The organism is Dehalobacter sp. DCM, from assembly GCF_024972775.1.
GTDB lineage: Bacteria > Bacillota > Desulfitobacteriia > Desulfitobacteriales > Syntrophobotulaceae > Dehalobacter.
On record NZ_CP092282.1, the window covers coordinates 2,758,433 to 2,873,775 of the forward strand.

Annotated in this window: 91 protein-coding genes and 1 other annotated feature (2 of these 92 running past the window's edge); of the genes, 29 read left to right on the plus strand and 62 right to left on the minus strand. The window is 43.9% G+C overall.

The annotated features are described in order from the left end of the window. Positions 1-943, minus strand: the start of a protein-coding gene (locus LPY66_RS12840) for a molybdopterin-dependent oxidoreductase (RefSeq protein ID WP_337984726.1). 1,400 nt of this gene lie to the left of the window's left edge; only the first 943 of its 2,343 coding nucleotides appear in the window; it begins with the start codon at positions 941-943; its stop codon lies off the left edge, out of view. A 539-nt stretch (positions 944-1,482) separates the two neighbouring features. On the opposite strand from LPY66_RS12840, the gene LPY66_RS12845 reads away from it, so the two are divergent. Further along, positions 1,483-2,652, plus strand: coding sequence for an MFS transporter (locus tag LPY66_RS12845; protein WP_337984727.1), 1,170 nt, complete (start codon positions 1,483-1,485; stop codon positions 2,650-2,652). A gap of 250 nt (positions 2,653-2,902) precedes the next feature. Here the strand turns inward: LPY66_RS12845 and LPY66_RS12850 are convergent, their stop codons facing one another. Next, positions 2,903-4,108 (minus strand): MFS transporter, encoded by a 1,206-nt coding sequence (locus LPY66_RS12850; protein ID WP_337984728.1) that lies wholly within the window; start codon positions 4,106-4,108, stop codon positions 2,903-2,905. Between the two features lie 128 nt (positions 4,109-4,236). On the opposite strand from LPY66_RS12850, the gene LPY66_RS12855 reads away from it, so the two are divergent. Continuing rightward, positions 4,237-5,157 (plus strand): LysR family transcriptional regulator, encoded by a 921-nt coding sequence (locus LPY66_RS12855; RefSeq protein WP_337984729.1) that lies wholly within the window; start codon positions 4,237-4,239, stop codon positions 5,155-5,157. A 158-nt stretch (positions 5,158-5,315) separates the two neighbouring features. On the opposite strand, the gene LPY66_RS12860 is transcribed toward LPY66_RS12855, so the two are convergent. Next, positions 5,316-7,424: a sigma-54 interaction domain-containing protein gene (locus tag LPY66_RS12860; protein ID WP_337984730.1), complete on the minus strand. Its 2,109-nt coding sequence runs from the start codon at positions 7,422-7,424 to the stop codon at positions 5,316-5,318. Between the two features lie 289 nt (positions 7,425-7,713). Between LPY66_RS12860 and LPY66_RS12865 the strand changes: the two genes are divergently transcribed. Beyond that, positions 7,714-8,778 carry a uroporphyrinogen decarboxylase family protein gene (locus LPY66_RS12865; RefSeq protein ID WP_337984731.1) on the plus strand — a complete coding sequence of 355 codons (1,065 nt, stop codon included), beginning with the start codon at positions 7,714-7,716 and terminating at the stop codon, positions 8,776-8,778. A gap of 193 nt (positions 8,779-8,971) precedes the next feature. Continuing rightward, positions 8,972-9,601, plus strand: coding sequence for a TetR/AcrR family transcriptional regulator (locus LPY66_RS12870; RefSeq protein ID WP_337984732.1), 630 nt, complete (start codon positions 8,972-8,974; stop codon positions 9,599-9,601). Between the two features lie 159 nt (positions 9,602-9,760). Here the strand turns inward: LPY66_RS12870 and acs are convergent, their stop codons facing one another. Both acs and thrC read right to left on the minus strand, forming a co-directional pair. Then, complete coding sequence (gene acs / locus LPY66_RS12875) at positions 9,761-11,686, minus strand: acetate--CoA ligase (RefSeq protein WP_337984733.1); 1,926 nt, start codon at positions 11,684-11,686, stop codon at positions 9,761-9,763. A 424-nt stretch (positions 11,687-12,110) separates the two neighbouring features. Further along, positions 12,111-13,589: a threonine synthase gene (gene thrC / locus LPY66_RS12880; protein WP_337984734.1), complete on the minus strand. Its 1,479-nt coding sequence runs from the start codon at positions 13,587-13,589 to the stop codon at positions 12,111-12,113. Between the two features lie 146 nt (positions 13,590-13,735). Here thrC and LPY66_RS12885 point away from each other — a divergent pair, with 146 nt between their 5' ends. Both LPY66_RS12885 and nth read left to right on the plus strand, forming a co-directional pair. Then, positions 13,736-15,115 carry a uridine kinase family protein gene (locus LPY66_RS12885; RefSeq protein ID WP_337984735.1) on the plus strand — a complete coding sequence of 460 codons (1,380 nt, stop codon included), beginning with the start codon at positions 13,736-13,738 and terminating at the stop codon, positions 15,113-15,115. A gap of 113 nt (positions 15,116-15,228) precedes the next feature. After that, entirely contained in the window at positions 15,229-15,870 is a 642-nt protein-coding gene (gene nth / locus LPY66_RS12890; RefSeq protein ID WP_337984736.1) for an endonuclease III, read from the plus strand. On the opposite strand, the gene LPY66_RS12895 is transcribed toward nth, so the two are convergent. Continuing rightward, positions 15,860-16,687, minus strand: a complete 828-nt coding sequence (locus LPY66_RS12895) for a PRC-barrel domain-containing protein (RefSeq protein WP_337984737.1) — start codon at positions 16,685-16,687, stop codon at positions 15,860-15,862. The genes nth and LPY66_RS12895 overlap by 11 nt on opposite strands. A gap of 202 nt (positions 16,688-16,889) precedes the next feature. Between LPY66_RS12895 and LPY66_RS12900 the strand changes: the two genes are divergently transcribed. Continuing rightward, positions 16,890-18,272, plus strand: a complete 1,383-nt coding sequence (locus LPY66_RS12900; RefSeq protein WP_337984738.1) for an NAD(P)/FAD-dependent oxidoreductase — start codon at positions 16,890-16,892, stop codon at positions 18,270-18,272. 35 nt (positions 18,273-18,307) lie between these two features. On the opposite strand, the gene LPY66_RS12905 is transcribed toward LPY66_RS12900, so the two are convergent. From LPY66_RS12905 to LPY66_RS12930, 6 genes are all read right to left on the minus strand, one after another. Beyond that, the gene (locus LPY66_RS12905) at positions 18,308-18,988 is read right to left on the minus strand and encodes an HAD family hydrolase (RefSeq protein ID WP_337984739.1); all 681 of its coding nucleotides are present in this window, start codon (positions 18,986-18,988) and stop codon (positions 18,308-18,310) included. Positions 18,989-19,109: 121 nt separating this feature from the next. Then, positions 19,110-20,120 (minus strand): acyltransferase family protein, encoded by a 1,011-nt coding sequence (locus tag LPY66_RS12910; protein WP_337984740.1) that lies wholly within the window; start codon positions 20,118-20,120, stop codon positions 19,110-19,112. A gap of 121 nt (positions 20,121-20,241) precedes the next feature. Further along, positions 20,242-20,874 (minus strand): IMPACT family protein, encoded by a 633-nt coding sequence (locus LPY66_RS12915; protein WP_337988086.1) that lies wholly within the window; start codon positions 20,872-20,874, stop codon positions 20,242-20,244. 39 nt (positions 20,875-20,913) lie between these two features. Further along, a complete protein-coding gene (locus LPY66_RS12920) occupies positions 20,914-21,321 on the minus strand; it encodes a thioesterase family protein (RefSeq protein WP_337984741.1) in 408 nt (135 codons plus the stop codon). 120 nt (positions 21,322-21,441) lie between these two features. Next, complete coding sequence (locus LPY66_RS12925; RefSeq protein WP_337988087.1) at positions 21,442-21,864, minus strand: CBS domain-containing protein; 423 nt, start codon at positions 21,862-21,864, stop codon at positions 21,442-21,444. Between the two features lie 84 nt (positions 21,865-21,948). Further along, on the minus strand, positions 21,949-22,665 hold the full coding sequence (locus LPY66_RS12930; protein ID WP_337984742.1) for a demethylmenaquinone methyltransferase: 717 nt from the start codon (positions 22,663-22,665) through the stop codon (positions 21,949-21,951). A gap of 219 nt (positions 22,666-22,884) precedes the next feature. Between LPY66_RS12930 and LPY66_RS12935 the strand changes: the two genes are divergently transcribed. The 5 genes from LPY66_RS12935 to LPY66_RS12955 all read left to right on the plus strand — a co-directional run bounded on the left by LPY66_RS12935 (position 22,885) and on the right by LPY66_RS12955 (position 27,366). After that, the gene (locus tag LPY66_RS12935) at positions 22,885-24,066 is read left to right on the plus strand and encodes an MFS transporter (RefSeq protein ID WP_337984743.1); all 1,182 of its coding nucleotides are present in this window, start codon (positions 22,885-22,887) and stop codon (positions 24,064-24,066) included. Between the two features lie 243 nt (positions 24,067-24,309). After that, positions 24,310-24,612, plus strand: a complete 303-nt coding sequence (locus tag LPY66_RS12940) for a thiamine-binding protein (protein ID WP_337984744.1) — start codon at positions 24,310-24,312, stop codon at positions 24,610-24,612. Positions 24,613-24,775: 163 nt separating this feature from the next. Next, positions 24,776-25,516: an ABC transporter permease gene (locus tag LPY66_RS12945; RefSeq protein WP_337988088.1), complete on the plus strand. Its 741-nt coding sequence runs from the start codon at positions 24,776-24,778 to the stop codon at positions 25,514-25,516. A gap of 71 nt (positions 25,517-25,587) precedes the next feature. After that, positions 25,588-26,595 carry an ABC transporter substrate-binding protein gene (locus LPY66_RS12950; RefSeq protein WP_337984745.1) on the plus strand — a complete coding sequence of 336 codons (1,008 nt, stop codon included), beginning with the start codon at positions 25,588-25,590 and terminating at the stop codon, positions 26,593-26,595. A gap of 15 nt (positions 26,596-26,610) precedes the next feature. Then, positions 26,611-27,366: an ABC transporter ATP-binding protein gene (locus LPY66_RS12955; RefSeq protein WP_337984746.1), complete on the plus strand. Its 756-nt coding sequence runs from the start codon at positions 26,611-26,613 to the stop codon at positions 27,364-27,366. A 150-nt stretch (positions 27,367-27,516) separates the two neighbouring features. On the opposite strand, the gene LPY66_RS12960 is transcribed toward LPY66_RS12955, so the two are convergent. Then, positions 27,517-28,530 carry a sigma-54 interaction domain-containing protein gene (locus LPY66_RS12960; RefSeq protein ID WP_337984747.1) on the minus strand — a complete coding sequence of 338 codons (1,014 nt, stop codon included), beginning with the start codon at positions 28,528-28,530 and terminating at the stop codon, positions 27,517-27,519. A gap of 314 nt (positions 28,531-28,844) precedes the next feature. On the opposite strand from LPY66_RS12960, the gene LPY66_RS12965 reads away from it, so the two are divergent. Further along, a complete protein-coding gene (locus LPY66_RS12965; protein ID WP_337984748.1) occupies positions 28,845-29,129 on the plus strand; it encodes a late competence development ComFB family protein in 285 nt (94 codons plus the stop codon). Between the two features lie 406 nt (positions 29,130-29,535). Here LPY66_RS12965 and LPY66_RS12970 read toward each other — a convergent pair whose 3' ends face one another. Next, positions 29,536-29,808 (minus strand): GlsB/YeaQ/YmgE family stress response membrane protein, encoded by a 273-nt coding sequence (locus LPY66_RS12970; RefSeq protein WP_337984749.1) that lies wholly within the window; start codon positions 29,806-29,808, stop codon positions 29,536-29,538. 473 nt (positions 29,809-30,281) lie between these two features. Here LPY66_RS12970 and LPY66_RS12975 point away from each other — a divergent pair, with 473 nt between their 5' ends. Then, positions 30,282-32,225: an NAD(+) synthase gene (locus LPY66_RS12975; protein WP_337984750.1), complete on the plus strand. Its 1,944-nt coding sequence runs from the start codon at positions 30,282-30,284 to the stop codon at positions 32,223-32,225. Between the two features lie 16 nt (positions 32,226-32,241). Here LPY66_RS12975 and LPY66_RS12980 read toward each other — a convergent pair whose 3' ends face one another. The 3 genes from LPY66_RS12980 to LPY66_RS12990 all read right to left on the minus strand — a co-directional run bounded on the left by LPY66_RS12980 (position 32,242) and on the right by LPY66_RS12990 (position 37,416). Further along, positions 32,242-33,273: a GGDEF domain-containing protein gene (locus LPY66_RS12980; RefSeq protein ID WP_337984751.1), complete on the minus strand. Its 1,032-nt coding sequence runs from the start codon at positions 33,271-33,273 to the stop codon at positions 32,242-32,244. Between the two features lie 227 nt (positions 33,274-33,500). Continuing rightward, the gene (locus LPY66_RS12985; protein WP_337984752.1) at positions 33,501-36,032 is read right to left on the minus strand and encodes an AMP-binding protein; all 2,532 of its coding nucleotides are present in this window, start codon (positions 36,030-36,032) and stop codon (positions 33,501-33,503) included. A 169-nt stretch (positions 36,033-36,201) separates the two neighbouring features. Beyond that, positions 36,202-36,462, minus strand: a binding site (T-box leader). Between the two features lie 66 nt (positions 36,463-36,528). Next, entirely contained in the window at positions 36,529-37,416 is an 888-nt protein-coding gene (locus LPY66_RS12990; RefSeq protein WP_337984753.1) for a YegS/Rv2252/BmrU family lipid kinase, read from the minus strand. Between the two features lie 225 nt (positions 37,417-37,641). On the opposite strand from LPY66_RS12990, the gene lgt reads away from it, so the two are divergent. From lgt to hpt, 3 genes are read left to right on the plus strand one after another with little or no spacing between them, the layout of a single operon-like run. Beyond that, positions 37,642-38,421 carry a prolipoprotein diacylglyceryl transferase gene (gene lgt, locus LPY66_RS12995; RefSeq protein ID WP_337984754.1) on the plus strand — a complete coding sequence of 260 codons (780 nt, stop codon included), beginning with the start codon at positions 37,642-37,644 and terminating at the stop codon, positions 38,419-38,421. Between the two features lie 36 nt (positions 38,422-38,457). Beyond that, the gene (locus LPY66_RS13000; protein ID WP_337984755.1) at positions 38,458-39,384 is read left to right on the plus strand and encodes a cytidylate kinase family protein; all 927 of its coding nucleotides are present in this window, start codon (positions 38,458-38,460) and stop codon (positions 39,382-39,384) included. 20 nt (positions 39,385-39,404) lie between these two features. Then, positions 39,405-39,944, plus strand: coding sequence for a hypoxanthine phosphoribosyltransferase (gene hpt, locus LPY66_RS13005; RefSeq protein ID WP_337984756.1), 540 nt, complete (start codon positions 39,405-39,407; stop codon positions 39,942-39,944). Between the two features lie 211 nt (positions 39,945-40,155). Here the strand turns inward: hpt and hcp are convergent, their stop codons facing one another. From hcp to LPY66_RS13025, 4 genes are all read right to left on the minus strand, one after another. Beyond that, positions 40,156-41,718, minus strand: a complete 1,563-nt coding sequence (hcp, locus tag LPY66_RS13010) for a hydroxylamine reductase (RefSeq protein WP_337984757.1) — start codon at positions 41,716-41,718, stop codon at positions 40,156-40,158. Between the two features lie 171 nt (positions 41,719-41,889). After that, on the minus strand, positions 41,890-42,324 hold the full coding sequence (locus LPY66_RS13015) for a universal stress protein (protein WP_337984758.1): 435 nt from the start codon (positions 42,322-42,324) through the stop codon (positions 41,890-41,892). A gap of 557 nt (positions 42,325-42,881) precedes the next feature. Next, entirely contained in the window at positions 42,882-43,397 is a 516-nt protein-coding gene (locus tag LPY66_RS13020; protein ID WP_337984759.1) for a DJ-1/PfpI family protein, read from the minus strand. 907 nt (positions 43,398-44,304) lie between these two features. Then, a complete protein-coding gene (locus LPY66_RS13025; protein ID WP_337984760.1) occupies positions 44,305-45,237 on the minus strand; it encodes a DUF445 domain-containing protein in 933 nt (310 codons plus the stop codon). 418 nt (positions 45,238-45,655) lie between these two features. Here LPY66_RS13025 and LPY66_RS13030 point away from each other — a divergent pair, with 418 nt between their 5' ends. Beyond that, entirely contained in the window at positions 45,656-46,306 is a 651-nt protein-coding gene (locus LPY66_RS13030) for a methyl-accepting chemotaxis protein (RefSeq protein ID WP_443112490.1), read from the plus strand. Between the two features lie 6 nt (positions 46,307-46,312). Here LPY66_RS13030 and LPY66_RS13035 read toward each other — a convergent pair whose 3' ends face one another. Genes LPY66_RS13035 through LPY66_RS13045 form a run of 3 tightly spaced genes read right to left on the minus strand, consistent with a single transcriptional unit; the run spans position 46,313 to position 49,514 of the window. Beyond that, positions 46,313-47,782 (minus strand): vWA domain-containing protein, encoded by a 1,470-nt coding sequence (locus LPY66_RS13035; protein WP_337984762.1) that lies wholly within the window; start codon positions 47,780-47,782, stop codon positions 46,313-46,315. After that, positions 47,779-48,435, minus strand: coding sequence for a hypothetical protein (locus LPY66_RS13040; protein WP_337984763.1), 657 nt, complete (start codon positions 48,433-48,435; stop codon positions 47,779-47,781). The genes LPY66_RS13035 and LPY66_RS13040 overlap by 4 nt, the downstream gene beginning before the upstream one ends. Then, positions 48,432-49,514: an AAA family ATPase gene (locus tag LPY66_RS13045; RefSeq protein WP_337984764.1), complete on the minus strand. Its 1,083-nt coding sequence runs from the start codon at positions 49,512-49,514 to the stop codon at positions 48,432-48,434. Before LPY66_RS13045 ends, LPY66_RS13040 begins: the two co-directional genes overlap by 4 nt. A 639-nt stretch (positions 49,515-50,153) precedes the next feature. Here LPY66_RS13045 and LPY66_RS13050 point away from each other — a divergent pair. Genes LPY66_RS13050 through LPY66_RS13060 form a run of 3 tightly spaced genes read left to right on the plus strand, consistent with a single transcriptional unit; the run spans position 50,154 to position 55,437 of the window. Further along, entirely contained in the window at positions 50,154-50,657 is a 504-nt protein-coding gene (locus LPY66_RS13050; protein ID WP_337984765.1) for a (2Fe-2S)-binding protein, read from the plus strand. Then, positions 50,657-53,047 carry a xanthine dehydrogenase family protein molybdopterin-binding subunit gene (locus tag LPY66_RS13055; RefSeq protein WP_337984766.1) on the plus strand — a complete coding sequence of 797 codons (2,391 nt, stop codon included), beginning with the start codon at positions 50,657-50,659 and terminating at the stop codon, positions 53,045-53,047. The genes LPY66_RS13050 and LPY66_RS13055 overlap by 1 nt, the downstream gene beginning before the upstream one ends. Positions 53,048-53,061: 14 nt before the next feature. Beyond that, complete coding sequence (locus LPY66_RS13060) at positions 53,062-55,437, plus strand: FAD-dependent oxidoreductase (RefSeq protein WP_337984767.1); 2,376 nt, start codon at positions 53,062-53,064, stop codon at positions 55,435-55,437. 122 nt (positions 55,438-55,559) lie between these two features. Here LPY66_RS13060 and LPY66_RS13065 read toward each other — a convergent pair whose 3' ends face one another. From LPY66_RS13065 to LPY66_RS13110, 10 genes are all read right to left on the minus strand, one after another. After that, positions 55,560-55,874 (minus strand): YmaF family protein, encoded by a 315-nt coding sequence (locus LPY66_RS13065; protein WP_337984768.1) that lies wholly within the window; start codon positions 55,872-55,874, stop codon positions 55,560-55,562. A 146-nt stretch (positions 55,875-56,020) separates the two neighbouring features. Then, positions 56,021-59,809: a phosphoribosylformylglycinamidine synthase gene (locus LPY66_RS13070; protein ID WP_337984769.1), complete on the minus strand. Its 3,789-nt coding sequence runs from the start codon at positions 59,807-59,809 to the stop codon at positions 56,021-56,023. A gap of 243 nt (positions 59,810-60,052) precedes the next feature. After that, complete coding sequence (locus LPY66_RS13075; protein WP_337984770.1) at positions 60,053-60,616, minus strand: DUF4825 domain-containing protein; 564 nt, start codon at positions 60,614-60,616, stop codon at positions 60,053-60,055. Next, entirely contained in the window at positions 60,606-61,289 is a 684-nt protein-coding gene (locus LPY66_RS13080) for a permease prefix domain 1-containing protein (protein ID WP_337984771.1), read from the minus strand. Before LPY66_RS13080 ends, LPY66_RS13075 begins: the two co-directional genes overlap by 11 nt. Next, the gene (locus LPY66_RS13085; RefSeq protein WP_337988089.1) at positions 61,282-61,638 is read right to left on the minus strand and encodes a PadR family transcriptional regulator; all 357 of its coding nucleotides are present in this window, start codon (positions 61,636-61,638) and stop codon (positions 61,282-61,284) included. The genes LPY66_RS13080 and LPY66_RS13085 overlap by 8 nt, the downstream gene beginning before the upstream one ends. Positions 61,639-61,768: 130 nt before the next feature. Next, a complete protein-coding gene (locus LPY66_RS13090; RefSeq protein ID WP_337984772.1) occupies positions 61,769-62,929 on the minus strand; it encodes a TraB/GumN family protein in 1,161 nt (386 codons plus the stop codon). 42 nt (positions 62,930-62,971) lie between these two features. After that, positions 62,972-63,640 (minus strand): DUF6320 domain-containing protein, encoded by a 669-nt coding sequence (locus LPY66_RS13095; RefSeq protein ID WP_337984773.1) that lies wholly within the window; start codon positions 63,638-63,640, stop codon positions 62,972-62,974. 13 nt (positions 63,641-63,653) lie between these two features. Further along, complete coding sequence (locus tag LPY66_RS13100; protein WP_337984774.1) at positions 63,654-64,943, minus strand: hypothetical protein; 1,290 nt, start codon at positions 64,941-64,943, stop codon at positions 63,654-63,656. Then, positions 64,940-65,881 (minus strand): alpha/beta hydrolase, encoded by a 942-nt coding sequence (locus LPY66_RS13105; protein ID WP_337984775.1) that lies wholly within the window; start codon positions 65,879-65,881, stop codon positions 64,940-64,942. Before LPY66_RS13105 ends, LPY66_RS13100 begins: the two co-directional genes overlap by 4 nt. Before the next feature lie 249 nt (positions 65,882-66,130). Further along, positions 66,131-67,225: a GGDEF domain-containing protein gene (locus LPY66_RS13110; RefSeq protein ID WP_337984776.1), complete on the minus strand. Its 1,095-nt coding sequence runs from the start codon at positions 67,223-67,225 to the stop codon at positions 66,131-66,133. 335 nt (positions 67,226-67,560) lie between these two features. Between LPY66_RS13110 and LPY66_RS13115 the strand changes: the two genes are divergently transcribed. Continuing rightward, a complete protein-coding gene (locus LPY66_RS13115; RefSeq protein WP_337984777.1) occupies positions 67,561-68,352 on the plus strand; it encodes an SDR family NAD(P)-dependent oxidoreductase in 792 nt (263 codons plus the stop codon). A 26-nt stretch (positions 68,353-68,378) separates the two neighbouring features. Then, positions 68,379-69,164: a DUF169 domain-containing protein gene (locus LPY66_RS13120; RefSeq protein WP_337984778.1), complete on the plus strand. Its 786-nt coding sequence runs from the start codon at positions 68,379-68,381 to the stop codon at positions 69,162-69,164. A gap of 57 nt (positions 69,165-69,221) precedes the next feature. Here LPY66_RS13120 and LPY66_RS13125 read toward each other — a convergent pair whose 3' ends face one another. Next, complete coding sequence (locus LPY66_RS13125; RefSeq protein ID WP_337984779.1) at positions 69,222-69,881, minus strand: TetR/AcrR family transcriptional regulator; 660 nt, start codon at positions 69,879-69,881, stop codon at positions 69,222-69,224. A 377-nt stretch (positions 69,882-70,258) separates the two neighbouring features. Next, entirely contained in the window at positions 70,259-71,611 is a 1,353-nt protein-coding gene (locus tag LPY66_RS13130; protein ID WP_337984780.1) for an MFS transporter, read from the minus strand. A 660-nt stretch (positions 71,612-72,271) separates the two neighbouring features. On the opposite strand from LPY66_RS13130, the gene LPY66_RS13135 reads away from it, so the two are divergent. The 3 genes from LPY66_RS13135 to LPY66_RS13145 all read left to right on the plus strand — a co-directional run bounded on the left by LPY66_RS13135 (position 72,272) and on the right by LPY66_RS13145 (position 74,931). After that, a complete protein-coding gene (locus tag LPY66_RS13135) occupies positions 72,272-73,075 on the plus strand; it encodes a methyltetrahydrofolate cobalamin methyltransferase (protein ID WP_337984781.1) in 804 nt (267 codons plus the stop codon). 187 nt (positions 73,076-73,262) lie between these two features. Continuing rightward, positions 73,263-73,895, plus strand: coding sequence for a corrinoid protein (locus tag LPY66_RS13140; protein ID WP_337984782.1), 633 nt, complete (start codon positions 73,263-73,265; stop codon positions 73,893-73,895). A gap of 55 nt (positions 73,896-73,950) precedes the next feature. Beyond that, entirely contained in the window at positions 73,951-74,931 is a 981-nt protein-coding gene (locus tag LPY66_RS13145) for a uroporphyrinogen decarboxylase family protein (protein WP_337984783.1), read from the plus strand. A 166-nt stretch (positions 74,932-75,097) separates the two neighbouring features. Here the strand turns inward: LPY66_RS13145 and LPY66_RS13150 are convergent, their stop codons facing one another. The 23 genes from LPY66_RS13150 to LPY66_RS13260 form a co-directional block, all read right to left on the minus strand. Further along, on the minus strand, positions 75,098-76,099 hold the full coding sequence (locus LPY66_RS13150; RefSeq protein WP_337984784.1) for a methyl-accepting chemotaxis protein: 1,002 nt from the start codon (positions 76,097-76,099) through the stop codon (positions 75,098-75,100). A gap of 261 nt (positions 76,100-76,360) precedes the next feature. After that, positions 76,361-76,519 (minus strand): hypothetical protein, encoded by a 159-nt coding sequence (locus tag LPY66_RS13155; protein ID WP_337984785.1) that lies wholly within the window; start codon positions 76,517-76,519, stop codon positions 76,361-76,363. 220 nt (positions 76,520-76,739) lie between these two features. Further along, a complete protein-coding gene (locus LPY66_RS13160) occupies positions 76,740-79,115 on the minus strand; it encodes an FAD-dependent oxidoreductase (protein ID WP_337984786.1) in 2,376 nt (791 codons plus the stop codon). Positions 79,116-79,130: 15 nt separating this feature from the next. Further along, complete coding sequence (locus tag LPY66_RS13165; RefSeq protein ID WP_337984787.1) at positions 79,131-81,434, minus strand: xanthine dehydrogenase family protein molybdopterin-binding subunit; 2,304 nt, start codon at positions 81,432-81,434, stop codon at positions 79,131-79,133. Continuing rightward, complete coding sequence (locus LPY66_RS13170; RefSeq protein WP_337984788.1) at positions 81,431-81,934, minus strand: (2Fe-2S)-binding protein; 504 nt, start codon at positions 81,932-81,934, stop codon at positions 81,431-81,433. Before LPY66_RS13170 ends, LPY66_RS13165 begins: the two co-directional genes overlap by 4 nt. A gap of 273 nt (positions 81,935-82,207) precedes the next feature. Continuing rightward, on the minus strand, positions 82,208-83,008 hold the full coding sequence (locus tag LPY66_RS13175) for an IclR family transcriptional regulator (protein WP_337984789.1): 801 nt from the start codon (positions 83,006-83,008) through the stop codon (positions 82,208-82,210). Between the two features lie 288 nt (positions 83,009-83,296). Then, a complete protein-coding gene (locus LPY66_RS13180) occupies positions 83,297-84,100 on the minus strand; it encodes a 4Fe-4S dicluster domain-containing protein (protein WP_337984790.1) in 804 nt (267 codons plus the stop codon). A 3-nt stretch (positions 84,101-84,103) separates the two neighbouring features. Then, complete coding sequence (locus tag LPY66_RS13185) at positions 84,104-86,689, minus strand: molybdopterin-dependent oxidoreductase (RefSeq protein ID WP_337984791.1); 2,586 nt, start codon at positions 86,687-86,689, stop codon at positions 84,104-84,106. 268 nt (positions 86,690-86,957) lie between these two features. Continuing rightward, positions 86,958-87,878, minus strand: coding sequence for a radical SAM protein (locus tag LPY66_RS13190; RefSeq protein ID WP_337984792.1), 921 nt, complete (start codon positions 87,876-87,878; stop codon positions 86,958-86,960). A 205-nt stretch (positions 87,879-88,083) separates the two neighbouring features. Further along, entirely contained in the window at positions 88,084-88,791 is a 708-nt protein-coding gene (locus tag LPY66_RS13195) for a YetF domain-containing protein (RefSeq protein WP_337984793.1), read from the minus strand. A gap of 29 nt (positions 88,792-88,820) precedes the next feature. Beyond that, positions 88,821-91,448 carry a bifunctional acetaldehyde-CoA/alcohol dehydrogenase gene (gene adhE / locus LPY66_RS13200; protein WP_337984794.1) on the minus strand — a complete coding sequence of 876 codons (2,628 nt, stop codon included), beginning with the start codon at positions 91,446-91,448 and terminating at the stop codon, positions 88,821-88,823. A gap of 242 nt (positions 91,449-91,690) precedes the next feature. Continuing rightward, entirely contained in the window at positions 91,691-92,635 is a 945-nt protein-coding gene (locus LPY66_RS13205; RefSeq protein WP_337988090.1) for an IS3 family transposase, read from the minus strand. Continuing rightward, positions 92,590-93,267, minus strand: coding sequence for a helix-turn-helix domain-containing protein (locus tag LPY66_RS13210; RefSeq protein ID WP_337984414.1), 678 nt, complete (start codon positions 93,265-93,267; stop codon positions 92,590-92,592). The genes LPY66_RS13205 and LPY66_RS13210 overlap by 46 nt, the downstream gene beginning before the upstream one ends. 121 nt (positions 93,268-93,388) lie before the next feature. Then, on the minus strand, positions 93,389-94,312 hold the full coding sequence (locus tag LPY66_RS13215) for a DUF2935 domain-containing protein (protein ID WP_337984795.1): 924 nt from the start codon (positions 94,310-94,312) through the stop codon (positions 93,389-93,391). A gap of 393 nt (positions 94,313-94,705) precedes the next feature. Beyond that, a complete protein-coding gene (locus tag LPY66_RS13220; RefSeq protein WP_337984796.1) occupies positions 94,706-95,431 on the minus strand; it encodes a lysophospholipid acyltransferase family protein in 726 nt (241 codons plus the stop codon). 94 nt (positions 95,432-95,525) lie between these two features. After that, entirely contained in the window at positions 95,526-95,930 is a 405-nt protein-coding gene (locus tag LPY66_RS13225; protein ID WP_337984797.1) for an FMN-binding protein, read from the minus strand. 649 nt (positions 95,931-96,579) lie between these two features. Then, a complete protein-coding gene (locus LPY66_RS13230) occupies positions 96,580-96,930 on the minus strand; it encodes an oxidoreductase (RefSeq protein WP_337984798.1) in 351 nt (116 codons plus the stop codon). A gap of 1 nt (position 96,931) precedes the next feature. Continuing rightward, entirely contained in the window at positions 96,932-99,313 is a 2,382-nt protein-coding gene (locus tag LPY66_RS13235; protein WP_337984799.1) for a molybdopterin-dependent oxidoreductase, read from the minus strand. A gap of 389 nt (positions 99,314-99,702) precedes the next feature. Then, complete coding sequence (locus tag LPY66_RS13240) at positions 99,703-100,263, minus strand: LysM peptidoglycan-binding domain-containing protein (RefSeq protein ID WP_337984800.1); 561 nt, start codon at positions 100,261-100,263, stop codon at positions 99,703-99,705. A gap of 184 nt (positions 100,264-100,447) precedes the next feature. After that, positions 100,448-103,405 carry a hybrid sensor histidine kinase/response regulator gene (locus tag LPY66_RS13245; RefSeq protein WP_337984801.1) on the minus strand — a complete coding sequence of 986 codons (2,958 nt, stop codon included), beginning with the start codon at positions 103,403-103,405 and terminating at the stop codon, positions 100,448-100,450. 268 nt (positions 103,406-103,673) lie between these two features. Next, positions 103,674-103,817, minus strand: a complete 144-nt coding sequence (locus tag LPY66_RS13250) for a hypothetical protein (protein WP_337984802.1) — start codon at positions 103,815-103,817, stop codon at positions 103,674-103,676. Positions 103,818-104,183: 366 nt separating this feature from the next. Beyond that, entirely contained in the window at positions 104,184-105,992 is a 1,809-nt protein-coding gene (locus LPY66_RS13255; protein ID WP_337984803.1) for a hypothetical protein, read from the minus strand. Between the two features lie 16 nt (positions 105,993-106,008). Further along, positions 106,009-107,631, minus strand: coding sequence for a hypothetical protein (locus LPY66_RS13260; protein WP_337984804.1), 1,623 nt, complete (start codon positions 107,629-107,631; stop codon positions 106,009-106,011). A 506-nt stretch (positions 107,632-108,137) separates the two neighbouring features. On the opposite strand from LPY66_RS13260, the gene LPY66_RS13265 reads away from it, so the two are divergent. The 3 genes from LPY66_RS13265 to LPY66_RS13275 are packed head-to-tail and all read left to right on the plus strand — an operon-like array spanning position 108,138 to position 111,415. Beyond that, the gene (locus tag LPY66_RS13265; RefSeq protein WP_337984805.1) at positions 108,138-110,471 is read left to right on the plus strand and encodes a molybdopterin-dependent oxidoreductase; all 2,334 of its coding nucleotides are present in this window, start codon (positions 108,138-108,140) and stop codon (positions 110,469-110,471) included. Between the two features lie 2 nt (positions 110,472-110,473). Further along, on the plus strand, positions 110,474-110,971 hold the full coding sequence (locus tag LPY66_RS13270; protein ID WP_337984806.1) for an oxidoreductase: 498 nt from the start codon (positions 110,474-110,476) through the stop codon (positions 110,969-110,971). Beyond that, positions 110,972-111,415 carry an FKBP-type peptidyl-prolyl cis-trans isomerase gene (locus tag LPY66_RS13275; protein WP_337984807.1) on the plus strand — a complete coding sequence of 148 codons (444 nt, stop codon included), beginning with the start codon at positions 110,972-110,974 and terminating at the stop codon, positions 111,413-111,415. It begins immediately after the preceding gene. 202 nt (positions 111,416-111,617) lie between these two features. Here LPY66_RS13275 and LPY66_RS13280 read toward each other — a convergent pair whose 3' ends face one another. The 3 genes from LPY66_RS13280 to LPY66_RS13290 all read right to left on the minus strand — a co-directional run. Next, complete coding sequence (locus LPY66_RS13280) at positions 111,618-112,115, minus strand: hypothetical protein (RefSeq protein WP_337984808.1); 498 nt, start codon at positions 112,113-112,115, stop codon at positions 111,618-111,620. 556 nt (positions 112,116-112,671) lie between these two features. Then, positions 112,672-114,624, minus strand: a complete 1,953-nt coding sequence (locus tag LPY66_RS13285; RefSeq protein WP_337984809.1) for an oxidoreductase — start codon at positions 114,622-114,624, stop codon at positions 112,672-112,674. Positions 114,625-114,727: 103 nt separating this feature from the next. Further along, positions 114,728-115,343: the 3' end of an FAD-dependent oxidoreductase gene (locus LPY66_RS13290; RefSeq protein WP_337984810.1), read on the minus strand. 1,496 nt of this gene lie beyond the right edge of the window; only the last 616 of its 2,112 coding nucleotides appear in the window; its start codon lies off the right edge, out of view; it ends in the stop codon at positions 114,728-114,730.

The following is a 115,343-nucleotide window of genomic DNA, read 5'->3' on the forward strand; positions in this document are numbered from 1 at the left end:
GATCAAGATCGCAGATTTCGGCGACTTTTTCCACCGGATACTCCTGAACCCGCGCTGTCAGATCTTCGAGACCGACACACCATTTCTCTACATATTCAGGATCATACAGTTTTTCATTGATGATAACATTCAACATACCAATAGCCAGAGCGGCATCCGTACCCGGACGAGTGGGGAGCCATACTTCAGCGCGTGATGCCCACCAGGTTAGTCTTGGGTCAATACAGATAAACTTGGTGCCCATCTGCATGCACTGAACAAGCCAGTGGCCGAGGAATCCGTCGGCATTGCTCTTTAAGGGTTCGTTGCCCCAGATGATCACACATTCAGGAACCGTCCATTTTTTACTGGCGTAACGTTCTTCTTGACCAACAGCAGCGTCGACAATGACAAATTCTCCGGTTACGGCAGCAGCGCCTACCACACGCGGCAAGTAACAGGCAAAACCACTGAAGAACAACGTAGATATATTGGGAGTTTCCAGACCGGCGTTGTAGAAATACGGCAGCTGCCAATTAATATTGCGACCGGTGCCATGGACGCCAACAATGGTATGTGAGCCGTATTGTTCTTTGATCTCCTTGATTTTTGGAACAATAATATTGTAGGCTTCGTCCCAGGAAATGCGTTCCCACTTATTCTCTCCTCGCTCACCAGACCGTTTCATCGGGTATTTCAAGCGATCGGGATGGTTTGTCGCTTCTGCAAGGTTAAGACACCGCATACAGAGTTTACCGTTATTAAACGGATTCAGCGGGTCCCCCTCAACTTTCTCCAATTTGTCATCTTTGGTGTACAATAGTATACCGCATGCATTATGGCATCCGGGTGCTGACCATTGATGCGTACGCGTTACGGTATACTCACCTTCCTGCCATTGCCATTCTCCTTCGTGGTAGAGTTTTCTATCTACTTTGCTTAAAAACTCTTTGTAATCTGCCATGACATTTCCTCCTTGTTTTAAATTTCGAAATAACACTATCTAATTAACATGAAGACCGCTAAAATAATATGGTGTGGTATTCCCCTCCTAAGAACCGTTTTTCCCTGGATATCAATAATGCATGATACGTGCCAATTCTCTTCCCAACGTATCATAACCACCAAGTTTTTGACTTTGCCCGATTTGCAGACAATCTCCGGCATTGTCTTGAATGTTTAATGCTCTTTCCCACTATGGTTAGAAAACCATGTTCTTCATGAAATCGAAAAATACAATCCATTATAGTCAGAGCTGTTTTGCTTTTTCGTAAAAAGCAGGATGCCCATGATGGATTATTGCACGTAAAGTCCCGGATCAGATACCGGTAACAATGGTACGGATTTTGCATCTGATAATAAAAGCATCAAGAAACCACTTTATTACCAATGCAGAAAAAACAACAACAAAAGGAGGAATATATTTATTAATTATCCAGTGATATTGAAAGAAATTGCTTATTCATGAAAATCTCAACGTTGATTATTTAAAGGAGACAGAAAATGAGCACTTCACCGTACAATAATTTTGTTAAAGCCGGCGTCTTAGCCATCTTCGCAATCCAGTTTGAAATGTCTCTGACAACCCCCGCCCTTGGGGCTATTGCATCCGCGTTTCCCGATGTCAACCCGACTTTGGTTCAAATGATTGCTTCACTGCCCTATTTGATTACGATCTTTTCAGCGCCCTTTAGTGCCTATATTGTCCGGGTGAAAAGCCTGAGATTCGCTCTTAACATTGGCATGATCACTCTGTTTATTGGTGGAATCCTGCCAGGACTATTTGGTGATTTTTACTTCATCCTCGCCTGCCGCGTTTTATTCGGTTTTGGTTACGGATTTATGTTCAATTTAGGGCCGTCTGTGGTCAATTCTCTGTTTCATGGACGGGAAAGAGATAATATGCTTGGTTACCAAAGTGCGGTCGGGTCCGTTGCCGGAATTATCTATGGCATGATTGGCGGTTTCTTGGCCGGACTTTTCTGGAGATATGCGTTCTTGGGCTTTATCATTATGATCCCTTTGATGGTATTGGTAATGGCAGCTGTACCCAATCCACAACAATCAGAGAAAAAAGAAGAAACGGTGTCCAAAGATGGTGTTACCGGCAAAACCTGGCTATATGCCGTACTTATTGCTTTGGCCTATGCGTTGATTTTTAGCTGGATCAGCAATACGGCGATGGTTGTGGTCTTGGAGAAGATCGGCACTTCCGCCCAAGCAGGCCTTGTGATGTCCATCTTTACCATTGGCTGTACCATCGGTGGTTTAACATTCGGGAAATTATCAGATATGCTAAAAAGATACCACTCACCTTTCTGTCTCATTCTCTGCGGCATAGGAATATTCATAGCCTATTTCGCATCCTCAATGATTGTGTTTTACATCTCCGGTTTTATCTTTGGTATAGCGTTTGTAAGTTTTGCTTGCCGCCTCTATGTTATCGGAGCTGAATCCGCCCCGAATAACCAGTCCTTGGGTATTTCCTACATGGTATCTGCAAGCTGTGTCGGACAATTTGTTTCTCCGCTTATGCTAGCAGCTCTTACGCCGATTCTTGGATTTAGCGGACTGAGAGCATCGTGGCTCATCAGCTGGCCAATGCTCATCCTTGTTGGTATCGTTATGACTCTCCTGGTTGTGATGCGAAATCGCACAGCTGAGGCAGTTTAGACTTTAAGCTTAGTTAAAAAACATCGTATTCTAAATAATCAGCAGATCCTGGGGGGAGCGGCATAATTTGTCTCTCCCCCTTTTACAGTGCACGGGCATTCCTGTTCTAACCATTTTTCTACTACTATCTTGTAATCAGTTTTTGCATAAATGAAATATACAAAAAACCGACTAACACAATTCCAATGCATGGACTGCCTTAAGTCGGTTTTTATCTTTTTTTTGAACTTCAAAAATCCGATAGGGATACTTAACTCACTTCGGATGCCTCAACAAAAAGTGGGGCTTTTAAACGGATAAGCGTAATTGTCACAGCACTAATCAAACATACCAGCATACCGGCAAAAACGGGAACTCGCGGTGACATATTTCCGGTAAATTGAGTCAGAACAGCCATATAATACGGCGAAATAAAAATTCCAAAATTCATCAGCGCCATAAGTGCCCCGACTGCTGCTGCCGACTTGGATGGAGCAACTGATGTACCCCACGTCATCATAATCGCCGGCATGATAAGATTAAATCCAAGTCCGGATAATAATGATCCGATAAACAATAGAATTAAATTATTTCCATAGTGGATACACCCCATCCCTACTGCCGATGTTAAGAGCCCGATCGGTATCGTGAACCGCATTGTCTTCTGATAAACCTTGCCGAACAGCGCACCGGCTAACATGGCACCTACTGTCATAGCCGATAAAACTATTCCTACTGACGCTGCATTTCCGATACCGGCAGTTTGGATAATCGCTGACATTTTCGTTACAGTGGGATTCACACACATAACACCCAGCCCATATAAGACACACTGAATATAGACAGTAATCGGTAAGCGATTACAATTCTTTTCCACCCCGTCAGTCTCATTATCGCGTAGGGCTGACTCGGAACGGAGCATGTGAGGTTCAGGCAAGAAGAATAACATCACCAGGAGTGAAAACACCCCCAACACATGCGGGATAAAAACATAATGCCAATCAATCAAGCATAAATATCCCCCTAAAAGTTGTAAAACAATAGAACCAATATTCATGACGATTGCGCCCACGCCAAGCATATTAGCTTTTTGTTGACCGTCAAATAAATGTAAAATATACGCATTCCCAAGCGGGGTCATGATCCCCAGACCGATGCCAAAAACAATTCGCGATATCAGGATTGCTGAAAAGCTATTGATCCACACAGGCGCTGTTCCGCCAAAGATAAACAGCAAAAGACCAACAATAACCAATGTTCGGTATTTCACTTTTGATCCGGCCAGAATGCCTGACAGTATGGAAAATGGAATGACAAACAAAGCAGGAAGCGTAAATATAAGCAGAATATTCGTATAGGAAATCTGAGGAAACGCTTCGGCAATATTCTGAAGTGATGAGCTGACAGTATTGAGACCGAGTAAGGGCAAAAACAAAGATAAGACAGCTATGGTTATAAGATATTTATTTTTTAACATAACCGTATCCTTTTCGTAAGATTAGAAAATTAATTCCATCACTATTTTACACTCTTTAAATTGACTATGGAAATACCAAAAATGCAAATCTTTATGCTAAAATAGTATTACAAAAGGTGGTGTAAACAATGAAAACCGGCTATATGCGAGAATATATTGCCCTGGCAAAAAATTTAAATTATTCACATACGGCAAATGAGCTGTTTATGGCCCAACCGGTATTAAGCCGTCATATTGCGGCAATCGAGAAGGAATTGGGCTGCCGTCTGCTGAACAGAACAAAACATAGTGTGAGTCTAACACCAATAGGTAAGATTGTTCTAGAAGAATTCAAAGTGATTATAAAACATTATGATGCGCTGACTGCCAAAGTTTGCGATTTATCCGGCGGGTTTACGGGTATGATCCATATAGGGATGTCTTCAGATGCTATTGAGGAATATTTCACACCCATTGCCAACTTTTTTAAAAATAATTATCCCAATATTAAACTCCCCTTCCATTCGCTGCCTCCCCATAAAATGCTTGATAAATTGTGCAAAGACAAATTGGATATTGGCTTGATCTTCTGTTCCGATGTCCTTGATTCTGAAGCGATTTGTTACCATCCTGTCGGCCGTGAAAAAATTGTCCTGATGGTTTCAGACAAACACCCTTTCGCAGCTCTGCCCAATGTCCGTTTAGAAGACATATTATGTCAAACCATTATATTTTCCCAACGAGTAAACGATTTTCAAGAATATATCAAGACTTTCTTGATTGACCATAACTTAACATTACCTGAATTTCATACAATCGATTACGGAGAACAAATTGATCTTCTGCCATTTTTGATCAGAGAAGAAAATGGCGTCGCCTTTGTACCCAGTTATATGAAAAGTATCCAGAGAAAGAATATTGTTTTCGTCGATATTGCAGATTATGACCTTTCGTTAGCCGTCGTTTTAGCCTACAAAGCAGATAACTCCAATCCTGCTCTGCCGTTTTTTCTAAAACAGATCAATATAATATTTAACCAAAGCCGATGCACTCAATTAGTCGAGCCTTAATAAGCAGATTACATACAAAAGTGACCGTTATCGAATGAATTAAAATCAATTCACCGTAACGATCATTCGTTTCCCGAGAAATAGCCACTGTATACTCAATAAGCGTTACTTCATCCCAAATAGTATAGAAGGCTTTACCTAAATAGACAATAAATCAATTAAACCTGTATATTATATTTTTTCAGGCGGCGATAGAGAGAAGAATAGCTTAAACCAAGGAGTTCAGCCGCTTCTTTGATCTGTTTATCTGTCTTTTCCAGTGCGGATATAATCATTTGTTTTTCTTGTTCTTCTAAGTTCATACCCGCGCTTCCCCTACTTACCTGTGGTACGGCAGTATCAATAAAAGCCGAAGTTATGGTTGAGTCCGGTTTGTCCTCGGGAAAATTGCGTATCGTGTCATACGAACTTCGACCGAGTGTCTTTTTAGGCAGATGCTGCAGTTCGATGACGTTCCCCGTTGTCATATTCATGGCATAGATCATTGCATTCTGTAATTGACGTACATTGCCTGGCCACGAATAGGATAACAGTTCTATTTCAACATCCTTGCTTAATACCGGTGTCACGAACCACTTGGCTTTCTGTGCATACTGCCTGATAAAGTAGTTCGCTAGCAGCAGGATATCCCTTCCTCTTTCTCTCAACGGCGGGATATCGATATAAAGGACCGATAAGCGAAAAAACAAATCTTCCCGGAAAGTTTTTTCCCGGATTTGTTCGGCAAAATCCATATTAGTTGCAGCAATCAAACGAAAATCCACTTTGCGGTACTGTTTACCGCCGACACGCATAATAATTTTATCCTGTAATACGCGCAGCAAAACAGTCTGCATATCATACGGCATGCTGCCAATCTCATCTAAGAATAAAGTCCCACCATGCGCCAATTCAATTTTCCCCATTCGGCCATGCTTTTCAGCACCTGTGAACGCGCCTCCCTCATACCCAAACAGTTCACTTTCAATCAGCTCACGCGGAATGGCCGAACAGTTGACGGCAATAAATGGCCCTCTGGGGTTAGAATGATTATGAATCGCTTGGGCATACAGCTCTTTGCCTGTTCCGCTTTCCCCTATGAGCAAAATATTTTCTTCTGTCATAGCGAAATGCTTAGCTTGTTCCTTCGCGATTTTGATCCGTTCATCCTGACCAATAATATCGTCAAAAGTATAAAAAGCCTGCGCATTGCTTTGGCGGATGATTAATTCGTCAATCGATTTCTGTGGTGTAAACCTCAAAACAAAAGAAGCAATGCTGTGATTAACGTCGATCACCGGCTGTAGATTAATCAGGTACGGAATTACCTTTTGATTGATATGCAGATGCTGCTCCAGATAATTCTGTTTCTCTCCGGTAGAAATTGCCTTGTGCAAATTTGAATCTTCCGGAAGATAATCCTGAATATGCGGCAGCATTGTATCCTCATTCAGCTTAAGCATCTTCCGGCCTTCTGTATTGGCATTGGTTATTTGTCCGCTGGGCAATATCGTTATTACAGCCTCACCGATTGACTCCAGCATAACGCGCAGCATTTCACTGCTGTTACGCAGGTCCTCATTTTTATTAAGTAATGAGAGCTGCCCTTCAATGGCAGACGCTAATGAACAAATCCATCCCAAAGTATGCCGATGAAATGAAGGGTTAACTTGTTCCCACGGCTGATCGCCTAAATGCTGGACCAAGAGCAGAGCCCCAATCGGATTGTCGTCTTCGCCAAGAATCGGTGAACAAAACGATATAGAGTCATAGAACATATCTAAAACAACTTCCGGGCCAATCACACAAAACGGTTTTTTGTATTCTAAAGCTAAAAAATGGGCCATAGTCCCGGCTTTATCTTCCCGCCAGTCGATTTCGTCCGGAGGAAATTCTTTAAAATCAAGATGTGATCCCAGCAAATGCCCACCTTGCGCATCAAATAACTCCATGGAATAACCCGTACTTTGCGCTAATGTTTCGAAGGAGGATATTAACGTCGCGCTTATTTCACATAATTTTTTATTCTGATTCCGCTTTTTTTCCAACAAATCGGCGTTCAATGCCAGCGGCAAATGATCGGAATGAGGTGTTATACCGCGTTTCTTAGCACGAATCCATGATTTGGCAACTTCAGGACGGACAATCGGGTCGGGCGGCACCGTGCTGCCGGGAGCAAAAAAGTTTTCTTTTGCGGCCTTAATAGCCAGCCAATATTCTCGGGATACGATCTGAGGGTCCATAATGAAGTCGATAATATAGTGATGATAACGTATTCCTTCGTACATGACAGAACCTCCGTTGCCGATGTCTGCTGCTTTTAGTTATTGAAGCCTCTTTTTCTCACATCTGCTCATTACTGTTATTATATTCTGCAAAGTCTGTATCTTCAATTAAAATATCTTACGTCGCATTCATATAGAAGTAAAATTTATCATCCTGTCCTTCGTTCGATGATTGACTTTTAAAATAAATGAATTTACAATTATAACATACCGACAGTCGGTGACTTATAGTATGTGAACGCTATAAGTCTAACACGTATCTGACAGCTATTCAAGAAGAAGGAGAAAACAGATGATTACTGAAAGAGAAAATTTTTTAAGAATGATCCGTCGTGAGAAACCGGATTTTGTTCCCTATCAACCGCATTTGCTCCAAATGATCATCCCCAGTGCACTTGGCGACAGGCCCCCCGGCCATCGGACCGGTTATGACTGGTTTGGCGTTCACTGGACAGAAGACCCGCATCTGCCGATGATGCTTATGGCAACCGTTACGCAGAAACCGGTTCTTGAAGATATCTGTGAATGGCGTGAAGTCATCAAATGGCCCGACTTAGCGGCTATCGATTGGGAAACTTGCGTCAAAAAAGACGTACCCGAGAAAGATACAACGAAGATCCTCTGTGCCATGATGTTGGACGGCCCTTTTGAGCGGTTACATGATCTAATGGGATTTGAAGAGGCACTCTGTGCGTTGATGGAAGAACCGGAAGAGTGCGAAGCCTTTTTTGCCAGATTGTGTGATTTTAAAATCGAGCAGCTGAAGTATCTGAAGAAATACTATGATGTCGATATGGTTCATTTTCAAGATGACTGGGGTAGTCAAAAGGATCTGTTTTTTAATCCCGAATTATGGCGCAAACATATTAAACCGCACATGAAACGCGTCATTGATGCTGCCCACGAAGTCGGTATTTTATTTGATATGCATTCCTGCGGTAAAATCGATCGCATTGTCGATGATATCATTGAAATGGGTGTTGATGTCATCGACCCGGTGCAACCTGTTAATGATCTCGAACGATGGATCACCGACTACAATGGAAAAGTCATCTTCATGGGCGCACTCAATGCACAAGGCGTTATCGACAATCTCAAAGCAACTGATGAAGATATTCGCAAAGAAGTCGAATTGAAAATCGATATGTTTGCCAAAGACGGTTACTTTATCCCCTTCTCCGTCTCACTTTCTCCTAAAGTAGTCGATGCGCTGAATTATGGTTTTATTTATGGCAAAACGTACTATAAACCGGAACAATATGCCGGTGCAGTCGAAGAATTTAAAAAAGCATTAGAAAATACGGATCCCGCTGCCAACGAACCATCTATCGTTCCCGGTACAAAAATGAACGCGTAAACTGGATTGAGGGGGTTTCTTTCGAACACATGATGTGAAGGAAACCTCCTTTTTGTCTCTAACCAGTGTAAGGTATGCCTGAATCACTTAATACTTCAAACAAAAAAATAACAAGATTGCGCTTATAGAGTTGACAAATCTTTCTTTCTGATTTATAAAAGATTCAGTCGATTGCTTTTTTAGAGGAATAAACATGCAAAAATTAACAAAACGCAAACAACAGGCACTGGAAACACGAAAGAAGATATTGGATACCAGCATTGATCTTGTGAATGAATACGGGTATGATAACGTCTCTGTCGACCGGATTTGTGGAGCTTGCAACATATCCAAAGGTGCCTTTTATCATCATTTCCGTTCGAAAATAGATATTTTATCTGAATCGGAAGCCCATATTAACGAGGTTCTTAAACAGACGCTCGCAGAATGTCATGATATGCGCATTGAACAACGTTTACTTATCTTTTCCAATTCCCTGATTGATGTCGCTGAAAAGACAGGCTTTGAATTCACGCGGCAGCGCAGCAAATATGTTATTAGCGGGGAATATATTGATGACTATACGCAGACGTCTTATGCCATATACTCCAGAAAACTGATAAGTGACTTAATCAACGAATCTGTCATCAACGGTGAATTATTGAAAAATACCCCCGTCGATTTGCTGACAGATACGCTGATGATATTCCTCAGCGGTTTGATAACGGATTGGTGTACTTTTAACGGTTCTTATTCAATCAGTGAAAAATCGTGGAAGCTGACACCCCTGTTAATTCGTGGATTGATCCTGCCTTACAAAAATTCAGAATATAAAGAGCGATAAAAAACAGCACACTCTCATTAAGAAGGTGCTGTTTTTTATCGACCAAATTTACGCCGCACCATGAAGGCCTATTGGGGCTTTCATGGTGCGGCGCTTATTAATCCCTATACAGTGTATTCTAAATTTACAGATTTGTTTTTTGATTTAGAGAACGGTATACTAGCTATTCTTTATGCTCTGCAGCGCAATGACCGCTGATTCATCAGCAAGTGTGGTTGTGTCTCCAATCGGACGTCCTTCCGCGATATCCCGAAGAATCCGGCGAATGATTTTACCGCTACGGGTCTTGGGCAGTTCTGGTGTCAAATGGATCTCATCCGGTCGGGCTATCGCTCCAATCTTGGCTGCCACGTGATTCTTCAGTTCTTGTACCAGTATATCACTGGCAACGTAACCTTCACGCAGGGTAACAAAAGCCGCAATAGCCTGACCTTTTACATCATGGTTTTTCCCTATACAAGCTGCCTCAGCAACTGCCGAGTGCTCGACCAGGGCACTTTCTACTTCAGCCGTTCCAATGCGATGTCCGGAGACGTTAATCACATCATCCACTCTGCCGATGATCCAGAAATACCCGTCACCATCGACTTTCGCACCGTCACCGGCAAAATACCTTCCCGGCCAGTTGCCCCAATAGGTATCCTTATACCGTTTGTCATCACCGTAAATTGTTCTCAGCATAGCAGGCCAAGGTTCTGTGATAGCAACATACCCAACTTCATCATGTGCAACCGGCTGCCCGGATCGATTCAGAATCTCAGCTTTAATCCCCGGGAAAGGCACCGTACAGGAACCGGGTTTCATCTCTGTTATCCCCGGAAGCGGTGTAATCATGATCATACCTGTCTCTGTCTGCCACCAGGTATCCACGATCGGGCACCTTTCCCCGCCGATATGATTGTAATACCACATCCAGGCTTCGGGGTTGATCGGCTCGCCGACACTGCCAAGCAGTCTCAGGCTGGACAAGTTATGCTTTTCCGGATAATGCTGCCCCCATTTCATAAAGGTCCGAATCGCTGTCGGTGCCGTATAAAGAATGGTAACCCCGTATTTCGACACCAATTCCCAATATCTGTCCTTCTCCGGGTAATCCGGTGTTCCTTCAAACATGAAAACAGTGGTTCCGTTCGTCAGCGGTCCGTAAACCAGATAACTATGACCAGTGATCCAGCCGATATCAGCTGTACACCAGTAAACATCGTCATCTTTTATATCGAATATATATTCATGGGTCGTGGCAACGCCTGTCAAATACCCGCCTGTTGTATGCACAACCCCTTTCGGTTTACCTGTTGTTCCGCTGGTGTAAAGGATAAAGAGGATATCCTCAGCATCCGTTTCTTCCGCCGGACATACCGGCGATACGTCCTTCATCACATCGTGATACCAAAAATCTCGCTCACTGCACACGTTAATATCCAGACCCGTTCGGTTTACAATGATGACTTTTTCAACTGTCGTAACATTTTGCAGTGCTTCATCAACATTTTCTTTCAACGGAAGGATTTTCCCGCGCCGGTATGAACCATCGGCTGTAATTACGATTTTGGAATGTGCGTCATTGATCCGGTCTCTCAAGGCGTCAGGGCTAAAACCTCCAAAAACGACGCTATGCGGTGCCCCGATTCGAGCGCAAGCAAGCATAGCAACTACGGCTTCCGGGATCATAGGCATATATATGGTGACGACATCACCCTTTTTAACACCTAAGGTACGGAGGACATTAGCAAATTTGCATACTTCGTCATAGAGTTCCTGATAGGTCAGTTCGCGGGTATCGCCGTTTTCTCCCTCAAAAATGATGGCTTTTTTATCCGCACGCGATCCTTCTAAATGGCGGTCAAGGCAATTATAGGCCGCATTGATTTTTCCTCCGTCAAACCATTTGGCAAAAGGCGGATTCCATTCCAAAACCGTGTCCCAGGTTTTAAACCAACTTAACGTTGCTGCTCTTTCTGCCCAGAACGCCAGCCGGTCTTCAGCTGTTTCATAAATCCCAGGATCGGAAATGAGGGCCTTTTTCTTAAACTCTTCGGAAGCATTAAAGCCGTTTTGTAATGAATGGGTACCTGTTGAAATCATTTTTTTCTCCTCCTCACCGACCTGTTCTGCGCAAGGGTTACTTTGCGTCTTCGTGCCAGCTTAATTTTATACATCATATCATGGAAGACCGCTGACTGCCTTTGGATTGGATTCAACCGCCATTATCCTTCGCTTAAATGCAAAAAACCGGCCTTAGCCGGTAAATAAAAGTGTGAAATTGATTCAGCAGTATAAGTACAAATGAAACAGGCAGCGTACGTTCCACTGCCTGTTTCTGCCACCTCGTCCACCTTTTCTCCCAAGGAAGGTTCCCCATCCTTCCAATTCACTATTTTACTGGAAGGTCTGGCTAAATGCAAGCCTTTAACCACTTCCAGATAGTCGCATCTCCATTTTTATACATTTATCACATTATGATGCGTACACATCACCGTTATACGAGGAAGAAAATGAACCTCATAGATTAGCCTTCGATAAACATGTGCATCAGATAAGGCGCAATTTCATCAGGTTTACAACGATAGACATCCATCGTCGGTTTTTCGCGCAACCCCTCTAGCGCATCGGGAATCTTCCATCCGGTTAATGTGCTGAGTTTTATCAACGCAGCCCATGGATCATGTTCGTCTTGATCATCGGTAACTGCTGCCAGGACACTCTTAGCAAATTTGAACGGACTGGCTGTTGAAGCGATGACCGTAAATGTATTATCGCCGTTGCTGTTTTTGTAATCCTCATAAACTTTCATTCCGACTGCTGTATGGGGATCAAGAAGATACTGGTATTCGTTATACACCTTACGGATTGTTGCCAGAACCTCAGCCTCATCAGCCCAACCCGCAGTCATATTATTCCGACAGTTATTCAGAGTATCCGCATCGACCTGAAATTTACCCGTAGTACTTAAATCGTTGAACCATTGCGTGATCTGTTTTGAATCCCGTCCGGAGATCTCAAAAAGGTACCGTTCAAAGTTACTGGAAATTAAGATATCCATTGATGGCGATGTCGTCAGATAAAACGGGCGGTTAATCTCATATATGCCATCTTCAAAGAAATCGGTGAGCACTTTATTTTTGTTCGATGCACAAATGAGGTTAGCGATTGGCAGTCCCATCTTTTGAGCGTAAAACGCTGCTAAAATGTTGCCAAAATTTCCAGTTGGTACAACAATGTTGATTTTTGCATCCGGCGCAACCACCCTTTGTCTGACCGCCTCAAGATAGGACCAATAATAATAAACGATCTGAGGCAAAAGCCTTCCCCAGTTAATTGAGTTAGCCGAGGAAAATACTTTTTGATTCTCACTCAGTTTTTGCCGAAGTTCTTCGGACGCAAAAATGTGTTTAACGGCGGTTTGGCATTCATCAAAATTCCCTTTGACCGCTGCCACATATGTATTATTGCCGCCGGTTGTAAGCATTTGTTTTTCCTGAACCGGGCTGACACCCCCGTCAGGATAAAAAACGACGATCTTAGTGCCTGCAACATCCTTAAACCCTTCAAGAGCGGCTTTTCCTGTATCACCGGAAGTGGCTGTCAGAATAAGAACTTCTTTATCTTCGCCTAGTTCTTTTGTACTCGCTGTTAATAAGTACGGCAGGATCTGCAGTGCCATATCTTTAAAAGCGGCTGTCGGACCGTGCCATAATTCCAGTAGTCCACAGTTCCCTACCATAACCAGCGGCGCGGGGTTATCCGTATCAAATCGCCCATCATGGTATGCTTTAACTGCCTGTTCTAGGGTTCCTTCAGGCAGATCACCGCAATAGGATTTCATTATAGCCAGAGCCAGGGCTGCATAGTCCGAGTCAATATATTGACGCCAATCAACAGTCGGTACTTCACAGGGGACAAATAATCCACCCTGCGGAACCATCCCCAAGGCGATGGCCTGGGCCGAGGTTTGCGGCTCAATATTTCCACGGGTGCTAATAAACATTTTAGGTTCCTCCATTTAATCATATTTTTTGATAGCAGTGGTATTTTGCTTATTCTCATTGTATTATTCATTTATGAAATTCAAAATATATAAACATATATTAGAATATTATAAACGCAAAACAGCAAAAATGGAAGGTGATCATCATGACGGATAATTATAACCGCAAATACCGGCAAACGATATTGCTTGGTTTAATCAAAGTAATTAAGGAGCTTTTTCCTGATGAAATTTTGAAAATCCCCTATTCAATCCGCGATGCAGTATATTGTGAATTTGCTGACTCTTTGATATCTCCCAGAGAAGTCAAACTCATAGAAACAACGCTGCAACACTGGCTCCGCCATGGCAGCCGCATCGATCTGAAAGAAAAGAGAAATGGCTTTTATGTCTATAACGTTAATAATACGCTGATCAAGACAATTTATCCTTCGTTTGATGATACCTCTGTAATCAAAGGTTTCAGGTTATATCCTTTTGCTCCAGGTTTTATTTTCGATTTTATCGATGACGCGGAGGCGCCTGAACAATTTCCCCTGCCGGAGAAGCTTTCCGCCACCTATGCCGAAAGCGAAAAATGGCTGGAAGTCCTGAAACTTTCCGAAGTAGAAGATGTCAATACCTACATCCGTAACGGCTGCGCACAGGAAATTATCAGCCTCGCCGAGGCTCTTCAAGAGAAAAAAATTGCCGATATTGCCGATATGATTGACAGCGAGAAAAAGCGCGTCCGTATTGTCCTGATATCCGGTCCGTCCTCTTCCGGAAAAACGACATTCACCAAACGCTTATCAACACAGCTTACGGTCAATGGCCTCAAACCGATTTCTCTATCCCTTGACAACTATTTTCTGGACAGGGATAAGACTCCCCGCGATAACCAAGGCCAGCCCGATTTTGATAGTCTTTATGCATTGGACCTATCGTTATTAAACAATCATTTAGAACGGCTTATTGCCGGCGAGACGGTAGAAACTCCAGTTTTTAACTTTCTGACTGGCACCAAAAACCATCATGGCCAAGTCCTGTGTTTAAAACCAGACAATATTCTGCTGGTTGAAGGCATCCATGCACTTAATCCCGGCTTACTCACCATAAACAACAATTTCTTTTTCAAAGTCTACATCAGCGCCTTGTTCTCGCTGAATATCAACAGCCATAACCGCGTCCCGACTACCGAAGCACGTCTGATCCGCCGCATTGTCCGTGATGAAAAATTCAGAGGGTTTCCTCCGGAACGTACCCTGAAGCAATGGGCCAGTGTTCGCCAAGGTGAAAAAAGCAGTGTGTTCAAATACCAGGAGAAAGCGGATGTCATGTTCAATTCCAGTTTACTCTTTGAACTTAATGCCTTGCGTTCATATGCCGAACCGCTGCTGGCGACTGTTCCTGAAAACAGTGACTATCACGATGCCGCAGTTCGTTTACTAAATCTGCTCTCTTTCTTTGAACCAATGGACACGTCAAATATTCCCTTTAATTCTATCTTGCGTGAATTTATTGGTGGGAGTATTTACCCGGTTTAATTACCGAAAACGAGTACATTATTCTTTAATTTTCTTTACACCTCAAATCAGGTCTGGAACTATAGCTTAAGAAACTTTGCCTGGGCAAGTTAGATAAATAGAAGGAGAAACAGATGAAATCCGATAAACTTAACACTATCCTGAATACGTTGGCCAACACCTTTCCCGATGCCCATTGTGAATTAAATTTTCGAAATCCGTTCGAACTATTGATCGCTACGATGCTTAGCGCCCAAACCACCGACCAAAAGGTCAACAAAGTAACCGGCGAACTATTTAAGAAATATCCAACACCCGAGAAAATGAGTAAACTCAAACAGGATGAAATGGAGGATATTATCCGATCGATCGGGTTATTCCGGACAAAGGCCAAACACATCCTGCAATCATGCTGTATCCTAAACGACAACTATAATGGCCAGGTACCATCTAAGCTGGATGAGCTGACCAAGCTTCCCGGTGTCGGCAGAAAAACTGCGGATGTGGTCTTGGCTAATGCTTTCAACATTCCGGCATTTCCGGTTGATACGCATGTGCAACGGGTCGCTGCTCGCTTGGGGTTAACCAAAGAGAAAGATCCGTTAAAAATAGAAAAAGAGCTCAACGCGCTGATACCCGAAGAGCTCTGGATCGACACCCACCATCGTTTGATTTTTTTAGGCCGGAGGATTTGCCATGCGAGAAATCCGAAATGCGGTATATGTCCGCTTCACACTGACTGCTCATTTGGATCTCGTTTAGATCCTACTTCATGACCTGCGCAGTCAATTGCATTAATGTGCTGCGCGTTCTGATTGCGGAAAGAGATTGAGCTGTAATTTGCTCCCCTGCTTTGAGGATAATGCCGCTATCCAACTGAACATCACTATTCAGTGTTTTGCCAAGCAGAAATTGGAGCTGACGCTGTTCAAAAACATTGAAGCCATCCGGATAGATAAATATATCTGCCCCGCTCTCGTCAGACTTCTGCAAAGAATCAGCTTTTCCAAACTCTTCTATTCTTCTTTTCAACAGTTCTTTCTCGCTTATTTTTTCTCTCTCCGCTTCACCTTTAACCGGCACTTTGTCCTCGTCAGTCTGTACGCGTTTTCCATGCTTACCTGCCTGGGGTGACTCATCAATCAGAATAATTTCCCGGCCATAGGTAATGATCGGTTCACTATTATACTGACTGCTTTTGCCCTGAGGACTTCTCACCTCTAGCGCGGCGATTTTACCGGTCGTTTCATCGATAACCATCTCACTGACATGACCGACTAAACAGCCCTGCGTCGTCAGCAGCTGGGAATCAATGATGCGTATATCTTTTTTCAATAAATCAACAGCCAGGACATTATGGGCAACATCCTGAATAACAGAGCAATCATTAATTATCAGTGCATAATCACCCAAACCAAGGACATCACTGAAGGCAATCAGGCGCGCACCGAAATAGTCTGAGGGCTGATCAACTATGAAAAAAGCAAGGGTACCGTTATCCCCATTGATAATGATATCTTTGACTGTACTGATTGACCTTCCTTCATTAAGACTAATGATTTTTAACCCAATAATTTCACTTGAAGGCTTCATTGAAGGAAAACCCCCTTACATTTCCATAAACTTCACATCAATTTTTTCTTTAATCCACTAAATTCTACAATCCACCAAACTTCTCCTTCTCTCATCAAAATATTCTCTTCGAATTATGGGGATGCCTTTACTTTCTTTATAGAATCACTAATGGTATACTTTTCTTTGGTAAGCAGCAATTAAACGTGAAAGGGTCACAGCTATGAAACATTACGATGTCGGTATAATCGGCGGTGGTATCTCCGGTATCATGTGTGCCTACGAATTGATCCAACATAAACCTGATTTAAAAATATGCATTTTTGAAAAAGGCAACAGTATCCTGGACAGAAAATGCCCGCTTACGGAAAACAAAATCTCTAAATGCGGTAATTGCCCCACCTGTGCCATCATGGAAGGTTTTGGGGGTTGCGGTTCTTTTTCCGATGGAAAATATAATTTTACTACGGAGTTCGGTGGCTGGCTCAATGAATATATATCGAATAATCACGTTATGGATCTGATCGAATATATGGATTCAATCCTGGTGGAATTCGGCGCAACGACAAAAAGATTCAGCACCCAAACACCCAAGGCTAGAGAAATTGGTAAACTTGCCCTGCAGAATGATTTGCACCTGCTTCAAGCCGAAGTGAAACACCTGGGCACAGAGAATAACCTGCGTATCATGACGAATATCTTTCATTATTTAACGAATAAAATAGAAATTCAGCATAAAACAGAGATCTCCGATATTTCCCAGTTAAATAACCAGTACATGTTAACTTCCACCGTCGAGGAATATTCATGCGATTATTTGATTTGTGCTGTTGGAAGAGTCGGCAGCGAATGGTTTACGTCCATGTGCCGAAAGATGCATGTCCCTTTAACCAATAATCAGATCGATCTGGGTGTGAGAGTCGAGCTTCCTTACGAAATTTTTAGTCATATCACGGATGAAGTTTATGAAGCGAAGCTGCATTATCACACTAAAAAATACAATGACTTAGTCAAAACATTCTGCATGAACCCGAAAGGTCATGTTGTTACAGAAAACACGGTCGGTGTACTTACCGTCAACGGTCACAGCTATTCTGATGAAAAGCTTAAAAGCAACAACACTAATTTTGCGCTCTTAGTATCAAATAAATTCACGTCGCCATTCAATGAGCCGCTAAAATACGGCAAATATATTGCTACCTTATCCAACATGCTTGGCGATGGTGTCATTGTTCAGCGTTTCGGTGATCTGATCAAAGGGCGGCGTACCAACGAAAAGAGAATGAGTAAGTCGTTTACCAATCCGACCCTCCTCTCCGCAAATGCCGGCGACCTCGGTCTGGCCCTTCCCAAACGTCATTTGGATAATATTATCGAGATGATTTACAAACTGGATAAAATCGCTCCCGGAACGGCGAACTACGACACGCTGTTATATGGGGTCGAGGTCAAGTTCTACTCCGCACGACCGCAGTTAAATAATTTTTTGGAAACAAAATACCCCAACTTCTACGCTATCGGAGATGGCGCCGGGATCACCCGTTCCCTATCTCAGGCTGCGGCAAGCGGCATCTATGCAGCACGCAATATATTAAAGAAAATGTGATTTGATTTTATTATTGTGTATGGTAATAATATCGCTCACCGCAACAGCTGAAGTTCCCGGAAAGCTATCCCAATATGCTCATAATGGGAAATTTCTTCATTCTGGCCGGCATCTCCGATCATCACAAATTGACTTGTCTCCTCTTTCATTGGCAGGTCTACAACCGTATTCCCGAAGACAATGACCTCATCACTTTTTACTCGAAATAGATCTTTAATGACAGCAAGGGCTTTCCCCTTGCTGTTTTGTCTAGGCATGATCTCCACGCAGTCATCATAAATATTGATTTTGTACCCATTGTTAATGACCGGGTCCAGTTTCAGTACAGCCCGGTGAAGCGCTTCAACCTGTTCTTTTCGTTTGGGTGTCGGAGTCAGCATGGTTTGGTTGGGCTGAAACCAAAGATCATGAAACTGATGTAATAGCGTTTTCTTCATCGTTTCCGTCTCGTGATACGGGATAGATACCATAATCTTTTCCCATTTGCTGGCTGGATCAAAGATGACACCCCCATTTTCGCCGGCGACCCATGCATGATAAATACCGGATCCTCTGGCCAATCCGGCCAGATAGGATGCAGTTCTGCCGGAGATAAATACAATACGGATACCCCTTTTTTCCAAATCTCTCAACTGTCGGGCTACCTCTGCGGGGATTGGATCCTCCGTAGGGGCAAGCGTACCGTCAATATCAAAAACAGCAAGCTTGATTGTCATGATTATATCCTCCAATAACTATCGTTTAAGGTATAGTTATTTCCCGAGCAGAGGAATAATAATCGATTGCTTGTTGTTGCTCTGACATGGTCCGTGTTAGGCCCTAGAATGAGCAATTATGTTATTTTGGGTCAACTGGTACTGGTTTTTTCCGAAATAGAAAGTTAAGCTCTGGCTCAATCAACCATTTCAGACAGACCCTTATCCTATTCAACGACAACAACAGCGTAAGGGCAACACTACCGATAACAAGAAGGATTTTCTCCGGCGCCGTATTGATGATACTATACAAACCAACGTTGTAAATCGCTATTCGAATTAACCCGTGTATGAGATAGGGATACATAGTGTTTTTACCCATCTCAGATATATAAGGTACTTGTTTATGAGGAACCAGCAGAAGAACGGCTAATCCCAAAAAGGTAGATAGGACGTATAAACCGGCCCGATAAATGCCGGCGTACCATTCGGGATGTCCCATCGCGGCATAGCGCGTGCTTCCATAGAACCACTGAAGCGGAATATTATCCCACAGGAAGATATAGGTCAATAAGACGGAAATCAATATCCCGGCACCAATAAGACGATATTTTAAATGAAAGAATTTACTCAGCCACTCTTTTTCAAAATAATAGCCCCCCAGGAAGAATGGGAAAAAGACCGCTGTACGCGATAAACTGGCATAATATCCAAACTCTCCCGAGTAGCCGGCCAGTATACCTAAGATAAGTGTGATCGGCAATGCATACCGCACTTTAATTATATATGGCAAAGCCACTTTCCAGAGGATCAGGCTCAGTAAAAACCACATGATCCAATAGGGGGTCAGGTAAGAAAGCTGGATACTTTCCTTTTGGGTAACAAAAAAATCCAATAGACGATATAACGTTTCAAAAATCAGATAAGGGATGACCAATTTGCTGATGATTTTTGTAGCATAGGCCTCATGACTGGTATTTTTAGAAAAGTAGCCGCTAATAAATATAAATAAGGGCATATGGAATGAATAGATAAAAGCATACACAGCTTTTAAGAACGGATCACCTGTCAGCGGCTCAATGGCATGGCCGAGAACCACAAGAATAATCAGCAGTAATTTAGCATTGTCAAAATAAACATCTCTTTGACGCATCCTGTGTATTTCCTTTCATACCATCTTTGATATTGATTGACGTCCTGCCACGACATCCAGTTAGCTCTTAATTCGAGTCACATGGGACTATGACGCCCGATCGTAATGAAGCACGACGATTTTATGAAATAATTGCGGAAGTTTTAAGTGTAAACCCTTCCGGTTTCCATAAGACTTGCTTATTCGTGTGTTCATCCAACCATGCTACAAAGTGGTCCTGTTCCTCATATTGAATAAAAACATCCAGGGATATATACTCCATGAATTGCTCGTTTGCGCTTTCCCATCCGTGTTGCCGCAGTCCATATTTGATTTGTTCATACCAGGAATAAGGAATCTTTAATGAATATATTTGATGCGGAATAAGTAAGGTCCTGCCCGCCTTTTCCAATGCCACGCGAGCTGTGCCGGCATATGCCCGCGTCAGACCACCTGTTCCCAATAGAATCCCGCCAAAATAACGGACAACGATGATCTGAACATTCCATATCTGTCGATGCTGAAGAAGATCGAGAACCGGCTTGCCGCCTGTCCCCTGTGGTTCCCCGTCGTCAGACGATTTTTCCAGCTTGCTTGCGTGGATGCGGTATGCATAAACATAATGCCGAGCATTGGGTAAGGATTCCCGCGTCTCTTTAAGATTTTGTTCGGCCTGAGCGGTATTCTCGATCCTTTTGACCAATCCAATAAATCTTGATTTTTCGATAATTTGCTCCTCAGATGCTTCCTGTGCCACTGTATAAAAACTATCCACCGGTTCTCTCCATGTCATTTTTATGTATCTACAATAAGCTTATCCCTTTTTCGCGTTTGCTTTTGCGATAAACTTATTTGAATTGACAATGAACCTTTCATGCCGGCCCTCGCCAATTTTTTCTTTTTCATCAAATGCGTCTACTGTAAATACAACGCTCCGACCATCGACTTCAATTATTTCTGCTTCAGCACGGACTTTCATCCCAACAGGCGTCGCCGCCAGGTGTTTGATGTCCAACCGTGTCCCCACGCTGGTCTGATCATTCGGCAGTTTCAATGCGTGTACTGCAGCTGATTCCATCAATGCAGCCAGCATGGGAGTTGCAAATACTTCAAGAGAACCACTTCCGACCGTCTTCGCTGTATTCTCGGGAGTAACCACGGCCTCTGCCTGCCCTTTCCGACCAATTTCAATTAAAGAACGGGACTCTGTATTATTCGTCACTTTCGTTCACCTCATCCCTCTGTGTATAATTTAATATACCATAGTTTTAAAATATTAGAAAACCAGACAAATCATCAATAAATAATGATTTGTCTGGTTTTGCCTGATATTCTCTTTGAATTAATGGGTTATCCCCCTGGATATTCCATTGAGCGCTTCGCCGGCTTCATCCATATGGATACTCTCGATAGCCAAATCCCCGAGTGCAATGATACCTACGATCTGTCCCTTTCTTAGAACAGGCAGCCTTTTCACTTGATATTCCGCCATAATTTCAGCTGCTGAGTTAATGTCTTCATTATCTTCGATACAGACCGGATCAGCAGTCATACATTGTTCGGCTGTGACCTGGCTTAAATCCTTACTCAAAGCGAGGACTCGGAGAATAATATCCCGATCAGTAATAATTCCTAATACTTTTCCGTTCTGCACAACGGGAACAGATCCAACATTTTTTTCTTTCATAATTTTGGCGATCTCCGGCACTTTTACCGAGGGATCAACCCAGCTGACATCTGAGGACATGATTTCCTTTACACGCATCAAAAAAACACCTCCGTTAGAATAATCTCCGGAGTTAGTGTTGCACTGCGTCAAATTTATTATGTACAGCTCCACCGCAATCCGTCATTCTTTTTTCCCGTAGACGATAGCGACAACGCCGCCGAGCAAATTAATATAGCCGCAATTTTCAAGTCCGCACTCCGCAAATATATCCGCAAGCTGTTCTTGAGATTCAAATTCACAAGCGGAATGATAGAGGTACGCATATTCTTTTTGCTTCCCGCCATGCATCCTTCCCAGGAAAGGTATGATTTTCTCGAAGTACAACCAATAGAGCTGTTTATAAATTGGCAGCGTTGGTTTCCCCATATCGAGAGAAACGATCATCGATCCCGGTTTGACGATGCGAATCATTTCCTTTATACCCTGTCGAAGGTCCGGTAAATTTCTAAGACCCCAACCGACAGTCGCACCATCAAAACAATTCTCATCAAACGGAAGGCTCATAGCATCCCCTTGCATGAGAACGATCCGTTCTTTATAAGGCGAAGCCGAAATACTCTTACCTGCAATACTCAGCATTTCCTCCGAAAAATCCAAGCCGGTGACCTGACCCGCAGGGCTAACGGCTGCCGCAAGGGTCAGTGTCATTTTGCCTGTTCCGCAGCACACATCAAGCATATTCATGCCCTGTTTTGCCCCGACCTTTTTCACCGTTCGTCTGCGCCATGAATTGTCCATCCCCAGACTCATCAGTGTGTTCATTAAATCGTATTTTCCGGCGATGGAATTAAATGTATCCTGAACATAATGCGATTTATCTTTTCCTTCAAAATTCATTTCATATCTCCTGACTCTACACATCCAAATAAGATGATATGATAACCCAATAAAAATGTCCAATATTATTTATTACACAGATGAATTGGATTGTTAAGATTGGCGCTGTAATTATATTTTATTGAAATATCTTTCCTTAATACCTATAATGGATGATAGCTTCCGAATTATTCACATAGAAGTTATACACATGACATTATACAAATAGGAGTAAACCATATGACGCGAACAGTAACCTCAAGAAATCGAAACCCTATCGATTATTCAGCAATGGGCGTACTTTCCGCCGCCCATTCCTTAAATGATCTTTACGCTAATTATATACCGGCACTTCTTCCATTTCTCGTTTTATCCCTGGGATTAAACGCCACAAAAGCTGCGATTCTCGTTTCTGCATTTTCTCTGGCCTCTTCGTTTGCTCAGCCGGTATTTGGCTATTTTCTTGACAAACAGGGAATACGGTGGTTCGTCCATGTCGGTACATTATGGATGGCTGTTTGGCTGTCCCTGTGCGGCTATATTAATAACTTTCCGCTTCTGATCCTGATTTGCGCACTGGCAGGACTTGGAACAGCGGCTTTTCACCCCCAAGCTTCAACGATGATCAGCGTAATCGCTAAACAGAAAAGAGGCATTCTTTTGTCCCTCTTCATTGCCTTTGGCAATATTGGATTCGCGTTAAGCCTCCTGATCCTCCCTCCGTTTTTTGCCCATTTTGGTCTGAAGGCTACGCTGTTTACAGTCATCCCTGGAATTGCCGTAGCCATACTCCTGTACTTTTTTGCCCCGAAGCAGGAATACTTAAAAGGTAATTCTATTCCCTTTTCTGAAGTTCTATCTTCCCTCGGCTCGGCATCCAGGGAGTTGATTATCATTATCGTGGTCATTGCGATCCGTGCCTTAGTTTATTCCGGTATCCTGACCCTGTTTCCGCTTTATTTTTCGACGAAGACACTGATTATATCCTGGAATAATTTGATGTTTATCATGCTTTTCTGCGGAGCCCTTGGTGGTGTACTCGGCGGTTTCCTTTCCGACCGTTTCGGGCGAAAAAAAATAACGGTCATTTCCTTGATTCTAACTACACCGCTGTTTTTTGCCTTCATAAATTCCACCGGAATAATTAGTACCGTGATGCTGGCATTTGCCGGGGCCAGTTTACTCTCCAGCTTTTCTGTAACGGTCGTTCAAGCCCAAGAGGCAATACCGAATAATAAATCCCTGGCTTCCGGGATCTCAATGGGACTGGCTAACGGTGTCGGCAGTTTATTAGTTATTCCCGTCGGTCGGATTGGTGATCTCTACGGCTTGAATAACGCTTTTATCGTTCTATTTATTTTACCTGTCATAGCAGGGTTTGTTGCACTGTTTATGAAAAATGACAGAACGGCAAAAGAATAAATTCTGGTTGCCATCTATTATCGCTTGTGATAGGATGAGAATAATTCAATAGAATGGGGAGCTGGAGTGCCGGCTGAGAGGGATAAACGTATCCGACCCTTAAAACTGATCTGGGTAATGCCAGCGTAGTATAAACCTTTTTATATTCATAACGCTGCATCTGCAGCGTTTATTTTTGCACTGCGTTGATTGTATTCCATTCTATGAATGAACAAACACTAAGATAAAAAGGAGATTGAGTTCATGGCGAAAATTACAATGGCATTTCAAGTTATCCCTAAGGTAGAGGAATCTAAAATCTACCCGGTTGTTGACGAGGCGATCAAAGTTGTCCAGCAAAGCGGCCTAACCTATGAAGTAGGACCAATGGAAACAGCAATTGAAGGTGAGCCTGATGAAATCTGGCGAGTTATCAAGGAGGCAATGGAAGCCTGTATTCAAGCAGGTGCTTCCCGCGTCATGACCAACGTAAAAATTGATTATGTCCCCCAAGGATCAACTATCAGCGAAAAGATTAGCAAATACCGCACAACGCAAACGACATAAGCAGATAATTTTTATCTTAACAACTTTGTTAAACTCGTAAATCTTATCCTGTACTAATAATCGGCTCTCGTTATCAATCATTCTAAAAAAGAGGGAATCCGAATTGTTGTCAAAAAATACTGCTAATGTAAAGATCAAAAAATGGTATACGTATGCTCCGGCAATGATTTTCCTGGTACTAATTGTGGCCGTGTGGCAGTTGACCGTCTATAAATATCAGATTCCGCCATGGCTTCTTCCCTCTCCTTCTCAAATCGGAGAAGCACTCTGGGAAACGCGCGGTCTGATTTGGGAACATACCATCATGACGGTTTTTGAGACGACCGTCGGTCTCTTCTTGGCAGTCATTCTCGGTATCGCCACCAGCACGCTGATGTCACTCTTACCTTTTACCCGAAGGGTCTTTTATCCTTTTCTGATCATATCGCAAACAATTCCCATTATCGCCGTAGCTCCGCTGCTTCTTCTTTGGCTTGGTTACGGGTTGCTGCCAAAAATTGTGATCATTGTCATGGTCTGTTTCTTTCCGATAGCAATCACCTTGCTCGAAGGTCTCGAACTAAGCAATTTGGATCTCCTGCATTTGCTGCAGAGTATGGGTGCCTCACCGTGGCAAATATTTGTTCTGATCCGCTGGCCGCATGCGATGCCCGCTCTGTTTTCCGGGTTAAAGATAGCGGCAACGTACAGCGTGATGACTGCTGTCATCAGCGAATGGTTGGGAGCAAGCCGCGGTCTGGGGGTCTATCTGCTGCGCTCATCCAACAATTTTTTAACTGACCGGGTTTTTGCTGCTATTATTGCGATTACATTGCTTAGTTTCTTGTATTACGCGGTAATCATCTTATTGACGCGTCTGGCACTTCCGTGGTACGCACGCTCAAAGAAGAACCAGACGATATAAGTAACGTCTTCTGTTAATTGTCCATAAAGAAATGCATACAAAGAGAACATACGTACTTTAGGAGGAACTATATGAAAAGAATACTTATTATACTAACGACACTACTGATAACGTTCACACTGTCCATCACCGGCTGTGCCAAACAATCCGGAGAGGATACGAACCAAAACAATCAACCGGTCAAAGTGACCTTGATGCTGGATTGGACACCCAATACCAATCATTCAGGGCTCTTTGTCGCTCTGGAAAAAGATTACTTTAAAGCTCAAGGCTTAGACGTCTCCATTGTCAACCCATCTACTCAGGGAACACTCGAACAAATGGTTGCGACAGGCAATGTCGAATTTGGTATCAGTGCACAGGAGCAAGTCACTACGGCACGTTTGAGCGGGCTGCCGTTGGTATCCCTCGCCGCGGTTATTCAACACAATACATCCGGTTTTGCTTCGCTTCAGCAGAAAAACATTCAAACTGCGCGGGATTTTGAAAACAAAACCTATGGCGGCTGGGGTCTTCCCTCAGAAACGGCTATTCTTTCCGCTTTAATGAAAAAAGAAAATGCTGATTTCTCAAAACTTAAGATGATCAATATTGGCGAAGCAGACCAATTGGCTTCACTGAAAGAAAATATCGATTTAACTTGGATCTTTTATGGTTGGACCGGTATCCAAGCCGAAGTCAGAGGCCAGGACTTGAATATGCTGTGGTTAAAGGATATTGACCCTGCACTGGATTACTATACGCCAGTCATTGTCACCAATGAAAAGATGATCACCGAGAATCCGAATGTCGTAAAAAAGCTGATGACAGCCATCAGTGCAGGCTATGATTATGCTAGTCAAAACCCCGAGGAAGCTGCGGAAATTCTGATCAAACACGCACCGGAATCCGATCCGGAAATGATCAAAAAAAGCCAGGCATGGTTAAGTCCGCAATACAAAGCAGATGCATCCCGTTGGGGTGAGCAGAAAGCAAGTGTTTGGGAAAACTACAGTCAATGGTTATATGATAATAAACTTACGGAAAATAAAATGGATGCCTCGAAAGCCTTCACAAATGAGTTTCTTCCAAAGAAATAGTACGGGGGTAACACATTGTCACTTACAGTCCGTAATCTCTCGAAGTCATATAGGGAAAAAGGCTTAACGACGGATATTTTCCGGGATTTAAACCTGACAATCGAAAGCGGTTCCTTTGTATCACTCATTGGGCCTTCCGGTTCAGGCAAAAGCACCTTATGCAATCTGATTGCCGGTATAGAGAAACCAGATAAAGGCTGGGTTTATCTTGATGACAAGGACATCACTGCCAGACCGGGCCACGTTGGATACATGTTTCAAAAAGATCTTCTTCTCCCCTGGCGAACCCTTTTGGAAAACGTCACCTTAGGTTGTGACCTTAGAAAAATGGATCGCACATGTTCTAGGGAAGAAGCTATTAAGGGATTAGAACGATTTGGACTGCGGGACTTTACCCATTATTACCCCGACCAGCTGTCGGGTGGCATGCGCCAGCGAGGCGCTTTGCTCCGAACTATTCTATTCGGACAATCCACGCTGGTTCTGGATGAACCATTCGGAGCATTGGATGCGCTTACCCGCCGGGAAATGCAGCGTTGGCTTTTATCCATCTGGCAGGTGATGAAACACACCGTACTTTTTATAACTCACGATATTGAAGAAGCGATTCTTTTATCGGATAAAATCCTGGTACTTAGCAAACCTCCTGCCAGAGTCATTAAGAACTTTGAGATTCCCTTCCCTCGACCACGTGACCCGGAACTTATTTTCGCCAAAGACATCTTACCGCTCAAAACAGAATTATTTCACCTGTTAGAAAAGTTAACATGATGAAGAAGGAGCACCATACTGGCCTGTTCAGTATAGGTGCTCTTTCTCCTCGTTACTACTATGTTACTACTATGTTACTACTATGTTAATCATAAGTCCTTTTACTATGTTCATGCCGCATGTGAATAATTTATCAAATTTAATCAGCGTTTAAGCGTAGTCCCGCCAGTCAATATGATATTTTGCCATCCGCCTATACAGAGTCGATACGGATATGCCTATTGTTTTAGAAGCATTAATTACTTTTCCGTGATGGGCTTGCAAGGCGTTGACGATCAACACGTGTTCTGCTTTTTCTCGCGTGAGCAGCGTGTGATCGGATATCTCATCGGGCAGTCGTTGCGCAATGGGCAAATGCTCGGGCTTGATGGCATCGCCGCGGCTGAGGTAAAAAGCACTGGTTATCACATTTCTCAGTTCCCGAACATTTCCCGGCCATTCATGCCGATACAGTACTTCCATCGCTTCATCGCTGATCACTTTTGGCGGCCAAGCCTTTGTTTTATGATTGAACTTGGCAATTAGATCGTTGGCGATTAATTTGATATCTGGTTTACGCTCATATAACGTTGGAATCCTGAACGCCAGAACATTCAACCGATAATATAAATCGGCCCGAAACCGACCGTTCTCTACTTCCTGATACAAGTCACGGTTTGTCGCGGCAATTATTCGAACATCTAAACGTTTTTCTTTCACACCGCCGATACGGGTTACTTTACAATTATCTAATACCCTTAATAATTTTGCTTGTTCATTAAACGGCATTTCGCCGATCTCATCCAAAAATAAGGTGCCGTGATCCGCCAGTTCAAATTTTCCCGCTTTCCCTCCTAACGAAGCCCCGGTAAAAGCACCTTTTTCGTAACCATATAACTCGCTTTCAAATAACGTATCCGGCAGCGCAGCACAATTCACCGCAATAAAGGGGAATTGACATCGGCTGCTTTGTGTGTGGATGGACTCTGCCAACAGTTCTTTGCCAACACCGCTTCCACCGGTGATCAAGATTGGATTATCCAAGTCCGCAACCCGCTTGCAATCTTCAATAAGCCGTTTGAATTTGGGGTCATCCGTTAATATATCGCTAAAATGAAAATGTTCTGAATCTCTGGTCTGTTCGGGTAAATTAATAAAATCCATTTTACAAATAGGTGATTCCATTTGATTACCTTCCTTGGCCATGGTTTAATTTTAAAACAAAATAGAATATACCTGTATATACATAAAGTTTAGCCAGTGTACGAGGTCTTGTCAACAACGATATTTGAAACAATTTAACTTTCTGAATTATTTATCGTCTTAGCCACATGCAGCCCTTCAATTTATTACTCTATTTTAATCAAAACCAATAATTCGATGAACATTAGGGCCACAACCTTTCACCCCTGACCACAATGTGCTAAAATAAATAAAATTGGCATTTTCTAAAAATTGTGTAATACATAAGAAGCACGAATACGCGAGGAGGAGTATAGATGTATGAACTTAAGAATTTCAGTGAGGTACTTGTTAAAAACACACTGGAAGAATATCTGGAAGTAGCTAACATTCCCTGTAAATGTGAACGATGTCAGGCTGATATTATGGCTTTTGTCCTAAACAGATTTCCTCCCAGATATTATGTTTCTCTGAAAGGCGAAGTCTTGACGCATTTTGAGTCACAGTTGTTTCCTGATAAAGCAAGATTATTAGCCGAAGTTGTCGGTGCCGCCCAGGTTATTGCTGCCTATCCTTCACACCCCATCGAGAATAAAGCATAAAATAACCACTGCAATTGTTCAGTGATTTTTTACCATTTTGGAGGGTAATTTCTCTGCTTAATGTCATCATTGGGATCTATTTTAAAATTCCTCTTTTTTGAAGTAGACTAAGCCTGCTTAGTGTTTTCAAAATGACTGAATTTTAAATTATGCTTGTTCCACCCACTTATACGCATTTGAAGTACGCCTTCTTCCAGGAAGCAAAACGTATATACCACTTGGCTTACACTATGCTTTAAGCGTCGGTGAACGTATGAGTTGCACTCGAAACATCCCAAAGCGACATATACTTACGATCTACTGTAAAGAAATGGACGCAGCCAATCTGGTTGCGTCCATTTCTTTACAGTATACGTAGAATTTATTTGCAGTATTAATTGAATATATTCTTAACTTTTTACGGTGATCAGGTTACCGTTGTATGTTTTTTTCTACCCGTAAATGCATTAACAATCAGCAGAACAATAACAGACCCTAATAGAGCAACCAGGAAACTCCAAATATTAAATCCACTGATTCCGTAACCGCCAAACAAGCTGACAACCCATCCGCCGAGTATAGCGCCAATGATACCTACAACAATATTCATCCCGGCACCCATTCTGGCATCATTGCCGGTTATTTTACTTGCAATCCATCCCGCCAGACCGCCAAGGATAATCCAACTGATTATACCCATTTTTAATCCTCCTTCGGCTATAAAAGCCAATATGTTTATATCTTTAATCTACCCAAAATCAGAGATATCTTTCGTTTTCATCGGTATAAATCATTGGAAATATTTTTTTATTTTTTTATTCTGCTGGATCAACGCGTTTAACGAGCAAACATAGACTGATGCACAGGTATGATTACCGAACACAGCTTACTGTCAATAATTATTGTCATAACTAAACCTCCAAGAAGACTGCCACGCTTCTTATTAAAAATTAAGGCCCTCATACTTTTTGTAAATCATCGTATGTATCGGACATGTCTGACCATATGACTCGTTGCCATAGTCAGTTGACCTCGTCAACGTGCGTTTAGTTGTAAGAAATATGCTATAATGTGGTTAAGCACACCATCACGGTACAATAATCGTTGTTAGGGTTTTTGTCAGTCCCTTAATTGAACTGATGATGAAAGAACGTATCGAAAGGATTTGAACGCATGTCAGATGCATTGAATATGGGGTTTATTCGTGTCGGCGCGGCGGTACCGAAGGTACATATCGCTTCTCCTATGGCGAATGCCGAAGAAATGATTCGCATCGCAGAACAAGCCGCAAAAGAGAAAGTTGCTGTCCTCGTATTTCCGGAGCTGTGTCTTACCGGATATACCTGTGCCGACCTCTTTCACCAACAGCTTTTATTATCCAATACCCGTACGGCTTTAGAGTATCTTTTAATAAAAACACAGATTGTTGCCGCCAATATGCTCATAGTGATCGGACTACCTATAGAAGCTGATAATCAGCTGTTTAATTGCGCGGCTATTCTTCATAACGGGAAAATTCTCGGGATTGTCCCCAAAGTCTTCATCCCTAACTACAACGAATTCTATGAAAAACGATGGTTCAGCCCTGCACGGAACCGATTGAGCAACAGCATCACACTTTGCGGCCAAGTTGTTCCATTCAATGAAAACCTTCTTTTTAAAGACAATAAAGCACACTTGTGTCTGGGTGCTGAAATTTGTGAAGATCTTTGGATGCCGGTTCCTCCCAGTTCACGACACGCCCTCCATGGCGCTAACCTTCTTGTCAATTTATCCGCAAGCAATGAATTAGTTGGCAAAACAAAGTACAGGGAAGATCTTATCCGCCTGCAGTCGGCACGATGTTTTGCCGGTTATGTTTACGCATCAGCTGGCCCCAGCGAATCAACCACCGATGTCGTGTTCGGCGGTCAAATGATGATTGCTGAGAACGGCTCAATTCTTGAACAAAATCGTTTTCACGACGGCATCCTGATCTACGCGGACGTTGATCTTGATAAAATGATGAATGAGCGCCGTAAGTCCAATAGCTTTATGGATGAATCCCATACCGATGATTACAGGGTCATTCCATTTATACTGGATGAAGCTGGGATTGGACCGCGCATCAAAAGGGAAATTGATCCGTATCCGTTTGTCCCAAGTAAAAAAGAAGAACGCGACCTGCGCTGTCGAGAGATTTTTATGATCCAACAGACGGGGCTTTCTCAACGGCTTCTTAAAACAGGGATCCGCAAGGCTGTCATTGGTATTTCGGGCGGGCTGGACTCGACACTTGCACTGCTGGTCTGCCGTGAGGCCTTTGCTCAATTGGAGTATCCTCTTAATGAAATATACGGAATTACAATGCCTGGCTTTGGTACTACCGGGCGAACGCTTACCAATGCCAGAAACCTAATGCAGGAGTTAGGTGTTCGCTATCAGGAAATTGCTATCAGCGACGCCTGTCTGAAACACTTTGAAGATATTGGCCATGACCCGGCAATCAAAGACGTCACTTATGAAAATGTACAAGCCAGGGAACGAACTCAAATTCTAATGGACATAGCCAATAAGCAAGACGGTCTTGTTATTGGAACGGGCGATTTATCGGAACTCGCTTTAGGCTGGTGCACGTATAATGGCGATCATATGAGTCACTATGGGGTCAATGCCGGCGTCCCTAAAACTCTGGTAAAATATCTCGTTTCATGGTATGCCGATACGACAGATAATCCGAAGATTCATCGTATTTTAAGGGATATCCTGGATACACCAATCAGCCCTGAATTGCTTCCGCCTGATATCACGGGCAAAATCGAGCAGAAAACGGAAGAATTGATCGGTTCGTACGACCTTCATGATTTCTTCTTGTATAACATGATGCGTTGGGGTTTCTCCCCCGCCAAAGTCTATTATCTCGCGTGTTCTGCGTTTAGCGGCGAATTCACCAATCAGGAAATCCTCAAATGGCTAAAGGTATTCTACCGCCGCTTCTTCTCTCAGCAGTTCAAACGATCTTGTCTTCCTGACGGTCCTAAGGTCGGTTCTATTTGCTTGTCGCCGCGAGGGGACTGGCGAATGCCCAGTGATGCCAACGCACAAATGTGGCTTAATGAACTCGACACACTCAACTAACCCCGTTGTATTAGTACTAGGCCTCTTTATGAAGTAATTTATGTTCATAGCGATTGGGATCACTGGATTGCGTCCTGTTCTTCCCTGCTTCCTTGGCTGCATAAAGTGCTTTATCGGCAATATCAATGTTTTCCGCCATAGAGGATCCCTCTTGGTAGAGGGTAACACCGGCACTCATCGTTACGGGTCGGTCGAAAAAGCTGTAGGCAAACTCATCCCGTATCCTATCCGCTTTAACACAAGCATCTTTCAGCGAACAGGCATGAAAGATGATTAAAAATTCTTCTCCGCCATACCGGCATATAAAGTCATTATTGCGGACATTGGCCTTTAAGGTACGGGCTAATGCCTTCAGGACCTTATCACCATAAATATGTCCTTTTTGGTCATTGATAATTTTAAAATTATCAATATCGAACAGGGCTATCGAAAATGGCTGCTTCGTTTTCTTAAAATCTTGCACTGCCTTATTATAATGCGTTTCCAGCAATAAGCGATTGGACAGTCCCGTCAAAGGATCTTCTGCAGCTTGCGCCTTTGCCTTAATATACCTGGACTGACTGGCGTTTAATAAAATAGTGATTTCATGAATAATCATAGCCCCGGCAACTAAAAGGAAAAGACGCAGGGCTATCGTCTGCCAAGAATAAGGTATTTGCATACATAAAGTCAAAGTAACCAGTATGGAAATGATACTTTCTGCTGTGGGTATAATTAATCCGCGCTGACTGCTTTTGGTTGTGTGCAATAAAATAAATAATAAATATGTCAAGAAGAGAATGTTTACTAATTCTGCATTGCCGGCCAAGAGCAGTGTATAAACAGGTATATCAGCAAAAAGTGTGAGTATTGATAACTTCTTTGACTGTTTATCTGTGCGGTAGAGGTTAATGGTAATAAACACACTGTAAAAAAGGGCAATCACACTGCTTATGGTAAAAAGCGCTGTCGGTCGGATTAACGTGCCAGACACTTGGCCAATAATGACAATAACAATCAATCCCCATCGGAGCAGAAGAAACTTCCGTTCGAGAGGTTGATAGCGCATTGAGTCCGACTTCCGTTCCAATTGACGTCACTCCATACCAGGCTGATTTTTTTCAAATACGTTACTATTATACCATGCTTTTTTGGAAATAAAAGTATATTTTCTAATAACCGTACGTGTTTCCAAGTATATGATAACACACTCATTGGAAATCTAGTATAATTAAGCAAAATACCCCTAGATTGTATTGTTGCCATGTACAATCATAGGGGTATTGCTTTGCGGGGTTATGCTGTTACGATGCGGCTTTCAGCTTGTAGTCCAAGCTTTTCGACGGCAGTCTCCCGCATTTTGTATTTCAGGATTTTTCCGGCGGCATTCATTGGGAATTCGTCCACAAAATCCACATAACGCGGTGTCTTCTGCTTCGCCATATGAGAACGGACATATTCCTTCAGTTCATCTTCTGTCATGAGTTCACCGGCCTTGAGGACAACACAGGCCATGATTTCCTCCCCGTATTGCTTGTCGGGAACACCAATGACTTGGACATCTTTGACTTTGGGATGCGTATAGATAAAGTCTTCAATTTCTTTCGGATAGATATTTTCTCCGCCGCGAATGATCATATCTTTGATCCGACCGGTTATCTTATAGTTACCGTTTTCATCCCGTCTCGCCAGATCACCGGTATGGAGCCATCCATCCGCATCGATGGCGGCTGCCGTAGCCTCAGGCATCTTATAGTACCCTTTCATGATATTATAGCCGCGTGCAACGAATTCGCCATCCACATTGTCCGGCAGGTCTTTACCTGTTTCAGGGTCTACAATTTTGCATTCAACGCCTGGAAAAGCACGGCCAACTGTGTTTACGCGAACCTCAATTGGGTCGTCAACACGGCTCATCGTACAACCTGGGGATGCTTCCGTCTGCCCAAAAACGATCGTGATCTCTTTCATATTCATTTTTTCGACCACGTCCTGCATTACTTTGATCGGACAAGGGCTGCCGGCCATAATTCCGGTACGCATATAGGAAAAATCTGTTTGAGCGAAATCTTCATGCTCCATCATCGCAATAAACATGGTTGGTACACCATGGAACGCAGTGATCTTTTCCTTATTGATACATTCCAGGGACTTAGCGGGTGAGAAAGCCGGAATCGGCGACATCGTCGTTCCATGTGTCATCGATGCCGTCATGGCTAATACCATTCCAAAGCAATGAAACATCGGAACATGGATCATCATGCGGTCGGCAGTCGACAAGTCCATACCATCACCAATCGTTTTGCCGTTATTGACGACATTATAGTGTGTCAGCATAACCCCTTTTGGAAAGCCGGTTGTTCCCGAAGTATACTGCATATTGCAGACATCGTGTGTACTCATAGAAAAAGCACGGCGGTAGACTTCCTCAACCGGTACCCTATCTGCCAAAGCAATGGCATCATCCCAAGTCAGACACCCATTCTGCTTAGATTCAACGGTTATAATGTTACGCAGTAAGGGGAGTCGCTTGCAATGGAGCGGTTTTCCTGCTTCGTGTGTTTTTAGCTCCGGACACAATTCATTGATGATACCGACATAATCAGAATCCTTAAATCCGTCGATCATCACCAGCGTATGAGTATCGGATTGACGCAGCAGATATTCCGCCTCATGGATTTTATAAGCCGTATTCACGGTGACCAAGACTGCTCCAATTTTTGTGGCTGCCCAGAAAGTGATATACCATTGGGGAACATTGGTTGCCCAGATAGAGACATGATCACCTTGTTTGACGCCCATTGCAATCAACGCCCGGGCAAAGGTATCCACATCATCACGGAACTCCGAGTACGTGCGTGTATAATCCAACGTCGTATAACGAAAAGCGTATTGGTCGGGAAATTCATCAACGACACGGTCAAGTACCTGTGGGAAGGTTAAATCAATCAGAGTATTCTTCTCCCAAATATACTTTCCGGTTTTCATATTATTATCATATAACCGACCTCTGGCCGTACTTTTATTCAAATATCTATTCATATAATTGGCAAAATTGGGGAAAACAACACCAGCATCATCAAGATCGTCTGCCCAACGTTTCACCCATTCCAGAGAGATAAAACCGTCATAATTGATGGATCTCAGTGCATTCATCATGTCATCGATCGGCAGATCACCTTCGCCCAACATGCGGTAACGGATTTTTCCGTCCTCAACAACAGAGTCTTTGATATGGACATATTTGATATAAGCGCCAAGGTTTTGGACGGTTCTGCCCGGTGCTTCACCGGCAAAACGATACGGATGATGCAAATCCCAAAGTGCCGCTACAGCATCACTGGCTGCGGCATGAAGTAAATTGCTGAGTCGGGCTGTATCGGCATAAACGCCATTGGTTTCCACAAGCAAAATGATACCTTTTTCTTCCGCAAGCGGGATAAGCCTTTTTAGAACATTTAAGACAACCGCATCATCAACTTCTCCTGTCGGCATGGGCTCTAAATCAGCAAGAATGCGAATATATCGTGTTCCTAATTTAGAGGCCAGCAGGATATACTCTTTTATTTCCTCATAGTTTTTCTCGGCATCCTCAGCAAATTTCAGACAGCACCCTGACGACAGGCAAGGGATCTTAAGCTTCAACTCTGCCAATTTCTTAACAGTGTGAGGAAGCTGGGCTTCTGTAAAGGGTTGGGCTTGAACAGCAAATATCTCATTACCCAAACCGCGGATTTCAATACCATCGAATCCAAAGTCTTTGGCCATTGAATAGATATCATTCCAGCTGAAATCGGGGCAACCAAGGGTGGAAAATGCGAGTTTCATTGACACTCCTCCTCAAATCAGGATCGTTTAAACGATCAAAATATTAATGTGTCTTAGCGTTTGCGCCTTCTTTAGCCTGATCCAATAACGAAAATAACATATTGAGGATGATAACTTTAAAGAAAGTTGACAGCAGGAAAATAATAAAAGCCTTCGTCTCTACTATTCTTCTAGAGACGAAAGCTTATCTTCCGTGTTACCACCCTATTTGGTATGAATCCATACCCACTCTGCGGCATTTTAACTATCAATGCCCTCTCCAATAACGGCGAGAATCCGGTCGTGCCTACTTGCTTATATGATCAGCCTGATCTTGCTTTCAGCTAAACTGCTCCGGGGCGAGTACACAACCTGCAATGCGTCCTGTTTTGCACCAACCAACAGTTCTCTAAAACGCTTTGGCAGCGTGGCATCCCTTCATTGCATTTTTGATTTATAACTAATTTCAAATAATATATACAATTTCTTTACCGTTGTCAAGAGTCAGTTTTGCTTATCAACCGTTAACCCGGCAAATTATTTTTAACTTTTGCGGTTCGACGGTGACCTTTAGCGGAAAGTCGAAACCCCTTTCTCCATCCATATCAGTACCGACGAAATCGTCACAATCAATCGTTAACTCTGCCGTTTGAAAATAATCCACATACGGACTATCCGCATGTTCGCCATTCAAAACTTTGATGACAAGCGGAAGCAGTTCCAAAGCCGGACATGATTTAAAAACATACACGTCCAGTAGTCCATCATTCATTGAGGCCAGCGGTGCAATCTTTTTAAATCCGCCTGCTGATTTCCCGTTCATAATCAAAATAAAATACACGTCTTCATCGGAGTTGATTTCTTTACTTCTGATTTTGACACTGACTGGCCGCATTTTGGATAATTCTTCGACACCTTTAAAATAATAAGCAAGAACGCCAAAACTCCGCTTAATAGCTACCGGGGTCTTTTGGCTGACATCAATAAGAAAACCAAGGCTGGCAACGTTTAAAAAATAATGGCCGTTGGCAACACCAATATCACACCCGGTACAATTATCTTGAAGAAGGATATCTGTCATTTCATCGATTTTATCCGTAAAATTAAAGTAATAAGCAAAGTCATTGGCCGTACCAACAGGATAGACTCCAATCGGAACGTCACTGTTATGCTTGATAAGTAGATTAATGACCTGATGAATTGTGCCGTCACCACCGGCGATCCATATTTTTCTGAAGCTGTTGATATCAATTGTTGCTATCATATTTTCTAAAGCTTCAGGCGAATCAATCCGATACAGCGTCAAGCAGAACCCTTTATTTTGTACTTTCTCCAGTATGTTATCCAGATGGTTTTTAAAAGACCCATTTCCGGCAAAAGGATTATAAATCAATAATATTTTCATTGTCTGCCCCTTATATTTTTCAAGTCTGTCTATATATTAAGACAAAATGTACTTTTTTTCCAGCTGTAATTGTTCTGATTCATTTGTAATTTCACATATTTATATATTCATCGCGACATGATGTAAAAAAGAAGGTTTATAGTGGACATTTTCTATAATTAATAGTTACATTAATACAGACGAAAATTAATACCGCATTCTTCGGAATACAGGAGGCAATTATTTATGGATCCGATCGCTTTTCAAGCAGGCCCGTTTACTGTCCGCTGGTATGGCGTTATCATCGCTTTGGCGTTTGCCGTTGGGTTAATTATCGCCTACTATCATACTGAACGCCGAAAGGTGGACCCAGATAAATTTATTAATCTGATCATCATTCTTATTCCTTCCGCATTAATAGGAGCCCGTTTGTATTATGTCCTCTTCAATTTGGATTATTATACTGTGTATCCGTTGGAAATAGTCACTGTATGGCATGGTGGATTAGCTATTCATGGCGGTATTATCGGAGGAATTTTAGCCACCGTGTTTTATCTCCGAAGGGAAACCGCCTTAAGATTTTGGGCTGTCGCCGATGTCATTGCGCCAAGCCTTATCCTCGGACAGGCTATAGGACGATGGGGCAATTTTTTTAATCAGGAAGTACATGGCGGCCCTGTTTCAGAATCCTTTATCAGTAAATTTCCGGCTTTCATCCAACACGGCATGTATATCGATGGTCAATATTATCATCCGACCTTCTTATATGAGTCTATTTGGAACTTCCTGGTCTTTCTATTTTTATTTCGGTTGATTCGAAAAAAAGCCCTCCAGGACGGCATTGTTTTTTTAGCCTACTTAGCATTGTATTCCTGCGGGCGTTTCGTTATCGAAGGCATGCGGACCGACAGTTTGATGCTAGGCCCTTTAAGGATGGCACAGGTAATCAGCCTGGCTGCAATCATCTTTGCAGCTATCTTCCTATTCCAGAAATTAAAGAACAGGAAATTAGATGGTCGCTTATGATATAATTATAGATGAAAACTTAACCATGAATGTGAGGTGGCTGTTTTGGTATTTTTCACGATTTCCAGACAGACGGGCAGCTTGGGTAAAGAAATATCTAAACTCCTTGCAAGCAAACTCCACCTTCCGTTAATAACCCGGGATATGGTTATTAATGAGTGGATGCCGGAAATAGCCAATAAACATGAACAACATATGTTAAATGAAAGTCCTGGATTCTATTTGAATCAGTCTGCACAAGGTATAACCTTTGCTGCTCACATCGAAAATAAACTACGTGATTACGTCTCAAAACAGCCGGCTATCATTTTTGGGCTTGGATCTCAAATAATTTTTTGCGAACACCCCGAGGCTATCAATGTTCGCATCATCGCTTCAAATCAGGTACGAATAAATCGGGTGATGCAGAATCATCGTCTTGATCAGCCCAGCGCGGAACGTTTTCTTGAATTGACCGACCGCAAACACAAGCGTTATATTTCAACAATTTACCAAGTGGATTGGGCAGATCCGACACTCTACCACCTTACTTTAAACACGGATAATCTGAGTATTGAGGATAGTGCCGCCCTCCTTGAAAATTTATATCATAATAAAAAGTGCCAAATTCCTTTATCTGACCCACCTACTAATGAAACAGGAAAGAAGCAGCTAATATTTAAACATCAATCCGAGGAAGAATTCTCCAGAATATTGGATATGTATCATCTTGAATGGGAGTATGAGCCGCGTACGTTTCCAGTAAAATGGGACGAGGAAGGTAATGTCACGATGGCTTTTTCTCCTGACTTTTATTTACCGAAATTTAATACGTTTATTGAACTAACCACAATGAACCAAAAGTACGCCTCAGAAAAGAAAAAAAAGGTAGAACTTCTTAAAAAGATCTATCCCGGTACAAATATCAATATTGTATTCAAAAATGACTTTTACAGTTTGTTGGAAAGATTCGGGATAAAATAATCAAGAAAGGTATTCTTTTGATGAACTCACCGGCTATTGGTTCGATTATGTTTTCTGCAGAGAAAATACAACAAAAAATTGCTGAAACCGGGGCACAAATAACTGACGCCTATCAGGGGCTGGAATTAGTCGTTATTAGTGTCCTGAAGGGATCTTTATATTTTCTTGCCGATTTAACCCGGCATATCAATCTCCCTCTAAGCATTGATTTTCTTTCGATTAAGGCTTTTCCGGATGAGACACGCAAAACTGGTATTGTACGCTTCACTAAAGATCTCGATATTTCAATTACGGATAAACACGTTCTATTAGTGGAAGATGTCGTCGGAACCGGCCTGACCCTGGCTTATATTTGTCAACACCTTGAGGCAGCTAAACCCGCAAGTCTCAAGATTTGTACTTTGTTTGACGATCCATCGGATCGGCTGCTGGCCATCAATGTCGATTACCGCTGTTTTATAATGCCCAACCAGTTTGTCGTTGGATATGGGCTGGATTATCAGGAAAAATACCGTAATCTACCCTATATCGCTGCTTTTGACCGCGAGAAAATGACTTAACAAGTCACTCGTTTTAAAATGTTTTCTGCCTGAAGTCTCGCGCAGGAATGCAGGCAGAAAAGCTGCACCGACGCACTAAAAGTTAACGATGCAAAAATGATGAAGTGCACCTCCAAATGACAGAGAGTTTTTCAACATTTGGAATGCACTTCACTTTTTGACATCGTTCTGTTGGCTGAGTTGTGTTTCAGTCGGTCCCAGCGCTAAACGCTTATTTTGCGAGCATATCCGCGAGATCTTTTTCGGGTGTAGAAATCAGTTTAATATTAAATTTCTCTACAAGCACGTTCAACACCGTGGGTGAGAAGAATGCCGGCGCGGAGGGCCCGATATAGATATTTTTGATCCCGAGGGCAAGGAGCGTCAGCAGGATGCAAACTGCCTTTTGTTCGTACCAAGATAATACGAGAGTTAACGGCAGGTCATTAACACCGCACTCAAAAGCTCCCGCTAAAGCAACCGCTACCTGAATTGCTGAGTAAGCATCGTTGCATTGACCCATATCCATCAACCGCGGTAGTCCGCCGATTTCACCGATATTCAGATCATTGAAACGATATTTGCCACAGGCCAGTGTCAGTACAACCGTATCTTGAGGGGTTTGTTTCACAAAATCGGTATAATAGTTTCTTCCCGGTTTTGCTCCGTCGCAGCCGCCAACCAAAAAGAAATGTTTAATCGCACCTGCTTTGACTGCATTGATAATGGTTTCGGCAACGCCAAGCACCGTATTGCGGGCAAATCCTGTCATCAGCTCATTACCGCCGTTGATTCCTGTAAAATGCTGATCTTCACTATAACCACCCAGTTCAAGGGCTTGCTTGATCATCGGAGAGAAGTCTTTGACCGAAGCTTCCGGTATATGCTTCATCTCGGGATAACCAACTATAGACGTGGTGTAGACACGATCAGCATAGCTGGCTTTGGGCGGCATCAAACAGTTTGTTGTAAAGAAAATCGGGGCAGGAATAGTGTCAAATTCTTTTTGCTGGTTCTGCCAAGCCGTACCGAAATTGCCCTTTAAGTGAGGATATTTTTTAAGTTCCGGATAAGCGTGAGCCGGAAGCATCTCTCCGTGCGTATAGATATTGATGCCTTTTCCTTCTGTCTGCTCCAGAAGTTGCTTTAAATCAAGCAGATCGTGTCCGGTGATGACGATAAAAGGTCCTTTTTCAACTGTTTTTGTGACCTTTGTTGGCACAGGGTGTCCGTAAGCGGACGTATTGGCCTCATCGAGCAGTGCCATACACGCCAAATTAATCTTGCCGAATTCCATTAACAAATCCAGCCACTCATCGACAGAATGATCGTCGCCGACGGCTTTCATTCCCTTGTAGAACCATTCCGTCACTTGGGGATCATTTTTACCGAGTACATGTGCATGCCAGGCATAAGCGGCCATTCCTCGCAGACCTAACAGCAACGTCGAGCGGAGTGAAACAACATCCGGATCACCGGAAAATATAGCATCTGCCGGGTAATCCTGTGCGCCGCCAAGTTTTTCTTTTTCAGATGTAATTTTTGCTTTGAGTCCATCAATAGCCACAGGATCAAAACTCACGTTGGTAATTGTGGCAAACAATCCTTGCATCATTAATGCGTCTGCTTCGGGACCCGCTTTTTTGCCGGATACAGCCCTTGCCAGACCAATCAATGCTCCGGTGAGTTCGTCTTGCTTGTTGGCGATTTCCGGTTTTTTGCCGCAAACACCTGAAACTGTGCAGCCCTTGCCGCCTGCGGTTTGTTCACATTGGAAACAGAACATCTGTGACATACGAATTTACCCCCTCGTGTAAAATATTATTTGATTAAACTTTTCAAATAAGCTACACGTTGATCATACTGGAAAAAGCACCATAAATCGGTATCCTATGTTACAAAAATTCGTATTCAATATCACAGCAAATAAAATACCGTCAGCGCTGAAGGTGACGGTATTCTTATACTATCCAATTTTTACGACCAATACAGGACAATCTGCGTCAGCTATCACACGTTGCGTCACACTTCCTGCAACTGCGCCAGCCAGGGGGCCGTGCCCTCTGGTCCCCATAATGACAAGGTCAAAATCTCGCCTTATTTCATTAAGGATCTCCTCTGCGGGATAACCGGTAACAATCTTCTTAATTATATCAATATTTTCCGGTGACACTCCCCACAAAGTCATTTCCATCACTTTATTACCGATCTCTTTAATCTGTTCATCTGTTAGCTGATGCCAAAATGAACTGAGGTCGCTGCCCAAATAAGGGATCGGCTCAGTGATGACATGGAGAAGTTCGATTTCGGAATTAAATTTCTTTGCTAATTCTACAGCCATCTTTAAAGCCTCACGTGAATATTCTGAACCATCGGTAGCAACTAAGATCCTTGTAAACATACTTTCATACCCCTCTCATGAATCAATTTAAGCGTTCTTTACTGGCATATACCTATATAAAACAGGCTATATATGTCGTGAAAAACAAATGGGCTCCAACGAACCTTTATCAACAAATCCCCTCGCGTAGCCTTCTACTTCAGTTTCTTCTTACAATCACTTATAAGACCTTTATCTTTTGCGTTCATCTACTCATTATCTATCTTCCGTGGCTTCATATCAGTCCATACTCCACAGTGACTTTTCGGGTCTCTGTTTTTCTTTCTTCCATGAAGCAAGGTTCGATAGACTTTTTTCTTTGAACCTTCAGATATCGTGAATTTTTTATTCACCGGTACTCATAATTGACCGTAATGTCTGTTTCCGTTTTCGGCTCTTAAGGCTCTCCGTTTTAGGTATTCCTTGGAGCTTATGTTAAGTTTATTAGGTTAGAGCGCAGAAGTCAAAACTCAAAAACGGTTATTATTACACGCTAGGCTCTCAATCCAGAATATTTCGAATATTTACTCATAATTTCTCTTGCTTTCATTTTATTCGAAAAAATAGGATGTTTTTCCTCAGTGAATCGCTCCAAGAACCTCACATAATTTTTCTCCAAACTGCAAGGCGCTGTTCGGAGAATCCGCCGTAATAATATTTCCGTCTTGAGCAACTCCCGGTCCGGAATAAGACGCACCCTTGTTTTGAATTGTATTAATTTCAGATTCGAAAACGGTTGCCTTACGGCCATTTAATAACCCTGCGTTCGCTAAAATAACCGGGGCTATACAAATTGCGGCAGTAATCTTACCATCTATAACCATTTTCATTGCCAGCTTTAATGCATCCGGATCCTGAAAATATACTTCGCTTCCACCCCCTCCGACAAAAATCACCGCATCATAATCTACTGCGACAGCGTCTTTCAATAATAAATCTGCGTTGACACATCCTCCGAGTGTACCATGACATAGTCCAAGTTTATTACTGGCTACAGAAATTTCGTGTCCGCATTTTTCCAAAGCTTCTCTTGGATAAAACAATTCCTCGTCCCTGAATTGCTGCGGAGCAACAACAAACAATACCTTTGCCATTTGCCTACCTCCTTATTGTTAATCGTATTCAATTTGCTGCAATAATACAGAAGCATTCATCAATAGAGTTAAACAGTTTGTAATACTTCTCTTCCGTCTTGCGTCGCACTTCCTCAGCTTTCATTCTGTCCGTGATTATCTCGTTATGATGTAACACCACTGGCAAAATTACCTTGTTCATCCTTCATCATATGGATATGGACATCGGTCTTTTTTTGCTGTCCAACCGAAAAGGTTTTCTGCCATCGTATTCCAATATTAAATGACCGCCACGACTATCAACGCCAAAAATCACATCGTGTACACTTTCCAGTAAACCAGCCTGGAAAGCGAGGTCTATCTCATTTATTTATAATAATACAATTATTTAGCAAATTAAGCTAGACAAGTCCCTTTGATGACAAATAAAAAAACAGCTCCAACGAACCTTTATCAACGTATGCCTGGCTTTACCTGCCAACTTTCGTTTCCCATTATCCATTTTCCTATATGGTCTTCGTCATTAGAAATTGGGTTACTCATCTTCTGCTTCAGCCTAACTTCATTTCAGAATTTGTTTCTTAGAGATTGTTACATCCCGTGGAAGCAAACCGTTATTTCCGTCGATACCGTTGCAGACTATTTTCTTCAAATTTCCAAGATATAGTGAACGCTGTTCACTGACCTTATGATCCTATGGCAATGTTCGTTTCCGTCTTCCGGCTCTGCTAGGTTTCCGTCTTGGGCATTCCTTGGAGCTTACTATTATCATACCGAAGTGACCGTTATTGGTCAATCAACAAATACACGCATTTGAGGCATTCATTTCGCAATTTAATGAATTTTCAGTAAATATTTTTAGTTTTTCTTAGATTTTCTTTTTATTTATCCATTATAATATGACCTATACGATAATATCAGCCAAAAATCAAATGAAAGAATTCGCTAAACCAATGATAAAACCAATCAAAGCCCCTAAATTAACAATGGCCCGCAGTTCATTTTTCATAACAGATAAAACGAGCTTTTCAATTTCCAGGACATCCATGCCCTTCACTTTCGCCTCGACAACACCGGCAAGGTCGAACTGTTGAATAAATTCACCCAGTTTATTCCGGACGAATCCCACATATACCTTTTCGATTGTTCCTTTTAAGAGATCTTGAGAGATACCGGTCTGCTTCATTAAGCTTCCAATAGGCTGATTCCCGATACTTGCTAATTCATCACTCACAATCGTACGAATCATTTGACTGCCATTGGCATTAATAAATGTTTCTACATGTTCACCAATGGGTGTCGTCAGTGCTCCAATCAATTTATCATTTACCATGACAGCAAGCATTGTCCCTTGTGTTTTTTGGCGAATGATTTGTCCTACTTCTTGGGCAATGACATTACCAACGTTCAAACGCAGAAGGCTTGACTTGATCCTTTCACTGATCATTAATTCAATCTGGTCTTTAATCTGATTGTAGCTCGGTGCAAGTTTCTCCTGATCATCGGTTTCGGAAAGGAGGCTGGCAGAAAATATCTTGTTTATGGTATGGTTGTGGTCTTCGGTATATAAGGTTCTGCAGATCTCTTCACCGACTGTCTGTGTGATGGCATCGGACATAAACAGCGCGGTTACATCCTTATTGGTCAGAAGATTATTTCCGACAGCATTGCCTAATGCTTTAGCTAGCTGCTCTTTTCTTTTTGGGAAAATGCCCGGTGTAAACGGAAGGGTCCACGCACCAACTTTGATGGGTTTCAAAGGCCGAAATAACATTTTTACTGCAATGTAGTTTGTGATATATCCGATGACCGCCCCTATCACGGGTCCTGAGGCTATTGACATAACCGTTGTCCAGTCCATTATTAATTCTCCCCTGAAAATTATTTGCATGCAAATTTGCCATAATTGCACACATCATTATACCACAACTCATTATATAAAAATGTTCGTAATCAATAAATAACACTGTTGAAAATCTCAAGTACTTTCGATATATACGGTATACAAATGTAAGATTGATTATTGATTGAAACCACGATTATTACAGATACGGAGGTAATTAATAATGCAACTCAACCCCCAAAGTGATGAAGAATTACTGGAATACTATGCCCTCGTTCTTTCCAATCTAAGAGAAATTGTTGACGAAGATATTCAGATCATCATCACCAACAGAACACATACCACGCATTATTTTCCGGGTTATAAACTATCTATTGATGGAAACTTGTTAATTGGACAAGACTTAGCAAAGGGCAATAATAACGAATATAAAGCCATGCAATCCGGTAAAATTTTGAAATACACTATTGGCAAAGAAGTTTTCGGCTTTCCTTTTACCGGAATCGATTACCCCATCCGTAACTTAAAGGGGGAGATTATCGGGTGTATCGGTGTTGGTAAAAGTCTGGAGAAAGACTATCAAATTGAAGAAATTTCCCATGGCTTAGCTTCGACGCTGGAACAAGTTAACGCCGGTATCCAGGAGATTGCCTCCGGATCTCAAGGATTATCATTTACAATTGATAGTGTTATATCTTCTGCTAACGAAACTCACGGTCAAATCAAGGAAATCAATAAAGTGATTCAGGCAATTACCGACATTTCCGCGCATTCAAATTTATTGGGACTCAATGCGGCCATTGAAGCGGCGAGAGCCGGCGAACAAGGCAGAGGATTTGCTGTTGTTGCCGATGAAATGCGTAAACTGGCAGCTCAAAGTAAGGATTCCGCAAAAATGGTAACAGATATCTTAACAAACATGAAAGATTCTATTGAAACCATTATTTCTGAAATAAATAAAGTCGGTAACATAGCTCAAAACCAAGCAGCTGCAACGGAAGAAATAACCGCTTCTATTCAGGAAGTCAGCCAGACTTCGCAAAATTTAGCGAATATGGCCTCGATTTATGAGGAAATGAATGTATAATAGGCGTTAGTTATGATCACCGTGTATCTGTTTGCATCGTATTACCCTTGACCATACGGGTGCTGTCCCGTCGCCGGATAAGACGGTAATTACTACCTTCATTCCTTTTGGGGGATAATCCGGCCACGGCGTGTGACCATCCGTTATGACAATTCCCACTTGAGGCAAAGGGCGAAGCTTAGAAGCAGCATCCAATCCGGTCCTCATATCTGTTCCACCACCTCCGGCCAGTTTGACTTGCTCTGCTCGAAAAATCTTACGGCAACAGGCGACGGCTGTGTCTACGGCGAGAACGTAAACCCCATCCCGATTTCCGAGGCTCCTGAGTATGCCCGATATTTCAGCAAGTGCTTGAGCAATCATCGTATCGGATATACTTGAACTTGTATCGACAATAACAGCAATACCAGGTATAGGACTCCGCATGGAGGGAAATATAATTTCCCTGTTTCCGGCGGGTCCTTGTCGTCTTGACGGTCGTCGATAGGAATAATCGGATGCTCCAGCCGTATCTGCGACTGCATAACGAATAGCTGCGGCCAGCTGTTTTTGCCAATTTACTTTCGGATTTAGCTTTTCTTCCGACCATCGGACTAAATGTCCGGGGACCCGTCCCCGGGCTTTTTTATGTTCCTTTATTTGCCTGGCGACATCCCGTAGAATCAACTCCCCCTCAGTCTGACTGATACCCGGTAAAGACTCTTTGCCAGGCGGACCATCCTCCCAAGGCGCCTTCTGACCGGTCGCACACGAACCGCATCGTCCAGAGCCCGGCCTTGGTGTTTCCTTTTCATCCTGCGTCCCGCCAGTACTTTCATCGCCATGCGTCGATACGGATTGGTTATCGTCACTTTTTTTTGGTCCTGATTTCCGGTCACCCTTATTATCTTGATTGTCGCCGCCGCATTGACTTTGCTTACATTTTTCAGTACAACTGTCTCGTTCTGCTTTAGCTTGACCATTACTTGGAGATACTTCTTTGCTGCCTTGACCGGCTCCTTGGCCATTATTTTTTTCAGAAGTATCCTGTTCAACTCCGGATGCGTTTTTGTCATCTTTTTGCTGCATATTGTTAACTAAAGCCGCATAATACTCTTCGGCTAAAAGGTTGTCCGGCTGCCCGATTGATTGTGGGGTAATAGGCTCTAAGGGCAGTTTGACCCTTTCCCGAAGTAAATCGTCGTTTATTTCAGCATCAGCTGCCATATTATTAAAACGAGGATAAAAGTCCTTCATGCGGAGAGCATGCTGTCTCAGAAGATGGCAAAGTTCATGATACATAACACCTTCTGTTTCTTCTACCGACCAACGGCATAAGACCGCAGGGTCGTAATAGAGTCGCCAATACATATCGACTGCCAGTGTTTCCAGTCCGGGTTTAACTACCGGTTGGAGTGCCCAGGCTGCGGAAGCTAAATACGGACGCTCCTTAGCTAATCGGATGCGTGCCGCTTGCAGCTCTTGTGGGAGTGTCATACCAACAACACCTCCAAGCATTTCATTGCCTCAATTGTCTCTACAAGCCCGGAACTTTTTCCGGCTTCATAAGCATCACTTCCCAGGCTGCAATTTTTTGTGGTTAAGGCTTGGTGCTTTTCTCTCTGGTCAATTATTTGCTGTGGAAGCCCAGCCAGCTGAATTTTTCCCGGCCACATGGGGTGTTGGGGAAAGCAATAGGTATAACGAAAATTGCGGTATTTCGGCAGAAAAACGGGTGGATACTTTTCAATAATCTTCGTTAAAATGGGTGCTGCATCTTCTGCAAAAATTGAAAAGTTCATTACATTCCCTTGTGTAATCGCTATGAAGGAAGAACAATAGGTATTCAATCCATCATCGCTAATCAGTCGGTATTCTTCTGAGGAGATTTTATGGGATATGACTTCGACACGCCACCTGTTTTGCCGATGGGCATGCAGTGACTCCAACTTTTCGACCCATCCATCATTAAGTACTATCTTAAGAACACTATAGATAAGATATGCGGGTAGCATCGTATAGTTATAATTATATAGATCCAGTTTCGGTTTATCCGAATCCTCCATACCCACTAATATTCTGCCAAATTGCATATACTGTGTGGCGTGATCTACCCATGGGAGTTGTTGATAGTTATAGAGGGGATTCACATTAATCCTCCTTTTTGCAACAGAGGAACAAATGCCTGTAATTCCCTTATCGGTAACGGAAGTTCCGGTTTCCGCGCTGCCGCTAATTTTTTTGCAGCCGATGCAGCAATGTCTTTTTTTCCTTGTTCAGCTGCCTGTGCAAGAACGCACCATGCAGCAGACCAACGTTCCTCAGTTAATTTAACGACCGCTGCCGCTATGACCGCGCTTAAAATAGCTAAAGCGACATCGCCTCTCTCCGGCAGCTGTAGTTGTGAGGGATTCGCTAATATTTCTTCCGGATCTGGAAGATTCAATTCTTTGACCCATGCCAAAAATTCAAGACAAGCACCTTCTCCGACACAACCTGCTAACAGCGATGCAGTCACATCCTCCCCTGCCTGTGCTGCTTCTGATGCGGCTAATAATCTGGCTGCCATTGTCCAGGATCGGGGTGATGGCCATGCTTTTCCGGCTTGTTCCTCATTGACCGGAACCTGCAATAAAAGATTAGGACGATGACGGATAAACGCGGCAATAAGTGTTTGTTTTTCTGCTATGGATTTTTCCCAGCTTTCCGGAAGGTGCAACAGTCCTGTAACAGCCCATTCTCCGACCATTCCATCGATCCAGTGTTGTGTATCCAGTGACCAAGGTAAATGGCAAAAACGATTGGCTAACGGTGCGGTGAGATCCCATCCTCCAGCCGCCTGCTCCGGCGGATTTGCCGAGGCAACAACGGAAATATCGGACGGTAAAGTTAAATCACCGACAACGCGCTCGAGTACAACCCTTAATAATCCAGCTTGAACAGCAGGGGGAGCCGTTGATATCTCATCCAGAAAGAGTATTCCCTTTTTGGCATGACACAAACGAGTTGCCCATACAGGGGGCTCCATGACGACGCCCCCCTCCCGTATGACCGGCAGTCCGGAAAAATCTGCCGGCTCACGGATCGACGCAATTACCACTTCAAGATGCAGACCCATTTCATTTGCCAGTGCTGTGATCGTAGCTGTTTTTCCCACTCCGGGGGGTCCCCAGATCAGTGTCGGTACTTTCGCTTGAACAGCGATCGATAAAGCAGAAATTGTCGACATTATACTATCCCTCCATAGTGTGAAACAGAAAATGAGATTCACCTGTTCACACAATATATCCCAAAGGTATTTTTTCCATAATTTTCAAATAATATAATCAAATTAACCGAAACGATTGGTATATATTCAGCGCTCATGGAACTTCGATGTAAAGATCGAAAAAAGCCATTATTTTTACTGCTGTTGATAGAAAGCACTAATTATTCGACTATTCTCAGAATGTCAAATGATCAGACTGCTTATTGAAAATCTATTTTCTGAATGAATCGCCTTTAAAATTCACCATGGTGGAATTTTTTATCATCAGGTTGACACACTCCGTCATGCGTTTTAATGTGAAAATAGCTTATATTGAATTATCAGGAGAATTTCAGGACAAGAATATCATCGCATTAGTGAAATATTTCATAAACTGAATTGACGTACACAATAAATAAAAAAATAAGTCCAAATAACAGCTTACCCTAGATCATACAACTTTCATGAAGCGATTGATCGTCGGTTATCACGGGAACAACTCGCATAATTAAAGGCTATTCTCTTACACCGGGTGAGAGGAAATAACTGTATCGAGACAGGAGGGGTTGTTTTTTCATGTAAATGATCAGTTCAATATTACAAAATAAAGGAGGATAAGTTATGGAGATCGATGCAATTACTTTGTACGTTAACAAAACGAAGTACGAATTTTCCATCGGAAACAGATTCGGCCAAATCCCAGGCAGTGAAACGTTAACCCAGACACTGCGTGAACGTCTGGGTTTGACTGGCACAAAAAAATCCTGCGAAGAAGGTGCCTGTGGTTGTTGCACCGTCATTATGGATGGTGACGCAGTGGCTTCATGTATGCTGCTGACTGTTGATTGTGACGGTCGGCAGATCACCACAATCGAAGGATTACAAAATCCACAAACCGGCGAGCTGGACCCGTTACAACAAGCATTTATCGATGAATACGCCTTCCAATGTGGTTATTGCACTCCTGGCATCATCATGGCCTCGAAAGCGCTATTGGATAAGAACCCTCACCCTTCCGATGAGGAGATACGCGATGCGCTTGCCGGAAATTTCTGCCGCTGCATCAGCCAATACCACGTTTTTAACGCGATCGCAAAGATGATCAGGAAAGAAGGTGTTAGCTAATGGCTAAACGCGAGCCGCTCTTAAACGGGATGAATAATCCGATACCGGATGAACCCAACTATAAAATCAGGAGAAAAAACTTCCCTACCAACTTGCAGCCGAAGGATTATCGCTACGTTGGTAAAAGCTGGCCCAGAAAAGATGCCAAAGATATTGTGACCGGTAAGGCTACTTTCTTGGATGACTTCTCTGTTGCCGGCATGATTATTGGTAAATCGTTGAAAAGTCCGCATTCCCACGCCATTATCAAATCCATCGACGTCGAAGACGCGCGAGCGTTACCCGGCATCTATGCCGTTCTGACCTACAAGGATATAGAGAAGTTCAATCCGATGCTTGGTTGGCCAAGGCAGAAACCATTGATGGACAAACACCTGCGCTATGTGGGTGACACCGTGGCTTTAATCGCCGGTGATAATGCGGAAATCATTAGAGAAGCTATGGAACTGATCAAGGTTGATTATGACGTACTGGACGCTGTCTATGATGGTTTATCTGCCATAAAAGACGGTGCCCCGCAGCTGTATGATGATTTCAAACAGAATATAGTACCCGGTGGCTATCGTCCCATGCAGGAGTATGGCGACTTTTGGCATCTGGTCAGAGGCGATATAGAAAAAGGTTTTGAAGAATGTGACTACATCGCGGAGGATACCGTTTCTTTCAGCTCCATGTGTGCCCCCTCTGCACCTGAACCTCCTGGAACTATCGTTCGTTGGGAAGGTGACCTGAATTTCACCGTTTGGGGTACAGCCCAAAGCTCCTTTATTCTAAAACTTGTCAATGAATCCGTCATTCTTGGCAGCAAAATCAAAGCTTTGACATTTAACGTTGGCGGCAGTTATGGAAACAAGCAGTCCCTCACCCTGGAAGTTGTTGCCGGTGCACTATTATCGATGGCCTGTAATAAGCCGGTCAAGTTTTTTGAGACAAAAATCGAACAGATGATCAACCATGAGACCCGTCTCGGCAGTCAGGTCCACGCCAAGATCGGCATGGATAAAGACGGGATCGTCCGCGCTGTCAAAGCGGACTGGACCGTTGATACCGGCGCGTTCTGCAACTCGACCCAGGGGCAGGTCGGCGTCGGTATCGGTGAAACTCAGCTGGTCATGGCGAAATGCCAAAACTGGGATCTGGATACCAATATCGTGGTTACCAATAAACAACCAGCAGGTATCGTTCGGGGTTACGGCGGGCAAGAATTGAATAGTTGTCTGTCCCTGCTTATCAGCCGTACTATGGAAGCCGGCAATTTTGATCCGGTCGACGTCTTCAAAAAGAATTACGTCAGCGACGGGGATTGCTACATATGGCGCGATGGTCTGCCATGGCGTGCTCATACTGTGGATTATACCCATTTCATCGAAGCTGCAGCTGAAAGATTCCATTGGAAGGATAAATGGAAAGGTTGGGGTGTTCCTACCTGGACCTCTGAGGACGGCCGATATGTGCGCGGCGTCGGCTGCTCCCTTATCGGTAACGCGGACGTTGGTGAAGACTGTAATGAAGTCTACGTCCGAATAACCCCTGGGATCTTCGATGACGAATTTCGTGTGACTGTTCATGCTGACATCACGGAAATAGGCAACGGCGAACGCAGTAATGTCCTGAAGGAAGTCGCTGAAATGCTGAATTGTCCATATGAATGTGTCAGCATTGTACCCTCCGGCAGTGAATATAGCCCCACCGGCATTTCCCTGGGCGGTTCCCGCGGAACCATCACGTTTGGCCATTCTATTTGCAATGCCTGCGAAGATGTCAAACAACAAATTTTTAAATTGGCGGAAGTCCCGTTGGGTATCAGCGCAGACTCTATGGAACTTCATGATTTTCATATTGTAACCCATGCTATTCCCGGCTTAAAACTTCCGCTTAAATCCCTGCTTAATCGGAGAATGACCTTCACCGGCTACGGCAAGCATGTCGAGAACTTCTCTACCCCAAGCTGCGTGATGGTCTTTGTTGAAGTCGAAGTCGATAAAGAAACCGGGAAAGCGGATGTTGTCAATATTTTGGGCTCCACCGACTGCGGCCAGATCATTGACCCGGCTACACTCGAGATGCAGGCTCAAAGCGCTATCGGCTGTGCATGTCTCGACACCGCTTTCTTCGAGGAACATATTATTGATAAAGCAACAGGACGTCCCATGACCTATAACATGCTGGAATACAAATGGCGCCCCTTTAATCAATTCCCAAAATTCGATACCTTTTTCATGGAATCACAATTTGATACGTTCCAATTCCATGCGCTTGGTACAGGCGAAATTGCCGGAGCTCCCGCCGCCAGTGCGGCGATGACCGCCATCTCCAATGCACTCGGTGTCAAGGTTGCACAATACCCGGCTACCCCAAATGTTATTCTCAACGCCTTGGGCAAACTGTAAGAGGGGGAATATCAATGAAAAGATTTAATTATACCAGAGCCGAAAGCTTCCAAGAGGCCAGCGAACGGGTGAAAATATCAGAAAAAACAGTCGTCATGGCGGGTGGAACTGATTTATTATGCCAGTTAAAGGATGAAATCCTAACGTCATACCCTGAAGAAGTCGTTGATTTGAAGCATGTACCAGATAGTGCCGTAATAACCGTAAATGACGGCATGATGACGATCGGCGCGATGACGAAGCTCAAAACCATCGTGGAATCGGATGAGATCCAAAAGGAATTTCCTATCCTGAAAGAGGCGGCTCACAGCGTCGCTACCCCTCTAATCCGTAATATCGGTACCATTGGCGGCAACATCTGTCAGGATGTCCGCTGCTGGTTCTACCGCTATCCGCATGAAGCCGGCAACCGGCTTGTCTGCCGCCGCAAGGGCGGTGAAACCTGCTACGCTCTGCAAGGGGACAACCGCTATCATTCTATATTTGGCGGTATGAAATGCGGCTCGACACCGTGTTCGCAACGCTGCCCCGCCTCTACGGATATCCCGGGGTATATGGAACAGTTCCGGCTTGGCAACGTCCCCGGCGCTGTTCAGATCATCATGAGCGTAAACCCGATACCCTGTATCACCAGCCGCGTCTGTGCGCACTTCTGCCAGGAAGAGTGCAGTCACTCCTCGGTTGGTGACAGTGTGGCTATCCGCAATGTGGAACGTTTCGTTGGTGACTATGCACTGGATCATAAAAATCTGTTCTATAGGGCACCCATCCTGGAAACAGGCAAGAAAGTCGCTGTCATCGGTTCCGGTCCGGCTGGTCTCTCCGCGGCGTATTATCTCCGTAAGGCAGGCAACGCCGTTACCGTCTACGACAGTAAAGAAGAACCCGGCGGCATGCTGATGTATGCAATCCCAGATTACCGGCTGCCCAAGGCCATTGTCCGTAAACTCGTTGCTGCCCTGAAAGACATGGGTATTCAATTTGTCTGCAATACAAAAATTGGGGAGAGCGTTAAACCCGGCGACCTGGAAAGAGATTTCGACAGTGTCTACTACGCCACCGGCACTTGGAAACGTCCGGTACTGGGATTAGCCGGCGAAGAACTTACCGTCTTCGGTCTGGACTTCCTCGTCGAAGTCCATAAATGGATGGGCGGTAAAGTCGGTCAAGAAGTGCTTGTTACCGGCGGTGGCAATGTGGCGATGGATGTCGCTATTACAGCGAAACGGCTGGGTGCCAAAAAGGTCATTATGGCCTGCCTTGAGTCAGAAGACATCATGCCTGCCGGTAAAGAAGAGATTGCCCGGGCGCGTGAAGAAGGCATCCAGATCATGCCCGGCTGGGGGCTTTCCAAGGTCGTCAGCGAGAATGGCAAGGTCCGAGGGATGGAGCTTATCCGCTGTATGGATGTGTATGACGAGAATCATCGGTTCAGCCCGGTTTACGACGATGCCGAAAAGACCGTGGTTGATGCAGAGAATATTCTGATGGCCGTTGGCCAGAATGTCGATTTATCCTTCCTCGATGAGAAATATCAGCTTCAGCTCAACGCCCGCGGTTTGATCGATGTTGAAGAAGAGACCCAGATGACCTCCCGGCAAGGCGTATTCGCCGGCGGTGATGTCACCACCGGTCCCTCAACGGTCATTCAGTGCGTTATGAAAGGCCATAGCGCTGCTCGCGGTATAAACAAATACCTTGGAGTCACTCCCGACCATGAGTGCTCCGACAGCATGCAAATCGCGAGTCCGTTCCTGACCTTTGACTTAGAAGGCATTAAGAACCAAACAGCGCTTAAGTTGGCGGAGATCCCAATCGATCAGAGATCGCTCGATGTGGAAGATGAAATTGCCCCGGACCAAGCGGCTGCCCTTACTGAGGCCCGGCGCTGTATGAACTGCGGCTGCTATGCGGTTAATCCGTCCGACCTTGTTCCCGCTCTCATTGCTTTGGATGCCACCATCATAACGAATCACCGTCGTATCAAAGCCGAAGAATTCTGCTGTCAGGAACTCAAAGTATCCGACGCGCTGAAATGCGGTGAGATTGTAACCAAGATTGAAATTCCTCTGACTAAGGGGATGGTCATGCATTATGACAAGTTCCGCGTTCGCGATTCTTTAGATTTCGCCATCGTCAGCCTCGCTTCACTTTTTGCGATTAAAGATGGCGTGTTTACTGACGCGCGCCTGGTGTTTGGTGGTGTCGCTCCCGTACCCATCCGGGTCAAAGAGATCGAAAGTTACCTGATAGGCAAACAGGTAACCACCGAAGTGGCTGAACAAGCGGCTGAGTTGGCAGTTGTTCATTCCCTGCCAATGACATGCAACGGTTATAAGGTTATCGAACTCAAAGCCCTGATTAAAACAGCTATTCTTCGAATGAAATAAAGGTTAACCAAAAGGGCTTCAAACAGATAATAAAGGATCACGATAGATAATAGCAATCTAAAGGCAAAGAAGAGGGGCGTTATACGCTCCCCTTCTTTATATGGAATATTTCGGTTAATAATTTACATACCCGGAGCAGCCATTGCGACTTCACATACGTGATGGCGGTGCCCATCATCAACCGTTGTGTAAAAGTTCCATAGATGGGTATGACACCCATTGGCAAGCGGTATGGATGGGCCTGTTTTTGCCTTATAATAATGGATATGCCCGTGCTCGTATAGGACAAAGTCTTCGGAATTATGGACATGAGTGCCATCCGGGGAAGGAATTGCCTGGCCGGAAATACCTAAGCACTGGTGAGAATGACCGTGATCACAGGATGTATGCGTTACGCTGCCATGATTATGGTGCGGGTCAGATTTGGTATAAGCCATCATTCTACCTCCTTTTTCACTAAATGCGTGATATCCGATTTCGTTTTAATGATCAGATAGCACAAAAGTGTTCTCTTTTCTTTGAGAACACTTTATTATATGGGCGAATATAATTGTTGTTAATGATACATGACCGCGTACAGTTATTACTTGAAATAATTGATGCCGCCTTCAAAAATCGGCTGATACTTGTTGCCGGGCACATTCAGTGCAATATGGCTGCCTGTTCGTTCCGAGTGTCCCATTTTGCCTAATATCCTGCCATCGGGGCTGGTAATCCCTTCAATGGTTTCATAGGAACCATTGGGATTATCCATAATGTCGTTGCTCGGATTACCATCAAAATCAACATATTGCGTGGCAATTTGTCCGTTTTGAATCAGTTTTTCAATGACATCCTTACCGGCGACGAAGCGCCCTTCGCCATGAGAAACCGGAATCGTATGAATCTCACCCAGTTCTACCCCACTAAACCATGGAGAAAGAGTTGATACCACCTTGGTCCTGACCATACAAGAGACGTGGCGTCCAATCTTGTTATAGGTCAAGGTAGGATCCTCGGTCTTGATTTCTTTTATCTCGCCGTATGGGACTAGTCCCAGCTTAATTAACGCCTGGAAACCGTTGCATATGCCGAGCATCAGGCCGTCCCGCTGTTTCAGCAGGTTCATTACAGCATCTTTGATCCGCGGATTGTTGAACAGCGTTGCAATAAACTTACCCGAACCATCCGGTTCGTCACCGGCGCTGAAACCACCAGGGAGCATAATAATTTGGGAATTATCGATGGCTTTTGCCATCTTTATAATTGTATTTTCAACATCGGTACTGCTCAGGTTGCGGATAACCATCGTTTCGACTAATCCACCGGCTTTGATGAAAGCTTTTGCAGAGTCGTACTCGCAGTTTGTACCGGGAAAGACAGGGATAAATACTCGCGGTTGAGCAATCTTTATGGCCGGTTTATACGCTGTGCGCTTGTCAAAGCTAACTAATCTTGGCTTTAAATCATTGTCATCGTCATTAACCTTACTGGGGAACACTTTTTCCAAAGGCATTTCCCATTGGGTCAACAAATCAGTTAAAGGCAGCTCCGATCCATTGACCACAATCGCCGGTTTTTCAGTCGTGCGTCCTAACTCGTCAAAGGAAACATCACCAAAGATCAAAGATAGATCAACATCTTCCTTGATTTCCAACAGGATCGAACCGTAATCTGCGCTAAACAGATCAACCGTTGGTATAGGTTGACTAAATTCAAAACCAATCATATTGCCAAAAGCCATTTCGCTGACAGCGCCGGCAATACCACCCTTTCGGACAGACCGTGAAGACAGAATACATCCCGAACGAATCAGTGCAAAGATATTTTGAAAATTTTTCATAGCGAGAGCAAAGTCAGGGATTTCGTATTCATCCCGGGTTACTTTCACCATGACAACACGGGTTCCGGTTTGTTTAAATTCCTGTGATACCACATGGCGGGCATCTGTCGTACATACGGCAAATGCGACCAGAGTGGGTGGAACGGTCAGATCCATAAAGCTGCCCGACATACTGTCTTTGCCGCCGATTGCGGGAATACCCAGCATCTTTTGGGCATAATACGCACCCAATAAGGCGCTGAAAGGCTGACCCCATTTAGTGGCATCAGTCAACTTGCCGAAGTATTCCTGTAAGGTAAGACGCGTCTGACGGTAATCCCCGCCTAAGGCTACTAATTTCGCCACTGCATCGAGGACGGCATATAAAGCGCCGTGGAAAGGGCTCCATTTTGCCAGTTGAGGATTATACCCATATGTCATAATCGTTGCGGTGGTGGTTTCCCCATCGAACACCGGCAGCTTGGCAACCATCCCTTCCGACGGAGTCAGCTGGTATTTTCCGCTTAACGGCATTAACACTGTAGCTGCACCGATCGTACTGTCAAATCGTTCAATGAGGCCTTTTTTACTGCAGACATTCAGGTCGTTCAAATTTACCGTCCATGCCTTGTTTATATCCGATATTTCATGGGCAACGACGTTAGTGACAGTCTCAAAGTAGTTATTCTTTTCCGAGGGTGCCGTCACTTCTACTTTTGTTTTCTGTTTGACCCCATTGGTATTCAGGAAGTCACGGCTGAGATCTAAGATGGTTTTGCCCCGCCAGGACATCCGAAGCCTGTTGTCCATTGTTACTCGGGCAATAATAGTTGCTTCCAGATTTTCGTCAGCAGCCAGACTCTTGAATCTATCCCAATCCTCTGCTGCCAGGACGACAGCCATGCGTTCCTGTGATTCAGATATCGCCAGTTCAGTTCCATCCAAACTTTCGTATTTCTTCGGTACGGCGTCCAAACAAATATCCAAACCATCCGTCAGTTCTCCCACAGCAACGGATACCCCGCCGGCACCAAAATCGTTACATTTCTTAATCAGTGTGCTGGCTTCCGGATTACGGAACAACCGTTGGATTTTTCTTTCATTGGGCGGGTTGCCTTTCTGGACTTCCGCACCGCAGCTGGTCAACGATTCGATCGTATGCTCCTTTGAAGAGCCGGTGGCACCGCCGCAGCCATCCCTTCCTGTTCTGCCGCCAACCAGCACAACGACGTCACCTTCTACCGGTGCTTTGCGGACAACATTTTTTCTGGGTGCAGCACCAATGACAGCACCGATTTCCATTCTTTTGGCGATAAAACCTTCGTCATAGACCTCAGCAACCTGACCTGTAGCGAGTCCAATTTGATTGCCATACGAACTGTATCCGTCTGCCGCCACCGTCGTAATTTTACGTTGCGGCAGTTTGCCAGGCAATGTATCCTGGATTTTGGCCCGCGGATCACCGCTGCCGGTAACACGCATTGCCTGATAGACATAGGTCCGACCAGACAAGGGATCACGGATCGCTCCACCCAAGCAGGTCGCTGCTCCACCAAAGGGTTCAATTTCCGTCGGGTGGTTGTGCGTTTCATTCTTGAACATCACCAGCCACTCTTCATCTTGGCCGTTGATCTCCGCATTGACAACAATACTGCAAGCGTTGATTTCATCCGATTCATCTAAATCATCCAGTTTGCCTGCCTTTTTAAGTTCTTTCATGCCGATGGTAGCAATATCCATCAGACAGATATCCTTTGCAGACAGCTTATCACCATAAACATCGGCTCGAGACGCGTGATAGATTTCATGCGCCGTTTTTATAGGAGCCGTAAAGCGTCCGTCCTGAATAATGACATCTTCAATTTTCGTTTGGAATGTCGTATGCCTGCAATGATCAGACCAATAGGTATCGATCGTTTTGATTTCAGTCATTGTTGGATTCCGCTTTTCTGTATCTCTGAAATAGGCTTGACAGAAAAGCAGATCTTCCACACTCATAGCTAGCCCCATACTTTGTTGCAGCGCTATGATTTCCTCTGCTGTTTTGCCGTTAAATCCTTCCAAAACCGCAACATCGTCCGGTTCCTCGGCAGCAAATTCCAGGCTTTGAGGTTTGGCCATGGTGGCTTCTCGTGATTCCACCGGGTTAACGCAGTACTCTTTGATTCGGTCAAATTCCTGGTCGGTGATCGTACCATTTAATACGATCACTTTTGCAGTAGCGACCAATGGCCGTTCTTTCTGCGTGAGCATCTGGATACACTGTGCTGCGGAATCCGCCCGCTGATCATATTGCCCGGGCAGGTATTCCATCGCAAAAACCTTGTCATCCGTTGATATACTCACCGTTTCTTCGTACAGTATGTCCACCGGCAACTCAGCAAAAATAATATGCAACGCTTGTTTATATTCATCATCGGTGACTCCGGCGATATCATAACGGTTGATCGTTCTGACTCCCTGTAGTCCGGAGATACCAAGATTATCACGAAGGTCTTTATACAAGCCCTGTGCTTCGATATCAAAACCCGGTTTCTTTTCTACAAATACTCTTCTTACTGCTTCCTTCAAAACGTAACCCTCCAGTTTCGATGTTCATCATTTTTATAATACATAATCATGATTAAATGACGCAGATTAAAATGGAATAAGAAAATGTTAAATCTATTATACTGGGCATAAGAATAAAATGCGAGAAAAGTTCCCGCAAATAAGTCATTATTAGACACGTATTATTTTATCATAAATTTTCACTGTTCACTAATGGTTCTTATTGTCTATCTGAACTAAATATATCCGAATTGTATTCAATTATTATTTTTCGAAGTTTGCCAACAGCTTATCAGCAGCCTGTTGGGTGTAGACTTTATCTTTTAACTTGTCCTGAACACCTTGGTTCCATTGGTCTGGATTGATGACATCTGCGAAGGAGCCAAACTCCTTCCTAAACTCGCTGCGTTTTGCCTGATAGGATTCATCCAGAAAAACAAAATTGATCTGCTCTAGATTACCGATCAGGGTAAAGGCTGCCATCGCATTATAAAGCAAGGCCGATCGGATTATTTCCTCACCTTTACTTTTCCCTTCACTTTGATAATCAACTTCAAGTGTCAGCGTGTCCGGAAATAGCTCAAACCGTAAGCCAAGATCACTGAGGGGAAGATTGTAAAATAGATTAATGATGTTCGATGAATCTCCCATATAGTCACTTTTGTACTTTACTATATTACTAAAATCATGCGTCCGTGGGTCGAGTTGCTCTAAATTATATTTTTCCTTCTCCGCTTCATTATGCGGAATAATTCCAAACTGTACGACACCAAATAGAATAACAGCAATAGCTAAAAGGATAACAATGACCCTGTTTCTAACTTTCATTAATATCACCTGCTTCATACTTAGTGATTAATCGATAGGCTTTATTAATAATCAAAGGAACAACAAGCGTTACAAACGGTAATAGATAACGGAAGACCATCACGGCGAAATCATACGGTCCATCAAGATCAATGTGGCGCGAGAACCAGATGGCGCTGCCAAAATAGATGCCGGTAGTTGCCAGTATACTTACTGCCATGAGCATTCCCCAGATAATCCAAACAGTATTTCTGAGCTTACTGATAGCGAAAGCATTTATGGTCGCGATCTTATCCACATGTTTTTTACGCGTGTTCGACAGCATGATCAGATAACGGATTCCTACCAAAAAAACACATATAAAAAGAAGCATTGCCGTTAACCGCCCCAGACTGAATATGCCTAGCGGGATAGTGAAAATCCAGGCTATGATCAAGTAGATTAACGCCCATTGAAGAATTTCGATTTGCCATTGGGTTTTATGGACTGCTTTATTTCCTTCGATAAGGTTATCAACGCTAATGATACTCTCTTTTGCTCTCTTTATCGCGGTTTCTTGGTCATACCCTTGATTGATTAGATCCATTTGTTTCGCTTCAAGGTTCGCTAGAATCTCTTCTTTCAATTCAATAACGTTACGGCTATTTCCGTGTTTCTTAAATAAATGATCCACGTAAGCGCTCAATTCATTCACAACATTTTCCCCCTTCGATCAACATGTCGATAAGCCGCTTGGCAATCCGCCACTCTTCCAGCGCATACCGATATTTCTCCTTACCCAATTCAGTCATTGTGTAATATTTTCGACGTCCGCCCTGACTTTCATCTCCCCAATAGGATTTGATTAGCTTTCCGGTCTCCAGCCTTTTTAAGCTAGTATAGAGGGACGGCTCTTTTAATTCGTATTGTTTATCACTTGCCAGATAAATCGATTTGATTATTTCATAACCATAGCTGTCGCTCTCAGTAAGAACTCTAAGAATAATCGTATCGATATGCCCTCGAATTAGTTCACTGCTGATCGTTTCACCCAATATGCACACCCCCAAAAGCATCATAACAAATATTACTATGTGTGTCAATGTACTATGCATAAAATAATCAATACAATAAAAGGAGACAAAATTCTACGTCCCTTTTGTCACCCTGCCTTTTGTCACCCTGATATATTCACTAAGTTAGAATATTCCTTATAATATCCATACCCGCAATAAAGGTTCCCAGCGATGCGCCTAAATTTGCCATAAAAAAGACCAAGATTGTCTTTAAAAAGCGATTCCGAAAAAAGCCTCTGAAACTGAAAATATCGGTTTGGATATTCTGAATATCTTTCACAGTGGGTTTATTAATCGTAGCTTCCGTAATCGCCGTAAACCAACCACAGGCTAATAACGGATGTAAGGTTGTAAACGGTGCGGCAACAAACGAGGTCAGAATACTCAACGGATGCCCCAATGAAAGTGCGGTAAATAGCGCCGCTAAGATACCAGTCCATAATACCCATGCCGATATTTGCTGTAATCCGGTTTGGAAATTCTGTGCAAACGCATAAATAATCAGTCCGACAATAATCAGGGGGATAATCCACCCCGCTATTTTCGAAAAAGATTTTTTTGGGGGAACAACAGAAATACTTTCTATATCCTGTGTCTTATATATTTCCTCTTTTACGCCAGGGACATGGGCACCACCTAAAACAGCAACAACCTTTTTCCCCGGAGCATTCTTAATTTTGAATGCCAAAAATTGATCCCGCTCACTGATCAATATTTCTCCGATTTGAGGGTACTGTTCGCGCATACCGGCTACTGCTGATTCCAACATGTCCGCCTGCAATAATTTCTCTAAATCGTCATCAGTTATCTCCGTGTCATCCTCAAACGAAAAGATAAGGCCAATAAACAATTTCATTTTGTTCCAAAGATTCATTTTGCGCCAAATACGTAAAAATGTTGTTTGGATACTGCGATCAGCCAATACGAGATTGGCGCCAATTTCCTTCGCGCTCGCAATACCCTGCAGCATTTCCCCGCCAACCGCTGTATTTAATTTTTTGGCTATCCTTTTTTGATAGGCGCCGAGAGCCAGATTTGCCAGGAGAAAACCAACCTTCTTTGCTTTGATGATCTTGATTATATCCGTATTCTCCCATATTTTGGGGTTTTGAATATTGTTATACCGGTCGTCATCAAGTTCTACACAGACACTATCCGGACGTTCTTCAGCAATGACTTTTTTTACCAATTGAGCACTTTGCTCTGAGACATGGGCTGTTGCAATCAGAATAATCTCTTTCTCTTGATAATCCAATCGCGTCAAATTACTTTCATCCATCATTACACCACCAAGCGCTTAAAGCGTATTTATTATTTTGATTTAAATATGCATTCTTTTAATTAGTTCCGACTTAATATAGTCTCCCTGGAATATGAATATTGCCGATAGCGATATGACACTGATCGCCACCGATAAGACGGAAGGATAGATAGCCTCGACCAGGTTGTAGCGGATAAAAAGAATGGGAACAATTCCAAGCAGACCGTCCAGCAGTAAATACGTGATATAATCTCTGGCGCTGATTTTCATTATTTTGGCTGTGACATACATAATCAGCATGGCCGCAACAAATATGAAGGGAATCACATAATCCAGCGACCAGCCGTGCCACCCGGTGCCCCAGTCCCACAAAATTGAAAGAATCGACAAGATAGCAACCTGCCAGAGAATATTTTTAGATATATGGTATCGCTTTCGCAAAACCACAAATAGATTAAGCCACATGCTAATTAAACCGAGTAAGACGAACACCGGCCATTTTACATCAGAAGGAAATAGTACATAGATGACCAAAGAGACGACAATGGCGACAACCGTAGAAAAAATCATAATGCGGAGGGCAAGGTTACGTTCAAACACAGGCGGTATCGCCGGGAATATTTCCCGGCAATCAGATGTATCACTTTCTATAGCTATAATATTTCTGCATAAAGGGCATCTTTCCCTGTTTCCTCTGATGCTGACTTTGCAGTGATTACAATATGGCATTCCGATGGTCCTCCTAAGTAAGATTCGACGTGATTTCAATGTCGACTCCCCGTTCTGCAAGCAGGTTAAAAAATGTTCTTTGGAGCTCGGTCTCCTGAAATGGTGAAGAGAACGTCAGAAGGTAGCGATCATTATAAGAACATGTTGTGATATGCGGTCCTTTCGAACTGCTGCAGATACTGAACTGACGGATAAACGGTTTGAATTCTGAAGGCAATGTAATTTCACCAACATGAGATATCGAACCAGTTATACCCTTGTCTCGGATACTACTGGCCACACGTAGCGCATAATTCTTAATGGGCAGCGGCACGATCCGCGCTAAGATGTTCTTTTCGATCGACATAAGCTGGTTCAAATGGGCATGAAGTTTTTCTTCCGTCAATTCTCTTTGAAACTGTGCTTTAACACTTTTGATTACATCAATCAACTCAATTTTACTACCCCTGAAATCATATGCTATATTCATCGTGCTGAAGAAATTCCGTGCTGTAACCGAAACGAAATACTTACGTAAATTAATCGGCACAGACAGAACGATACGCCGTTGCTGTTCTCGGACTGGCATAATCTGATATATAGAATAAAGAAACAGTGCGGTAAAAAATACTGAAAGAGTTGTGTCGTATTGATGAGCGATGTTCAAGACCGCTTGGGTGGACATGGTGCCTTCAATTACCTTCATCCTGTTCTCTTCCAGCTTCGAACCCCGAAGGTGAAAAACACGGGGTTGCCTTTTTGCATGAGAATCCTTGTTGATAAAGCGCATAATATCCAATTCATTTCCCACGAAGTATCTTCTAAAACTATCGGCCATTTGTTCGCTGACGGATGCGCGATAGTTGAGATTAACGGGGTTGCTTACAAAAGTCTCCTTGTGTCGAAGGCACAAATAATGATGGATCAAGGTCTTCAAAAACCACGCTGCACCCGTTCCATCCGACAGAGCATGAAATACTTCCAAATTGATTCGGTTATGAAAGTAAGAGACACGAAAAAGCAAATTTCGTCTGCCATTTATATAAATCGGTGCGCATACCGGTGTCGATTCACTGTCTACTAACGGTGGGATATCGCTTTGCTGAAAATAATACCAGAATACTCCTTTCCGCAAAACAGCTTTAAATAGAGGAAAATGTTCAATCGTCGTATTCAATGCCTCCTGCAAAAAAGCAGCGTCAACTGGCTCATGGAGTTCACAAGCAATCCGAAATACTTTCGTATCTTTATTATTGCACGTCGCCGGAAAAATCTTTGACGCATTATCCAGCTTGGCCCATTCCGCTCTTTTCGCTTGTTTCATTCCTGCTCCTTCTTTGACGCTGTTTTTTCATTGTTCAAAAAAGCATTAATGATCATGATGCATTCCTTCAACGCCTCTTTATTCCACGGAAATGAAAAGAACCCATGCAGCGCATCAGATATACGGTGCACCATGACCGAATTGCCAAAATCTTTTAAACGTACCCCGTACATCTCACCTTCATCTCGCAGCGGGTCATACTCGGCAGTGATGATCAATGTCTGTGGTTGTTGGGAGAGATTTTCCGCCAGCAGTGGTGAAAAGTAAGGGTTTGATCTGTCTTCGTCATTTTGAATATATAAATCCATATAATCCTGTATTCGCTTGGAAGTAAAGATATAATCCTTTCCGTTTGTGCGAACGGATTCAAACGGAGAATGAGAGCTATGATCGTTATAGGTAGCCGGGTATATCAAAATTTGACGTTTCGGCAGAAAATCTCCTCTATCCCGGGCCATAAGTGATACGGCCGCTGCCAGGTTCCCGCCGGCGCTGTCTCCGATCAAGGTGATGTCATCGTGGCAACATGGCAGTAACAGAGGGTTCAGAAATATCTCCCGGGTAACACGATAACATTCTTCAAGGCCGGCCGGAAAGGGATTCTCCGGAGCCAACGCATAATCCACAGAGATTACATTATGTTGGGTTTGGTTAGCCAGCTGCGTACAAATCGGCGTATAGGAATCGATATTGCCCGTGACCCATCCGCCGCCATGAAAAAAAATCAAGGACTTCGTCGTTTCGTGATTTTCGGGGCGAAAAATTCGAACCGGCACTTCCCTGTGCTCTACCAAGATTCGATGGTCCAGCAAATGATATCGTGTCTTTACCTGTGGATTCAGTAACTTTTGAATTTTTCTATAGATTCTATATGTCCGTTTAATATGAATATCAAGATGGGATAGCATCTTAATGACTCTTAATGTTGATCGTTTCAAACGCTATTTCCCTCTCTCTTTCGTTCATCATTACTTCCTCTATTATAGTCGATGGTCATAGCCATAAGCAAACTCGCATCTGGACGATAGGCGATCTCTCCATATTGTACAGTTCTCTCCTAATAAAAAGGGCAGAAATCCATGATAGCAGCACAAAGAGAAGGTTATCAAAAAGTGTCTACACCTACCTCTCATGACGGTATACGGTAACACTATTGTCACGTATTGTGTATTAGTATAAGCCGGCGTTTAACCGGCGATCACTCTGTTCTTGCCAAACTCTTTTGCCAAGTATAACAGTTTATCTGCGCGATTAATAATCGATTTTGTGTCATCACCGGCTTTAACCTCGGTAACTCCAAAACTGGCTGTCACTCTTTCCGTGACTATACCATGCCTTATCGTTGATAAAAACTCATTCGTACGATTAGCTATTTCCATAGCGATATCCAGTGATGTACCCGGAAGGATGATAATAAACTCTTCCCCGCCCCAGCGCGCGACAATGTCATCTTGTCTGACAATATTTTTTACCGCATTAACAATTCGGATGATCACATCATCCCCGATAATATGTCCATAATTGTCATTGATCTGCTTAAAATCATCAATATCAAAAAGGATGAGTGAAAAGCCGGCATGACTGGTGCACAGATTTTTTAAGGTTCGATCACACGCTGCTCGATTCGGAGTATTTGTCAATGCATCCGTTCGGGCGAGTGCTTCAAGCCGCAGCTGCTGCAGATAATTCTGCCGTTTTTGAACATTTATTCGGTGCATTAGTATACTCACTACCAGTATTTGAGAAAACAGATAGATCGTAATCATTACCTTTGTACCTTCAGCCATGCCCGGCATCGTGAACGGAGAGAGCACCACCAATATGATGGTTAAAATAACCGAGGTACATACATTTTCCACCCATCGATTCGGTATCACAAATAGACCAAAAGTGATTAAAACAATGTCAAATACTTCAAATATTAAATCAACCGGGGCGAAATGAACCGCGATGTATTCGTGAATCAAGTACATGCTCATCGCATAAACAAGCACTGACCGTATAGCAAAAGCGGGATCTTTTGGCTTTTTTAGCATAACATATACACCAATTGCCAATAGGACTACAACTAACCGGGGGACCAGGGAGTTATTAATGACGATCGATAGATCCGAATACGCCAGGTAAAGATAGTCCAAAATGACAAACAGGAAATTGGTGATGCTGAATACCAAGACAGTATTCCGGCTAAATCTTAGACCTTTGTTAACCTCATCGAGATGAAATTCTTTTTCCACGCGTTTGTCTCTGAATTCTGCCATACGGTTAATTGAATTTTCCATAGATACCTTCCTAAGAATTTTATCGATAAATAAGCTTATCAAAATCATCGGTATCATCATCAGTTATATTTTTTCACTCTTGAGTATATCTCAGATCGAATAATAATGAAAGATAGTACTAAATACCCTCTTTTTAAATTCTGTTCGTAATATTTGCATAATTGCAATTTTCTGATAGAAACGCAATGCTTTTTATCACATTTGAAACATCTTTTATTAGCCGTTTACGACTGGCGCCATTTATTCCGAACCCTAATATTGGCACATAAAATGCATAAGTACATCATATCGTAGTTTTTCGGACGTCACATTATAAACAGGGGGTATCGAAGAAAATGATCACCAGTATGGAAAACGCCTTCAGCTTGAAAGGCAAAACCGCCTTGATAACAGGCGGTAACCGTGGTATTGGCAGAGGTATCGCAACAGCTATGGCGCAATGCGGGGCAGATATTGCCATTATGGCCCGAGATGAGGAGGCCGGAAAGAAGGTCCTTGAGGAATTAGCAGCCTACGGCGGCAACCATCGATTTTACCAAGGAACAGTTACCGATCCCGCTCAAGCTAAATCCGTCGTCGAAGCCGTATTTGAAGATTACAGAAAAATTGACATTTTAGTCAATAACTCCGGAATATTCCGTTGGTTCAATGTCCTGGAAATGGACCCCAATGACCTTCGAGATTGGTATGATGTCATCGATGTGAATCTAAACGGCGTATTCATTATGGCTATGTTAGTTTCCCAGAAAATGAAATTGACCGGCGGCGGAAGTATCATCAATATATCCTCCAATGCGGCACACATTGTCAATATTCCGCAAAATACCTGTTCCTATAGTTCGGCTAAAGCTGCCGTTGACCATCTTACCCGTTGCCTGGCTGTTGAATTCGGGCCTCATAAAATCCGAGTCAATTCCATATGCCCAGGTTTTGTTGAGGCTGATAATCCACCGGACGATCCCGAAATGAAGGCAATTGTCGATATGTGGATCAGTCGCTGCCCAACCGGAAGATTCACATATCCTCTGGAACTCGGTGCCTTGGCTGTCTTTTTAGCTTCTGACGCATCTGAAAATATGACTGGATCGATCAATACCATGGACAGCGGTTACGAGCTATCGCGTTAAAAAAATATATTTTGGAGGTAAGAGTAATGACCATGATGCCTTTAAAACAAGACCTGTCAATTTTTGAAAAACTGGAATTGGCAAGAGAACCGATCGCTGTCAAATATGAATTCTTCAAACCGGAAGGATTCGAACAATTAGATAAGGCTTATTCCCTTTGTGAAATGGCCAAAATAGCCGAGCAAAAAGATAAACCGTTTTATATCACAGCGGAAAATGAGGACTGTGCGGGTAAAGGCTGCTTGGGTATGATGCAAGGCCCAACCTGGGGAGAAGCCGGATTAATCGGAGAAGATCCAGGTATGGGTATATTCCAGGAACGCCGGGCGAATATGAAATGTATCCAACACTATAAAATGCTTGAATACGGCACGGCCAACTATGCTGTCTTTTCGAAATTATCCCAGCTTACTTTTGAGCCGGACATCATGCTTTTTGTTGCCCCGCCTGAGAAAGCCGAACTGATTCTCCGTGCCATGGCCTATTCGACCGGTGAGATGTATGAGTCCCGCTTCACACCGATTCTCCAATGTTCGTGGCTGTATTCCTATCCTTTCATCACCCAAAAAGTCAACTTTGTTATGACCGGCATGAGCTTTGGAATGAGAGCAAGAGAAGTCTATCCTGCAGGATTAGTCATCGTCTCCGTGCCATATAACTGGATTCCGACTATTGTTAAAAATCTTGAGGAAATGCCGTGGGTTCTTCCAGCCTGGACATATGGCAGAGACCTCTGGACCAAACACGAAAGTGCCATCCTCGCCAATCTGCACCAGAAAACAATTGATGCCGGTCTTCTTAAAAAGAAGTAACCGCTTGGATGATTACGTTACAGGGCCGTCTTCAACATGTCGAAGACGGCCCTGTTTTTATCCTAATAATTTAATATGCGAATAATCCAAGGACTTGACAAATTCTGTGGATTTTTTGCTGTACTTTTCAGCCACGGATAAATGGATACCGATCAATGTACCAGCAAGTGATGTTATATAATCGATAAGATCATCGACAGAAATATCCAGCATGTCATTAAAGTAGCGGTAAAATACTTCTCTGCGGGCTCCGCCATCAGAAATTCGCATCAGCTGTCGTTGAAGATCTGTTAAGTGAATATTAAAATCTTTGGCATAATTGTCATAAACATTATCAATAAAAGGAGACGTCAGTTGATAATTCGGTTCAGCGACGCCAATTTCATAATAGAAACGGCGATTCTTTTCATCATCAAGAATGATATGATAATATATCTTCGATGCACAAAAATGCATTAAATAACTATCCGTTTTTTCCGGGATATTTTCTTGGAGAAGAATGTAAATTTTCTCGAGATACTCATTATAGATATCTTTTACAATTTCATCCTTTTTTCTAAAATAATAAGGCACTGCTGACAGAGAAACGTTAGCTTCTTCTGTGATCATCTTTATGGTACTATTCTTGTATCCCTTTTCGTAGAATATTTTTTTAGCAGCCGCTACAATTTTATCTTTTGTCTCTATTCCCTTTTGATACATTTTGTCATGTTCCACTTAATCCACTGCCTGTCTTTATATCATATTAACCTATTATATAGCATAATTTTGTTGAATACGTCAATACTTGGACGATACAATTCCTTTTTTTCTCCCCGATCAAACTTCAACGTTTTTACTGGGCTTCATGACCCCGCGGCGTTAATTCATCCATGGAATAAATACCCCAAATTTGAAACCGATGGCTAATTTGGGGTACCATCTCCTTTATTGGAGGCAAAAAGAAAAATCGCCGCTCCTTGCCATCCATGGCACCGCGGCATAAATTCCTCCGTGAATAAATAAGAGAGATGAAACATGTCATCTCTCTTCAATCGCTTCATGGTGCATTGACCTGGCTGTCTTTTATTTTGAACTTTTGTTTTGGATTTTTATTATGCCTTTCTGGCTGCAATTTCTTCCTGCATTTTCTTCAGACTTTGCGGTGTAATTCGATAAAGTACAATGAGTAGAATCAAGCCAATAAGCATGATAATCGCTGGGTATAACGTAATCCCGTTTTTAATGCCAGCAACCAAATCAGGCGTCGTTGGCATATTGGCAACATAGCCTGCTCCGGCTAACACTGCGGTAATAATAACGCTCCGGACAAAAATAGCCGTTTTAATGGGGAAACTAATCAAAGACATAATAAATCCCCTGGCATTCTTTCCTGTCTTCCATTCTCCGTAATCCACGGTGGATGAATACATCGGTACGGATAAGGCGTCCGGCATGGCGTAACCGATGTAAGCAATGAACATGACTATCATGAAGGAAATGTAGTTCATCGGGAATGCCCAGATAGCCAGCAGACAGAGAATAAAGATACTTACGGAAATGATATACGTTGTGCGTTCGCCAATTTTTCTGGCGATTGGATTGGCTAAAAACGCACCGACAAAGATCACCACATTCAATCCGGTAAAGAAAATCGTCAACACGGTAAGATTGGTAACAACATATTTGAAATAATAGAATGCCAACCCGAAAATAACAAACCGACCAAGATATCTCCCCAACTCACCCAGCATCAAGCCGATAAGCGGTGGATTAACAACGATTTGCTTCAGTATTTGCCCAATCGGCATCTTTTCCTGCTTGGCCCCTGCAACCGCTGTTCCATGGTAAGCATAGTCCTTTGTTAGGAAGAACAATACATAGTAACAAAGTACCATGGCTATACCGGTAAGAATAACGGTCAGCATATGACCATTCCCGGGAGAAGCTTTACCAAAAAACATAATTAAAGGTAACCCGATTAACGAAAAAGTGATAGCGCCCAGACCATTGAACATCCCCCTATTGGACCCCATAGCAATTCTTTCTTCTCTGACTGTTGTCATTGAAGAATTTAAGGCAATATGTCCGGCATAGAAAATATTCCATATTAAATGGCTGACGACAAAGCCAACAGTAATAATTACCGCATTGAGCGTTGGGGAGCCCACCTTAGAGAACTGCAAGATAAAGAAGATGACAGCAAATGGCGGTCCTATTAGCAGCCACGAGCGGTATTTTCCCCATCGCAAATTACTTTTCTCTAGGATGACACCCGCTGTTGGGACCCATACAATATCAAAAATACTGGTAATAAGAAGTACCGTTCCGACTAAGGCTATGGGTAATTTAGCATAATCGGTCATAAACGCAGCAAAATAAAATACTTCCATGTTGACAAATAGCTGAAAACCAAATGAGGGTAACCCGTAAAGGTTAATGACTGACTTTTTTAATCTTGTTTCCATAAACGTCCTCCCATACTTACATCGTTTTTTTATGGATCATAACAGATTAGTCCTTGCGTGTTCGCAATATTCTTATTATTTCTCAGCTATGGATACCACATTGCGTATTATTTGTTGATATCTCTCTTTTAATACGCTCTTCTCCTTTCTTCTTTTTTAACTCAGGAAGCAACCGTATCAAGATACAACGTCTAAAGAAATGTCTCCTGTAAGGTACTCTTCCTTCCTTTAACCGATATATCCAAGCTGTTAAACAACGATTCCAGAATTGGCCAGTCATTACTATTAATTTAGTATTTTTTATTATTTTACCAACATCCTAATTCTATACGGGCATTTTGTCAATATTATTTTAGTAACTTATCACCATTTTACTAATTTATAGATAATCTATATTGACATGCTCTTTCATTATGGTTACAATCATTTTAGTAAATACGGTAATTCTTACTATAGTGCATAAATTCTCATTGTTCTCAATATTTAGATATTGTATTATAATTTTATAAGAATACTAATCAAATTTACCATGAGTCCTAACTTTCAAAATCCAAACTTACATAAATACAAATAATAGGCATACAAACATCAAATAATAGAAATACATAGATAAAAAATATTAATTAAATAATATTAATGAAAAAATGGAGGTTTTTAAAAGTGATTATTATTGGTGAAAAAATCAACGGCGCGATTCCATCCGTCGCCAAAGCCATCGCGGAAAAGAATGCAGATTTCATCCGCAACCTGGCCAAAATCCAGACCGATGCCGGAGCTAATTTTATCGACGTCTGCGCATCCACCGATGTCAGCCTCGAAGTTGAGACCCTGAAATGGCTCATCGACCTAGTTCAGGAAGTGACCGATACCCCAATTTGCATCGATAGCCCCAATGAACAGGCCATTGTTGCCGCTATTCCGTTCTGCAAACGCCCGGGACTGATTAACTCCGTATCCGGCGAAGGCAACAAGATCGACGTTATTTTCCCGATCATCGCGGATACCAAATGGGAATGCGTCGCGCTGCTCAATGATGACAGCGGCATCTCCAAGACGGCGGAAAAACGTCTCGAAGTCTTCACCAACATCATGAAACGGGCGAAAGAATTCGGCATTGCTCCGTCCCGTCTGCACATCGACCCGCTGGTTGAAATGCTTTGCACATCCGAAGACGGCATCAACATGATCGTCGACGTCATGAAAGAAATCAAACAGCAATACCCTGCCATTCATATTACCGGCGGCTGCAGCAATGTCTCCTTCAACCTGCCCTCACGGAAGCTCGTCAATCAGGCTTTCTTGGTACTGGCCATGAATGCCGGTATGGACAGTGGTATCATCGACCCGACCAATCAGGACCTGCTGGGGATGATCTTCGCTACCGAAGCGCTTATGGGTCAGGACGAATATTGCATGGAATACATCGGTGCCTTCAGAGAATCCAAATTCGGGCAGAAGAAATAATCTCACTGTAACATCATGTAACATCATCAACCTTATGTAACCTTAAATAACCTTAAGTAACCTTTAAGTAACCTCACCGTAGTCTGGTTATCTGTTCATACAGTGATACCATAATCAAGCAACCTATTTGTTCATTAGGTAAACCTTAATCAATAAATAAAAATATAAATTTAGGGGGAACTAAAAAATGGCAAAAATTGATGAAGTCAAAGCAATGGTTGAAGCAGGAAAAACGAAATTGGTACCGGGTCTGGTACAGGAAGCACTAGACGAAGGCAGTGCAGCCAAAGACATTCTTCAGGGCATGGTTGATTCCATGAGCGTTGTCGGCGATAAATTCTCCACCGGCGAAATCTTTGTTCCGGAAATGCTGATGGCTGCTAAAGCCATGGCTAAAGGCGTTGACGTCTTAAAACCGTTAATGGCTGGAGACAGCTCCAACTCTTTAGGCACCTGCATTATCGGCACTGTCGCAGGCGACCTGCACGATATCGGTAAAAACCTCGTTTCCATGATGATCGAAAGCGCCGGCTTCACCATGGTTGACCTCGGAGTTGATGTCCCGGCAGACAGATGGATCGATGCCATCAAAGAAAATCAAAACGTCACCTTAGTCGCTTGCTCCGGTCTTCTGACCACCACCATGCCTGCGCTGAAGGAAGCTGTACAGACCATTAAAGGCAGCGGACTTCCCGGATTCAAAGTCATCGTCGGCGGAGCGCCGGTGACCCAGGAATTCGCTACGGAAATCGGTGCGGACGGATTTGCTCCGGATGCCGGAAGTGCTGCTGTTAAAGCGGTTGAATTGGTTAAAGCGTAAGAGATACACTACTAAATAATCAGTCTTCATAAGAAATATAAGGGAGGACGAATCCATGTTAACCAAAAGACAAAATTTAGTAGAAGTAATAAAGGGTGGTAATCCGGATCGTTTTGTCAAACAATACGAAGCGTTTGCCATGATCTTAAAAACACCCATTACCCGTTTGAAACCCCCTGTAGGCGGAGAAATCAAGAACGAATGGGGCGTTACTCTCCGGTGGCCCGAGGGCCAGCTTGGTTCTTTCCCTGTTCATGATCAGGATCATAAAGTCGTAAAAGACATCACCAAATGGCGGGAAACGGTCAAGGCTCCCAATCTGATCTATCCCGATGCAGCCTGGGAAGAAGCCAAAGCCGATGTCGCCAAAATCGATCGTAATGAGCAATTTGCAACAATTTTCGTTGCCCCTGGAATCTTTGAGCATCTTCATTACCTGATGGGTATGGAGGACGCTTTAATGAACTTCTATGAAGAACCAGAAGCGATGCACGAACTGATTGACTACCTTGTTGATTTTGAGCTTCGACTTGCCAAAGAGTTTATTGACCACTTGCATCCGGATGCCCTGTTCCACCATGATGATTGGGGCAGCCAGAAAAATTCCTTCTTGTCACCGGATATGTTTAAAGAATTTATCCTACCGGCTTATAAAAAAGTGTATGGTTATTACAAAGCGAACGGTGTTGAACTGATTGTCCACCATAGCGACAGTTACGGTGCTAATCTGGTTCCCTTTATGATCGAAATGGGAATCGATATCTGGCAGGGTGTTATGACCACCAATAATACGCCGGAACTCGTCAAAAAATACGGCAGCCAGATCACGTTTATGGGCGATATCGATAGCGGTGTTATCGACTACCCGGGCTGGACACGCGAAAATATTGCGCAGCATGTAGAAAGAGCGTGCAGAAATAACGGAAAGCTTTACTTTATCCCAGGTGCCAGCCAAGGTCTGGGTGTGAGCTCCTTCCCCGGTGTTTATGAAGCTACAAATGAAGAAATTGACCGTATGAGTAAAATCATGTTCTAGTATGGAATATGTTAAACAGTTTCGTTTCCTCTGTAACAGTAAAGGGATTGATGAAAAGCAATATCATCAATCCCTTATTATTAACATTTTTTGTTTCAAGGCAGATACAGACACCAAATAATAATTATTTCAAACTGAGGCTTATTTAATCGGCTGCGGGAAGCAACTATATTGTTTCACTGATGATAACGGACCAATCCTTGCCGCGATAAGCATTGTATCCGCTCGTATGAGCATATCCGTAGATAACAACTTGTCCCTGATTTTTTTGTTCAAAAACATATCCGTACAATTCTCCCTGAATAGCACGGCGTGCAGCCTCCAAATGCTTCAGATTCTTTTGCAGAATGCCTTGGCGGTCTCGGCAGGCTATGACAAATCCTTCCCGATTAATAACAAACAGATCTCCCTTTTGCCCAATTCGCGCTGAATCAATAATATCATAGATAAAATCCCAATTAAAACGGGTCGAGAAATACCCAATAACATTGCCTTCATCATTTTTTATCGGACAAGTATACGCTACAGTATGCCGCTTTTCCATTGGATCCAGGTAAAGATCGCTAACGGAAATGGTGTTTGCCATCTTAGCATCTCTAAACCAATCCTCAGCAGACATGTCTCTGCCGATTAGCCCGCTGTTAACGCCGGCAGCAATAACTGTTCCATTAGTATCTAAAACATAAAGATCAAAATATACTTCATAGATATCCACTAGCTTTTTCAAAAGCAAATTGGCTTCCCTTACATGATTACCATCACTGAGACAATTTCTTACTTTGTCGAAGCCGGCCCACGCCTGCGCGTCGCAGTTTCGTTCAAAAAGATTCCTATCGATTTTGTCAATGGTGTCAAAAGCGACATCCGCTGTCCGTACAGCCATCACCTGATTGGCCTTTTCCTGGATGTTTTCTATGATTTCCGTGCTTTCTTTGGTTGAGGACAAGCTTCGTACCGCTAATTTTTTGATTTCATCGGCTACAACACTAAACCCCCGACCGGCCTCCCCGGCTCTCGCAGCCTCAATAGCTGAATTAAGGGACAGGAGGTTTGTATGTTGCGCAATGTCTTGAATTGCTTGAATAACATGGCTCATTTGCTGATTAGCGTTTTTTAGTTCCAATAGTAAAACAGATGCATCAATAAGACTGTCGTTTTGATTCCCCATTAAGCTGTCCCCCTCATACTAATAATCTACATTAATCAATTGCTGCTTTAATTTTGTTTCAGTTTTATCCTACAAATAAAAAACCTTAAAAAGAAGTCAACGCTGCTTGTCGACAACTTTTAAGGCCGCTTTGCCATTAAATATTAATATGACAGACGCCATATGTCACGAATTATACAAAATAGTGATTAGGAATGCAATACTAATCTTAAAGTAATAATAGAACTTTTTTACATATATCCATTTGTCAGGTCAATAATCTCAGTAAATTTGAATAACATCGGCCCACTCGGGCGCGCTGCCTTCCCCGCACAGAGCAACGATCACTTTCATACCCCGCGGGCGACAGGGGGCCAAGGTGTAAGGGTATTGTATGCCTTCCCGCAGCAAATCTTCATTAATTTCTGCATCCACAGCCATATTACCCAGCGTGGGTCTAATATCCTTTCGCAGTGATTACGGAGCAGATGGCAAATTTCGTGATAAAGAATCAGAATTCCTCCGGTAGGTTCACGCCATCAACACCTCCAGGCAATATCCCTTTTTACTCATACCGGGCACAAAACACAATAATTAACCAAGCCCGTCACGTGGCGGCCAGCGCACGGACAGGCTTGGTTTGCATCAACTTATCCCTGAATTATTTAAGGCGGAGCAAAGCTTTTCCCACAAGGGCTTTTATTTCCTGTACCTTATATTTATTCTTCCACATCGGCAGACATTCCTTAACGGCCAGGTCACATGCGCCGAGTATCGTTTCGTCGTCAATTTCCCTGCCCAAGAGATACCCCTCTAAAGCATTCAAACGCACCGGAATAGGGGCAACACCGCCAAGTACGACTCGAGCCGCGGTTATCCTGCCCCTCTCCATACCAAAGGCAGTGGCTAGGCTGACAATCGCCCAATCAATAGACTCACGCAGACGGAATTTATCGTAGTGCATAATCGCGCCTTCCAGTACGGGAATAGTGATCTCGGTAACAAGTTCACCCTTCCTCAGAACGTCATCCACTTTGAGCTTGGTACAGCAGAACTCTTCAGCAGTGAGCACCCGCTCCGTGGTCTTGATCGTCCCACCGAGAGCAACCAGTACCGGTGTGATATCCGAAGGTTCGACCGCATAGCAGCCGCAGTTCATACAGCGCCGGGCCTCAGTAAGGGCAGCCGCTTGGTCCGGGGCAATTTCATCTTCCACATCGAGCGATCTCTGATCGATTGGGATCTCCGCCAACTTAAGCGCTGTTTGGTTCTTAATGCCTTCTAAGTCAAAGGTCAGGAACGGACTCGCGATTTGCATGCTGTCGGAGCACTCATGGTCGGGAGTGACTCCAAGGTATTTGTTTATACCGCGAGCAGCGCTATGGCCTTTCATAACGCACTGAATGACCGTTGAGGGACCGGTGGTGACATCACCGCCGGCGAATACGCCTTGCCGGGAGGTCATCTGGGTCTCTTCTTCAACATCGATCAAACCGCGGGCGTTGAGCTGAAGCTGATATTTCTCATCGAGGAAGGATAAATCGACATTCTGGCCAACGGCCATCAGAATATTCTCTGCATCAACCACGGTCTTTTCGGCATCGTCGTAAACCGGGCTGAACCGATGATTCTCGTCATACACATCCATACAGCGGATAAGCTCCATCCCTCGGACCTTGCCATTCTCGCTGACGACCTTGGAAAGCCCCCAGCCGGGCATGATCTGGATGCCTTCTTCACGCGCCCGGGCAATCTCTTCTTTACCGGCAGGCATGATGTCTTCTGACTCAAGGCAGGCCATAATGACCTTTTTGGCACCCAGCCGTTTCGCTGTAATAGCGACATCCATCGCCACATTGCCACCGCCGGTAACAAGCACTTCTTGACCGACTTTACCGCCCATCCATTTATGGACTTCGACGAGGAAGTCCAGACCGAAGACGGTAAGTTCTTCGCCGGCTAATCCCAGTACCGGACGTTTCCAAGTGCCGGTGGCGTAGTAGACACTGTCGAAATCTCTTTCCAGGTCGCCGGGTTTAACGCTCTCCCCAATTTTTGTATTGCAGACAAATTGAATACCCATGTCTTTCAGGGCAGCAACGAGTTTACGGACAATGGCCTTGGGCAGCCGGTAATCTGGGATTGCATACATCAGCATGCCGCCGGGTTCTTCTTTACTGTCGTAGACGGTAACGGCGTTGCCTGCCTTACGGAGATAATACGCCGCGGAGAGACCAGCCGGACCGGAACCGATGACAGCGACTTTCTTGCCTGTTTCCAGGATGGGTGCCCTATAGAACAGATTTTTATGATCCAGTGCATAGTCACCAACGAAACGTTCCACATTGCGGATAGCCACACTGTCACCAACCGAGGAGTGACTGCACTCTTCCTGGCAGAAGTGCGCACAGACGCGGCTGGTGATACAGGGTATCGGGTTTACGCTCATGATGATCTGAACAGCGCCGGGGACGTTGCCAAGCCGGAACTGTTCCATATACCCCGGGATATCCGTAGAGGCGGGGCAGCGTTGCGAACACGGTGTCGAGCCGCATTTCATACCGCCGAATACAGAATGATAACGGTTATCCCCTTGCAGGGCGTAGCAGGTTTCCCCGCCCTTACGTCGGCAGATAAGGCGATTGCCTGCTTCATGCGGATAGCGATAGAACCAGCAGCGGACATCCTGACAGATATTGCCTCCGATGGTGCCGAGATTACGAATAAGTGGTGTGGCTACGGAATGAGCTGCTTCAGCCAAGGCTGGTGCCTTAGTGAGAACGTCGTGATTTTCAGCGATTGTAGTCAATCTGGCGAGTGACCCTATCGTGATCGTATTGTCTTCGACTCTGATTTCATCCGCTCCGACGATATTTTTGATGTCTACAACCATCTTTGGCGTTTCTGTTAATATCTCGTTTCTGATGACGCTGAGAATATCAGTTGCGCCCGCGATTACTGTAGCTTCACTATCATTCTTTAATATTTGGCTTGCTTCCTCGAAGTTTTGCACGCGGGTATGTTCAAAGTATTTCATGCTCAATTCCTCCTCTTAAATCTTGCCTAACGCTTTTAAGATCACGTCAGGCGTAGCCGGATAATCCTTGATCTCAGTACCAATCGCGTTGGAAATTGCCATCATGCAGGCACTCGCCGCAGCTGCGCCGGATATCTCACCGACGCCGATCGCCCTAAAATAATTGGTATCGAATTGAGACTCAAGAATACACGTATCGAAATTGGGCAGTTCATTGAATGGTCGCCATTTGTACTGGATCATATCGTATGTCAGCGGTCTGCCGATTACCGGATCAACGAAGTTTTCTTCAAAAAGGGCGGTATCCAGCGACGCCGCGCCGATGCCTCCCTGACACTGCATTTCCAGAGAACCCGGATCGATGATCTGTCCGACATCAGTGCCCCCAAGCATATCAATGACTTTTGTCATACCGGTTTCCAAATCGACTTCCGCTTCGATAAAGGACATGAAAAAGTTTGGGGTGCCAAAATCTTCATCATGCCTTCCATACCCGGTCATGGTCAAATGATGATCCGGAACCAACTTGGTAACCGGCACCCATAACTCCGGCTTGGATTTTGCTCTGACGCCAAAGTTGAACATTTCCATTTGTTCCTGAGGATATCTGAGTTTATACTCTGCCGCTTCAAAAAGCTGGCGTCTCAAATCCAGGGCCGCATTGCTGACCGCCCGTCCGCACGTAAGCGTTCCTCGTGAGCCTGCAAGACCTTCGTTTCTCGGGCTGGTCCTGGAATCCGGAGGGATCGTCTGAACGGCCTCCAGCGGTACGTTAAGTATTTCGGCCACCATCTTCAACAGGTTGGACTTTTGCCCGTTGCCGATTTCAGTGACGTTGATATGCACCATAACACGCGCTTCATCCTTAAACATGTCGGGGATGATCCGAACATAGGCTTCAGCGAAGCTCTCACCGGCATCACTGTTGCCGATAACAGAGCAGCCAACACCACGGACCTTTTTACCATCTTCTGATACCCAGGAAGGAATGCCCCACCCTTTCCATCTGTCTTTCCAACGGAATTTTTCAGCGGTCGCCAGGATTGCATCATTATAATCCACCGATCTGGCAGTCCATTCCCGGCCATCACGCCAAAAGTATTTATCCCCAGCCTGACAATAGTTCTTTCTGAAGCTATCCACCGGATCGAAGTTGCCTTTGCGCATCGCTCTTGCCATTAAGAGCGACAGGCAGGAATTCAGCTCCTGTCCGCCGTAACCTCTGACCGTACCGGCCGTGAGCTTGTTTGTGGTGATGATCCGGGTATCCAAATCCCAGTTGGGGCATTTGCACATAATGAGTTGCGCTTCGCCCAAGCCAACGCTGACTTGTCCTTGAATCGCATTGCAGAAATGGCCGGCATCGACAGACCACAAGGCCTTTACGGATCGAACAACACCTTCCTTATCCATACCGATTTTAGCCTGAACCGTGCTTCCCAACCTGGTCTCGTGCATGACCATCTGTTCGACCTTGGTTTCATTCATTTTAATCGGACGGTTGGTTGCTTTGGCCAACAACATGCCATAAATGGTTATATTGGTCAACGTGGTTTTATTCCCATAAGAACCACCCACGTTAAATGCCGTTGCCTCAATATGAACGCCTGGAATTACGGTCGCATTGACCAGCTGCAGAACCATAATTCCCTGAGTGGTACCCCAGACGTGATAATCTGTACCGCCTTCCCACTGGATAATAAGTCCGGGAGGTTCCGGTGAAAGCGTTCCTGGTTTCTTATCAAAGCCAATGGTATCTTCTTCGATGATTGCACACTCAGCAAAGCCATTTTCCACATCCCCTTTTTTGAGGTGCCACCATCGGCCGCTGGGCTGCATAACTTCGTAACCGCCGGGAACAATGTTATTGGGGAATTCATCATAGAGCTGTGGCGCCCCTTCTTTTTGAGCTTCAAGTACATCAAAAACAGGTTCGAGCACCTCATAGTTTACCTCAATCAGATCAATCGCTTCTTTTGCAAGCTCTTCCGTTTCGGCAGCAACCAGGGCTACAGCGTCACCGACAAACCGCATGCGTGTGCCAAGTACGGATTTCTGCGGCGGCCAGCCGAATTTCCAGTTAGGATCGCAGTCCTTATAGGTAATGACCGCATGGACGCCTTCCAAAGTAAGCGCCTTGCTTGTATCGATACTGAGGATATTGGCATGGGGGTAAGGGCATTGTTTAACCTTTCCGATCAATATATTAGGCATGACAAAATCATCAAAAAACTGTGTCTTGCCCTGGACGATACCATAGGCGTCTTTGCGAACGGTTTGTTTACCAACGTATTTATAATCGTGTTTACTTTTAATCATGCCGGTTGCTCTCCCTTCTTAACCAGACTCTCTACTGCTTCAAGAACGTGGTAATGGCTGATACAGCGACAGAAATTTCCAGAGAGGGCATCTTGTATCTGCTCACGGGTCGGACGCGGGTTCTTATTGAGCAACGCTTTGGTAGCCATGATGATTCCCGGCGTACAAAATCCGCACTGGAAAGCGTAGTAATCCACAAATGCTTGCTGAACGGGATCCAGTGTCCCGTCAGGAGCAGCAAGTCCCTCAATGGTTACGATATGTTTCCCTTCACAGTCAACTGTCAGCACCTCGCATGAGGGCACAGCCTCGCCATCAATAAGTACCGTACAGCAGCCGCACGCGCCGTCTTTACAGGCGATCTTCGTGCCGGTTAGACCAAAACGGTTTCGCAGTGTATCCACAAGCACTTCGTTTGGTAGAAGCTGTCCAAACAAATTACCCACTGACAATGTGTACTCTTTTCCGTTTACGAAAAAATTCACAAGAGTTGTTTTCATGTGGCCAAAACCTCCATTTTTGTGTAATTTTCTTCAGCGCCGGTTGCAACCCGGCTCAAACATTACAAGAGAAAAACTGCTATCTCCACATTAAAACGCAACCAATTAAGTGTCAATTTGGTAAAAAAAAATTCCACAATATTGAATTTCAGCTGTTGCCCGTTCAAAAAAAATAAGGGGTTAAGCCACCCCCTTTTTTTATCGTTAAATCAAGACGTATTGATGGTATGCTCATCCTTTAACAACGATCTTTTGCTTATAGTTAAGTAAAACCTATTTCGCGTTTCTGTCAGATTGGTTTCTTTTATCGTTATAGCCGAGTTGATAAGAAATGATATGGGCAATTTTCTTTACAAGCGCAATTGCCGACTGTAAATCGCTGGTGCTCATGTTATCAAACATGCCTACGACACCAAAGGCATAGACGACTTTTCCCATAGCGTCAAATATTGGTGCAGCGACGCCGAACATCCCCATGTGACGTTCATCCCGTTCCAGAGCATAGCCCTGTTTTCGTATCGCCGTTATTTCTTCGAACAGCGCGTCGTAATCGATAATTGTTTTTGAAGTATAGGGAATAAGTTCGGTTGTTCGGACGTACTCTTTAACCGCGTTATCAAGCATGCAGGACAAATAAACCTTCCCATGCGCATTACAATAAAGCGGCATAGAGGAGCCGACGGCAACAATGGTTTTTAGCCGGTTGTTCACAGGCTCTACACGGGCGATGATAACAGCATGGTTAGCACGGAGCGTTGTTAAATGTACCGATCTGTTTACAGAATCTGCAACTTCTTTCATCAACGGTTTGGCAATCTTAACGATGTCTAGGGCCCGGACCATTGCACTACCCAACTGAAAAACATGGATACCCATGGCGTATTTGCCATCGGCATTTTGTACGATGATCTCCTGCCTGCGCATCGCAGAAAGGAGACTGTGAATAGTGCTTTTGGGCCAGCCTGTCCTTTCGGTAAGCTCTTTTAAGGACAGCGGCTCGTTATTGTTAAGAAAACAATCCAAAAGAATAAAGGCTTTTTCAATAGAATTAACGTGGCCAGATTTCCCCTCCATATCAATTTCCCCTTTGAAAAAATGACCGTCTACTCAAAATTCAAGGTTGATTTAATTATAATATAGAGTTGATGCCAATATAACCGGTGGAAAAATAATTTGTGAATAGTTTCATTATTGTATTAATACCAGTACTTTTTACCCTTAAAATGATCTTAAAACCATTGACCGTAGTATGTAACATCTGAGGTTGGTCTGCCTGCACCATTCCGCTTTCGGCAGATTATCTTCCCAGCCATGCTCCGCCTGTCGCCGGAACGGTGGCACGCAGACCTGAACTTTACAAACTTATTTAATTAATGGAAAGTCACCGATATTCAGACTTTCTGTCAGTTCAATACCGAGTTTCTCCGATTTTTTATACTCTTGCGCCTCAACGGCAATATCATACCGTCCCGGATTCAGTTTACGGAACCAGAAATCCCCTAAATCGTCTGATTCTGTCGTATACTGAGTACCATCAGCTGCAGTGAGAACGATGGTTGCCCCTTCAATTATTTCATTAGCGGCAGGATCCCATACATCGCCGGCAATAAACAGTTTAGGCAAGTTCAAATAATACACCCTAGGCTTTAAGCCTTTTTCAGGCATCAAGACCTCAGCAGCGGCGATTTCGTCACCGAAATCTTCTTCCTCACCAAATCGCAAAGCACCGGTGGAGCAGGCATCGACACACCGCGGAATTTCGCCGGCATCAACCAGATGCGCACAGCCCGTACATTTTTGTACTATACCTAATTCCTCATTCCAGAATATTTTGTCATAGGGGCAGGCCGATACAAGTTCTTTTTTCCCAGCGGCTTTCTCCGGATCGATAATGACCAGACCGTCTTGACGTTTATAGACCGTATCGTCTCCCTGCTGGATACACGCCGGATCGTCACAATGCATGCAAGGAAGAGGCCGATACTCCAGATTCACCTTAGGAACCTGTCCGTGAACAGTCTCGTTGAGCTTCATCCAAAAATGGCCGATATCCGGCTGTGGTTTAGCATAAGGAAGCCATTCGTTGCCAACATGTTCGTCTTTGCAGACAATCTGGCAGTTATAGCATCCATTGCATCTCGCTATATCGATGACGAATACTTTCATGATTTATTTCTCCTCCTTGATTCTGTTGGTCAGTTTAACGCCGCTGTCGTCGAATTCACGGTTAAAGGCATCGGGATATTGCTTGGCTAAGGCTAATACATCCACTTTTTCAACGCCTACAAGATAGCCGCTGGTGACTTCACCGGCGCAATTTTTGGAGGTGGTGTTGGTCGGGGCAATGAGATTATTGGCCCCGCTGCGGTCACTGACGCCCGGTTCGATCGGGTCAAGACGCGTACCGTGATCCTGCAGGACAACACCCGGCATAATTCTTTCTGTTATATACGCGCCGCCTAAAACCCAGCCGCGTTCATTATATACTTTAACAACATCCCCCGATACAATCCCTAAATTCTTTGCATCTTTTGGATTGATCCAAACAGGTTCATATTTGTAACCGTCGGGACCAACGACTTTGCAGGTGGGAATTTCTCTGAACCACGAAATATCGTCCATATTGGCATGAACACGCCATTTTGGATGGTTGGAGACAATAAGGAACGGATACTTTTGCGCCCTTACCGATTGACGGGTTTCCTGAGGATGGCTTTCACCACTGGCAATATATTGGGGATAGGGCTTGCGTTCAACATCATTTGGAAAGTATTTCTCCAGATTCGGACAATAAATTTCGAGTTTGCCGGACGGCGTATTCAACGGATAGGTTTCCGGATTGCTATAGAAGTTATAGAATCCTGCCGGAACGTCTTGCCAATCTTCTGCTGTTGGCGAAATAATATATTCTTTCTGCTTAAACTCTTCATAGGTAATTTCATTCTCAGCGCCGGACGTAGCAAAACCGTCCTGTATACACTTTTCAACATCTCGGCCCCGGGTATATTCTTCATATAATCCAAGTTTCTTGGCAATTTCACCGACGATTTCCCAGTCGCTCAACGATTCTCCGATATGGTCAATCGCCTGGCCTTCGTAGAATAAGTGATAATAGCTTCCATCTCCGGCATTAAAACCGATATCTTCCAATTCAAACTTCGTACTTACTGGCAGGATGATATCGGCAAACAGGCAGTCGTTTTCCAGCCAGGGATGTTGAGCCAGTACAAAATCCAGTCGGTCACTGCGCAGTGCATCAATGAAAGAATTCCCGCCATTCCAGCACGTGGTCCAACAGGGTGTGTCGGTCCAGATCATATGAAGGAAAGGCTCACCTTCTTCTTTCGGAAATTGATGGTAAATATACTGATCATACGTCGGCAGCGAATTAATACAGTTGCCGTACCAGGAAAATGTTTCATCGGTCATGATCGCTTTAGGCACCAATGTTTTCGGTACAAAACGATCCATATAGCCATGAACGCCGCCATTATAAGCATTCATGCAGTGATACATCGTCTCGCCTTTGGGCGTCGGCACTTGATCCTCAAGACCCATCATGCCCCATTCCAGGAATTTGAATTGATTCCGTCCGGGTTTACCAAGGCCCTGCATGGTTAAAAGAACAACTTCCATCCGGCCGGGTTCGTGGGAATAGCAGGAACGAATAAAGGAACCGCCGTTGCAGTGGGCTATCGTCGTTGCGTCTTTATGCCATTTCCGGGCTAAGGCTTTGATCAGTCTGGCCGGCACACCACAAATCGGCTCTGCCCATTCCGGCGTTTTGACAATACCGTCATCTTCACCCATAACCACTTTTTCTACATACTCAAAACCAATCGCATGTGTGTCAATGTATTCTTTGTCATAGAGACCTTCAGTCAGCCAGACATAGGCAATAGCGAATTGAAGTGCGAGGTCTGTATTGGGCAGTACAGGTATCCACCGGCCTGCGTGGATCGCTACGGAATAATTGACATCCGGGCAAATATACACGGTCTTGATCCCAATCTCATTAAACCAGAAAGACATCTGGCTGGGCATTTGCCCGCCCCAACCCCATGGTGTTGTTTCCGGGTCGCATCCCCAGCAAAGAAGCATCTTGGTATTCTTGGAGATATCATAGAAAAGATTGGCAAGAATACCTTGGCCGGTATGATCCATACCCCAAATATGTTTGGCACCCCAGTACCAGCCTTCCCAACTGTCAGGCTGGCGGGCTTGGATCGTACAGCCACCCAGCAGTTCAAGAAGCCTGACCTGGCAGCCATGAGTAGCATGAACGACCTTGGTTTCACCATGCCCGTCTTGCTGCGCTAAAATTGAGCCAACACCGTATTTTTCGTATTGCCTTTTTATTTCTTTGGCGATAATATCGGTAGCTTCATCCCAGGAAATCCGTTCGAATTTGCTGATTCCTCTATTCTGAGGATTTCTTTCTCCCTCAGGATTCCAGTCCACTCGTTTCATGGGATAGGGAACACGGTTATTAGAGTACGCCCGTTTCTTATAAGCATAGGCAAATGGAGGCAAGAGCGATTTCTTGGATGCTTTGAACGTTTTGCCATTCATTTCGATTTCCCAAGGTTTGTATTTCCCCTCCAGGGCATATTCCTTATCGTACCGAAGCGGCCTTGTCCGTATGATTTTTCCGTCTTTAACATCAACTTCCGCCGTATTCGATCCGGAGCCAAAGCTGCAAAAGCCCAGACTCTTGATAACCGTCTTATCCGCACCGAAACCTGTTTTAGCCATTGTATCACTCCTTCTTTAATTATCGCATAGGTTGCCCATGGTATAATTTTGCAAGAATCATGCCAACTTTTTACTGTTTAGTTTTATTGAGTTTTCTAAAAACCAGGCAGGCACACGTTTTTCAAGTTTGCGATCTTTGATCGTTATTGAAAAAAACGTTCCCATAAACGCAAAAATGAATAAATAAAATTCACGCGAAAAAATCTTCTACGGGAATTAAATACCATTTAATTATTACATTTTTATTCTATATATGTTTTGAATTGCTTTAATGAGTGTCTTTGATTTCTTTCGGTCGAAATTTTGGCGTATAAACGTCTTTTGCCGAGGAAAGCTCTTGAACAAAGCCATTTTCAAGCCCTATGTAAAAAAAATAATCGATAATCGTGTCATATTCCCTTTGCCGGAGTCTTCTCGCCAGTTCGGGGTATTCGGGGGCGTTATACATTGGCGTGTATTGACCCATCAGACTGACATAGATATCCTTTGGTAAATTGTCGCTTATCCAGTGAAGTATTTGCTTGGTGTTTTCCAATTGTCCGGGCAAAATCAAATGTCGGATAAGCACGCCTTTTTGCATCATACCATCGTCATCGAAAACAGGTGATCCAACCTGCGATACCATTTCCAGGATCGCTGCAGATGCCTTCTCAAAATAATCCGATACACCGGAGTACTTTCTCCCCAATTGATTATCGGCATATTTAATATCAGGCAGGTAGATATCGACCAAACCGTTGAGAGCTTTCAGATCGGCGGCATTTTCATACCCGTTCGAATTATAAACCACAGGAATATGCAGTCCACCCTGCCTGGCTAATATCAATGCGTCCCGGATCTGGTAAAGATATTGCGTCGGGGAAACCAGGTTGATATTATGCACAGCATGCTCCTGCTGCCCTAACATCATCCGGGCTAACTCGTCAACAGGGATTTCCTCTCCAAAATCCTCCTGGCTGATATCAAAGTTTTGGCAAAAGACACATCGCATATTGCAATGCGAAAAAAACAGGGTACCGGAGCCTTTTGTTCCGCTGATACACGGTTCTTCCCAATGATGGACAGAAGCGAGCGCCACTTTCGGGTTCATACCGGCTCGACAAACACCCTTTTTTCCAGCGCTGCGATCGACGGCACAATGCCGCGGACAGGCACTGCAGCTTGTCATTTTTTCTGACAAAGAATCCATTTTCATTACCTCATCTGACCATTAGGCTTACTGCCTATGGATGCAATCATAGGCATATTAATGTCGTGTCTTTTACTACCCATCATAAAATATTGTCTATTTTTGCACAACCTTTTTCAAATACCAATTTCATATACCGATTCGTCATCGTATAGCAGATTAAAATCTATGAATCCCCTGCGGATATCCGATTTGCATATTATCGTTAGTTTTTGGAGGGTGTATAGATTAAACTATTTTCCTTCACACTCAGAAATAATCCATGATCCGTATCTACCGCGGCGTAAAAAATATCGGAAATTCTATTCACTTGCCTTTTCTTCAATTCACTATCTAACCATTCCAGACTCAGATTATTTCTTACCAGATTGTGTTCAAAGAGTTGCCCGTCTTTAATGATTGGCGTCGGCATCCCTTTGTATGCGGTACCGGTATTCATATCCTTCGGTGTTAACGGCAGGTGCTGTGACTTCTTTAAGACACTTAAAATCCCATGAGGTTCGAGCACGGCAAACTCAACTTCACCCAAGTCAAAGATCCCCTTGTCTCTCAGCTGTGATTCTAAATTATCCAAATGATAGCGCACCTTTTTCATGTTCTTGTCCAGAATCTGGCCATTTCTTATCACTACGACCGGTTCACCATCCGCCAATTTTCTGAAGCGAAGATTTTTTAGGTTGAGGAAATCAAACGAGATGGCCAGCAAGGTCAGCAGTACAGGAGCAATGAGAACCCACATGCCTTCAATCATCTGAACAACATAAGAACCGGATATGGAGCCAATGGTTATGCCGACGGTAAAGTCAAAATAAGACATTTGCGAAAGCAGTTTACGCCCGATACTGCGGGATAAAACTACAAGTATCACGAAGATCAACATGGATTTCCAAGTTACCAATAGCAACTGCTCCATTGGTTTTGTCTCCTTCCAGGGGAATGCGTCTAATACGCATTCCTATATAATTCCTCTAACTCATGAATTAGTGGCATGCGTGGATTCGCCGTCGTTGTTTGGTCTTGGAAGGCTTCCTCTGCCAGTTGGCTGACTTTTGATTCGAATACGTCTTTAGAAACACCGGTTTGGGAAATAGACTGAGGCAGGCCGACTTCTTTGATCAGTGTCCTTACAGCGTCGATAAGCAACTTCACGCCCTGTTCAGCTGATGTGTGCTTCATGCCAAGATACGTGGCTATGTCCGCATACTTTTCCGTCGCGACATAATGATCATATTTGGGGAATGTCGTTATTTTGTTGGGGATTTCGCTGTTGTATTGGATAACATGAGGCAGCATGATTCCATTGGCCCGACCATGCGGAATATGAAATTCCCCCCCTAGCTTATGCGCCAAACTATGGTTAATGCCCAAGAAAGCATTCGTAAAGGCCATACCGGCGATGCAAGAGGCATTATGCATTTTCTCTCGGGCTTCGCGATCATTGCCGTTGCGATAGGCACGCGGCAGGTACTTAAATACCAATTGAATCGCTTTTATCGCCAAGGCATCGGTGTAGTCAGATGCCAGCACCGAGACATACGCCTCCAACGCATGTGTCAAAACGTCGATACCGGTATCCGCAGTCACACTGGCGGGGATGCTTAAGGTAAATTGCGGATCGACGATGGCCACATCCGGTGTCAGCTCGTAATCCGCTATCGGGTATTTTATGCCTGTTTTTTTATCCGTAATCACGGTAAAGGACGTCACTTCAGATCCTGTCCCCGATGTTGTCGGTATAGCGACAAATCGTGCCTTGGCTCCGATCCGCGGTATTTTATAAATACGCTTGCGGATATCCATAAACTTAAATGTTAAGGCCTCAAAATCGACTTCCGGAAATTCATAGAACATCCACATGGCCTTCGCCGCGTCGATTGGTGAACCGCCGCCGAGAGCGATGATGACGTCGGGCTGAAAGGCTTCGATAAGCGCGACACCCCGTTTGACCGTATCAATGGAAGGATCCGGTTCCACATCCAGGAAAACCTCGCTGTGAACATATTTTTCTCTCTTCCGAAGATAAAAAAGAACGGTATCAACATAGCCGGCCTGCTGCATGACTTTATCCGTCACGATAACCGCGCGGCTGATATCGGGCATTTTAGCCAGATACTGAACCGAACCGTATTCAAAATAGATTCGATCAGGGATCTTAAACCATTGCATGTTAACTTTTCGTTTCGCCAAACGTTTTTTATTCAGCAGATTGACGGCTGTGACATTAGCTGTTGTTGAATTCTTGCCGAAGGAACCGCAGCCCAGGGTTAACGAGGGAATATTGGTATTATAAAGATCACCGATAGCCCCATGCGTCGATGGGGCATTGACGATCAAGCGTCCGGTTTTAATGGCTTTGGCAAATTCCTCGATGATTTTGGAATCATCGGAGTGAATCACTGCCGAGTGCCCCAGTCCGCCGTAACGTACCATCTGATCAGCCATGGCAATGCCTTGTTTATAATCGTTAACACGGTAGAAAGCCAGCACCGGACTCAGTTTTTCCCTGGAAAGCGGATAAGAATCGCCAACACCGTGTAATTCAGCAATCAGAATTTTGGTATCGTCAGGAACATTGAGTCCGGCCATTTTAGCAATAGCGTAAGCGCTTTTACCGACAATCTCGGCATTGATACCCCCTTTATCCGCATTGACTGCTACTTTTTCCAACTGTGCTATTTCTTCTGGCGATAGGAAATAACATTTTAGTTTCTTCATATACCCGATGAATTCAGGGCAAATTACGTTATCGACGATGACTGCTTGCTCGGAGGCACAAATCATACCATTATCGAACGTTTTTGAAATAATAATATCCGTAACTGCCCGATAGATATTTGCACTTTTTTCGATATAACATGGGACATTCCCTGGTCCCACGCCTAATGCTGGTTTGCCAGCCGAGTAAGCAGCTCGGACCAATCCTGATCCGCCGGTTGCCAGAATCAGAGCAATTCCCCGATGATTCATTAATTCCCGGGTCGCCTCAAGTGATGGCTCCGTGATCCATTGGATGCATCCCGCAGGGGCACCTGCCTTCACGGCTGCGTCTCGCACGATCTTTGCCGCTTCTACACTGCATTTTTGTGAGGATGGATGAAAAGCAAAAATAATCGGATTGCGAGTTTTAACAGCAATAATTGCTTTAAACAGGGTTGTCGAGGTAGGATTGGTTACCGGCGTGACGCCGGCAATGACGCCTACCGGCTCCGCGATTTCTACATAGCCTTCATTCTCATTATCTTCAACGATTCCTACTGTTTTTTCATATTTAATACTATGGTAAATATACTCTGTCGCAAAGATGTTCTTAATAACCTTATCTTCAACAACTCCCCGTCCCGTTTCTTCAACAGCGAGTTTAGCCAAAACCAATTGGTTCTTTAATCCGGCTAAAGCCATTTCCTTAACAATCGAATCTACGTGTTCCTGTGACATTTCCATATAGGTTAGCAAGGCATTCTGCGCATTATCGATCAGTTTATCTATGCTGCCATTGGTGCCTATGGTGATGTTATCGTGTATCGTGCAATTATTGTTTTTGACCGCAGGTACTTTATTGCTATTGCTCATATTACACCTCCGAAAATATATTCAAATTCGTTTCCCCTTCTGAAGAAAGGTAATTTTAGTTCACTGCTTATTATGCCTATATTCTACTGAAACAATCTAAAAGTTTTCTTTGCACTGCAAAAAGAAAAAGATGCTGTCGCAATAAAAAAGCAGGGCCGTTGCCCGCTGTGAACCGCTCCCCGTCAAGTAGACAATTAAAAAAATAAAACTCTGCTGCCAGTAGGTATAACCTGCTGGCAGTTTTATGCTGCTTGTAAATAACTTTCGTGTTTCTCCAAAGGTGTTAATACACCAAGATTCCTCTGTAATCGTTTGTTGTTATAGTAATCGATATATTCCTCAATCATTTCTACTACAGAGTCTCTGCTGGTAAATCTTTTTCCGTAATAGCGTTCTCGTTTAATAATCCCCCAAAAGCCTTCCATTGGGCCATTATCAATACATTTGGCTATTCTTGACATACTTTGGGTCATTCCAGCTGCTTCAAGCTTCGCATGAAATGCTCTGTTCGTATATTGGAATCCCCTGTCACTATGAAAGATTGGATGTGCGTCCGGATTAGCTTCAATGGCAGCATCAAATGTATCGAATACCAGCGCGTTATTATTAGAATCACGTATAATATATGAAACTATTCGTCTATCGTATAAATCTAATATTGCACTAAGATATAGTTTGTGCTTTATTATTCCAACGTAATACTTGAATTCTGTTACATCTGTAAGCCATTTTTCATTTGGAGCTCCAGAGGTGAATTCTCTATTTAGTATGTTTTCTGCTATATACTGTGGATTGGCTGCCTGTCGTGTACACCCATTGTTTGAATACTTAATGGTGGATTTTATATCTAACTTACGACAAATGCGTAAAACTCGCTTGTCATTCGCTTTTATATTATGATACCGCTCAAGATCATCCTTGATTCTTCTATACCCTTTATCTGGGCTTTCCTCATGAATTCTTTCAATCTCATCAGCGATACGAAGATTTTCTGCTTCGCTTTCAGGTATTTCTCTATGCAGCCACTTATAATATGCTGCTCGTGATACCTTTCCAAACTTACATAGGGTGCTGATCGGATAATTATGTTCTTGGTTTTCTTCTTTTATAGCCTGATATATAAATTCATGGCGAACCAGGCTTAGTCCCGCCTCCTCTCTATCCCCTCGAGTTTTTTTAAGAAAGATGCCTCCATTTCGGCCTGTTCTTTTTCTGCTCTTAAAATCTTATTTTCAGCTCTCAGCTTTTCTAATTCACTCATCTTATCCTGAGACTTTCGCTTCCCCCGATTGTCTCTTAATGCTTCAACCCCATAGACTTCATATTTAACAGTATAGTTACGCACCTGCTGATAGGATACTTGATGTTTTTCAGATGTTTCTGCGTAATTATGATCATGTGCAATGCAATACCGCACGATTTCAACGCGTTCATCGAAAGTGGTTTTTCTTCCTTTGGTCATGATGGTACTTCCTCCTGTTCCAGAAGACCTTAGTTCTTCATGACCATTATACTGTTTTATCCAGCGTTGTAACTTACCTTTTGATCGAATTCCATACTTTTTACAAATATCAGTTTGAGAGCCCAAACCAGCTAAATAATCTTCAACAGCTTGTATCTTAAGTACTTTTGTGTATTTTTTAGTTCCTTTCATTAAGAAAACATCGGCTCCCATGGACTCATAATTAAAAATCCATTGTTGAACAGATGCTAAACTTACATTAAGATCACGGGCAATCTGATTTTGGCTAGTTTTTCCATCTAGATACCGTAATACAGCAGTTAACTTCTCGTTGCCAGATATCTTTCTCTTTGACATAAAATATACTCCCCTCTAAGCAACAAGTTTTTATTATTTCACTTGTCTACCTAGAAGGGAGCATATCACTGAACGATTACGTTCGTTGTACAACAGCCCCTTTATTCCCTGTTTGCCGCTGTTAAACTTGTCGATACGACTTCAAGAGTCTTAAATAATGGTTAGCCTCACGCAGTGTATGGTCTCCAAGTAGCGGTATAATAATCGATCTGATCTTACACTCTGCAATCCCATTGGTTCCTTGTGCTTTAAAATCTCTGAGGGCTCTTGTCGCTCTTAGACTATCCTCCGTAACTTTTAAAATAGGAATGGATTTGTCTATTGCTGCCTTTGCCTCCGCTGTCAATTGGTCAAACTCATGGCCAAAATTATTGGCTGTCGTTATTAACTCATCCTCAGTCGGGTCCAATAACCCCCGAATAAATTTGGAATGCTCCGCCATAATCCTGTTCCAGAAAAGCTCTTGTTCAAGGATCTCCGCCTCGAGATTCATTCTTTCTCTCGCTTCAATCTTTTGAACCATTCGCCAATAGAATTTAGCCTCGCGCATGATGTGATCGATCAATAATGGATAAGAGTTCGTAAACATTTTGCATGCTAAGACTTGAGATAAGATCGTTGACTTAAACTGCGCTAAGGCTGCAATTAGACTCATAGCCCGTTGGTTTATTGATGACACAGCTTGTACAAGCATATCATTCGGCCGCATGACTACCCCTCCGGTCAACCCAGCCTCTGCTTGCGTTAAATTGGTTGGAATTTGAACACCTGTATAAAAGGATGACGCCATTTCCGCTCTTAATGTATACGGTGAGATGATTTCTCCAGACTGAAGTACTTCCTGGCTGATTGCCCCATCGGAAATGGATATGACTTCGCCTAAAAGTGTATCAAATTGGGTTCGGAAGTTATCCGCTTGCTGGATGAAATTTATATCCCTCTGGGTAAATCCGGTCTCCAGAAAAAAAGAATGCTCCTTCATTATTCTCGCAAAAAAGAGATGCAGCTCTAACGACATACGGACGTAATTCATAGATGCATGCATAGAAATCCTCCTCAGCTTTTTTCTATGCTTACCAATATGTTACATGTCAGATAAAAGTTCCATCTCTGATATTATTTTTAGAAGGTAGGCAACCATAGCACTGTTCGTCGTGCCTCACGATTATTAAGGTAAATCGTTGCTGTACTTTGTAACACCTAAAACTTTCATTACTCGGCGAGGAAAATTTTCGTATGACAAGGCGGTCGCTCCTTGCCATCCGAGGCACCGCGACACTAGGCCATCCATGGCCGTCGAAGGATTGAGTAATACTGGCTGTATTACGAATGACGTCCACGGATGGACTAATGCCGCGGTCACCATGGAGGGTGAAGGAGCGGCAAGACAACGCAGTCAGACGGAAATTTAATCGGCGATAATGTAAGGGATTAGGTGTTACAGAGTACTAGCAATATTCTCCAAAATAGTATCCCTTAGTTTCTGAATAAATTCTGCTTCATCGGCTTTCTTCAAATGATTAATGGATATCGGCTTTGAAATGACACAGGTGATTGTATCTGCTTTCACTCTGGAACCGTTCTTGGCCAGTACCTTATACGAACCATTCATACTGATTGGCACAATGGGTACTCCACTTTTGGTCGCGAGTTTAAGCCATCCTTTTTTAAAGTCATTGGCCTCTTCCCCGTCGCTCAGTCTGCCCTCAGGAAATACCACCATCGAATGGCCATTAATCAGATAGTCTACCGCTTTGTTAAAACATAGTGTTGACTGCCTGGCATCTTCTCGGTTAATAAAAACACAGGCCATTTGTTCCATCCATTGGTTGATAATAGGTAATTTTAAAGCCTCGAGAACCGATACGAAGCCCTTCGGTTTATTGATAAAACCATGGATTACCAGGCTGTCTGCATGTCCTTGATGATTACTGACAAACAGAACGGCACCGTGCTCCGGAACGTTTTCCAAACCGGTGATTTTTATCTTGGATCCTGTCAGGTAGAACAAAACTCTGCAAATTCGGCCAGTCATTCTATCGACTAAGATGCGGTTTTTATCCTTTTTACCGATATGCTTGTAATACGTTGCCAACCATAGCATGGGGTATGTGATTACCAGGAAAGACCAGCCGCAAGAATACCACAGGATCGTTCTCAGCATGTTCTCACTCCAATTGTCAAAATAATTTAGTACGACATATATTTACGATATATATTAATGAATAAGAAAAATATATTGCTACCCTTTTCATGCATCATTGTGCATTGTTCAATGCATTTTCGATTGCCTTAAGAATAACTTTACTACTGTAAGTCGCGCCGGAGATAACATCGACATCCAAGTTTTGAGTTTCGATCACTGTATTGGTTATGGCCTCAGCCGGTTCGCCACGCCCGTTTTCATGTTTGGTTATTTCAATCGCTGTAATGGCATGGTCCTTAACGGTTACCCTTACTGCCGCTTCAATCGGAGATGCCGCGTATGTACCCGTGTAAGCCCCGTCGGGTATGTTGTCTAAGTCGACATTGGCTATTTTTTCCTGCATCAGATAGTTCAAATTTTGTTCTGAACTGATCAGCATATTTCTCACGCTAAAAAATGCGGTGACGATGAGAACGATAACGATAAGGAGTATAATGTATCTTTTTTTTATTTTCATCACACATCTCCACTTTTTCAATGGTTTAAAAATCAATATTTCCAGAAACATATTTTTGCTTTATCACAGCACCGCCTTTCTATTGTGAATAAAGGGGATAAGATGTAAAAAGTATAGTAAAAACATGTGAATTATTGATTTATGTTCTCCAAAGTTACAATAATTCCTCTCAGTAAATAAAGATATTATTCATTAATGAAAACCTCCATGCCATGACCTGCCGGGATAGTTTATCTATAAACAAAATGCGTTGTACTTTGGGTTCTATTCAAAATAAACGCCGATGCGCATAGTTTTTAAACCATGTGCATCGGCATTAACCATATTCCGTGCGGTAATTAATCTGTTTTTCATGAATTGACCATCTCGTCGCGGATTAATCTAAGGAACGATCACGCTGGGATATACCCGGAGGGGGCGGAAAAGGAGGAGGGAGTTTGTTGCCGCATACCGGGCAAATTGTTGCATCATTAGGAGGCTCATTACGGCACGAACAGCATATTCGTTTCTTGCTGATCAATGTGGGTTTCCCGCATCGTCCACAGGCCATACATAGACTTCCATATCCGCACGTCATCGTTTACCTCCAAGCAGAGGTTCGTGGCAGTTGCCGCGAACCTCTGTTCTTTTTGTTATTGAATTACAAAAATCATTTTATTACCCAGAGTACTTGTTTTGGCTTCTTTGCGAGTTCGATACTGAGTTCTTCAATTGTTCCAAAGTGGATAACATCAGCCAGGCAGTGGTGCATGCAGGTGGGCTTTATCCCTTTCTCCACCCTGTCTTTGCACCCGTCGCATAAATCGGTAGGAACCGGGATTTTATTCCAGTTAAACGAACTGCCTTCATCGTTGCTGTCATCTTTCTGCCAGGGACCGTCATCAAAGACGCGAATCCCCCATTTACCTACAGGAAAATCATGTTCCACCTTGCAGGCAACTTCACACGATTGGCAGCCGGTGCAAAATTCGTAGTCAATTAAAAGTCCGTATGCAGCCATGTTAGTCCACCACCTTTTTGAATGTTTCTTGGAATTTTTTCATATCAACATCATAACTTTCGGTCAACGGCGTTACTTTGCAGATAATGCACTTATAAGGCGCGCCGAAGCCTAAGTTACCATTATAGTGATTGGGGATCAGCGTATTCACATTGGACTGCCATACGCCACTGAGGTTAGGCTCATTGGCATCTTGTTCGGGGAACCACCAGCCATGCTGAGCCATAACCGTGCCTTTTTTTACGGTAGGTGTCACTTTGGCTTTTAATTTGGCTTTGCCGAACTGGTTGCTGATTTCTACCCACTGTCCGTCGGCCACGCCCAATTCTAACGCATCCGCAGGATTGATCTCGATCAAAGGATTTGGATTCAATTCACGCAGCAGCGGAACCTGGCGGTGTTCGCTATGGAAGTATGCTATGACTCGCGCACCCGTGGTTAGAATGAACGGATACTCCTTCATCAAATCGGGTGTAGTAACTGGCCCAAAAGCTGGCTCCTGGTAAAATGGAAGCGGATCAGCACCGACATCAGAAAACATAAAGGAATAAAACTCAACACGTCCTGTTGCTGTCAGGAATCCAGGCTGACGATCCGGACGCAGATAACCGGTCTTATATTTATAGTATTTGCGTCCCTGTTGGACGTGTACTTTCTCCTTAACCGTATCGAAGTCTTCTTTGCCGCCCCCAATCAAGTTCCGTTGCATACGGCGATTGTTCAGCCAAGCTCTTTCGTCAACATACTTGTTAAGATAATGCGGCCTTTCCAGATATCTGCCAAGTTCGACAGCGATCTGGGCGTCGCTCTTGCAGTCGCCAACTTCGATGGCTTTATTCGTAATACCGAAGTGGATCTGGGAACCGGAATAATGCGTATAGTTAATACTATCGTGCTCCGGTGCGCATTTTAACGGCAGAAACAAATCAGCGCAGGCTTGAATCGTCGGAGTCATAAAGACGTCGGTGGCAAAAATAAATGGAATCCGCTTCAAGCCTCTATGCCACTTATCCCCTTCTGCGGAATTAGTGGGAGCGATAATGTTGGTGGATTGAATCATGGCCATTTGAATCCGATAAGGTTTGTCGGTAAGGAGACAATCCAGCATCAGGTCAGCGTGCGCATTCCGAATGGAATTAACATACAGCGGATATTCCTGCATGCCGATGGTTTTGTTTCTCAACTCATCGCCCAGCGCCATCCAGCCGTCCAAAAGGTGCCCTGTCGCTGCGTAGGTTTTATTCATGCCTTTGGTTCCTTCCGGGGCAACTTCTGCTGCTTTGGATTCACCCACCAGCTGACCGCCTGGTTTATCGAGATTGCCGGTAATTGCAATCAGACTGAGGATACAGTGGGCAGCCTGGGTGCCGTTCTGGTTTTGGTCGATAGCCAGACCCCAGGCAATTCCAGCCTGAGCAGCATTCGCATACATACGGGCTGACTTTTTGATGGTTTCCGCGGGAACACCGCAGATCTCAGCTGCTTTTTCCGCTGTCATATCCGTTACGCGCTCTTTTAGTTCATCAAAGCCGTAGCACCAGTTATCTACAAATTCTTTATCATAAAGCTCTTCATTGATGATCACATTCAGCCAAGCCATTCCCAGGGCGGCATCTGTTCCGGGACGTAAACGAACGTGCACGGCGGAACGGGTTGACAGCCAGTTAACTCGCGGATCGATAGAAATAATCTTGGTTCCGCGCTTCATGAGATCAATCACAGCATGACCGAAAAGACCATCACCGTTAGAGGGCAAAGGTTCTTTACCCCAAAGTACAATGACTTCGGGAACTTTGTAGTCGGGGTTATCGTAGGTCCCTTCCACACCGCCCGCATAGTCAATTTCAGGATAATAGCATCCGGTGACTGCCGCCGTGGCTGCAGCACGCGGTGTGTAGCAGGCATAGCCGGACTGGGTATAGCAGGCATTGGGTGTACCCAGCACATCATGCGCAAATTCCTGAACCATAATGCCGCCGTTACGGCCGGTACCGCTATAAGCCGCCATCGATTCCGGTCCGAAATTCTCAATCACATACTCTCTTTTTTGTTTAATCATTTCATAGGCTTCTTCCCAAGTACAGCGCTCCCATTTATCAGCCTTCCCACGATCTTGGGGATCGCGCTTCATTGGGTAGAGCACACGGCTGGGGTTATAGACGACTTCTTTCAGGTCCAAACATCGTGCGCAAAGTCTGCCTTTGGTAATCGGATCATTTTCGTCACCTTCAATTTTTTCTAGAATACCATCTTTATTAACATAGAGTTTAACTCCGCAGCCAACCGGGTGACAGCCCGGAGGAGACCAGATGGAAGACCGGACGACGGTATAATCCCCTTCCTCGTATTTCCAAGGTTTTCCTAAATCATTTTTAAATTCCACTGTAGTTTCTCCTCTCCTTCACATTAATTTCGGTCAAAATTGTTTCTGTTGTCCCCTCTTTCACCTATATTTAGATCCGTATGCAGACATACGCATCCATGGTAATTGGATATATAATTGTGTCCGACACTAATAATGCAAAAATTATACCAACCCAAAACACGCATTTCTTTTTGTTTTTTTTTAATATCGCAATTTTTTTTTGCATGCATGGAAAATTTATTTCATTTTTGGGGTTCAGAGAAAAAAAAATCGATCCTACTGATACCTGCTCCATTACAGAATATCTTCGAATCGATGTTATGCAAAGTAACTTCAAAGTAACGTCTGAGCACGTCGTTGTCTACTGTCTCGATAATATGTCCAGCCCCACGTCGTCGGTTATCTGTTTAGTAATTACTGACAACAAGCACATCATCCGATTTTGTGCACACACTGTTGATACAAGCGACAACATAAACACGGCCGAGCGTACCCGGCGGCACCTGCCAATAAACCTCTGCCACCCCGGTCACTGCACTGGGGCAATCAACACCAATTAGGCAAGCCAATTCACAGGTTTCGGTGCCGGTAGGCTCGATAAAGAAGAAGGCGTGGGAGACCGGTCGGGTGAACGTGGCTCTGACAATAACCTCCGGGACGAGCTGAACTGCCCCGTCCACAACAGGCAGGGGTTGGCCTTGGACAGACAGAAAACGTAGTGAAAGAACACGTAATTGTTCACCCGGCGGCGGCAGCGTTGGTATACAGATAACTTGACCGACATAGATTAGATTAGGATTGGCAATTTGCGGGTTGGCATCGACCAACTGCTGAACAATTAATCCATAGCGTCTGGCAATTAAGTAGAGTGTATCGCCTGCTTTAACCGTATATAACTGACCCTGGCAGGCACCCGCTGCATCCGGAATATCTTCATCTGCAGCAGAAAAATAGAAATCATTATCCATCGTATGCAACTCCTTTTTATAAATATGTTGTGGTTCAGTATATGCAGCATGCATGGAAAGGGAAAATGATTTCCTGCATTTCTGATATGCTAAAAAGCAGCCGTATGGCTGCTGATTTCAATATGGAAAAGACTTATTTATCCTTTTATTAAGAACAAACCGCAACTTCTTGGTAAGATAACATTTATGCGCCAACACGGTGTTTCGTTTCCATGCCCATACCACCGGATAGAACACGATAAAGTGTATCTAAGTCAACCGGTTTTGATATATGACAATTGAAACCTGCTTCTCTGGATCGTTCCAGGTCTTCGGCTTGAGCATATCCGGAGAGTGCAATTAAGAATACATCTTTCGTGTATTCATCTTCACGAATATGCTTGGCTACTTCATACCCATTCATTCCAGGTAAACCAATATCACAAAACACGACATCGGGTTGAAATTCTTTTATTTTGGACAATCCGTCAAAACCAGTGCATGCAGAAGTGACTTCGTGGCCCAAATGACGTAATAAGGCACATAATATTTCTGCGACATCCAGAATATCATCGATTACAACTATTCGTCGCCCAATGTATCTCTCCTGTTTACTTTCGATTCTCATTATATCGTTTGACTTCTCATCAATAATTAAAGGAAGTTCAATCGTAAACTGTGCTCCTTTGCCTAAGCCTTCACTCAATGCCTGAATACTCCCTTCATGTAAGTCAATAATTCCTTTGACAATAGCTAACCCCAGACCGAGACCTCCGTTACTATGCTCCAAGGATTTATCTGCCTGCACAAACGGTTGGAATAAATCATCGAGCATTTCCGGTTTAATCCCCAGACCGTTATCGCTGACGTTGATAACACCTTTATTGTTATCCTCGTCTTTATAAACGCTCACCGTTGTCTTTTCCCCCGGATCAGTAAATTTGAGGGAATTATGAATGAGATTTCCTATGGCCTGTGTTAATCGAGCAGCATCGGCTTGAATATGTATTGGCTCTAAACCCGTTTCTATTGTAAGGGTAACCCCTTTCTCAGCAAACATCTGTTTATAATCTTTCGCTGTACGCGCTACGACTCTGTTCAGTTCAATTATCTCTTTCTTTAGTTGAATTTTGTTTTGGGAGATGCGCGTTATGTCCAACAAATCATCAACGAGTCGCTTAAGCTGCGTCGTCTGGCGTTCTATAACTTCCTTAGCGTGTATCGCCTGTTCTGAGTCCGGAGCGGCAATCTTAAGAAGAGATAAGCTCATCATCATTGAAGCCAACGGATTTCTTAATTCATGGGAGAGACTGTTAATGTATAGATTCTTATTTTTGTCGGCCTTCTTTAAATCTTCAACAAGGGCAAGTGCCCGTTGTTCGCTGTGATATAGGGCTTCTTCTGTTCGTGTCCTTTCTATGGCATCGGCAGCCTGGCGTGATAAGAGGTCAAGCATTCTTATTTCGCGTTCTTCAAATTGTTTATGGATAGCGTAACCTGTATTTAAAACGCCAACGAACTTCCCGGAACTGCTGATTAGCGGGGTAGATTGTATACTCTTGATTCCTTCCCCAATCAAAAACGTTAGTTCACTGCTTCCTTCATATCGGCTGTTGGTGATATTCTCGATAATAATTCTCTTATTATCTTTATATATTTGACCCCCTACGGTATTTTCAAGGTCAACAGACGAGAATTTTTCCAGAAAAGCACTTCCCAAATTATATCCCTGCATAATTTCTAAGGTTCTTTCTTTCTCATTAAAAAGTTGAATACATCCCTTATCCGCATGTGTCAAGGAAACAATCTCTTCCATTATTTGATTATATAGAATTTCCAGGTTATCGATACTAATAAAATTGGAGTTGAGCTTATGCATTATATTAAGGACTTCCACTTCAGCGGTTAGATTATCTTTCAAGTTTTTCAGTTCTTCAAAAGTCTCTTTTAGTTCGCTAATATCTCTAAACGTGGCAATAATTCCTTTAAACTCACCGTCTTCTCCTTCGATCAAGGACGTGTGTTCTTCAATATGTTTTTTAGTCCCGTTATCGCGTGTGCAAACCACTTCGCTGTGATAAAGATTACTATTAATTAATTTGGTTAAAGCTTTTTCTCCAAAGAAACCGGGGTGTATCTCCCTAAACACATCCTGGAAATTCTTTCCCAGAACCTCGTCGGCTCTTAAATTGAACAGCTTATCAGACATTCTGTTCCAATAGGCAATGTTATAGTTTTCATTAACTGCGACGACAGCTTCATGCACATCTGATAGAATCTTGGCTTGAAAGGCCAGTTGGCTTTCCTTTTGTTTCCAGTCGGTTAAGTCTCTAATAATCATTGAGGTCTTTAAAACCCCATATTTGTCTGTAAACAATGTGCATGAAACTTCACCGGGGAATATGGTTCCATCTTTTCTTATATGATTTAGCTCTGCTTTTATCTGAAGCGATTTTTTTCTTTTTTCTTTAAAAAGAGGTAGTCGCGGATCAGATAAATCCACCAGTCCACCTGCACCCAATGCAATAATTTCTTCTGCTGTTCTTTGGAACATAACACATGCCGCATGGTTAGCCGCTTCAATATTGCCCTCAGGACGCGTAATAAAAACGGCATCGCTGCAGTTGTCAAAAAATGCGCGATATTTCTCCTCACTTACACACAAAGCCTCTTGGGTACGTTTTATCATACAATTCTCGTATTCCAAATTATTCATTTGTTTATCTCGTTTCCTAGTTAAGTGGACCAGGTCCTTAATCTCCTCCATTGTCGAAATAGCTCCACAGATGTGATTATCTGCATCCAATAATGGCCATGCGCTCCATCGGGCAATTTTAGATATACCGTCTTCCCAAACAAACTCCAATTCACTACCAACAATTTCTTCGCCGTACCAAGCCGCACGCTGGATAGGCATTTTTTCAGGCGACAACAATTTACCGTCTTGATATATGGCTAGGCGAGGCGCTGATGGTGTCGAATGTGGATACACTGACCAAGGTTCAATTCGCAAAAATTCAGCAGTTACTGGATTATGGATAATATTTTTGCATGTTGCATCCGTTGCGATGGAAAAGCCTCCCGGAATCATATCGAGCAAGTTGGAATTGAGGAGCATTCTTTGTAATTCAGGATTCGTACTTAGAGAGTCAGTACTGATCATTGCCTATTACCTTCTCTATAAATTGATAAAAAATGAATTGCAAAGAAAATTATATCGCAATTATTGAAAGAATAATGCAAAAATATGTCAGTAAAAAAATAATAATATGTCGAATACTATGAAAATTCTCAACACTACACACAGTTGTATCTTAGGTTATAAAAAAAGACGGTATGCCAAACTAACAGAATAAAATGCAGTTAAGCAATACCGCTATCTTCTATCGTTAAACGAACCGAGCTAAATGAAACACAGTTGGTATTTTACATTAAGTATTTGCTCCTGTCGTGGGTGTAATAACCACTCTTTCTGGTTTATTTTTTTGTTCATTAGCATTGTCCACGGCATATAACGATTCCAACCCGATATCGGCAAGAATCGTTTCAATGACTCCCTTTTCATGTGCTTTCATGCTTCTCTCCTCCTGTCAACGATTTTTTGAACATAAGCTCATTGATTTACTACCTGATTGTAAACCAAGACAGGGTTTCAGATAAAGCGAAAGGTTTGTCATAAACTGTAAGATAATTGCGCAATGGATACCTTATCATTATTTACTCGGCACTCTTTCTTGAATGGTTAGTTCAAACTTGAAGTTCAAACATGACAACATCGACAATACAAGTTGGGAGATTCAAGTCTACGACAAGCATATTTTTTTCATGTTTCTCAGTATCGCCAAAGCAATACCCACCCACTCAGCCTATCAACAATCACTCTAGCACCCAACTTGCAAAATCATTATACCATATTGGAAATAATATACAACCTCTTTTGCTTATCGCTTATGGAACGCGGGCAGACAATTCTTGCAGCCGTCATATCCCAGGTTTAAGGCATCCCCCAGCAGGTGGAATCCTCTCTGATGAACCTCATACGTATCCGTCACCGAGTCACAGCCAATCTTATGAATTTCGCGATTATTGGTGTTCACGATATATTTCGCAACCGGATAGATATCTTTTTGCAGTTCGTTGAACTGGCAATCCACAGCGACAACCGCCTCACTGTTTGTAATCTCCAGCTTTCTTCCTTTCATCTGCAGCGCAAAGGGAATAATCGGCAGGTTAAAACGCAATGACGGTGTCACGGTAATCTTAGGCAGTTTCTTGACGATATCATCTTCCAACTGGTCCATAATCCAGTTGATCAATCGTTCAGGCAGGCCGAAGAGCGGGGATTCCGGCTTCTCAAAGTCCCAGTACAGGTTGATCTTCGTGATCTCCATCTCCAACGCGTGTTTCTTCTCATTCCAGACAAGCAAACCTTCCCCATAGCGTAATTCGAGATTTTTAAGGAAAATCCGCAAATCAAATAAGGTATAGGTTTTTGTTTCCTGATATAACACGACATCATCATCCCAGGGTGTCCAACTGTCCGGGATCCAGCCGGAGGTATCCAAGTTCGTTTCATATTTAATGGTACAGCGGCAGGCTAAACGCAAGAAAATCTCAAAGGCCATGTTGTAAATCGCAATCTTGTTGCCGCCCAGCAAATCAAACTTCGGCTCATTCTTCAGTTTTACCGCTAAGGCGTATTGGAAATTCATTCCCCGGTATTCTATGCTGGATTCGACAAATCCGGCTGTGAGTCCTTTGCTGATCAGTTTTTGAACATAACTGCCGATTTGACTCACATCGGAGAAGAAATCATCAAGCTTTTTTATCTTCAATGTTTTCGCTTTGGCGATGGTTAAGCTGTCCGCTTCTTTTACGAGGCACATGCTGCCGTCACTGCCGAAGCTTTTCACACACTGCGAGTGCTGCCATACGTAAGAGAAAACCTTAAAGATGGCGGTTTCGGATACCGCTACTGCTACAGAACAATTTCGGGCAAAATCATGAAGCAGCGTGGGATTACCGCCCTTATAGCCCATCAGGTTAATACCCAAGGCCAGAACGGTCGGTGAAACGACTTGAATGGCATCGACGGTAACGGGGATAATTCCAAGGTCATTGCCATTTTCGTCATGATCCGGCTGGATATAATCCGTCACATCTTTAACAACCGTACTGAGGCTGGGTAGCTCCAGTCTTTTGCAGATCGTATGGTTCGCAAAGTACAGATGCACCGCCTTTTCCACAATCGCGCTCAACTTCAGCGTCATATCTGCTTCCATCGCCTTACCGTATTTGATGGTGAGTTCATCAATGACCCCATTTTTAAGATCAGCGACCAGGTTCAACTCGCTGTCAATCTGCAGGCCTGTACGAAAAGCCATATCGATGTCAAACTTGATTTCCAAGCCATCCCATAAGAAGAAGTATACCCGCATCCCTGCGGCCACCCGGAGGCACTGCCCCTGACCGTCCGCACCTACAGCAAAATCAATCACGGGCTCACGTGTCAGTTTAAAACGGAATGCCATCTTTAGATATGACAGAACTTCCTCGGGAATTTTTCCCGTGAGCTCCGCCGCAAGCTCCTTTTCATAATCCATAACCGCCTGCTCCAGGCTTAATGACCCCTGATAAAAATCGACCCAGCCGTTGATTGTGAAAAAACCACTATAGAATAAAGCGCCAGACAGCTGATTCAGAAATCGTTCATTGAGTAACAGCGCAATGTCATAGCCTGCCGTTTTCATTGATTATCTCCCCCTTTCAATCCTGCTTGACCGGATAACCCTTTAAACACTCACCGCACGGTTTATAGCCGTCAAGAACAGCCTCGTAAACGCCGTGATAGCCTGCGCGATGCGCAAAATCAATTTCCTCCACCACATGGCAGTCAAAACGGTGCAGTTTCATCGATCGGCGATTGGCGATATATAAAGGCATCACGATTTCTTTCTCGGAAAGCTCTTTGATGCTGACGTTCACAGCGGCAATCAGTTCCTCCGGATGCAGCACCACGCTGACAATACCGGTCTCCAGCGTATACCCCATGATCTTCTTATCGACCAGCAGGAGTGACGGCGAGATCACAATCGGCGGCAGCTTGGCGATAATGGTTTTCTCCAGAACATCAAGCAATTTATTCATGATGCCTTCGGAAAAATTCTCAACCCATCGATCGCCGAAGTCCAAATGGACATCCGCTTCATCCACTTTGACCACCAACCGGTTTTTCTCATCGGTATGAATTCGACAGATCGCTTTTCTCAGGAGAACACTTATCTCATCTTCCAGCGCGATCAGCGTTTTATCCTGGATCTTATCGCCGAGTTGTTTATCATCCTGCCACGGGGTTACTTTATCCGGGATCAGTCCGCTGGTGTCAAGCAAGGTCTTCGTTCGGACTGCTGCCTTGAGCGCGGCCTGAATCTTTAATTTAATCTTCACTTGTGTGAGTACGACTTCATTCGTATCCGCAAAGTTGATCTCCGGCAGTTCCACTAATTTGATATGACCGCTATAGTGGAGCGCCGCATTGGCAACATCGCTTTCCGTCTGCAGAATTCCCAGCGTGACGGCTCGCAGAATTATATCTTTCAGCTTCGCCAAATAACGCTGCCCATTGACCGGGAAAGACCCGTCAACGTCGGTTCCTTTTTCACGGCTTGTTCTCTCCCACCAGAAAGCAGCGATCTTTTTCAATGTATTCACTTTCATGGCCGCTGCAAAATCTGCTCCGTCAGCCATATCAGTAATTTCAGTCGGATTACCGGACACAGCGTCGAAAACGTTGATTCCGGCGAAAATATACCTGCCGTCCAGGATAGTGACCTCGAAAAGTCTGACCGGGAGCAGGTTGTCTGGTCCCTCCGGGGTTTCCGGAAGCGGCATGTTCAGGACGGACACTGGCAAGGTAATCTCCTTGATATCCTCTGTCACATAGTGGCCCAGAAGGATCTTGACAATTTGGTTCAGGTTAGCCAGGGTGTTTTTATGAAAAGCAAAACGATCATTGATCAGCATATCGTAAATTGTGCTTTGCACCATGTCCAAAATAAGTTTGCCCTGTTGCATATCCACCCGGATTTCTGCACTTGCTCCGAAATCGGCATCGAGTTCCACTCGGACTCCGCCAAGTACTTTCAAGACAACTTCAACCGAGCCTCGGATCCCAACCGTTCCGGCTTTCAGAAAATCGATATACGGCTCATTACGCAATCGGATCTGATATTCTGCCTGAACAAACCCACGCAGTTCGTCCGGAACCCCTTCGACAAAGGCATATTTCCCCGACTTCTTCAGAGCGCCTGTATAAAACAATCCCGCAAGTGCCTTGTTTAACAAGCGTTCATCGATTTGGACCAATAAATCATAACCGCAGTTTTTCAATCCATCGTCCTCCTCATTCTTCTAACTAAAGTTTTTAAATCTTCTTTATTGTCTTAAATTAATGGATAAAAGCGCATATTCAATGTTTATTAAAGTTAGAGTCCAATATTTTACATTTTATTATACTCCATTTAGCAATTTTTTCCTAGGAAAACGTTTTCCTATCATTTGCGTACAACTATGTTTTTATTTATAACCATTGTCAGCTTAACTTCAAATGGTTTTTTCGTCTTAGCTTCTGTATCAAATTGATTGTCCTGATATGGACAACAATTTCCATTTTTTTGTTTTTGAAAATACAATTTTTCAATCTCAAGAATATTCTTTCATAATCGTAAAATCCATCAAATCAAAAACCTGGGATAAATTCACCATTAAGCCAAGCTGAGCGGAAACAATGTTTTGAACTTTTTGGCACATAAATTGCAATAAAAATAGCAGTTGGTATTAATGGAGGTAATCCGTTGATATATATTTCACAAATTAAGTTAGGAGGAAAAACAATCATGAGTACGGTTAAATTGGATACCCTCGGTGCAGTCAACGACCTGGGGAAACCGTGGCGCTATGAGGAGGATGGGCTGACTGTAACCCGATCCGCTGTCTGGTCGCCGCCGGGCTGCCATCCCGTGGGTTGCGGACTCAAACTCTACACCAAGGACAACAAACTCATTCGGGTGGAGGGTGATGAGAATAATCCGATTACCCAAGGACGCCTTTGCGTCCGTTGCATTGCCCTGAAAGACTATGTTTACAATGCCAGCCGGATCACCTACCCTATGAAGCGGGACCGCCAGTATCGGGGTCAGGCTGACAAATGGGAACGCTGTACCTGGGATGAGGCTATCGACATTATTGAGAAAAATTACCGCGAAATTACCGCGAAGTACGGTCGTGAGAGCATTATCATCTTCGCCGGAACAGGCCGCGAGGGTGGTACTCTCTATCCCTACGGTTCAATGATGCTGGGCGGCCCCAATTACTGCTACACCCAATCCGGTTACGCCTGCTATACACCGCGTCTGTGTGCTACAGCCCACGTTATCGGCGTGACCTATCCGGAAATCGATTATGCCGGCGGTCTGGTCGGACGCTATGATGATCCGGCATATCAGGTGCCGGAGGTCCTTATGATCTGGGGCAAGGCGCCTTTGGAATCCAATGGCGACGGCTTTTTCGGACATGCTGTGGTTGATTTGATGAAGCGTGGCACGCGTTTGATCGTCATCGATCCCCGCGTCAACTGGCTGGCTGCCAGAGCCGACATTCATCTAAGGCTCCGGGCCGGGACGGATGCCGCTTTAGGAATGGCCATGCTGAATGTCATTATTTCGGAAGATCTCTACGACCATGATTTCGTCGAATATTGGTGTTACGGCTTTGAAGAGCTGGCTGAGCGGGTAAAAACCATGCCGATAGAAAAAGCTGCAGCGATAACAGGCGTTGCCGCTGACAAGATTGTGGAAGCAGCGCGGATGTATGCCTCCGCTACGCCTGCGGGACTGCAATGGGGACTGGCGATCGACCAGAAGGCCAATGGCATGCAGGCCGGACAAACCATTATGGCGCTGATGGCGATTACCGGTAATATTGATGTTCCCGGCGGCCAGATCCTTGCCGACATCAACTTCGGCCTGAATGAAGGCGGTTTTGGTGTGGAAGAGGGTATTGGCGAAGAACTTATGAGCAAGATGATCGGACTGGACAAATACCCCATTTATTGCAATACCATCTTGAACGCCCAGGTCGATATGATGCTGGAAACCTGCGAAACCGGCAAGCCTTATCCGATCAAGTTTGGTTTTTATGCGGGAAATAACCTGATGTCCTGTACATCCGCTGAACCCAAACGCTGGCATGATGCTTTGGTCAAAACACTGGATTTCTGCTTTACCATTGACTGCTTCATGACTCCCTCTGCGGAGGCTACCTGCGAGGTATTTCTGCCTCTCGCCGCCGCTGCTGAGGAAGACGGCGTTTCCTTCACGCATTACAGCGGCACACCGGTTGCCACCAATTACATGAACCAGGCTTTTACCACGGGCGAGTGTCTCTCGGATATCGAAGCCTGCCTCAAGGTCGGCAGACGACTCAATCCCCATATGTTTGAAGATTATAAGGATTATCACGATTTTATCGAGCATCTCCGTCTGAGTCGTAAAATGCGCTTTGAGGATGCCAAGAAAGATGTCACCGTCCAGCGGGAGGTTGTATACTACAAGTACGAAACCGGTGAACTGCGCACGGATCACACCCCCGGTTTCAATACACCTACAGGAAAAGTGGAACTCTATTCCACCATTTTCGAGCAGTTCGGAGAAGACCCGCTGCCGTATTATGAAGAACCCCAGTACAGCCCTCAGAACACACCGGAACTTTTGGAAAAATACCCGTTTGTGCTGACAACCGGCGCTCGCGTCTTCGCCTTCTTCCATTCGGAAAACCGTCAGGTTCCCTATACGCGTGAACTGAACCCGGATCCACTGGTGGAAATCAATCCAAAGACGGCGAAACTTCTTGGCATTACCAATGGCCAGTGGTGCGAGGTCTGGAATCAGTTTGGCTCTGCCAAGCTCAAAGCGAAAGTATCTGAGGTTGTGGATGAAAACACCATTCACGCTCAGCACGGCTGGTGGTTCCCGGAAGAAGAAGGATCGGAACCCAATCTGTACGGTACTTTCCGCTCCAATATCAACAACCTGGTACCCCATTTCCACATCGGCAAACTCGGTTTCGGAGCGCCATTCAAGTGCCTGCTCTGCAACATCAAGCCGATTGATGAGGTGTTGGATACGGATATGAACTTGGTATGGGAAAAATTCAAAAGGGAGGATCAATAGTCATGAGCGAAACATACGGACTCCTTATTGATTACGAGTATTGCACCGGCTGCGAGTCCTGCGTGGTTTCATGCAAGGAGGAGCATAACTATCCGGTAGGTAAGTGGGGCATTCGCCTTTATGATGACGGCCCCTGGAATATCGAAGGGGATATGTTCAATTTTAACCGGATTCCCTTCCCCACCGATCTTTGCGACCTCTGCGCGGATCGTACCGCCGGGGGGCGCGAACCGATCTGCGTCCACCATTGTCTGGCTAATGTCATGACCTATGGACCGGTGAAGGAACTGGCCGAGAAAATGGAAGCTAAAACCAAGCAGGTTCTTTGGGTGCCGCAATATAAGCCTTTAGAAGCGAAAGGCAAATTCGTTTCCAAAAATGCAAAAACGCGCCGCGCCGCTCATATTGAGGTCAAAGGTGTTGAACACTTTGAGAACACCGTCCATCGTGCCGAAACCCGCGTAGAACTCGTGGATATCAAGGCAGCGGATGACAAGTAAATGGCCATGAAGTACAGAGAACGCTCGGGCAAATGCGCCCTTGTCCGCTACCGGGGCGGCCCGGTGGATGGGGACATTGTTGAAGACCGCTCCCAGGGCGAACCGGTAAAGATTATTATTGGTGCCGGTCAGGTGCCGCCGGGGGTGGAGGATATCCTGAATGAGATGGCGATTGGCAGCCAGGGAGAATACATTATTCCGTGCGACAAGGCTTACGGTGCCCACGATCCGGAGGGCGTGAAATCCTACCCTCGCTTATCGATCAAGGGGGGGAAAAGCTTAAAGGCTGGGAATGTTATCCCCTGGAAACATCCTGTCTCCCAGCAGTTAGTGCCGGTAAAAGTCATCGCCGAAACGAAGGACACCGTCACCATCGATTTTAATCATCTGCTGGCGGGGAAGGACCTGCGCTACTGGTTTGAATTAGTAGATCTTTTGGATTAGACGTAAGGCAGCTATAGAAGAATCATTTAGCGAAGACACAAAATAAAAGAGGCTATATCACAACATAGCCTCTAACGAAGACGTCAGCTTCATAAACTGGCGTCTTCTCTAATTGGGGGGTAATTCAATTCTGCAATATGTGTTAATTACAGGATAAAAACATATTTTATAGAAATTTCACCACACAAGAGAGAAAGGAACGTCATATTAAAACCTCAATCGTAGTGATGCCGCATACTTTAAGGAGTTCCAATTCCAGTTGACCCAACGGAGCCAATGCCCGGACAATAATCTCGTTCTTTTTCATCACTGAGCCGGCAGGGATGATGTTTTTACCCGGTTTAGGTATTTTGAATATGGTCAAACGTCCTTCTGCATCCAAGCTATATTCATTCTCTGATACGACAGCATCAAAACCATAAGGGATTTCCGACCCTGATTTTCTAAAGATGTATTCATAGCCTTCTCCCCATTCTGTCGTATCCAAATAATCAAAATAAATCAATTTAACGGCAATGCCATCGACGACACTGATTGATTTATTAGGAAGCGTGTTTTCAGCAATTATCTCACGGTAATTTACTCTGCCTAAGGCGTCCTGTACGGATATCGTTTCCACCCTATCGTCAATCTTTGTTTTATTTGCGCTATGACGTTGCGGTTTCTGCTGTAAAGCATCGATACGTTGATATTCTTGCATAATGACTAACCCCTCTCCGATCATAAACAAAATCTCTTGTCGACATTGTATGTTATATCATTTTAGTGAAATTTTTTGCACTTACTTTTATTAATGCATATTTCGTGCCAGGGATTCGTTATTTCAGAAATCCTTTATTTAATGGGATTTTTCTTATTTTTTTATTATTACTGGTAAACAGATTTTTCTTATTTGAATACGTTTTTTTTCATTTTGAGGTTTTTTGATACACACACCGCTGTTTAAAATTCGGCAATTTTAAAATCGACTAATCTAGCTTAGTCGACTTTTTGAAACAACACATATTCCAGATATGCAGATGTAAGTACCCAAAGTGCTCCATAAAATGTATGATCCGACTTTCCATTTAAAGGTCCTTTTTCCATATGCCCTCTTATCGCTGATGTTCTGTACGAATAGTTATTTCCTTCGTCAGGATCAACTTAGTCGTCAATTCAATGCTGTGGACGCTGTTTTCCTCTGCCACCCATTTAGGATTGGGTGATCTGAGTGATTTTTTGCCGGTGAATCGGTGTTGGCTGTCATAGGTGCATAACTATATTTCAACAACCGTCAAAAGCCCATCCGCATTAGCCGCAAGAATATTGCGCACCTGGCGGCAGTCTCCGATCAGATAGGTTTCCGGAATAAGATCGGATATCATTGCCAGCCATTTCTCATCCGGTTGCAGACCTACCGACAATATGACCGTATCGCAGGCTAATTCCCGGCTGCTTCCGTCACACAATGTTATCCTGACGGAATCTCCGGTGATTGCGTTAACAGCAGCGCCGTAGCAAACCTGAATATGATGTTCCTTCATCAAGCTTCGCAAATGCGCTGTCATGCTCGGGAACAAATCAGTAAGCAGTTGTTCCTCAAGCAATTTATCAACAACTATCACTTCATGACCTGCCATGGCTAAATCAATAGCACATTCCGTTCCGCTTAAACCGCCGCCGATCATAACAACTCTCTTGCCAATATTTTTTTGGCGGATATCTGCCTCACTGACGGTGATAACAAGCGGTAATTCCACCCCTTGAATCGGGGGCACGATATGCTCGGCTCCAACGGCAAGGATCAGGACATCCGGTGCTTCTTGCAGGACCAGTTCCGGCGTTACTTTCACCCCAAGTGCGATGCGGATGCCGCTGCGTTCGGTTTGCCGGATAGTCCAATCAAGATAGCTCCGGTGATAATCCTTCAATTTCATGGCTGAGGCTTCATAGAGCCTTCCGCCAAGCTTTTCACTCGCTTCAAAAAGGGCGACATCATGTCCGCGCTTAGCCGCTGTTTGCGCTGCCGTCATCCCGGCAGGTCCGCCGCCAATAATCATGACTTTTTTCTTGCTGTCGGCTTTTTCTACTTTGGGAATCGTAAATTCCCGGCCTAAGTAGGGATTAATTGCGCAGCGAACTTGCGCGCCTCTAAAAGGAAAAAAGGCGCATGCATTGCAATGTAAGCACGGACGGATGTCCTCGGCATGACCGCGATACGCTTTCGTCACCAACTCCATATCGGCCAGCAGGTTACGGGCCATCGCCACCATATCGGCCTTGCCCTCGCGGATAATGGACTCAATGGCTTCAATCCCCGTTATGCCGCCAACGACGGAAACCGGAATATTCAGGTGCGGACGAATGGCCGCCACCCGTTCGACATTTTGGTTACGGGCTCCCAGGTAAGAAGGGCTGATGTATCTTCCCAAATCATGGTTGTATACTGCTCCTGCAGAAAAATTCACAATATCGATGTATTCCTGGGCTTTCTGCAGGAAAGCAATAATATCGTCCACGGTGGGGCAACCCTCAATATATTCATTGCAACTGATCCGGAAATCGATTCCCATACCGGGGCCTATGGTCTCGCGCAAACGCTTTAATAAAGTCAGGGAAAAGCGCATCCGGTTTTCCAGGGAGCCGCCGTATTCATCTGTGCGCTGATTGGCAATCGGGGAAAAAAAGGCGCTGACCAGATTCCCATGCGCGCCGTGAATCATCAGCATATCAAACCCGGCCTGCTGAAGCCGCTTGGCTGAAGCGCAAAATTCATCAATGACTTCCTCAATGCCTTCTTGGCTGATTTCCTCAAAATGCTCCGGATCCAAATCCGGGGACATCCAGGGAACATACGCTTTAGCTTTCAAAGCTCCGGGATAAGCATAACGTCCTGCGTGACAAAGCTCACAGGATATTTTGCAGTTATATTGGTGCACGGCTTCCGCAACCTGCATGAGCTGCGGAACATCCGATTCTTTCAGGTTGGCGATCCCGCCATAGAAATCACGGGCGCGGACGTAATCGACGGGTGTCGATCCAATCGTCACCAACGCTGCTCCGGAACGGGCCTGGGCTCTGACCAGCGCCAGCAAGCTTTCGGTAACATCTCCGGTTTCCGGGTGAGCATGGGCGGTAACCATCGGGGCAAATTGAATCCTGTTTTTCAATTTCAGAGGGCCGACTTGAATGGGTGTAAAAACATGGGGATAGTTATGAAAAGCAGCCATAAAAATAACACTCCTCCCGGTATCTTACTTCAATATCATTAGGGTCGGTCATTAGGGCAGATAGATTTAGATAGTTTAGATAGTTAAGATTTTTTACTCCGGATTAATAGCTACCCCAGAATTTTACAGGGGTCATTCTCAGTCGAAGATCACACTGGAGACAACGTTGTGCTTCTTGCTCAGCCCCTTCGTCATCCAGACCCTCCGTCACGGGGCAAAAACTCTTCGTTCTCTCTCCAGGGAGCACGCATTTGTCTTCCATTCTGGGTAATGCTGCAAAACCTGTTCCCGACCCGAGGTACTTCTCCGGTTGGGTGATTGGGGCAAGCCTTTCCTCAATTTTCCCGCGGCCCCCCAAAAATTTGTCAATGGCAATAACGGCTTTTCGGGCAGATGCGATGGCTTTTATCACCGAGTCGGTTCCCGTTACGGCATCCGCGGCGGCAAAGATTTCATCCCTGTTCGTCACCAGGGTAATCGGATCAACCTCTAGCAGTCCGTTCTCAGTCTTATCCAGCTCGAATCCCTCCGGTATCTCCGGTCTCTGGCCTACTGCAAAAATGACCGTGTCGGCTTCAAGTAAATGCTGGGAATTATCTAATGTTTCAATTTCCAGTTTCTTATCGTCATTAAAGGAGAACGATTTAACGTGAAGGACTTCGACACCCCTTACTTTTCCATCCTCTCTGACAATCTTCGTAAAGGTCCTGGCGGGATAA

Bases quoted from the DNA above. Each gene is read 5' to 3' on its own strand.
- LPY66_RS13165 (WP_337984787.1), bottom strand. From the start codon at position 81,434: ATGATTAAAAGTAAACACGATTATAAATACGTTGGTAAACAAACCGTT.
- LPY66_RS12985 (WP_337984752.1), bottom strand. From the start codon at position 36,032: ATGAAACTCGCATTTTCCACCCTTGGTTGCCCCGATTTCAGCTGGAAT.
- LPY66_RS13250 (WP_337984802.1), bottom strand. From the start codon at position 103,817: ATGAAAGCACATGAAAAGGGAGTCATTGAAACGATTCTTGCCGATATC.
- LPY66_RS12925 (WP_337988087.1), bottom strand. From the start codon at position 21,864: ATGCGTGTAAAGGAAATCATGTCCTCAGATGTCAGCTGGGTTGATCCC.
- LPY66_RS13225 (WP_337984797.1), bottom strand. From the start codon at position 95,930: ATGAAAATAAAAAAAAGATACATTATACTCCTTATCGTTATCGTTCTC.
- LPY66_RS13050 (WP_337984765.1), top strand. From the start codon at position 50,154: ATGGAGATCGATGCAATTACTTTGTACGTTAACAAAACGAAGTACGAA.
- LPY66_RS13155 (WP_337984785.1), bottom strand. From the start codon at position 76,519: ATGGCTGTGGATGCAGAAATTAATGAAGATTTGCTGCGGGAAGGCATA.
- LPY66_RS13275 (WP_337984807.1), top strand. From the start codon at position 110,972: ATGGCCATGAAGTACAGAGAACGCTCGGGCAAATGCGCCCTTGTCCGC.
- LPY66_RS12900 (WP_337984738.1), top strand. From the start codon at position 16,890: ATGAAACATTACGATGTCGGTATAATCGGCGGTGGTATCTCCGGTATC.
- LPY66_RS12935 (WP_337984743.1), top strand. From the start codon at position 22,885: ATGACGCGAACAGTAACCTCAAGAAATCGAAACCCTATCGATTATTCA.
- LPY66_RS13280 (WP_337984808.1), bottom strand. From the start codon at position 112,115: ATGCAAGAATATCAACGTATCGATGCTTTACAGCAGAAACCGCAACGT.
- LPY66_RS13195 (WP_337984793.1), bottom strand. From the start codon at position 88,791: ATGGAGCAGTTGCTATTGGTAACTTGGAAATCCATGTTGATCTTCGTG.
- LPY66_RS13150 (WP_337984784.1), bottom strand. From the start codon at position 76,099: ATGGGGAATCAAAACGACAGTCTTATTGATGCATCTGTTTTACTATTG.
- LPY66_RS13285 (WP_337984809.1), bottom strand. From the start codon at position 114,624: ATGGCTGCTTTTCATAACTATCCCCATGTTTTTACACCCATTCAAGTC.
- LPY66_RS13015 (WP_337984758.1), bottom strand. From the start codon at position 42,324: ATGTTTACAAGGATCTTAGTTGCTACCGATGGTTCAGAATATTCACGT.
- LPY66_RS13180 (WP_337984790.1), bottom strand. From the start codon at position 84,100: ATGAAAGTATTCGTCATCGATATAGCGAGATGCAATGGATGCTATAAC.
- nth (WP_337984736.1), top strand. From the start codon at position 15,229: ATGAAATCCGATAAACTTAACACTATCCTGAATACGTTGGCCAACACC.
- LPY66_RS13145 (WP_337984783.1), top strand. From the start codon at position 73,951: ATGTTAACCAAAAGACAAAATTTAGTAGAAGTAATAAAGGGTGGTAAT.
- LPY66_RS13065 (WP_337984768.1), bottom strand. From the start codon at position 55,874: ATGGCTTATACCAAATCTGACCCGCACCATAATCATGGCAGCGTAACG.
- thrC (WP_337984734.1), bottom strand. From the start codon at position 13,589: ATGTTTATTAGCACCCGTGGAAATATTGAGCCGCAAACCTCGGCCCAG.
- LPY66_RS12845 (WP_337984727.1), top strand. From the start codon at position 1,483: ATGAGCACTTCACCGTACAATAATTTTGTTAAAGCCGGCGTCTTAGCC.
- LPY66_RS12940 (WP_337984744.1), top strand. From the start codon at position 24,310: ATGGCGAAAATTACAATGGCATTTCAAGTTATCCCTAAGGTAGAGGAA.
- LPY66_RS12870 (WP_337984732.1), top strand. From the start codon at position 8,972: ATGCAAAAATTAACAAAACGCAAACAACAGGCACTGGAAACACGAAAG.
- LPY66_RS13110 (WP_337984776.1), bottom strand. From the start codon at position 67,225: ATGGAAAATTCAATTAACCGTATGGCAGAATTCAGAGACAAACGCGTG.
- LPY66_RS13130 (WP_337984780.1), bottom strand. From the start codon at position 71,611: ATGGAAACAAGATTAAAAAAGTCAGTCATTAACCTTTACGGGTTACCC.
- LPY66_RS13025 (WP_337984760.1), bottom strand. From the start codon at position 45,237: ATGGACTGGACAACGGTTATGTCAATAGCCTCAGGACCCGTGATAGGG.
- hcp (WP_337984757.1), bottom strand. From the start codon at position 41,718: ATGTCACAGATGTTCTGTTTCCAATGTGAACAAACCGCAGGCGGCAAG.
- LPY66_RS12980 (WP_337984751.1), bottom strand. From the start codon at position 33,273: ATGCGCTATCAACCTCTCGAACGGAAGTTTCTTCTGCTCCGATGGGGA.
- LPY66_RS12895 (WP_337984737.1), bottom strand. From the start codon at position 16,687: ATGAAGCCTTCAAGTGAAATTATTGGGTTAAAAATCATTAGTCTTAAT.
- LPY66_RS13255 (WP_337984803.1), bottom strand. From the start codon at position 105,992: ATGAAAACGGCAGGCTATGACATTGCGCTGTTACTCAATGAACGATTT.
- LPY66_RS13055 (WP_337984766.1), top strand. From the start codon at position 50,657: ATGGCTAAACGCGAGCCGCTCTTAAACGGGATGAATAATCCGATACCG.
- LPY66_RS12975 (WP_337984750.1), top strand. From the start codon at position 30,282: ATGTCAGATGCATTGAATATGGGGTTTATTCGTGTCGGCGCGGCGGTA.
- LPY66_RS13160 (WP_337984786.1), bottom strand. From the start codon at position 79,115: ATGAAATACTTTGAACATACCCGCGTGCAAAACTTCGAGGAAGCAAGC.
- LPY66_RS12905 (WP_337984739.1), bottom strand. From the start codon at position 18,988: ATGACAATCAAGCTTGCTGTTTTTGATATTGACGGTACGCTTGCCCCT.
- LPY66_RS12860 (WP_337984730.1), bottom strand. From the start codon at position 7,424: ATGTACGAAGGAATACGTTATCATCACTATATTATCGACTTCATTATG.
- LPY66_RS13185 (WP_337984791.1), bottom strand. From the start codon at position 86,689: ATGGCTAAAACAGGTTTCGGTGCGGATAAGACGGTTATCAAGAGTCTG.
- LPY66_RS13100 (WP_337984774.1), bottom strand. From the start codon at position 64,943: ATGAAACAAGCGAAAAGAGCGGAATGGGCCAAGCTGGATAATGCGTCA.
- LPY66_RS13020 (WP_337984759.1), bottom strand. From the start codon at position 43,397: ATGGCAAAGGTATTGTTTGTTGTTGCTCCGCAGCAATTCAGGGACGAG.
- LPY66_RS13045 (WP_337984764.1), bottom strand. From the start codon at position 49,514: ATGTCGACAATTTCTGCTTTATCGATCGCTGTTCAAGCGAAAGTACCG.
- LPY66_RS13175 (WP_337984789.1), bottom strand. From the start codon at position 83,008: ATGGAGGGGAAATCTGGCCACGTTAATTCTATTGAAAAAGCCTTTATT.
- LPY66_RS13115 (WP_337984777.1), top strand. From the start codon at position 67,561: ATGATCACCAGTATGGAAAACGCCTTCAGCTTGAAAGGCAAAACCGCC.
- LPY66_RS13140 (WP_337984782.1), top strand. From the start codon at position 73,263: ATGGCAAAAATTGATGAAGTCAAAGCAATGGTTGAAGCAGGAAAAACG.
- LPY66_RS13060 (WP_337984767.1), top strand. From the start codon at position 53,062: ATGAAAAGATTTAATTATACCAGAGCCGAAAGCTTCCAAGAGGCCAGC.
- LPY66_RS12930 (WP_337984742.1), bottom strand. From the start codon at position 22,665: ATGAATTTTGAAGGAAAAGATAAATCGCATTATGTTCAGGATACATTT.
- LPY66_RS12945 (WP_337988088.1), top strand. From the start codon at position 24,776: ATGATTTTCCTGGTACTAATTGTGGCCGTGTGGCAGTTGACCGTCTAT.
- LPY66_RS13240 (WP_337984800.1), bottom strand. From the start codon at position 100,263: ATGGATAATGATTTCTATTTTTCTGCTGCAGATGAAGATATTCCGGAT.
- LPY66_RS13035 (WP_337984762.1), bottom strand. From the start codon at position 47,782: ATGACACTCCCACAAGAGCTGCAAGCGGCACGCATCCGATTAGCTAAG.
- LPY66_RS13230 (WP_337984798.1), bottom strand. From the start codon at position 96,930: ATGGCTGCATACGGACTTTTAATTGACTACGAATTTTGCACCGGCTGC.
- LPY66_RS13030 (WP_443112490.1), top strand. From the start codon at position 45,656: ATGCAATCCGGTAAAATTTTGAAATACACTATTGGCAAAGAAGTTTTC.
- LPY66_RS13210 (WP_337984414.1), bottom strand. From the start codon at position 93,267: ATGTCAAAGAGAAAGATATCTGGCAACGAGAAGTTAACTGCTGTATTA.
- LPY66_RS12865 (WP_337984731.1), top strand. From the start codon at position 7,714: ATGATTACTGAAAGAGAAAATTTTTTAAGAATGATCCGTCGTGAGAAA.
- LPY66_RS13095 (WP_337984773.1), bottom strand. From the start codon at position 63,640: ATGCCATATTGTAATCACTGCAAAGTCAGCATCAGAGGAAACAGGGAA.
- LPY66_RS12885 (WP_337984735.1), top strand. From the start codon at position 13,736: ATGACGGATAATTATAACCGCAAATACCGGCAAACGATATTGCTTGGT.
- LPY66_RS13220 (WP_337984796.1), bottom strand. From the start codon at position 95,431: ATGCTGAGAACGATCCTGTGGTATTCTTGCGGCTGGTCTTTCCTGGTA.
- LPY66_RS12950 (WP_337984745.1), top strand. From the start codon at position 25,588: ATGAAAAGAATACTTATTATACTAACGACACTACTGATAACGTTCACA.
- LPY66_RS13245 (WP_337984801.1), bottom strand. From the start codon at position 103,405: ATGATCAGTACTGACTCTCTAAGTACGAATCCTGAATTACAAAGAATG.
- adhE (WP_337984794.1), bottom strand. From the start codon at position 91,448: ATGAGCAATAGCAATAAAGTACCTGCGGTCAAAAACAATAATTGCACG.
- LPY66_RS13215 (WP_337984795.1), bottom strand. From the start codon at position 94,312: ATGCATGCATCTATGAATTACGTCCGTATGTCGTTAGAGCTGCATCTC.
- LPY66_RS12855 (WP_337984729.1), top strand. From the start codon at position 4,237: ATGAAAACCGGCTATATGCGAGAATATATTGCCCTGGCAAAAAATTTA.
- LPY66_RS13170 (WP_337984788.1), bottom strand. From the start codon at position 81,934: ATGAAAACAACTCTTGTGAATTTTTTCGTAAACGGAAAAGAGTACACA.
- LPY66_RS13075 (WP_337984770.1), bottom strand. From the start codon at position 60,616: ATGAAAGTTAGAAACAGGGTCATTGTTATCCTTTTAGCTATTGCTGTT.
- LPY66_RS12910 (WP_337984740.1), bottom strand. From the start codon at position 20,120: ATGCGTCAAAGAGATGTTTATTTTGACAATGCTAAATTACTGCTGATT.
- LPY66_RS12990 (WP_337984753.1), bottom strand. From the start codon at position 37,416: ATGAAAATATTATTGATTTATAATCCTTTTGCCGGAAATGGGTCTTTT.
- LPY66_RS13265 (WP_337984805.1), top strand. From the start codon at position 108,138: ATGAGTACGGTTAAATTGGATACCCTCGGTGCAGTCAACGACCTGGGG.
- lgt (WP_337984754.1), top strand. From the start codon at position 37,642: ATGGATCCGATCGCTTTTCAAGCAGGCCCGTTTACTGTCCGCTGGTAT.
- LPY66_RS13090 (WP_337984772.1), bottom strand. From the start codon at position 62,929: ATGGATGAAAGTAATTTGACGCGATTGGATTATCAAGAGAAAGAGATT.
- LPY66_RS12960 (WP_337984747.1), bottom strand. From the start codon at position 28,530: ATGGAATCACCTATTTGTAAAATGGATTTTATTAATTTACCCGAACAG.
- LPY66_RS13190 (WP_337984792.1), bottom strand. From the start codon at position 87,878: ATGGATTCTTTGTCAGAAAAAATGACAAGCTGCAGTGCCTGTCCGCGG.
- acs (WP_337984733.1), bottom strand. From the start codon at position 11,686: ATGATTTCAACAGGTACCCATTCATTACAAAACGGCTTTAATGCTTCC.
- hpt (WP_337984756.1), top strand. From the start codon at position 39,405: ATGAACTCACCGGCTATTGGTTCGATTATGTTTTCTGCAGAGAAAATA.
- LPY66_RS13120 (WP_337984778.1), top strand. From the start codon at position 68,379: ATGACCATGATGCCTTTAAAACAAGACCTGTCAATTTTTGAAAAACTG.
- LPY66_RS12850 (WP_337984728.1), bottom strand. From the start codon at position 4,108: ATGTTAAAAAATAAATATCTTATAACCATAGCTGTCTTATCTTTGTTT.
- LPY66_RS12970 (WP_337984749.1), bottom strand. From the start codon at position 29,808: ATGGGTATAATCAGTTGGATTATCCTTGGCGGTCTGGCGGGATGGATT.
- LPY66_RS13270 (WP_337984806.1), top strand. From the start codon at position 110,474: ATGAGCGAAACATACGGACTCCTTATTGATTACGAGTATTGCACCGGC.
- LPY66_RS12965 (WP_337984748.1), top strand. From the start codon at position 28,845: ATGTATGAACTTAAGAATTTCAGTGAGGTACTTGTTAAAAACACACTG.